We start from the raw sequence: 115,343 nt of genomic DNA, 5'->3' as shown, positions 1-115,343 counted from the left end.
AGCTCCCCCAGACGGTTGAGCTTGAGGTGGCCGAAACCGAGCCCGTCGTCAAGGGCCAGACCGCGGCCTCTTCCAACAAACCGGCCATTATGGAAAACGGTGTCCGGGTCATGGTGCCGCCTTTTATCAGCCAGGGCGATCGCATTGTTGTCTATACCGAAGACAGCACCTACGCGGAACGCGCCAAGTAACTCCCTTAATCAAAGGAAACCATCATGGCGCTTCAGTCAGCCATCATCAATGTCATGCAGAAAGCCGCTGAAAAAGCCGGCCGCAAGCTGGCCAGGGACTTCGGTGAAGTAGAACAGCTGCAGGTTTCCCGCAAGGGCCCAGCCGACTTTGTTTCCGCCGCCGACACCCGGGCAGAAAAAATCATTTTCGAGGAACTTTCGAAAGCCCGCCCCGACTTCGGGTTTCTGCTCGAGGAAAACGGCGAGGTCAAAGGCCGGGATGAAACCTCCCGCTGGATCGTTGACCCGCTGGACGGCACCACCAATTTTCTGCACGGTATTCCCCATTTCTGCATCTCCATTGCCCTGGAACAGAATGGCGAGATTACGGCCGCTCTCGTCTATCAACCACTGACAGACGAGATATTCTGGGCGGAAAAGGGTCGTGGCGCCTATCTGGGCAACCGCCGGCTGAGGGTCTCGGCCCGCAAAAATATGGCCGACAGTCTGCTGGCCACCGGCATCCCCTTCAAGGGCCGCGCCGGACATGCGGAATTCATCTCTGCACTTGAGACAGTCATGCCGGAAGTGGCCGGCGTGCGCCGGTTCGGCTCCGCTGCCCTGGATCTGGCCTGGGTCGCCGCCGGTCGCTATGACGGCTTCTGGGAAACCAATCTGCAAATGTGGGATGTGGCAGCAGGAATTCTGCTGGTTACAGAAGCTGCTGGCACAGTGACCACATTTGATGGTAAGAAGGATAGGCTCGACGGGAAAGAAATTCTCGCGACCAACAGCACCCTGCACGGACCGGTGACCCGGCTTCTGGCAACGGCGCGCAAAAAAGTCAGGAAAACAGAGAGCTGAGTTAAAAGGGGAAGAGGCAAAAATGATCAGACTGTCCATTACAACAGCGATGTGGCTTGGACTGACCTCGACTTCTTTTGCTGCAGACCTTCCCGACACCCAGAGTGAACGTCTTTTCCTCAATGCAGCAAGCCTGACCGATTTGAAACCGTTGCAATTCCGCTTCCACAAGGGACAGCTACAGCTTGGCAACAACAGCCGGGAGCAGCTTAAGGAATGGGCGGACCAGATCAGAAAGTACAGTTTTCCCATCCATATCTACAGCTATGCCGCCACCCCCGAACACCTGCGCGATATGAACGAGGCCCGGGCGAAACACGAATCCGTGCGGGTTGCCTTCAACAGAGGACTTCTGGCACGGGCACTTCTGGAACAGGCCGGTATCGATAGCCAGCGCATCAGGCTGCATGCCATCGGTTCCGGCAAACTCCATTCAGACGAAAACCTCGAGATCACCATCCGCCTGAACTAACCCGCAACCACCATGTCATAATCTTGCCCAACTAAAACTTAGACTCTTTGCTAGCGCCCTGATAACATTGCGATAAATTTGCAGGCGATAAAAACGAGGACAAGGCTGAAAATGATACGCCCCACCAAGTACCTGAATACTATCATTCTTTTTCTGACGGCAGTCATTGTGCTTGTCGCAGTCCTTTTCCCCTCCATGGAAGAGGCATTCCTTGCCAATTACATGCTGAACGGCGTGATCGTCACAGTGTTGGTGATCGGCATCCTCTTTTCCATTGCCCAGGTTAGAAAGATCTCCACCGCCGTAAACTGGATCCAGGCGTTCCAGAAACATGACGATCCGGATACGCTGCCCCAACCACCAGCCATGCTGGCGCCAATGGCCGCCATGATGGAGGAGGATCAGAGAAGAAAATCCCTGTCCGCCCTGTCCCTGCGCACCATTCTCGACGGCATTGCCGGCCGCATGGATGAAAGCCGGGAGACCACCCGCTATTTGATCGGCCTGCTGATTTTCCTCGGTCTTCTGGGAACCTTCTGGGGCCTGCTCGGCACGATCGGATCTATTAAGGACACCATTGACAGCCTGACCGTGGGATCAGGCGATATTACTCATCTGTTCGAGGACCTGAAACAGGGCCTGGCCGCCCCCCTCGGCGGCATGGGCACCGCCTTCAGTTCTTCCCTGTTTGGTCTTGCCGGCTCCGTGATTCTGGGCTTTATTGACCTGCAGACGGGCCAGGCCCAGCGCAGCTTCTTCAACGGCCTGGAAGACTGGCTTTCCGGCATTACCAAACTGTCCCGCGGCGGCGGCATTGTCAGCGAAGCCGGCGACGGGTCCGTTCCTGCCTACGTCAGCGCCCTGCTGGAACAGACTGCCGACAGCCTCGACAACCTGCACAAGGTCATCAGCCGCAGCGAAGAAAAACGCATGGAGGTCAATACGGCTCTGATCAGTCTTTCCGAACAGATCGCCGGCATGTCCGACAGCAATAGCGAAGTGAACAGCGTCCTGAAGAAACTGATAGAAGTGATTGCCCTGCAGCAGAGCGGCGAACGGGACAAAACCGACACCACGCACCTGAGAAATATCGACGTGCAGATGAAGCACCTGCTGGAAGAAACGGTCAAGGGCCAGAACCAGTTTACCGACGACCTGAGGGCCGAATTCAAACTTCTCGCCCGTACCCTGGGCGCCTTCATGGATGGTCGCGAACCCCCTGCTGTCGAGCGTGGGCGACCCGCCCCGAGAAAAGCCCCCGAAGCTTCAGCGCCCGCGCCAAAGACAGAGCCCGAGGCTCCCGAGACACCGACAGGTGCGCTGGACTATGACATGCCGGAACCCAATCCCAAGGCCAAAAAGACGCCGGTTCTCACCCCCAAGCCGCTGACCGCCAAAAGGGACGAGGACTGATGGCCCTGCTCAGGACACAAAGGCGTCCGGGCAGCGGCAATGACAATACATGGCCCGGCTTTGTCGACGCCCTCAGCACTCTGCTGCTGGTCATTATTTTTCTGCTTTCGGTCTTCATGCTGGCCCAGTTTTTTCTGGGGCAAGCCCTGTCCGGCCGGGATGACGCCCTGGAAAGGCTGAACCTGCAGGTCCAGGAACTGGCTGACCTTCTGGCCCTGGAACGACAATCCAACCGGGACCTGAAAGCCAACATCACACAGCTCTCCGCCTCCCTTCAGGACTCCAACCTGTCGCGAGAACAGATGTCCTCCCGCATCGAGGAACTGGAGGCCGATCTGGCTGATGCCACAAACCTGGGGCAGCGCGCCAGCCAGTCCAGCTCGGAACAGCTGAAAACCATTCAGGACCTGGAGAACCGTTACCGGGACAGCAACTCCGCCCTCGCCCGGGAGAAGGAACTGTCCCAGGCCGCGCGCCGGGAAGTTGAAATACTGAACCGGCAGCTGGCCGCCTTGAGACAACAACTTGCGGCCCTGCAGACAGCGCTGGAAGCGTCGGAAGCCAGGGACAAGGAGCAACTGGCCACTATCAAGAACCTGAGTTCGCGGCTGAATGCGGCCCTGGCCTCCAAGGTTCAGGAACTGAGCCAGTATCGATCGGAATTTTTCGGACGCCTGAAACAGGTCCTGGGCCAGCGGTCTGACATTCGAATTCAGGGGGATCGCTTCATTTTCCCCTCTTCCGTCCTCTTTGCTTCAGGCTCGGATACCCTCGGTGAGGCCGGTCGGCGGGAAATGGCCAAGCTGGCTCAGACGCTAAAGGAAATTTCCGCAAATATTCCGCAGGAAATTGACTGGATATTGCGTGTTGACGGCCATACCGACAAGCTGCCGATCCGGACGGAACGCTTCCCGTCCAACTGGGATCTTTCAGCGGCCCGCGCCCTGTCCGTGGTGAAATATCTGATCAGCCAGGGCATCCCCGCTGAGCGACTTGCCGCCACCGGTTTCGGTCAGTTCCATCCTCTCAATGAGGCGGATACGGAAGAAGCCTACGAGCAGAACCGGCGGATTGAGATGCGGCTAACGCAACAATAGTTTGTGGAATAACCCTTTTTTTTCATCGGATAGAAATCGGGTCTTTTCAAGTTGTTTCTCCAGATCGATGTCGGGAGTACCACATCCAAGGTCAATCATAATTATCTGGTTTATGCCCAGATGAACAAAGTCCGGGTATTTACTATCATACCCTGCCGACGCCAAATGCTGGCGGTAAACCAAAATCTGGTTATCGTTTCTGCCTTCGACATCAAGCGGAAGAAAGAGTAACGCCGCTTCAACCAAAAGTCCTGAGCGTTTTCGTTCGACAGAAATTGTCTGAAGTCCACACGGAAAGTTAAAGATTGTCCTGAAATAAGCCTTGGCAAAACCCGTTACGGACGGCAACCCCTTGCTCAAAAGCTTGTGTCCGGAAAAATCCACACCGATCTCTTCAATGATATCGCTCCCAAGCACACGCAGATATAATTCGTCACCTTCCCAGTCAAAAATCCCGATTTCCCCCAACTGCGCAGATAATGCTGCCGGATCAAAATCCTTTTTGTTCGGGATGATGTTATTACCACAAATACTGAGCCAATATTCCCAGACATCCTGAAATTCATGCGTGAAAAACAATATGACGTCCCTTCACCGTCCCCGTCTTATAAGAATACACTGATATTAATAGTTCCGCAATATCAACTCATTTTCGGAGAGATTTACCTCTCTAAAACAATCTAGGCCGGTTCACGCATATCGGCAAATTGAAGTTCCGCCAGGCGGGCATAAAGTCCGCCTTTCTGGCTTAGTTCCTGATGGGTGCCGATATCGACGATGCGTCCTTGATCCATAACCACGATCCGGTCTGCCTGCAATACAGTGGCCAAACGGTGAGCGATGACCAGCGTGGTCCGGCCTTCCATCAGACGGTCCAGCGCAGTCTGGACAAGTTTCTCGCTTTCCGCATCCAGGGCCGAGGTGGCCTCGTCCAGAAGCAGGATCGGCGCATCCCTGAGAATGGCCCGGGCGATGGCCACACGCTGCTTCTGACCGCCCGACAGGCGGGTGCCACGCTCACCGAGATAGGTGTTCATACCGTCCGGCAGACGGTTGATAAATTCGTCGGCCTGGGCAGCCCGGGCAGCCTCGCGAACCATGTCTTCCGTGGCGTCGATGCGGCCGTAGCGAATATTTTCCTCGATGCTTGCTGCAAAAATCACACTTTCCTGATGCACAACAGACATCTGACGGCGAATTTCTTCCGGATCTGCCTGATTAAGCGGCACCCCGTCAATCAGGATTTCTCCGGACAGAGGATCATAAAATCTCTGCAGCAACTGGAATACGGTGGACTTTCCGGCGCCTGAGGGCCCGACAACCGCTACAGTTTCCCCTTTCGCCACCGTCAGGGAAAAATCCTGCAGAGTATTCATATCCGGTTGTGAGGGGTAAGCAAACACCACATTGCGGAACTCAATATTGCCGTCCACCGGACTGGACAGAGGCACAGGGTTTTCCGGGGCACGGATATCAGGCTCGGTGGAAATGATTTCCATACAGCGGCTTGCCGCCCCAGCCGCACGCTGCAACTCGCCATAAACCTCGGACAGAGACCCTACGGCCCCGGCAACCAATACCGCATAAATGAGAAAGGCGGTGAGTTCACCACCGCTCATGAGGCCGGTCGCTACATCGGATGCCCCAACCCAGAGTACAAGATCAACAGCTCCAAAGACCATCAGGATGACAACGGCCGTCAGCCAGGCGCGGACCCGGGTCCGCTTGACCGCCACACCAAAAGCATGTTCCACAAAATCGGCAAATTTAGACTGTTCAAATTTTTCCCGCGTATATGATTGAACCGTCTGGACAGCCCCCACCGTTTCATTGGCGGAAGCACTGGCATCCGCGATGCGGTCCTGGGACTGTTTGGACAGGCTTTTCACCTTGCGGCCCAGAAAAATAATCGGGAAGACAACCACCGGTACGGCAACCAGAACCACCAGCAGGAGCTTGGCGCTGGTAATCGCCATGAACACCAATCCGCCCAGGAATGTTAGAATATTCCTGAGCGCTACAGAAGCTGAAGACCCGACCACGGACTGGATCACAGTTGTATCTGTCGTCAGGCGGGATATGATATCTCCGGACCGGTTATTTTCAAAGAATGTAGGACTTAAGGTCACGACACGGTCAAAGACTGCTTTTCGAATATCGGCAACGACTCGCTCACCAAGCCAGGTCACCATGTAATAACGGCAGAAAGTTGCAGCAGCCAGAAGAATGGCAACGCCGAGAAGGCCGAAAAAATAGACGTTAATCAGGGCAAGGTTTTCACTGGAAAAACCCATATCGACAATGCGCCTGACTGCTTGAGGAATAGCCAGGGTGGCCCCAGCCGCAATTACCAGGGCAATGAGCGCCAGTATAATTGTTCCCTGATAGCGAGACATGAAAGACCATAACAGTCTGATCTCCTTGACATTCTTCTTTTCAGGTTCAAATTCGTCGCGGGCCGGACTAACACCCGGGTTTCCTCTTGCCATATCGTACAAATACCCTGTAATGATCTTCTGGATAAGGATATAGCAGGGCAGAAGCAGGCTTACAACGCCAACAATTCACATTATTTAAGCAAACCCGCCATATTTTTATGTTTTAAGCGTATTCGGGCTTGCCTTGGGGCGGCGACTTGTTTATACAGGCGCAAATTATTTTCGCGGAGAGATTAAAGCGATGAAAAACGACATTCATCCCGACTATCATACCATCAAAGTGGTTATGACTGACGGCACCACATATGAGACACGCTCCACATGGGGCAGTGAAGGCGACACCCTTACTCTCGAGGTTGATCCGAAATCCCATCCGGCATGGGTTGGCGGCACTCAGAAAGTATCTGAAAAAGGCCGCGTGGCTGCTTTCAACAAACGTTTTGGAAACTTCAAACTCAACAAATAATAAAGAGTTTGCAGCAAAATTACAAAGGCGCCTCACGGCGCCTTTTCTATTTTCGGTCATGTAATTAGGGATTGCTGCCCGCCTCAGTCCGGATTGCGAATTTTATCAAGAAGATTGTGCACAGGGTTGTCGGTCACTTCCCCACCGCTGAGCATCATCTCCATCCGTTCGACCCGGCGGTAGAGATCCTGGGTACGTTCGAGATAAGCCCTGAATTCTTCGGGGAGATTGTCGAGAATTCCCTCGTCCGACGCGAGACAGGTATCCCGGTTGTTCAGCCGGTATTTGTTGTCCATGGCCTCTTCGGCGGACAATTCGCCGGCGACAACGCCTTTCTGGACCAGAAGCCAGGAAACGGACTGCATCAGGCAGGTTGTCATTCGCATGCTTTCGCTGGCAAAGCCCACCTTTTTCCCGAGCTCAGGAACCGGTATTTTTCCCTTTTGATTTTCCATATATTCGGCGACGGAAACTGTCAGTTCCAGAGCTTCCCGGTAGGATTTTTCCAGAAAACGGGGCTCGAGATGACCTTCGCTGGTCACCAGTCGGTTTTTCATTTTTTTCTCCGGCATGCTTCTTTATGTCCTATTTTAAAACCCCGTCCTTAATTTCCCGTTACCATTTTTCAGCCTTTTTCCACTCTTGAAATCCACATTTTCCATCTTATCTCAATTTTATCGGGTGCCAAAACGGACCTGACAGACTGAAAATTCCGGCCAACTGGCGGAATTGAAACGTAAATATCGCTTATGAAAGGATATATATGATGCGTACACTTGATCTTAGCCCCCTTTTGCGGTCAACCATCGGATTTGACAATATCAACCGCATGTTTGACCAGGCTGCAAATGTCAAAGAAGCAGCCTACCCCCCTTATGACATCGAAAAAGTCGGAGATGACGATTACAGAATCACTGTCGCGCTGGCCGGTTTTACTGAAAATGATCTTTCCATTACCGTACAGGACGGTGTGCTGGTGATTTCCGGCAAGGGTACCGAGGATGAAGCTGAAGAAAACGACAGATTCCTCTATCGCGGCATCGCCAAACGCGCCTTCGAACGCCGTTTCAAACTGGCCGAGACCATTCGGGTCCTGGACGCCGGTTTTGAAAACGGCCTGCTGGTGATCAATCTGCAGCGTGAAGTGCCCGAGCATCTGAAACCGCGTGAAATTCAGATCAACTCCGGGCCATCAAAGCCAAAAATGATCAAAGGCGAAGCCGCCTGATACCGGTTCGTTAAAACAAGTGGAAACTCCCCATCAAATGGATGGGGAGTTTTTGATTCATATAAACTATTTAAAAAAATCCTCGGCCGCCGAACGGGCCCCCTTCTTGCCAGCAATCGCGGCTTCTGTACGGGTAATTTCCGCTTTCAGCATCCCGATACGCTCTTCAAGATATTCAACAGAATGAACATCCAGGTCCTCTTGGCAGATATCCTGTAGTGTTGAGCCCTCCATCAGTTCAAATTCTTCATCATCCATCACATGCCTCTTGATTTTTTGCTCAGATTTTCCATTGTGGACAGTATATATCCGTCAACCCCGTTCATACACTAGGAATTCATATGCCAGATCCCCTGCCCCAGAAAATGCGCGTCATAGAAATTACCGAAGTCGGCGAACCGGAGGTTCTGAAACCTACCGAACGCCCCCTGCCCGAAGCCGGGCGGGCTGAAGTGCTGATCCGGGTGGCCGCCGCCGGTGTCAACCGGCCGGATATCATGCAGCGCAAAGGGCTTTATCCGCCCCCGCCCGGTGCGTCGGATATTCCCGGGCTGGAAATCGCCGGCACCATCGTCGCCACCGGCGACGGGGTGACACGCTGGAAAGTCGGTGACAAGGTCTGCGCCCTGGTCACCGGCGGCGGCTATGCGGACTATTGCCTCGCCCCGGCAAAATCCTGTCTGCCCGTCCCGGACGCCCTCACCCTGGAACAGGCCGCCGCCCTGCCGGAGACCTTTTTCACGGTCTGGTCCAATGTGTTTGACCGGGGCCAGCTGAAAAAGGGAGAGACTTTTCTGGTGCATGGCGGCACATCCGGCATCGGCACCACAGCCATCCAGTTGGCCAAAGCCTTTGGCGCCACGGTCATCGCCACGTGCGGCACAGACGACAAATGTACCGTCTGTCGCGACCTGGGCGCTGACCTGGCCATAAATTACAGAACACAGGATTTCGTGGAAGAAGTTAAAAAGTTCACTGACGGCCGCGGTGTTGACGTGCTGCTGGACATGGTGGCCGGTGACTATGTGGATCGAAACCTGAAAATGATGGCCGAAGATGGCCGGCTTGTGATGATTGCGGTCCAGAAAGGGCCAAAAACGGAAGTCAACGTCCTGCCGATCATGTTGAAACGCCTGACTTTCACCGGTTCGACCCTGCGCGCACGGGATAACAGCTTCAAAGCGGATATTGCTGCAAACCTTGAAAAAAATGTCTGGCCGTTTCTGGAAGCCGGAACGGTCAAACCGCTGCTGAACCGCACCTTTTCCCTGGATAACGCAGACAAGGCCCATGACTTTCTGGAAAGCGGCGACAATGTCGGAAAAATTGTCCTGACGCCGTGACTTCAGGCTCCAGATAAAAGAAGAGCGCCTGTTAAAGGCGCTCCTCCCAGTGTACTACCCCTTGGTCAACTGCTCTGGATCAGTTTTTATTGTTATTCCCTTTTATCTGCCTCGAGCCGGGGCTTTTTATAGTTATCTTTTTAATTTCCGGAATTTGCTCCGAAAATATATGCGTATCCCGCTGTGGAGCAAAATACGCATATACTGTTTGAATATCAGACTGCCTTACGCGGCGCGAATCTGTGACAGGAAGTTCTCGAGCTGCTGGCGCAATTCATTGGACTGTGCCGACAGACGCTGGGCGGACGTCAGAACGGCGCCTGCCGCTTCTCCTGTGCTCTTCGCACCCTGGTTCACTTCCTGAATATTGCTGGTTACTTCCTGGGTACCGGCAGATACCTCGGATACATTCCGGGCAATTTCATGGGTAGAAGCTTCCTGTTCCTCCACTGCAGAAGCAATGGTGACAGATGTTTCGTCAATCTGCTTGATCACATTTTCAATGCCGGTGATGGCTGCCACAGCTTTTTCAGTCGCGGCCTGCATCCCACCAACCTGGCTAGTGATTTCCTCGGTTGCTGTCGCTGTCTGGCTGGCCAGGTTTTTCACCTCGGAAGCCACAACCGCAAAGCCTTTACCGGCTTCACCGGCACGTGCGGCCTCAATGGTGGCGTTCAGGGCCAGCAGGTTGGTCTGGTTGGCAATATCGTTAATCAGGTTGATCACATCGCCAATCTTCTGGGCGGCAGAAACCAGGCCCTGGATTTCGACGGTCGCCCGCTCGGTTTCCTGAACAGCGTTGCCTGAGTAGGCGCTGGACTGGGATACCTGGCCACTGATTTCCTTAACGGAAGCAGAAAGCTGCTCTGCGGCACTTGCCACCATCTGGATGTTGGCGCTGGCCTGTTCGGATGCTGATGTCACAGCCTGGGACTGACGGTTGGTTTGTTCGGCAACCGCGGACATACCCTGGGCAGCCACTTCCATCTCACCGGAAGCCGTGGACACGCCGTTCACAATTTCCATCACAGAAGCTTCGAAGTCGTCAGCAAGGGCAAGCATTTCACGGCGGCGCTCCTCACGGGCATTGGCCTCACGCTCTTCTTCACGCTTACGCTGTTCTTCTTCTTCCTGACGCTTGGCATCAGCCTCGGCTTCTTTCTGCCTGCGGCTTTCTTCCTCGGCTATGCGACGCTCATCCTCAAGATGAATTTTCTCGATAGCGGCGTCCTTGAAGACCTGCAGGGCACGGGCCATGATACCGACCTCGTCACCACGTTCGGTGCCGTGAACCTCTGCTTCAAGATTACCCTCGGCAATCACGCTCATAACTTCGCCAAGCTCGTTCAGGGGTTTTACAACCCGGTAAACCACCATCCATGTCGCCACACCGGCAACCACCACAGTCGCCAGCAGAAGGGCAACGGCAAAGATCATGCTGCCTGTTGCTTCTGCAGAAGTCTCTTCGGCGAGTTTGGCTGTGATTTCACCAGCAGCCTGGCTCAGTTCCATGATCGGAAGCGCAGCTTCAGAGGCCGCATCGATCCACTGTTCGTAAGTTACCGGATAGGGCTCCTCGATCTGAGAAGCAGAATAAACACTCTGGCGAAGGGATTCTGCGTAATCCTTGAAGAATATCTCTTCCACCTTCTCCATCATTTTCACCATTCTGGTGTCTACATAGGTGCGATCCAGAAATACATGTGTCTGGCTCCAGGAAGCGTTGATCTGTCCGCCATACACTGAAAGAAGCTGCATGCGCAGGGATGACAACGGCCTTTCACTGGCGATCGCCGCACCAATAACAGCCCATTCCTGGTCGGCATATTCTGCCATCACGAACAGCGCGTGCTTGAGCTGCTGGTAAGTAGCGAATTTGTGATTGGAAATACCTGTCTCAAGCACCAGCCCCATGCGCAGATTGGTCAACGCATCGATAAGGTTTGTTGTCATCTTGTAAAAATGACGGTCAGCGCGGGAGGATTTGCTTTTTCCGTTCTCGTCAACATACTGGGCCTTGGCACGGTCCGACTTGTCTACCCCCATGGCCAGATAAGCCGCTTTTCGTGCATTCAGATAGTTGCTATGGGCCTCTTCCACAGCCTTGATCAGATGCTCCTTGCCACCGAAATCAATCGCTTCCCGGGACATTTTGAGCGCTATGGCATATGAGTCTTCAGCTTTTTCGCTTTCAGCTTCTGCTTCAGAGCGAATACCGGCACTGCCAGCAGTGCTGCTGCCGAGAATGGTATTGACGATACCGCGTTCAACAGAAAAATGATGTGCTGAAGCCAGAAGATGGTCTGATGTGTCATTCACATAAACAATCAGTTCCGCTTCGGATTTTCTGTCTGCTGCCTCGAAAGCAGACATGGCACTGAACGTTAACACGGACAGGACAAGAATCCCCACAATCCCGAACAAGGAGTTCCGGATTGTAAACAAGCTGCCTGTTTTTGTAGTTTTTGTTTCTACGATGTCCTTATCACTCATAACTTCTATCCGCCAAGCCTTAATTTCAGTTCAAGTTTACAGGGAGCTACCCAACTATCCTGATTAGTCTGTATCCCGATACACGGACAGACTTCTCCCTTACAGTCACCTTATAGGGGAGGAACTTTAAAAATATCGTTAACGTGATGTGCAGGAATTACTTTTTCCATTTCACCAGAAAAAAACAGGGAGAGCACCGATACTGCTCTCCCTTGAAAATCGAATGATATTTATCAGCAGGGTCAGCGTCCCTGGCTTCTCCAATGCTTAATGGCATCATTAATAAATGTCTGGTTGCTGATGTCATTCTGCCAGTCACTGGAATAAGCCGGATTGGTGCTTGAAGGACGCTTGCTCTCGTCAAGGCTGTCAAATTTCACACGCACGGGCGCGCGCACCCCTTCACCAACGATCAGAGCTTCCCTGTTCTGCAGGGAGGACAACGCGGCAAGAGACCCCTTAGCCCCTTCCGGCATGACATGGGATACGAAATTCTGGTCCCGTTCATTATTCATGCGCATGGCGAAAATGGTACCGCACTGGGACAGGGCGGATTCAGATACATCTGCGGGACGCTGGGAGACAAGGCCCAGTGACACGCCATACTTGCGGCCTTCCTTGGCAATCTGTTCAATGGCCTTCCGGGTAGAAGCAAATACGGTGTGATCCTCTGTCGGCACATATCGGTGGGCTTCCTCACAGACCAACAGAATCGGCTTGGCATCCCCCCCTTTGCTCCAGAGCGCGAAATCAAACACCAGGCGGCTGATCATGGAGACCACCACGTTGACGATTTCAGACGGCACGCCGGAAAGGTCAATGGTAGACACCGGTTTGCCGTTCACCGGGAACCGCAACAGGTTGCCGATTACCTCGGACAGATTGTCGTTGGCCAGAAGACCGGAGAACATGAAGCTGAACCGGGCATCCCGGCGCAGTTCCTCGATTTTGTTCTTAAGTCGCATATAGGGTGTCAATGTGTCCGGATTTTCCAGCCGACCCATTTCATTTTCAAGATATTTGAGCATGAAGGACAGCTTGTAGGGAATAGGTGTATCCACCGTGATTTTTTCCGAACTCATTGTTTCCGCCGCATCAATCCTGGCGGCCTGCAGACAGCGCCGCAGAATATCAATTTCCACTTCCCGGTCCAGGGAACGACGCAGACCGACGAACAATTCCACATGTTCCTCAAAATTCATCATCCAGTAGGGTAGCCGCAGGTTGTTGATATCAAAATGCTCGCCACAGTCCTTGAAGGCCGCCTCATATTCATTGTGAGGGTCGAGCATGATAATATGACCGTTCGGCATCCTTTCCACCAGCCTGTGAATCAATAGCGCTACCGTACAGGATTTACCCGTGCCGGTACTTCCCAGAACGGCAAAATGCTTGCCAAGCATGGCGTCGGTCATGATGCTGGCCTGTGTCACATGCTGGGGGAATACCGTTCCCACATGGAAATGGTTCATGTCATTGGCGCCGAATATGGATTCGATATCCTCGAGAGTGGTTTCGTAAACCATCTGCCCCGGACAGGGGAAGTCTGAAATCCCGCGATCAAACATCACACCTGTAGGTGAATAGGGAGCCTTGATTCCATGACCGAGATAATCAAGATACATGATTACATGCTGCACCGGCCCTGTCGAGTTCTCCTGGCGGACAACTTCCCTCACCGTTGCGTAAACAAACCCCTTGATCACCTTGATCTTGACGATCGCACCAATCTGTCCTGGCGGCAATGTCGAGTCATCCTTTTCAAGGGACCTGTTCAAAGCCTCCACAGCGCAAAGGGCAACAACGCCGTTACCGCTTACCTCGGTTACAAAGCCAATTTCCTGGGACAGTTCAAGAGCCAGCTTGCTCAGTTGCTCTGTCTGTTTTTCATTCAGTAGACCGTTCATATTTTTTCACATTGAGTTTTAGCCATTTTGTAGTATCATATACCCTTCTCCATTAACGATAGATAAAGAAACATTAGATTTTTCAGCAGTTTGTTCATTGTTGTTGTTTTTTATCTTTTTTTTGCCTTTAGGGCCGTTTTCTTTAGTTGACATTTTGCCTGATCACATATAGTTTCCGCCGCAAGTTCAATTGTCGCACTATGTGACACCAGTAAATTTGGGACGGACAAAGCGATGAAAATTGTAAATTCATTAAAGTCATTAAAAAACCGTCACCGTGATTGTCGTGTGATCCGCCGCAGAGGCCGGATCTACGTAATCAACAAGACCAACCGCCGTTTCAAGGCGCGTCAGGGCTGAGTGACCGTAAGACTGAAATTCGCTGTCGACGCAATGTTGGCAGTTAATAGGAGACCGTGCTTCCCCCCCAAGAGCACGGTCTTCTTCATTTCAGAGACCATTTTATCGGGAGTGTTCCGGTGAGCGGAAGCAAGCCAAGGTGTATTGTCTTTGATCTGGGCAACGTGCTGGTCAGGTGGCATCCGCGCAATGCTTTTACCCCCCTGTTTCAGGACGATGACCGGGACCTTGATCACTTTTTGGAAAACATCTGCAACATGGACTGGCACAACCGGCTCGACGCCGGCCTGACTTTCCGGGAGGCTATTACCGAACTTTCCCTCCGTCATCCCGACCACGCAGACATGATCGCCGCCTATGACACCTGTTGGGACCAAATGTTCGACGGCGTCATTCTGGAAAATGTGGAACTTCTGACAAAACTGCACGGTGCCGGCGTTCCCCTGTTCGCCCTGAGTAATTTTCCTGCTGAAAAATTTGAAAGCTTCTGCCGGACCTTCGATTTCATGGAGCTTTTCCGGGATGTGGTTGTCTCGGGGCAGGAAGGCGTGATCAAGCCGGCCCCGGAAATCTACCGCATCCTTCTGTCAAGAACCGGCCATGCGGCAAAGGACACTCTGTTTATTGACGATCGGCTGGACAACACTTCCGCCGCAGCAGCACTGGGCTTCAGAACACACCACTTCCAGACCCCCGCCACCCTGCGTGAAACCCTGCGGGAGCTAGGCCTGGCCGACTAGCTTTCCTGGTGGTCGGCCTGTACCCGGGCAATGCGCAGAACATTGGTTTTTCCCGGTGTGCCGAACGGCATGCCGGCCATGATCACGATATGATCACTTTCCCGGGCAAAACCATATTGCAGACACATGTCGCAAGCCTTGTCGATCATATCCTGGAAGTTGACTGCATCGGCGGTATGGACACAATTAAGTCCCCAGAACAGGCACAGTCTGCGCGCCGTGCCCAAATCGGGGGTCAGCACAAGCAACGGGGTTGCCGGCCGTTCACGGGAAGCCCGCCGGGCCGTGGAACCCGATCCGGTATAGGTCACGATGGCCTTGGCATTGATGGTCACGGCCACCTGGCTTGCCGCAGCACTCAGCGCATCCGCGGAAGTGGATTCCAGTTGCGTTTCCTCCTGTCTGAGGGCCCGGCGATAACTGGGTTCGCTTTCCGTATGGGTGGCAATCCGCTCCATTGTGCTGACCGCCTCCAGTGGCCATGACCCGGCCGCCGATTCTGCAGACAGCATGATAGCGTCAGCCCCATCAAAGATAGCGTTGGCCACATCAGAAACCTCGGCCCGGGTAGGTACCGGACTGCTGATCATGCTTTCCAGCATCTGGGTCGCCACCACCACACTTTTGCCGGCTCTGCGGGCATGGCGGATGATCTTCTTCTGTTTGGAGGGAACTTCCTCCATGGGCAATTCCACACCCATATCGCCGCGGGCGACCATTACCGCATCGGACAGGGCAATAATTTCATCCAGGGCATACAGGGCCGAGGGTTTTTCCAGCTTGGACAGAATTGCAGCCCTATCGCCGATAATGTCGCGCGCTTCCTGAACATCCTCGGGCCGCTGCACAAAGGACAGCGCCACCCAGTCAACACCCAGATCGAGGACGAAATCCAGATCCTTGCGGTCCTTTTCCGTCAACGCCGCCAGCGGCAGAATGGCGTTTGGCACATTAACGCCCTTGCGGTTTGACAACGGACCGCCCACCACAACAGTGGTCTCGATGGAGTGCGCATCAACCTTGTCGATCAACAGTCTGATCTTGCCGTCATCCAGCAGCAGATGAGTGCCCGGCTGCACGGCCTCGAAAATTTCCGGATGGGGAAGCTCGACCCTCTTTTCATCTCCTGGGGTGCCGTCCATATCGAGGACGAATTTCGTCCCTTCCTTCAGTTCGATCCGGTCATTTTGGAAGGCACCGATTCTCAGTTTGGGTCCCTGCAGGTCGGCCAGAATGCCGATGGGACGACCGGTCTGTTTCTCCACCTCGCGAATCATGTCATGCAGTGCAGCCACATCCTTATGGGCGCCATGGCTCATATTCAGCCGGAACACGTCCGCACCCGCATCGGATAGTTTGCGGATCATCTCCACGGTATTACTGGACGGGCCAAGGGTTGCAATGATTCTGGTACAGCGCTGGCGATGCATGGATAGATCCTTGAAGCTGGAAAAACGTTCTTTCCCCATTAATAACATACTGAATTAACTTGGTGAATCTTTTATGATACCATAGTTAACTTAAGCCCTGTTAATTGTGCATCTCTCTCCCCGGGTATTCGCGCCACCGGACCGCCGACCTGCTGTCCCTTGACTTTGTGCTCTGCCGCTGCATACCCTAGTCACACAGGGCAACCAATAAACGAAGGTCCGATGCTGCAGACATCACATAAAACATCCCGTCCCGTTGAACAGACAGAAGCCTATGAAATCCTCAACCCGCAAGGGAAAGCGGGTATCGTTCTGATCTGCGAACATGCCAGCAATTTCATTCCCGAGGAATTCAACAACCTTGGCCTTGAACCGAAAGAACTGGAACGTCATATCGCCTGGGATATCGGCATGGCAGAAATCACCCGGCACATATCGGATCAGCTGGATGCTCCGGCGATTCTCGCACGTTTTTCAAGACTGCTGATCGATCCAAACCGGGAAGCCGATCATGCCACTCTGATCCCAGCCGTGAGCGATGAAACCATCATCCCCGGCAATCGCGACCTGGACCGCGCCGCCGTCCGGGAACGGCTGGACCGCTTTTATCACCCCTTTCACGACAGGGCCGAAAAGCTGGTCAGGCACAAGGCCGCCCAGGGACATGTCCCGCTGGTGGCCGGCATGCACAGTTTTACCCCGGTCATGAACGGCGTGCCGCGCCCCTGGCATGCGGGCATGCTGTGGAACCGGGACCCGCGTCTGGCCCGGGAACTGATCGAGCGGCTGCAGAAAAAACACGGCCTTATGGTTGGCGACAACAAACCCTATTCCGGGCGCGACCTGTTTCACACCATGAACCGGCACGGCGCGGACCACGGCTACCCCCAGGTTACCATCGAGGTCCGGCAGAACGAAATTGACACCCCGGCCGGACAGAAAAAATGGGGCCGGATACTGGCTGAGGAACTGGCCGAACTGGCTGCCGACAGATCATTGACCACAATCCGACATTTCTGACATTCAACTTCAGGGAACCGACATGGACGAACAGACACGTATCGAAATCGAAGCCGCCACCTTCCGCCGGCTGCTGTCCCATCTCTCCAAACGCACCGACGCCCAGAATATCGACCTGATGGGGCTTGCCGGTTTCTGCCGCAATTGCCTCGCCAACTGGTATACGGAAGCCGCAGATGAACAGGGTGTTGAACTGGACAAGGCCGGAGCCCGGGAAATCATCTACGGGATGCCCTACAAGGACTGGACGGAAAAATACCAGACCGAGGCTACACCGGAACAGATGCAGAAAATGGAAGAAAGCCTGCAGAAAAACAGGGAACTCTGAGCCCAGGCAAGCGGCACTCGAATTTCTGTGATTTTCCGGTTGCCTTGCCCCGGACAGCCGGATAATGTGCCCTCTCGATTTTCACATCAGGCTCAAATATTCAACCGGGAGCAATATCCATGACAGAAGCAGGCGGCATCGCTGCAGACGCCCTAAGATCCTATATTGAACGCATCGAACGACTGGAAGAAGAGAAAGCCAATCTGGCAGCAGACATCAAGGATGTCTATTCCGAGGCCAAGGCCACAGGTTTCGATGTGAAGATCATGCGGCAGATTGTCCGGCTTCGTAAAATGGAAGAACATGATCGTCAGGAAATGGAAGCTCTGCTTGATACCTATACCCATGCACTGGGTATGGCCCGCGGATAAAGACGGAATTTTCCGGAAGACATCAAAGGGCGGCTTGGCCGCCCTTTTTATTTGCCTGAGTTAATGGCGTCGACAATTTTTTGTGTCCTGGCATCGGCTCTCGCCCCGTGGATCACAAAAATGGCATGACCGACGGCAATGGCCCAGAGCACCCAGCCGCCGAGAAGGAGAAAAATAAAACCCACGATCCAGATAACAGCATTGAAGATCGCCTGGAATATCTTTCCGTAAAACAACAAGGCAACAGGCGGCAGAAAAAAGGCCAGCAAATAAATCATTCCTCATACCCTTTTATTGTAGAAGAATAATATATTGGGCCTGCCGGGATGATTTCAAGAATTTTCAGTGTCCGCTTTGCGGCCACTTGCCTCATCATCGGACGTATCCAGACCGAGATCCGATATTTTCCGGTACAGGGTTGACCGTCCGATCCCCAGGCGACGGGCAATTTCCGACATCTTGCCGTCATACAGATGAATAGCCAGAAGGAGCATTTCGTTTTCCACCTCGGCAATGGGACGTATGTTACCTTCTGCATCAAGCACATTTACCGGGGAGTTTTTATGATTTCCCCCCTCTTCGTGATTGATCACCGGTAGTGCATCCTTTTCAAACGTTTCCGGATGCTTCTGCAGGGCCGCGAGAACCTGGGGAAAATCCTCAGGGTTGATGCTCTCCCCCTCGGACAGGATTACCGCCCGGAAAACTGCATTCTCAAGCTGACGCACGTTACCCGGCCAGCTATAGCCGCCAAGCAGTCTGAGAGCTTCCTGGCTCAGTTGCTTGCGGATGCGTCCCTCGGCCGCACTGATTTTGTCAATAAAATGCAGTGCCAGTTTTTCAATATCCCCGGTCCGCTCCCTGAGCGGTGGCAGGGTGATGGGAAAAACATTGAGCCGGTAATACAGATCTTCGCGGAAATGACCGCTTTTCACAAGATCCTTCAGCTTCTTGTTGGTGGCGGAAATCAGGCGCACATCCACCTTGATCGACTCCCGGCCGCCGATGGGGTCCACCTCTCCCTCCTGCAATACACGCAGAAGCTTGACCTGCAAATCAAGGGGCAATTCGCCGATTTCATCCAGGAAGATCGTACCGCCATTGGCTTCTACAAACTTGCCTTCGTGGCGTTCCGTGGCACCGGTAAAGGCGCCTTTTTCATGTCCGAAAAGAATGCTTTCCACCAGATTGGCGGGGATGGCCCCGCAGTTCACCACCACAAAGGGTTTGCCGGCGCGTTCGCTGGCTCCCTGGATGGCCCTGGCAAAGACTTCTTTCCCGACACCGCTTTCCCCTTCCAGGAGAATAGGCACATTGGCCCGCGCCCCCTTCTTGGCCAACTCAATAGCCTGGCGGATTGCCGGACTTTCGCCCATCAGGTCCCGAAAATTCATGATCCCGTCCCACTTGCGGGTCAGACGGGAAATTTCCCCGGACAGCTGGTTCAGCTTCAGGGCATTTTCAATAGAGACCTTGAGCCGGTCCACACCAGCCGGCTTGGCAATAAAATCAATGGCCCCGGCCCGCATGGCGCTGACAGCGGTATCCAGACTACTGTGCGCGGTAAGCACGATGACCGGAACAATCAGGTTTTCTTCGGAAAGTTTTTCGAGAACATCAATCCCATTGATATCGCCCAGAACCAGATCCAGCAAAACAAGATCCACCTGCAGCGGATTATCCCCGCACAACATCGCGATCGCTTCCCGTCCGCTTGCAGCCGATACCGTATTATAACCGGCTTTCTCCAGCGCGATCTGAAGCATCTTGCGTTGAGTTTCCTCATCTTCAACGATCAGAATCAGTTTTCTCATATATAGATCAGCTTCTGTTGTAATTTTTCTTTCCCTTATGTCCCAATACGGGACAAAAGTTAAAAAATCTGAAAAATCTCTCCAATTGTCCCATTTTGGGATAATATTTGGCCCATTTTGGGGCAAACGCGCCATTTTATCTTCCCGGCGATAACAAAACCCGCCTCCCATGAATCGCCACAAAAATACCCGGAAAATACCTTTTTACCGGCAGGAGAATGCCGTTATTGCCCTCTAATGTTCCTTTCTGGACGGTTGGATGAACACGCATTGCACCTTAACAACACAAGATGTGGGAAAGTTTCATCATGACCAGATTAAGTCTTCTACTGTTTTTCAGCCTTCTCCTGCCCGCGCCCCTTGGGGCGGCCCCTGCCGATCCCCTGACCAGCGGCGTTCTGATCTTCAAGTCGGCCCTTGAAGAGGAAGGGGAAACCCCGGCACCCCTTCTGGACACCGCTGTAAAAATGGACATTTCGGGCCTGATTGCCCGGGTTTCAGTCACCCAGAGGTTCAGAAACACCACCAGCCGTTGGCAGGAGGCAAGCTATATGTTTCCATTGCCGGAAAATGCTGCCGTGGATCATCTGCGGATGGTCATCGGGGAAAGAATAGTGGAAGGAGAAATCCGGGAAAAACAGGAAGCCAGGAAAATCTATGCCGCCGCAAGGAAAGCTGGCAAAAAGGCCTCACTGGTCAGCCAGCATCGCCCCAATGTCTTCACCACCCGGCTCGCCAATATCGGCCCTGGTGAGGAAATTGCCGTTACCATCGAATACCAGCAGACTCTGGCCTATAACCGGGGGGAATTCAGTCTGCGCTTTCCTCTTGTTGTCGGTCCCAGATACACGCCGCCGCGTGTCATTACCGAGCATCTTTCCGATACCGGTGAAGAAGGCTGGGCCCTGGAGGATACGGAAACGGAAGTGATCACCTCGGATGTTATCGGTCCGGACAGCAATCGTAAAAACCCCGTCGCGATCGACATTATCCTCAATGCCGGTATGGAGCTTGCCGATCTTTCAAGTTCCTCCCACGAAATTGCCCCCAGCCAGCTCGCCCCGGGCCGCTGGCAGATCGCCCTTGCCGGAAACAACGAAGTGGCAGACCGCGACTTCGTCCTCACCTGGTCCCCGAAACTGGACGAGGCTCCCAAAGCGGCCCTGTTCCGGGAGACCAGGGGCCCTGACAACTATTATCTCATGATGCTGATGCCTTCGGCTTCCTCCTACGGGGAAAGCGCCCGCCTGCCACGCGAGGCCATATTTATCATCGATACCTCCGGCTCCATGCACGGCCAGAGCCTTGCCCAGGCCAAGGCGGCCCTGGACATGGCCATTCGAAACCTGACCCCGGCCGACAGCTTCAACCTCATCGAATTCAACAGCATCACCAATCCGCTGTTTCCGCAAAGCCGGCCGGTCAGCCCTTCCGCCATCCAGCAGGCGCTGTATTTTGTCAACGGCCTGCAATCCAACGGTGGTACGGAAATGGCCCCGGCGCTGGATTTCGCTCTCAAAACCCCGTCCGATCAGGCACGTCTGCGCCAGGTGATTTTCCTCACGGACGGCGCCATTGGCAACGAAGAACAGCTCTTTGGCCTGATCAACGAACAGCTCGGTGACGGACGTCTGTTCACCGTCGGTATCGGGTCGGCACCCAACAGCTTTTTCATGCGCAAGGCCGCCGAATTCGGCCGCGGAACCTTCACCCATATCGGGTCGGCAGAAGAAGTCTCCGACAAGATGCAGTCCCTGTTCAAAAAACTGTCCGCACCGGTGATGACCGATATCCGGATTAGCTGGCCGGAGGATAGCAGTGTGGAACTATGGCCGGAACGCCATCCGGATCTTTACTTGAACGAGCCCTTGATCATCAAGGCCAGAAGCCCTGTGACCGGCGGCACGCTTCAGGTTCAGGGCCGTCTGGGCAACACACTCTGGAAAAGCAGCCTGCCGCTGGACAGCGCCCATCAGGATACAGGCGTGGCCCAGACATGGGCCCGGCAAAAGATTGCCAGCCTGATGGATAAAATGCGCCAGGGCGGCGACCGGGAACAGCTGAAAACCGACATTTTAACGCTTGCCCTCTCCCATCATATGGTCAGCAAATATACAAGTCTTGTCGCCGTGGACAAAACCCCGTCGCGCCCGGCGGAAGAGACCCTTGACCAAAAGAATGTGCCCCAGCATCTGCCCAAGGGATGGTCCCATGACAAAGTCATGGGCAAGCAGAATGTAAAGGCCCTGAAGTCGCCTCTTCCTGCGGCCCCGGCGGCTGACATGATGGTCGCCAGCGCCCCGCAGACGGCCACGGACGAGGACCTGAAACTCCTGATCGGCCTGATCCTCTGTTTTGGCGCCGGAGCAACCCTGCTGTACCGGCGCAGAATCAGATGAAGAGGCGTCTCCTCGCCGGGACCTGCCTGCTCCTTGGTTTGTTCATCCTGTCCGACGGGATCTATATGAAGGCCAAGGCCAGACTGGCCCAATATCTTCTGGAGCGGGCCTGGCAGGAAACCCTGTCAGGCGGGCGGGAGATCAGACCCTGGGGCTGGGCCGACACCTGGCCCCTCGCCCGGCTCAGTTTTCCGTCCCTGGATCAAAGCCACATTGTCCTTGCCGGGGCCAATGGACGCACCATGGCTTTCGGTCCGGGGCACCTGAGCGCCAGCGCCCTGCCGGGCAAAAGGGGACACAGTTATGTAAGCGCCCATCGCAACAGCCAGTTCCGGGACCTTCAATATCTTTCGATCGGAGACGAGATCATTGTCGAACGCCCGGACGGCACAGCTGTGACCTATATCATCGACGACACCAGCATTTTCAATGCGGAGGAAAATTATCTGGCGCTGACCTTCGATGAGGACCGGCTCAGCCTGATTACCTGTTATCCTTTTGAGACATTGCAGTCCGGTACCCCTTGGCGTTATATGGTTAGCGCCTATATGAAAAGGAAACCCCGTCTCCAAAAGGATATCTGACCCATGACCAAACAGGACCTGGACATTTCCAAACTTCCCCGCTGGGACCTCTCCGATCTTTATCCGTCCCTGGACTGCAAGGAACTGGAACAGGATTTCGAAACCCTGACGAAACAGGCCGAAGCCTTTGCCGGAACCTACAAGGGAAAACTTGCCGGCTTGGCCGCCGACGAAATGCTGGAAGCGCTTACGGCTTACGAGGCCATGGAAACGAAAATGGGCCGTATCTACAGCTATGCCGGGCTGCTTTATGCCGGGGATATGACCGACGGCAAAATCGCCCAGTTCTACCAGACCGCCCATGAAAAGCTGAATACCATTGTCAGCAAGGTGCTGTTCTTCACCCTGGAGCTGAACAAGATTGAAGACAAGGTCATCGACGGCTGGTTCGACGCCTCGCCGGATCTGGCCCGCTACAAATCCTGGTTTGACGGGGTCCGGCTCTATCGCCCCTATCAGCTTGAGGACCGGATCGAAGAGCTGCTGCATGAAAAGTCGGTTGCCGGCCGGGCCGCCTGGAACCGTCTGTTCGATGAAACCATGGCCGGGTTGAAGTTTAATTATACCGACCCTGAAACGGGCAAGGTGGAAGAGCTGGGCACAGAACAATGCCTTGATCTGCTGAGCAACAAGGACGGCGCAAAACGCAAGGCCGCCGCTGAAGCCCTGGACGCAACCTTCGACCGGAACATCCGGCTTTTCACCCTGATCACCAATACGCTCGCCAAGGACAAGGAGATCGAGGACCGCTGGCGCGCCTATGAAGACCCGACAACGTCCCGGCATCTGTCCAACCGGGTGGAACAGGAAGTGGTGGACGCCCTGGTCAGCGCCGTCAAGGCCGCCTATCCGAAACTTTCGCACCGCTATTACAAGCTGAAAGCCAAATGGTTCGGGGTCGAAAAACTCAACTGGTGGGACCGCAACGCCCCCCTGCCCGCCATGGACGACAGGCTCTATCAGTGGGACGACGCCACCTCCACTGTGCTGTCCGCCTATCGCCGTTTCTCGCCCAAGCTGGCAGACATCGGCCAGAGGTTCTTTGACAACAACTGGATCGATGCTCCAGTGCGCCCCGGCAAATCCCCGGGTGCCTTTGCCCATCCGACCGTCACTGACTCCCATCCCTATTTGCTGCTCAACTACCTGGGTAAAAGCCGGGATGTGATGACCCTGGCTCATGAACTGGGTCACGGGGTACATCAGGTGCTGGCCGCCGGACAGGGCGAACTGCTGTCCTCCACCCCGCTGACCCTTGCCGAGACCGCCAGCGTGTTTGGGGAAATGCTCACCTTCCAGTCCATCCTGGACCGGGAAAAGGATGCGGAGCGCAAGAAACTGCTGATCGCCGGCAAAGTGGAGGACATGCTCAACACAGTGGTGCGGCAAATCGCCTTCTATGATTTCGAGGTCAGGGTTCACAACGCCCGCAAGGACAGCGAACTCAGCGCCGAGGAACTGAGCAAAATCTGGATGGACGTACAGAATGAAAGCCTGGGCGATGCCTTTATCTTTGATGAGAAATACAAGCACTTCTGGTGCTATATCCCCCATTTCATCCATTCACCCTTCTATGTCTATGCCTATGCCTTCGGTGATTGTCTGGTTAATTCGCTTTACGCGACCTACCTGAAACAGCCGGAAGGCTTCGAGGAGAAATATCTGGATATGCTGGCCGCCGGCGGCAGCCTGCACCACAGGGATCTTCTGGAACCGTTCGGACTGGATGCCTCCGATCCGGCTTTCTGGAATTCCGGACTGGATATGATCGCCGGCTATATCGATCAGCTGGAATAAAAGGTTTCACCATAAACCATTCGTATAGCAGACATAAATCCTGTTTATTTGCGTTGCACAAGATTCTATTTTGTCTACACTTCCTGTGGCAGGGCACCTGTTACTTTTATGCATTCACCATGATGGAAACTTCTCTATCATGCCCGCAGGTGTGACCCGGTACATTTCCGGCCTGCTGTTATGTACACATTTTCGTGTATCCATGTGATTTGAAGCATGAAACACCAATACAGAAATAAACATAATCAAAGAATAAAAAACTAATGGGAAAAAGTCGGTATGAAACTAGCAATTCCAAAAGAGCGGCGGGCGCATGAAACGCGTGTTGCCGCCACGCCCGATACGGTCAAAAAGCTGATCCAGCTGGGTTTTGACGTATCGGTGGAGAAAGATGCGGGACTGCACAGCAGTATCCCGGATGCAGATTACAAGGCCGCTGGGGCCAGCATTACGGCGGATGCCGCCGACACCTACAGGGATGCGAAAATCATCTTCAAGGTCCAGCGCCCCCTGCATGCGGCTGAGGGGGACATTGACGAGATTGCAATGATCGAACCCGGCACAAAACTCATCGCGAGTTTGGCGCCCTATGCAGACACAGCCATGCTGGATATCTATGCCAAGGGCAATATCGAGGCCTATGCCATGGAACTGATGCCCCGCATCACCCGGGCCCAGAGCATGGACATCCTGTCATCCCAGTCCAACCTGGCCGGCTATCGGGCCGTCATTGACGGCGCCTATGAATATGGTCGCGCCTTCCCCATGATGATGACCGCCGCCGGCACTGTTGCCCCGGCAAAGGTCCTGGTCATGGGCGCCGGTGTCGCCGGGCTTCAGGCCATTGCCACCGCCAAGCGTCTCGGCGCCATCGTCTCCGCCACGGACGTCCGCCTTGCGGCGAAGGAACAGGTGGAAAGCCTGGGCGGAAAATTCGTCATGGTCGAGGACGAAGAAACCAAACAGGCGGAAACCGCCGGCGGCTATGCGAAAGAGATGAGCAACGAATACAAGGCCAAGCAGGCCAAGCTGATCGCCGACACCATCACCAAACAGGACCTGGTCATTACCACCGCCCTGATCCCCGGCCGCGCCGCGCCGGTTCTGGTCACCGACGAAATGGTGGAAAGCATGAAACCGGGCAGTGTGATTGTCGATCTGGCCGTCGAACAGGGCGGCAATGTCACCCTGAGCAAGCTTGGCGAAATCGTCGAGCACAAGGGTGTGAAAATCGTCGGCCACCATAATATGCCGGGCCGCCTAGCTGCTGATGCCAGCGCCCTGTTTTCCAAGAACCTGCTTAACTTCATCACCCCTCATGTGGACGGGGAAAGCAGGTCACTCAACATAAATTACGAGGATGAAACCGTGAGCGGCATCCTGCTCACCCGTGACGGTGCCATTGTTCATCCCAACTTCAAAGCAGGAGGGAACTAAAATGGAAAAACTGCAGCAGATGGCTGATATGGCCACCGGAACGGCGCACGCAAGCCCGTTCCTGTCCCAGCTTTCCCTTTTCGTGCTGGCCATTTTTGTCGGTTATTATGTGGTCTGGAGCGTAACACCAGCCCTTCATACCCCGCTGATGGCCGTGACCAACGCTATTTCCTCGGTCATCATCGTCGGCGCCCTGATCGCCGGCGGGCCGGAAGGCATGAGCCTAGCCAAGATTCTCGGCGTCATCGCCATCGGGCTGGCCGCAGTGAATATCTTCGGCGGTTTCGCCGTCACCCACCGCATGCTGGCCATGTATAAGAAAAAACCAAAGCCCGCTTCTGACAGCGACGGCAAAAAAGCGTAAGGGGGGTCTGTAAATGTCTGAACAAATGATCGCGGATCTCACCGCTCTTGCCTATCTGGTGGCCGGTGTTCTCTTTATCATGTCGCTGCGCGGCCTCAGTTCACCGGAAACCAGCCGCCGGGGCAACAACTTCGGCATGCTGGGTATGGCCATTGCGGTCATCACAACAGTGTTGAACCCGGAAATTGTCAGCTATACCTGGATCATCATTGCCCTTGTCGTTGGTGGCGGTATCGGGCTTGTTACCGCCCGGCGTATCGCCATGACCGACATGCCACAGCTTGTGGCTGCCTTCCACAGCCTTGTGGGCCTGGCTGCCGTGCTGGTGGCGGGCGCAGCTTTCGCAGAACCAAGAGCCTTCGGCATTACCGATGCCCTGGGCAATATTTACGTGGCAAGTCGCATCGAGATGGCCCTTGGCGCCGCCATCGGCGCCATTACCTTCTCCGGCTCGGTCATTGCCTTCGCCAAATTGAACGGCAATATGTCCGGCAAACCGATCCTGCTGCCGGCACGCCACCTGATCAACGGCCTGCTCGGCCTCGGCATCATCGGCCTGATCGTTGCCTTCTCCCTCAGTGAAGGGGCCGCCACAGGCGGTGGTCACCTGATGTGGTACATCATGGCGGCAAGCTTTGTGATCGGCTTCCTGATCATCATCCCGATCGGCGGGGCCGACATGCCGGTGGTGGTCAGCATGCTGAACAGCTATTCCGGCTGGGCCGCGGCCGGTATCGGCTTTACCCTGGGCAATAACGCCCTGATCGTCACGGGGGCCCTGGTGGGCTCCTCGGGCGCGATTCTCAGCTACATCATGTGTACAGCCATGAACCGCTCCTTCATCAGTGTGATCCTGGGCGGCTTTGGCGGCGAAGATGCCGCTGCAGCCACCGGGGGCGCCGAAGAGCGCCCGGTCAAACAGGGCTCTGCCGAAGATGCAGCCTTCATCATGAAGAACGCCGGCTCCGTCATCATTGTCCCCGGATACGGCATGGCCGTGGCCAAGGCCCAGCATGCGCTCAAGGAAATGGCCGAGATGCTGAAAGAGGAAGGCGTCAAGGTCAGTTACGCCATTCATCCGGTCGCCGGTCGCATGCCGGGGCACATGAATGTGCTCCTGGCCGAGGCCGATGTGCCCTATGACGAGGTCTTTGAACTGGAGGATATCAACAGCCAGTTCAGCCAGACCGATGTGGCCTTCGTCATCGGCGCCAATGACGTCACCAACCCGGCCGCCAAGACCGACAAGACAAGCCCGATCTACGGCATGCCGGTCCTGGATGTGGAAAATGCGGGCACGGTTCTGTTCGTCAAACGCGGCATGGCCGCCGGCTACGCCGGGGTGCAGAACGAACTGTTCTTCCGCGACAACACCATGATGCTGTTCGCCGACGCCAAGAAGATGGTCGAGGACATTGTGAAAGCTCTCTGAGCCTGCATCATAATCCTATTCAGCAGCCCGGGACGGTTCCGCCATTCCGGGCTTTTCTTTTATATCAACAGGCCCCGACCGGGTCCTGAACCAGACCGCAAGCTTTTCCGCCAGGAAATCATAGAGGGCTCGGATGCGGGCGTTATGCTGAATATCCGCATGGGTCACCAGCCACACATCCAGCACCAGAGGTTCCGCATCCTCTAGCACCACCTCCACCAGGTCGGGATATCTTTCGTGGGCCAGATCGGAGAAAAAACCGATCCCGAGCCCCTGGCTCACCGCCTCGTAGTTGGCCAGCATGCTGTTGCTGGTAAAAACCATTTTGATGGGCTCGAACATCCTGAAGATTTTCCACACATCGGGATGATGCATGATCGCTTCCTCCAGACCAATCCCCAGATGATCCTTGATGTCCGACAGCTTTCGCGGCAAACCATGTTTTTCAATATAGGCCGGGCTGGCGGCCAGATAGTTCGCCATCACCCCCAGTTTTCTGGCAATCAGATCCGGCTGTTTCGGATAACCGAGACGCACGGCGATATCCGCCTCACGGCGCAAGAGGTCCCGGGGGGCCATATCGATATTCAGGTCCACGGAAATCCCCGGATATTGCTCGTGAAACTCGGCCATTAATTCCGGAACCCAGTAGGTGCCGATATATTCTGTCGTGGTCAGCCGCACGGTGCCTTCCAGCCGTTTGTTCTGCCCGGTAACAGCCTTCTCCACATCCAGGGCTTTCTCCTCCATCTCCTCGACCAGGGAAATGATTTTTTCCCCTGCCTCGGTCAGAACAAGCCCCTTGGGCAGACGCTGGAACAGCTGGCTGTCCAGGCTTTCCTCCAGGGCCACCAGCTTGCGGCTGAGGGTCGGCTGGCTGATATTGAGCCGTCGGGATGCGGCAGACAAACTGCCGCAGTCGGCAATCATCTTGAAAAGTTTCAGTGCATTCCAGTCCATGACAAATCCATTCATTTATGAATAGGTATTATTATATTAATCTACGTTGCTATTCAATATATTTGTAATTAAAGTTCAGGAGATCACAGGAGAATTGATGATGAGCACCGAAAATAAAAGAACTTCATTTACCATACTGGCCCTCGCCGGGGCCTTTTCACTGGTTTCATTCACACCCGCAACGGCTGCGGACCTTTCATCTGATGCCCTGCTTCTGCATGGCGGCAAGGGTGAACTGCATCACCTGGCGGAAAAGAATATCGCCGCCGGCAAACTGAACAAGGCCCTTAAATATCTGAAGAAAGCTTCCAAAAAGCCCATGGACGGCGAAATGCGTAGCCGGATTTATTCCGACATCTGCGCCGTACAAGCCATGAAAAGCGATTTTGAGGATGCCCTGGCCAGCTGCAACAAATCCCTTGGCTATGACGAACAGAACTGGAAGGCGCTGAACAACAAGGGCGTTGCCCTGACCGCGCTGAACAAAAAGGAAAACGCCCATGAGATTCTGTCCCGGGCGCTTGAAATGAGCGACAGCAACAAGATCGTCCTCGCCAACGTAGAAGCCGCACGGCAAATGTAACACAGAACTGCCGGTATTCCGTTTGTCCCCTCTCACGGATTTGCCGGCCTTACCCGCAGACTAAAGCCCGGAACCTCCGCTACAGGAGACCGGGCTTTTATTTACCTGAGTACCGCTTTCTAGCCGCGGCGGACAGAACCAACATTCACTTCAGACAACATGGCTTCGGGGAACATTGACCCCTGCTTTTCAGTGAGCAGGCGTGTGGCTGGGAAAACAACATATACCGTCATCCCCATTCCCCACTCACTTTCAATTTCAATATAGCCGCCATGCAGTTCGGCGAAAGACCGCACAAGGGACAAGCCGAGACCGGTTCCCTGATGCTCCTTGGCATAGCTGTTGTCAATCTGCCGGAACGGGTTGATGACCTCTTCAATCTTGTCTTTTTCAATACCGATGCCATTATCAGACACTGACAGAACGCATTCGCCGCTCGTCTTGATATTGGCCGAAACCACAACCTCTCCGCCCGGCGGAGTGAATTTGACGGCATTGGACAGTAAATTGATCAGTATCTGGGCGATCATCCTGTCATCGGCTCTCAGCAATGGCATGGAAGTGGGGATAAGCTGATGAATGCTGATTTCTTTCTTCCGGGCCTGGGCGGAAATCAGTTTCATGGAATGCTCCGCCACATCGGCAAGATCAATGTTCCTTTCCACAAGCTCCATATGACCCGCCTCGACTTTGGCCAGATCCAGAATATCATTGATAATCTCAAGTAAATGATGACCGCTGTTACGAATATCCCCTGCATATTCCTTCAGCTTTTCTTCCCGGTTGATACCGATGAAATCGCTGGCCAGTACTTCTGAAAATCCGATGATCGCATTGAGCGGCGTCCGCAGTTCGTGGCTCATGTTGGCCAGAAACTCCGATTTGGCCCTGTTGGCAGATTCAGCGGCCTTTTTTGCTCGCGCCAGCTCTTCCAAAAGCTGGTTTCTTTCAATCTGATACTCTACCACCCGTTTCAGGCTCTGTGTCAGCTTGCCGAGGGAATCACTGCTGGCCGGCGGGATCACCACATCGGTCTTGCCCCGTACGATCATATCCAGCGCCCGGGAAATCTGCCTGATCCTGTCCAGCACACCGATGCGTAGAAGAAAGTTCCCGACTATCCAGATGCAAATCGCACCAAGAAGAGCAAACAGAATACTGTAAGATCGGATATGACTTTCCTCCAGTTGTTCAAGTTTGTCATCAACATAAACTCTCAAATGAAGCTGGTCCTGATGGGCTTCACCGGAAATATCCAATTGAATATCCTGCGGCTTGATATACTCCATAAGATACCTGCGCTCATCCGAGCTGTAATACAGGTCCTGGAATATGATTTCTCCCCCGTCGTTCAGAACATGAACATCACCCTTGATAATTTTTGCAAGTCCTGCAACCGAGATCAAAGGGGTCGTCACAACAATTGCCCTGTATCCGTTCCGCATGGGTTTGTGGTACAGGTGATAAGGAACACCCTTGGCCGACTTGCCATGGAAATCGGTCGCAACGTCCGGATCAAGCCGGGCAACGATCTCCAGCATCGCACCGTTGTCCACCTCACCTGTGACAAAATCATTTAGATCCCACACGCTAGCAAGATTTCCCTGCCTGTCATAAAGCCTGATGGTTGCGATGTTATGATGTTGCGCATCTTCGGAAAGCATTGCCATTCGGTCTGCCAGCACCTTATCCACGACCTGACGATCCGCCATTTGCTCGGACGACAGGTCAAAAATATCAGAACTGGTCAGGAAATTGACAAAACGCCTGAGCTTGTCTTCACGGTACTCATGCAGGCGATCCTGAGCCATTACCTGCAGGAGATATTCAGTGCTTTCCTGCGACTGACCCGATATGAAATCCGAATAATTCCGGATAGAATAAAAGTGGGTAAACAGGAACATTACCGCCATCATCAACATCAGAACGAAAAATACCGTCCTGACTCTCAAGCGCTGGAATATTTTTTCCATACCTTTTGATGAATTCTGGATGTCCATACTCACTTTCCAAACTGGACCCCGTTTTTCTCGCCCCCTTGCCTGCAATCCGTAAAACTACACAGCTTCTTACAGACACGAAAAATACTGTTGTTTAGATTATAATCATATAAAGCTGATTTCATAATAAGACGTTAACAAGGCGCTCTTTCAAACAGAAAACCACCCAGGCGGATACCTGCAAAAGCGGCCTCCCGATTTGGTCGAAATTTTGTTCTGAAAAAGAAAAAATCAGACGGCGAAAGAGAGACCGGAACTTGCCGTCGTCACTGAAAGGCCGTCTGCGGCCTGGTAGGCGGAAACACCGGAGATCGGTTTTTGCCCGGCAGGAGCATTACTGTTCTCTGCGCTATTTGATTTGGCGCTATTTTCCTCGGCCCTCAAGGCATTAGCTTCGGCCAATGCCTTGCTTTTGGCGGCCCGGGCCTGTGCGGCAACCTTGCGATCCTGAGCGGAAGGATCGGCCGGCGCCAGCGCTGCAGAGATGACCTGCTCCATTTTCGCGGCGGTTGCTGCGGGATCCCCTTCTACCGGGGCAATATTGATGGGCACCTCGCCACTTACGGCATAGCGTTTTCCGTCCGGTCCGGTTACATAACTATAGGAAGCGGCACCGGCATGCTGACCACCGGCGGCCTTGTGTGCCTGTTCATGGGCGCGGATCTCGCGGTCCACAGACTGAAGTTCTTTGACTTTCGCTTGTTCTTCTTCCGTCAGTTGCCCTTCAGAAGAGGATGAAACAGCGGAAGAGGACGCCTTTTTGGCAGGCCCTGCATCATGATCACCATGCACATGGGCCCCGGAAGAGCCAGACGGCTCTGACGGGCGCACCGTGGTGCTGCCTTGGGGAGCCGGGTAGACCCCTGTTGTAGATGGTGAAACTGCGCTGATCATTCCACTTTCCTGTACTAACCGGTAGGTTATGACCGGTTCCTGCATATAAGTCAGACAGGCAAAGATAGCATGAAATGCTCTACAATTAGTTAATTATATGTAAACTTTGAACAGTCCTATTCACCCGGCGGCGGGGGTGGCAGCATATCCTTGTCGTTCCAGAATTTCCTGCGCTGCTGTCGTTCCTCGAAGTTGCGCTGGGCCTCTTCCAGCAGGGCTTTTCTTTCTGTTGGTGGCATTTTGAGAATCCCTTCCACCAGGCTGTCCTGGAACCGGGAAATCATCTGCTGATGAATTTCCCGCTCCCGAAGCAGCATTTCGCCAAGCTTATCCCGGTCAATTTCCTCCGCCTTGAGCAATTCGATCAGGTCGCGATTGATGTCCGCAAGTTCCCTTTTGATAACCCTGAACTGCCCGCGCTGATCCCAAAGGCCATGAAAAAACTCCCGACGCTGCTCACGCGGCAAATATCTTGTCAGCGAGGCAAGGCTGGACATGCCATGCGATCTTTTCTCCAGCCGGTCGGGCCCCATTGTTGCACGGGACACAATGAAACCGGCCATAAAGACGTTTATGATGATGGACAGGAACAGGAGAATGTGAACCCATTTTGTGCTTAGAATCTTTTTCATCAGCCTACATCCTCCTGCCCGAAGATCTCGTCGCCCAGCGTTATATAATCGTCCACAACCATTTCATATCCCGCGTCATCACCAGACGTATCTGCCGGCATCCCAAAATAAATGCCTGCGGCGCAGGCAAAGGCCAGGCCGGCCAGGCGCGGGACAAAAAAGTTCCAAAATTGCCTTTCCCTGATCACTTTAAGCAGGGGAACCGGTGCCTGCTCCACCTCGCCGGGGATCCGCAGAAGCCGGTCTGTCAGTTCCGCCGAAGGTTCCGGCTGGCTGAAACGGCCGTAAAGCTCCAGATAATCTTTCAGGTCTTTGTCATTCATCACTCTGTCTCCTCAAGGAGGTCATTTTTCTCCCTCGACAAAATTTCCCCCAATTTCCGCCGCCCCCTGACCAGCAAAGCCTCCAGGGCATTAACGGAAACATCCAGAACTTCCGCAGCTTCCCTGTTCGACCTTCCCTGCAGGTAGCACAGCACCAGCGCTGCTTTTTGACGATCCGGCAACCTTTCAAGCGCTTCGGCAATCCGCCCGGCGCGCTGCTTTTCCTCCAGAATACCGTCAGCCCCCAAACCGCCGTCTTCTATCTCCACCGCTTCCCCCAGATCCACGGATGGGCGACGTTTCCGTTTCACATCCAGGCACAGGTTCGTCACGACCCGGTAAAACCAGGTGGTAAATTTTGTCTTGCGTGACGGATCCCAGTTGCCCGCGTGCTTCCAGACCCTGACGAACGCTTCCTGCATCACATCCTCCGCCTCATGGGCATTGCCCAGCAGACGGGTGGCAAAGGCAAGGTTCAGACGCAGATGGCGCTCCATCAGCATCTTGTAGGCCGTGCGGTCACCTTCACCGATCCGCAGGATCAGTTCCTCGTCCTCTATGTCCGATCTCCGTCGTTCACTATTAATCGTCGCGACCATTAGGTCTTATATCACGCCCGGTCTCAAGGGATAATACGCAGGGAGCGCAGAAAACCTTCACAGATAAAAAAACGCCGGCCCAAATGAACCGGCGCTTTCTGTGCTGAACGAAACTGTGGATTACTCCACGGTCCAGGTCCGTCCCTTGCGTAAAAGCGCGTTCAATGACGGTTTCGGATTGGCCGCCTTGGCGTCATTGATCTGGTTGTGGACGGCCGTCTCATAACTTTCCGCGGGATTGCAGTAAATCACCCCGACAACCACGGGCACATCCGTACCGTGAATGTCCACGAGCAGGCGAGCAAGATTGAGATTGGTTTCGTCATGGACCAGGATATCATCCTCGGTGATCCCGTTTTCACCGATGGTCACCACTTCCAGACCCATGGTTTCAGCATTGAAGATCACACCTCGGTTCCGTTCTTTCCCGAAAATCAGTTTTTCACCATGTACCGCATGCAGCTGGCGATCGGCAGCCACCTTCTTGTCGGTAAAATGGTCGAAAGTCTTGTCGTTATAGACGATACAATTCTGGTAAATCTCGATGAAGGATGCGCCTTTGTGCTCCTTGGCCCGGGCAAGGATACCAGGCAGGCTCTTGAGATCCGTATCCACCCCGCGGGCAATGAAGCGGGCACCGGCACCCAGCGCAAAATGGCAGGGGACCAGCGGTGCATCCACCGATCCCATCGGTGTGGACGGCGTATGAGTGCCCACCTTCGACGTGGGTGAATACTGTCCCTTGGTCAGGCCATAAATTTCATTGTTGAACAGCAGAATCTGCACATCCAGATTACGGCGGATCACATGCATGGTATGATTGCCGCCGATGCTGAGCCCGTCACCATCACCGGTCACCAGCCACACATCCAGGTCAGGATTGGTCAGCTTGACACCGGTAGCAAAGGCGGGGGCACGGCCGTGAATGGTATGGAACCCATAGGTTTCCATGTAGTAGGGGAAACGTGAGGAGCAACCAATCCCGGAAACAAACACCGTATTGTGGGGTGTGGCGCCAATATTGGCGAGCGCGCTCTGCACACCTTTGAGAATAGCATAATCGCCGCAGCCCGGACACCAGCGTACTTCCTGGTCAGTGGCAAAGTCCTTTGCTTTCAGTTTTACCTGTTCCGTCATTTTCCTGCTCCCAGGGCTTTATGGATGGCCTCCTCAATCTCGGCAATCTTGAACGGCTGGCCGGTGACCTTGGACAAAGAGGTGGTGTCGAGAAGATACTGGCTTTTCAGCAGTGTGTTCAGTTGCCCCACATTCATTTCCGCCACGATGACTTTGTCATAGGATTTGAGAAGTTCTTCCAGATTCCGCGGCAGTGGCCAGATATTCCGGATATGGATATGGGACACGTCATGGCCTTCGGTACGTGCTTTCTGAACCGCCTGGTGGATGGCGCCGCGGGTTGACCCCCAGCCGACCACCGCCAGTTTGCCGCCTTTCACGCCAGTGGACACTTCCTGCTCGGGAATGTCATTGGCGATACCGCCGATCTTCAGCCGCCGGGTGTCGGTCATTTTCTGGTGGTTTTCCGGATCATAGGAAATATGACCGCTGTCATAGCTCTTCTCGATCCCGCCAATCCTGTGCATCAGGCCCTCGGTTCCCGGCTTGGCCCAGACACGGGCCAGGGTTTCCGGATCACGCAGGAACGGGTGGAAGCCTTCTTTCTCGGTATGGAATTTCACCGGGAAAGGTTCAAACTCGTCCACATCGGGAATCTTCCAGGGCTCCGCCGCATTGGCGATGTAACCGTCGGACAGAACAATCACCGGTGTCATATATTTAGTGGCCAGGCGCACCGCCTCTACACCCACTTCGAAACAATCCGCTGAACTGGAGGTGGACAACACCACCAGCGGCGCATCACCGTTTCTGCCCCAGACCGCCTGGAACAGATCGGACTGTTCGGTTTTTGTCGGCAGGCCGGTTGACGGTCCCGCCCTCTGGATATCCACAATCACGAGCGGTAGCTCGGTACTGATGGCCAGACCGATCGCCTCGGTCTTGAGCGCAATTCCCGGGCCGGAGCTGGAGGTAATGCCGAGGCCACCGGCAAAGGACGCTCCGATGGCGCCACAGACTGCAGCAATCTCGTCTTCCGCCTGGAAGGTGACCACGCCAAAGTCCTTGAGGCCGGACAGGGTGTGCAACAACGGCGAAGCGGGTGTAATGGGATAGGACCCCAGCACAAGCTGAAGGTCAGCCAGCTGTGATCCGGCCAGCAACCCCCAGGACAGGGCCTGGTTACCGTTGACGGTACGATATTCACCCGGTTCTTCCTGGAATTTTCCCACATGACACTGGCGGATGTTGCCGGATATCTCTACCGTTTCGCCATAAGCATGGCCGGCATTGAGCGCCGCGATATTTGCATCGGCCACTTCAGGCTTTTTGGCGAATTTTTCATTGAGCCAGTCAATGATCGGCTGGCGCTTGCGGCCAAACATCCAGAGCACAAGCCCCAGGGTCCACATGTTCTTACAGCGCAGCGCATCCTTGTTGCCCAGGCCGAATTCCTTCACCGCCTCAAGGGTCATCTTGCTGATATCGATTTTTTCGACCCGGAAGGCTCCCAGTGAACCATCCTCGAGGGGGTTGGCTTCATAGCCCGCCTTGCTCAGATTCTTGGCATTAAAAGCGGACTCATCAACCAGCACCAGGCCACCCTGTTTCAGGTTGGCAATATTTACCTTCAGCGCCGCCGGGTTCATGGCCACCAGCACGTCAGGCGCGTCGCCCGCGGTGGAAACCTCGACCGATCCGAAATTAATCTGAAATGCGGACACCCCGAAAGTCGTTCCGACAGGGGCGCGTATTTCGGCAGGAAAGTCCGGGAAAGTGGACAAGTCACTTCCCTCAAGGGCCGTAGCCACCGAGAACTGTGTCCCGGTCAGCTGCATCCCGTCACCGGAGTCCCCGGCGAACCGGACGACTACGGATTCCATTTCCTCAAGGGTCTCATTTCCCAAAGCAGCGGTAGCTTGCCCGTTCATTTTCAAATCCTTGTTCCATTGTCTCCCCACCAGAGACCCGTTTTTTATGTCTCTGATATATGGGCAAACTGCCCGGAAAGCAATATAACTCATACCTATACCAACCGGTATTTCTACTCACTATGCTCATTAAAGCACGAAAACAATTTTTTCAAGATTTAATGTAAAATATTTTTATATACATTTTTTTTGTGTTTTATATGTTTTTTACCCTTAACGGCTGTGCTTATCCAGGCAACATCCCGTAGCGGAAAACCAGATATCTAATTTCGTTTCTTTCCGTAAATATTCAACTAATATGACCGGCATGGAAACCCAAAGACTAAGCCGGGACATGTGGGCCATTGCCGTCCCGTCGATATTGGCCAACCTGTCCATTCCCCTGCTGGGACTGGCGGACAGTTTCATCATGGGCCATCTGGAGGGACCGGAATTTCTCGCGGCACTGGCCATCGGCACCATGATTTTCGGCATCCTCTACAACGGCTTCAACTTCCTGCGCATGGCCACCACCGGCTTCGCCGCCCAGGCCTACGGCCGCGAGGACGCATCTGAAGGCAGTGTCGTCATGCTGCGGGCCACCCTGCTCGCTTTCGTCATCGGTATTCTGCTGATCCTGCTCCAGCCGGCCATCACCCAGATCGCCTTCCAGCTGACTGAGGCGGAGGCCCATGTGGAACGGCTGGCAGACGGCTATTTCAGTCTGCGCATTTACGGTGCGCCTTTCGCCCTGTTCAACTTCGTTGCCGTCGGCTGGCTTCTGGGCATGCACCGGGCCAAGGATGCGCTGATTGTCCAGGTCTTCATGAATGTGACCAACATCGTCCTCAATTTCTATCTGGTTTATGGCGAAGGCATGGATGTGGACGGGGTCGGTCTGGGCACCGCACTGGCGGAATTCCTGGCCGCATTGATGTCCCTGTTTCTGATTTACCGCCACTACCGGCGCCTGTTCAATGCCTCACCCTTCGACAAGGCGGCGCTTGCAGAGGTCCTTGACCGCGACGGCCTGGTCCGCCTGCTGAAACTTAACCGGGATATATTTATCCGCACCCTGTGCCTGATGGTTGCCATGGCCAGCTTTACCATACTCGGCTCCCGGTTCGGCAGCGCCGTACTGGCCGCCAATGCCATCCTGATGAACCTGCAGATGGCCACCTCCTATGGCCTGGACGGCTTTGCCCAGGCAGCTGAAATACTGGTCGGCCGGGAAACAGGCCGAAAAAATCCGGCCGCCCTGCGCCAGGCGTCCCTGGTTGCCGGAAAATTCGCCCTCTATGCCGCGGTCGCCCTGACCCTGGTTTATGCCGTTACGGGCGAGGCAATCATTTCCCTGCTCACCAATATCGAAAATATACGCGCCGAAGCCGGCACCTATTTGATCTGGTTAATCCTGTTGCCGCTTTTTTCCGTCTGGAGCTTTCTGTTCGATGGTATCTTTATCGGCGCCACCGCCGGCGGCCACATGCGCAACAGCATGCTCCTGTCGGTTCTTTTCTATGCGCTGTGTTTGTGGATTAGCCTGCCGCTCTGGGGTAATCACGGTCTGTGGTTCAGCTATACGGCCTTTCTGGTTATGCGGGCCATAACCCTGGCTTTCCATTACCCCAAACTGGAAAAGGCCGCCCACAAAGGCGGCCTTCACGGATAGAAAAAACCCGGATCAGAGAATTTCAAGCACGGATTCCGGCGGACGGCCGATCGCCGCCTTGCCGCCCTTGACCACAATGGGTCGCTCGATAAGTTTGGGATGCCGGGTCATGGCCTCAAGAAGCTGGTCCTCGCTCAGGCTTTCGTCATCCAGACCATTTTCCTTGTATTCCGCTTCCTTTTTGCGCATCAGGTCACGGGCAGAAGACAGGCCAAGCATTTTCAGAATATCGGCAAGCTGCTCCCTGGTGGGAACATCGTTCAGATATTCCACCACTTCCGGCGCGATTCCCTGCTCTTCAAGCAAAGCCAGGGTCTGGCGGGACTTGCTACACCGGGGATTATGATAAATGGTTACCGTCATATTTTCCTCCTGCTGTTGTCCCTTATATAGCTGAAAGAAAATAAAAATCCAGACCGGGCAGGCAAGAATAGCTGCGAAAGCTATTGAGAGTGATTATTATTTTAGTTGACAATAATTCTTACTTACATGATCATATTTCCATCGCTTAGGAGATTCGGAATGTATATTTGCATTTGTAACGCCCTCAAAGAATCCACTGTACGCCAGGCTGCAAGGGACTGTGCGCCGGATACACACGTCTCCGACTTTTACGAAAGCATGGGCGTAGAGCTGCAATGCGGGCAGTGCATGTGCCGTGCACTGGACCTTCTGGACGAAGAAAGCCGCTCCTGTCAGGTCGCCTGACACACCATTCCGCTGAGAATGTTTTTCATTATCAAAATCAAAAGCCCAATAAAATCAATAAGTTGACTGATACCGCCAGTCGCTGTATACTTTTGCAACCATTAGATCAGGAGCAAAAAAATGCAGGGCGATAAAAAAGTCATCGAACATCTCAACAAGGTCCTCAAAAACGAACTGACGGCCATCAACCAGTACTTCCTGCACAGCCGCATGTTAGGCGACTGGGGCCTCAAGGCCCTGGAAGAGCATGAGTATGAGGAATCCATTGACGAGATGAAACATGCGGACGAATTGACCAAACGAATCCTGTTTCTGGAAGGCCTGCCCAATCTGCAAAGCCTGGATACCCTGAGAATAGGCGAAAACGTACGCGAAATTTTTGAGGGCGACCTGGCCCTGGAAATCGATGCCATAAAGGACCTTCGCGAAGCGATCCCCTATTGTGAATCCGTCAAGGACTATATCACCCGGGAACTTCTGGAAGACATCCTTGAGTCCGAGGAAGAACATGTGGACTGGCTGGAAACCAACCTCAGCCTGATGGACAAGGTAGGCGAACAGAATTACCTGCAGTCCATGATGAAAGACGACGACGACTGATCCGCAACCGGCAGGCAGCCCGCCTTACCTGTGGGCTGCCCCTACCGCCTGTGATATTTCCGAATATCCATCCCTGCGAAGACATTCCAGCAACTCTTTCTTTATGGTGCCGACCAGTCCGGGACCATGATAGATGAGCGCCGAATAGAGCTGTATCAGTGACGCCCCGGCCCTGATTTTCTCATAGGCCTGACGACCGTTGCTGACCCCGCCGACCCCTATCAGAGGAATTTTTCCCTCCGTCAGCCGGTACATATCGGCGAGAACGGCAGTGGAAAATTCGAAAAGAGGTTGTCCGCTCAGACCTCCGGTTTCCTCCCGGTGAGATGACCTGAGCTGCTCCCTGAAGCCGATGGTGGTGTTGCTGACAATGAGCCCATCAACCTTGTGCTTGACGATGATGTCGGCAATATCCCGCTTTTCAGCCTCATCCAGGTCCGGCGCAATCTTGACCAGCAGGGGCGGCACCACGCTTAGCCGGTTCAGGGCGGCTTCCCGGGTCGCCACAAGCCTGGTCAACAGTTCGTCCAAAGCCTCCCTGCCCTGCAGCTTCCTGAGACCCGGCGTATTGGGCGAGGAAATATTTACGGTGAAATAGTCCGCATAGGACAACAGCCGGTCCAGCCCGGTGACATAATCCTGTATGGGATCATCACTGTCCTTGTTGGCCCCGATATTTGCCCCGACGATTCCCGGCTTGCCCAAACCCCGCCGGCGCGCCAGACGGGCCATATAAGCCTCGAGCCCCCTGTTATTGAAACCCAGCCTGTTGATAACCGCCAGATCCTTCTCCAGCCGAAAAATACGGGGTTTTTCGTTCCCCGGTTGCGGCCGTGGCGTTACCGTGCCGGTTTCCACAAACCCAAAACCCTGGGCCAGCATGGCGTCCGCTACCTCGGCATTTTTGTCAAAGCCGGCAGCCAATCCAACAGGATTGGGAAATTCAAGCCCCCACAGCTTCGTCCGGAGGGCGTCATCATCCCTTTCATGTGCGGAGGGAACCAGTCCGGCTTTAAGCAGCCTGATGACAAGACCATGGGCGGTCTCCGGCGAAAGAGCAAATAACAGGGGTTTTGCCAGAGAAAAAATATCCATTCAGAGCCTCAGAGCGGAATAATATGCTTACCGTTTCGATCAAGTTTCAGGTCATGGGCATGACCCACAGCCCCCAGGGGCAGGTCCGCATAATAATGGGGAAATTTTTCATTGTCCCGTGAAATTTCCCATTTCAGCAGGTTCGACTCCAGTTTTTCCGGATCAAGAGAGACCAGAACCTGATCATCCCTACCCTGAAAATACCTCTGAAGAGTTCCGCTGACCTGATGTTTTGTGGAAAGATGGATAAAGCCGTCGGCCCGGTCCAGACCGGAACCGGCAAAAATGCCCGATGACTGAAACTGTCTCCAGTCCTCCCGGGACATTATCCTGAACAAAAGGATGCTCATACCCTCTGCCCCGGAGATATCTCCCGGGACATCAGTTCTCTTTGACGTGAGACGCCGAAATCCTGAAAACTATTCAGTAGCCAGTGCAGAATTTCCGAGGGCCTTGACCAGCTCGAATGCTTTCTTGCGCACAGAAGGATCTGAAATCTTGTAATAGGCACGTACAAGCTCCAGTGTTTCCCTGCGGGACATCTGGTCCACTTCAACTGTTTGCGCTTCTTTGTCTTTCGATCCCTGGCCGGCAGCGACCTCGTCGGACATGTCATCAAAGAAGAAGGAAACAGGGACATCCAGAATTTGTGAAAGCTGAAACAGGCGACTGGAACCGATACGGTTGGCGCCCCGTTCATATTTCTGAATTTGCTGAAACGTAAGACCGAGGGCCTTGCCCAGTTTTTCCTGACTCATTCCAAGAAGAGTTCTGCGAAGTCTTACCCGTGAACCTACATGTACATCAACAGGATTAGGAATAGGTTTCTTCATATTTTTTCCAAAATCAAAATTTTACTCAAAACTCGGTACGACCCCACGCATAGCCAGCTATTTTTTTTAGTAACGAATAATATTAAGGTCAAGTATTATCTTATATGCCTTGATTTATAACATGGACCGCCGCATGGAAAAAAACATTCCGGCAAGTATAATCGAGAGGCTCATTACTGTAAAAATCATATCCCTGAAACGGACATAAAAAGTCTGTTTCTCCAGCTTGGCAGGCAATTTATGGTCAATTGTACCACGTTTTTGCAGATCAATGCGTTTAATGACCCGCCCATATGAATCTATTACCGCAGAAATACCGGTTCCTGCCGATCTGACAACAGGTAATCCTTCCTCGATGGCCCTGACACGGGTCTGCAAAAAATGCTGGTAAGGCCCTGTCAGCGTGCCGTACCAAGCGTCATTCGTGATATTCAGCAACCACTCGGGCCGGTCTTTTTCATCGGTAACGGCGCCTGGAAAAATGATTTCATAACAGACCAGGACACCAAAGGGCGGCGTCCCTGGAACATGCTGGGTCACAAGCCCCGCGCCCGGACTGTAATCAAGGCCGCCGATGGCTCTCTCAAGCCCCATAGCAGAGAGAATCACCTTGAAAAAGGCCGGAACATATTCTCCGAAAGGAACAAGATGGCTCTTATCGTAGATTGCGCCGATCTGACCGTCACTGTCTATGGCTATAAAGGAATTGTAGATTCTGAGCTCATCCTGACGCCACTCACGACGCGGAAAACCGGTCAGCACCATACCGTCATCCCCCAGCATGTCAGCAATCATATAGCGCCGGAAGGGCTCCTGATCGAGAAAGTAGATCACGGAAGTTTCCGGCCAGATGATATGGGTCACGCCACTGTTTCCCTTGCGGTCGCTCATGGCCAGATAGTCGAGGAAGTTATCGGCCCGTTTTTCCCGCGCCCATTTATCCCGCTGGTTGATATTGGACTGGACAAGCCGCAGACCCACGTCGTCGACATATTGCGTTTCTTGGTCAAGCCGCCGGGCGCCAAAAAGGAATAGTCCGGCGAACAAAAGCACGTACAGTCCCGCCGCAAGGATCAGCCTTGCGGTCCTTGGGGCCAGACTCAGAAAAACCAGCGGCGCCAGGGCAAAACAAATCGTTATCGGGCCGAGACCATATATTCCCCAGATGCTTGTGGACTGTAACATGCTGTCTGAAAAGCCCCAGACATAACCGGAGAGATTCCAGGGAAACCCGGTTAAAAAATGCCCCCTCACCCATTCGGCGAGGTTCCACAACCCGCAAAAGACCAAAAGAGCCGGCAGCAGGTTGGCCTGTGATTTCGTCCTGTGCCAGAAGGCATTCATGGCCAGGCCGACAAGACCGCTGTAGATCGCCAGCACGCCGGCCAGACAACCGACAGCGAAATATCCCGTCCAGGCAGGGATGTCATCCTGTTGGTAGAAACTGTTGGCAATCCACAGGATACCCGTAAAAAACTGTCCGAACCCGAACCACCAGGAGATGGCAAAGGCTTCGGCTTTTTTGTCAAGTTTCCGAAGAAGAAGGAGAAAGAGAGGATAGGAAATCCACAACAGCGGCAGCAGATAGAAAGGCGCGAACGCAAAAGCCGACAAAACCCCGGAAAGAAAAGACAGGATTACGAGCTGCAGGGCGCTGCGCGCCCCGATCCAGTTGTCAATCCTGCCAGGAAGAGAGGTCTTTTTCGCCTGTTCCGCTGTCTCAGTCACCATTCCCTGAATCCCCGCCGACCATATTATTGTGCTGCGGCATAGTTTCAGGCTTTGGCCGATGGATCAAGATTGTTTTTATACGTCGTTCATCACCTTCGAGGATTTCAAAACGAAGGCCGTTTTCATGTTCAATGACTTCCCCTACTTTGGGAATGCTGCCAGCCAGGGTGAACACCAGGCCACCCAGGGTATCCACATCATCATCCTGCTCATCGGGCAACAGGTCGAGGCTAAGAAGATCCTCCAGTTCCTCGATGGTAAGACGGGAATCCGCGCGCAAGCGTCCGCCCGGCAGTTCGGAGAGGAGTTCCTCGGCAATGACATCATGTTCATCCTCGATATCGCCGACGATCTGTTCCACCAGGTCCTCGATGGTGACAAGTCCGTCCGTACCACCGTATTCATCCACCACAAGCGCCATATGAATATGGGTCGCCTGCATCTTCACCAGAATATCCATCAGGCGCATGCTGGGCGGAACGAAAAGGATCGGCCGGTGCAGGCTTTTGAGCGGTGGAAGTTTGTTATTTCCCCCACCTTCGCTGGAGACATAGGCGGCAAAAACATCCTTGATGTGCACCATGGCAATCACCTCGTCGAGGCTCTCCCGATAGACCGGAAGGCGCGAGGTGCTGGCCTTGAGGAAAAGATGCAACAGTTCCTCGAAACCGGTGGAGGCCTCGACCGCGACAATATCCGCCCGCGGCACCATAATTTCATCCGCGCGCTTGTCACCGAATGCCAGGGTGTTCTTGATGATCGAGCGTTCTTCTTCCCTGAGGGAGGAATCTTCCGCCTCAAATCCCTCAATGACCTCTTCGAGGCTTTCCTTGAGGGAGGTGTCGCCATTTCGGGTGGTCAGGACCTTTTTCAGCCAGTTCCACAAACCACCCTTGTTACTCGAGGAAGGCTCAGATTCCGCCTTTTCCCCAATCGTGCCATTTTGTAGGTTCATCTTACCATTCTTTGAGCAAATATCTCAAAATTCGCCTTTCAGGTTGACATCTCGGCATAGGGATCGTCAATCCCTAAAGTGCCGAGGATGGTCTTTTCAAGCCCTTCCATCTCTTCGGCCTCGATATCGTTCATGTGGTCATACCCCAAAAGATGTAACAATCCGTGAACGATCAGGTGGCAAAAGTGGTTTTCCAGGCTTGTGTTCGAGGATATGGCTTCATTTTTCACCGTTTCAAGGGCAAGAATGATATCGCCGAGGGACACCGGATAATCGGGAAGCTCCGACCCGGCATGGAAATACCCTTCAATTTCCTCTTCTGACAACGCGGGAAAGGACAATACATTGGTGGCCTTGTCCTTTCCCCGATAATCCCGGTTCAGAATCCGGATATTTTCATCATTTGTCAGCAGGATACTGAGTTCCGGACGGGGAAAGCGGGTCAGAACCGCACCTTCGGGACAATGTGCCGCCAGCTTGTCCAGAACTGACCGGATCAGCCCGGCGGCTTCGGGAAGCTGTTCCTCCCAGCCTGTTTCTTCCGTATTGATATCCAGCTGGATATTGGACGTGTTCATTATTTTTTCTTCTTGGCGCCCCGACTGTCATAGGCATCCACAATCTTGCCCACAAGCGGATGGCGCACCACATCGGCCGCCGTGAAATTGACAAAGGCGATATCGTGAATGGGCTTCAGGATGTCCAGCGCATCTGTCAGACCGGACCGCGACCCGTCAGGCAAATCCACCTGTGACGGATCGCCGCAGACCACCATGCGGCAATTTTCCCCGAAACGGGTCAGAAACATCTTCATCTGCATGGGAGTCGTATTCTGTGCCTCGTCAAGAATGACAAAGGCATTGGACAGGGTTCGCCCGCGCATGAAAGCCAGTGGCGCGATCTCGATTTCACCCCGCTCGATCCGCCGTTCCGTCTGTTCTAGGGAAATCATCTGGCCGAGAGCATCAAACAGCGGCGTCAGGTAGGGATCGACCTTTTCCCGCATATCACCCGGCAGAAAGCCCAGTTTTTCCCCCGCCTCCACCGCCGGACGGGACAGAATGATCTTTTCCACCTTTCCTTCCAGAAGGAAAGAGGTCGCCATCGCCACCGCGAGAAAGGTCTTGCCTGTACCCGCCGGGCCAAGGCCGAAGATCATTTCCCGGTCCCGAAGCGCCTCGATATAACTGGCCTGGTTTGGCGTCCTGGGGCTCAGCACCGTCTTGCGGGTGCGGATCACGATTTCGTTTTCCGCCTCGTGCTTTTTCCGCTGCAGGGTCTCATCTTTCGGGCTGTCGGTGACAAAAGCCATACGAACGGCGGCGTCCACCTCGGCCAGAGTCACATCAAAACCCTTTTCCAGCTGGTCATAGAGTCTGAGCAGGGCGGACCGGGACAGGTCAGCGGCCTCGAGATCTCCGATAATAGAAATCAGGTTGCCGCGACCGATCAGAGTGACACCAAGCTTTTGCTCGATACGGGACAGGTGCACATTATGCTCGCCGCATAGCAGAGCCAGCAGCCTGTTGTCCTCGAACTCCAGAATGATCTCTTCAGTGATGCCGTTATCGTTCCCCGCCATGGTACTCAGGCCCTGACTGCGGCAGGAGATGCCGCGTCAGCTATCTGCCCCTTCAGGCTATGCGGCCCGGCAGACAGGATTTCCACATCGACGATACGGCCAAAATAGTGATCCCGCTGGCTGTCATCCGCCAGTGTCACATGGACTGCCTGCATATAGGGACTGCGTCCCACAAGCTGACCAGCCTCCTTTCCGTGACGTTCCAGAAGCACAGGCATAACCTGCCCGACGGTGCCCTCGTTGAAGGCCACCTGCTGGCGGCTCAATTCCGCCTGAAGTTCGGCAAGCCGCTTGGCTTTCACCTCCTCCGGCACCTGGTCTTCCATAGTAGCCGCCGGTGTTCCCGGCCGGGCGCTGTATTTAAAGCTGTAGGCCTGGGCATAACCAATATCCCGCACCAGCTGCATGGTTTCCTGGAATTCCTCGTCTGTCTCCCCCGGGAAGCCGACAATAAAATCGCCGGACAAGGCAATTTCCGGACGGGCCTTGCGCAGGTCGTCAATGATTTTCCGATAAGAATCCGCCGTATGATGCCGGTTCATGGCCTTGAGAATGCGATCCGATCCCGCCTGTACCGGAAGATGCAGATAGGGCATGCACTGCTCCACCTCCGCATGGACCTGGATCAGTTCGTCCGTCATGTCAGACGGATGGGACGTGGTATACCGAATGCGCTGAAAACCCGGCTCTTCCGCCAGTTCCCGGATCAGCCGCGCCAGAGACCATTCCTCGCCGTTCTCGCCCATGCCGTGGTAGGCATTTACATTCTGGCCCAGCAGAGTGATTTCCACCACACCGGCCTCCGCCAGCTTGCGGGCATCAGTCATGACGTCTTCAATTTTTCGCGAAAATTCAGCCCCGCGGGTATAGGGAACCACGCAATAGGTACAGAATTTGTCACAGCCTTCCTGTACGGTCAGGAAGGCTGACGTTTTCTGCCCCACCTGCTTTTTACCCAGGCTCTCGAATTTTTCATCCACGGAAAGGTCCGTATCGAGAATGCGCGGTTGGTCTCCGGCCTGCTTTGCCGAGACGGCCTGTTTGACCATATCCGGCAGCCTGTGATAGGTCTGGGGTCCGAACACCATGTCCACCACTGGCGCCCTCTTCATGATCTGCCCGCCTTCTGCCTGGGCTACGCAGCCGCCTACAGCAAGAACCATCTGCTCGCCGCTTTCGACCCTTTTATCCTTCATGGCGCGCAATCGGCCAATGTCGGAATAGACCTTCTCGGCGGCTTTTTCCCGGATATGACAGGTATTCAACACAACAAGGTCGGCCTGTTCGGGACTATCGGTCACCGAGTAGCCCTCGTGCGCCATTACATCCACCATACGCTCCGTATCATAGACATTCATCTGGCACCCGTAGGTCTTGATGTAGAATTTCTTTGTGTTCGATTTATCCATATGGACCTTACCTGTATACCCGGCCTCTTAACGCCTGCTGGCCAGAGTGTAGCAAAAAGCGCGCTTTTATGCGCGCGCAATCTATCACTGTGCGGTCAGGAGTCAACTTTAGAAGTGCGGCCAAGCTCCGGTCGGCGGCCGCGAAGACAATCCTGGAGCCGTTTTTCAATGGTCCGGTGACAATAGGTGGCCAATTCCTTGCGAGTCTTGAACAGGTTCCGGGATACCGGTTTGTGGAAATGCACCTCAACCTCGACCTTAAGCAGGCCCAGGAAACTCCACAGGTGGGGTGCAAGCTCCATATCGCCGATCCAGGCCACCTTGAACAGGCTGTTGCGGTTTACCGGCATATTATTGATGCGACGATAAACAATGGTCACCGGCTGCACCATCAACTCGTCCACGTGCCCCTGTTCGTCCACATGAAGATGCATTACCTTTTCCGTTACCCCGAACAGGGCGCTCTTGAACGGCAGGACCCGGCCACCGTCAGACGTGGTGCCCTCGGGGAACAGAATCAGACTGTCGCCATCCTTCATGCGTTTATGAAGTTCATGTTTCTGGTTGCCGGCATCAGCCCTGCGGCTTCGGTCAATAAAAACGGTGCGTTGCAGGCTGGCCAGATAACCGAGTATGGGCCAGCCTTCCATTTCATTCTTGGCGATAAAACAGGCGCCCTTGATCACCTTTCCCAGAACCAGAATATCAAGCCAGGAAATATGGTTCGAGACAAACAGAGTTGTCGTTCCCTCCACGGGCGTGCCCACAGTGGAAATGCGGACATTGAAAGCCCGGCACAGATTGCCATGGACCCAGTGGGGCCAGATTTTATATCCTGGGAACCTGATTTTCTTGACGAGAATAGTCGGCGGCAAAAGGACAGTCAGATAGAACAGCGCTTTTACAATTCTGAAATATGTCCGCATATAATACCGTTTAAAAATTCACCATTGCATACGCTTAAGCCCCGCAGATACCTGCAAGGCAGCGTCTATACCATCAGATGGGTAAAAATACCAGCTTTTAAGACCTACTTGATCTTTGTACCGTATAGTTCCAGCCGGTGATCGATCAGCTTGTACCCCAGTTTTTTGGCGATTTCTTCCTGAAGTGCTTCAATCTCTTTTTCATTAAACTCGATAACCTCGCCGGTCTCGATATCAATCAGATGGTCATGATGCTCGTCAGGAACCGGCTCGTAACGGGACCGGCCATCACGGAAGTCATGGCGCTCCAGTATTCCAGCCTCTTCAAACAGGCGTACAGTCCGGTAAACCGTGGCTATGCTGATATTCGAATCCATGTCTACGGAACGACGATAGACTTCCTCCACATCGGGATGATCTTCAGCTTCAGAAAGAACATGCGCAATAACCCTGCGCTGATCAGTCATTCTCATGCCTTTTTCGATACATAGGTTTTCGATTTCTGACGTCATTTTGTACCCTGAGTTGATTGTTTTTTTTGCTGAATGCCCCTAAGACAAACTCATTTTAGCACCCAGCGCAGGTATTTATCAAGCCTGCGTTCCGCGTTGGCGGAAATTCATTCAAACCTTGCCGAAAGTCCGGGTTTTATTCGGAACCCAAGGCCATAACCAACGCATCTGCTGAGCCGTCCCCATCAACTGAATAATAATTCCTGCGATGCCCCACTTCCTGAAATCCACATTTCCTGTAGAGCGCCAAAGCCGGTGCATTATCGGCACGCACTTCCAGGAAAACCTTCTCTATGCCGTAGTCCTTACGCAACATATTCTGGACATAGGCGAGGAGACCGGCGGCACGTCCCTGTCGCCTCACTTCCGGCAGGACGGCAAGGGTCAGGATCTCCGCCTCATCCGCGACCCGGCGAACCAGGACAAAACCTGCGGGCAGATCCCGGACAAGCAGGACAAGCGCAAAACTCCCGGGCATGTCCAGCAGGGTGGAAAACTCATTCTCCGACCAGCTTCTTTCCGGTCCATCCGCAAATCCCCTGTCATGAATTTCCGCCAGAAGACCGGCAGCTTCCCCTTCCATAAGACGATATTCAGCCCAGTCGGCGCTCATTTCCCCTCCTGAAAAGGAAGCGGCACCACTTTCGGCCGGACAGCGTCCGGTGCCCGAAGATAGAGCGGTGCGATTACCCGCTCCTTCTGGAAGCGATCCGGCTCACGCCCAGCCATTACCGCCATAATACGCGCATCAGGTTGCCCGCCAACCTCGGGCAACAGGATAGGGGGCCGACTTTCTTCCGGCACCGCCTCCATGACCAGGGCGGCCCCGGTTCCAATCAGACTGCACGGACTGGACGGCAACTCTTCATGGATTTTTTCAAGCGCCACCGCTTTCGGTTCCCCTGCGGCCTTGACCTGTCCATCGGACAAGACGAACTTCTGGAAATAGACCTCGCCGCGCCGCGCGTCGTGGGCAACACACAGAGTACCCTCCTTCACTTCGGGGTGATGTATCACATTGTGGGCAACCACTTCCAGGCTGGTGAAACCGGCAAGCGGAATATCCAGGGCCAGACAAAGCCCCTTTGCCGCAGACAGGCCAATACGAACCCCGGTAAAGGTGCCCGGCCCCCGCGTACAGGCAACGCCCTGCAGTCCGGATCTTGCCAGGCCTGCCTCCTCCAACACCTCCTCGACCATCGGCAGCAGGCGTTCGGCATGTCCGCGCTGGCGTTCTTCAAAGCGCCCGGCAACAACGTCACCGTCCACCAGAAGCGCTGCGGAACAAGCCCCCAGAGCTGTGTCAATGGCCAGAATATTCATAAGGCTCCTGTCCTGGAATAAGTCCCGGGTTACTCAAAGAATCCTGCAGGCCTGGTCAAATGCCAGCCGGTCCTGTCGTGGCGGCAAACTGTCCCTGTCCCCATATCCCATGGAACAGATAAAGTTAGCCTTGATGTTTGAACCGTCAAAAAAGGCCTTTTCAACAGCCCCGGCGTCAAATCCCGACATGGGACAACAGTCCAGTCCAAGCGCCCGGGCTGAAATCATCAGATAAGCGCCCTGGAGGCTGGAATTGCGAAAGGCCGTCTCCCGGGTCAGGTCATCATTGCCTTCAAACAATTTTTCCACCCCCGGGTAAAGCTTGAAAAGGTCCGGAAGAGTTTCCGGAAAGTCCAGGTCGTACCCGACCACAACGGTAAAAGGTGCGGTGAGGATTTTTTCCTTGTTGCTGTCCATGGCGCAGTCGGCAAGTTTTTGTTTGGCTTCTTCACTCTGGACAATACAGAAACGGGCCGGAGAGGCATTGAAGGCGGTCGGCCCCCAGCGCAGAAGATCGTATATCGCCCTGATCGTGACTTCGGAAACCGGGCGGTCCTGCCACCCCTTGAACGAACGGGCCTCGCGAAAAATCACGTCCAGATCCCGATCTGAGAGAATTTGGTCTGTCATATGATTGCCCTTTCCGACAACACTGTTAAATATTTACTGTGGACGACCGAATATACAAACCGGCCTGCGACTTGAAAATGACTATTTTCAGTTTCTTTTTCCACCGGATAACGGGAAAAATCGTATATTCCCCTGTTTTAAGAGAGGGAATTCCCTTTTGCATAAAACCCGTATATACTCCCCTACCACATAATATTTAAAGTAGTATCCAGGGTTGGCATGATTCTTAACTCCATATTTCACAAGGCGTTTCTCTGCGTCTTCTTCAGCGTATTCATTTTCAACTTTTCCAGCGTTTCCCGGGCGCAGGAAACAGAAGATTCCGCTGTCGTCATGATGTATCATCGCTTTGGCGAGGATCGCTTCCCCTCCACCAATATTACGCTTGACCAGTTCAGGGAGCATATAGAAGAGCTGCAGAACGAAAAATACAACATTGTGCCGCTCTCGGCTGTTATTGACGCTTTCCGTAACAACAAGGAACTGCCGCCGAGAACAATAGCCCTCACCATTGATGATGCCTATGTTTCTATATATGAAAACGCCTGGCCCATGCTTAAGGAAGCCGGTTTTCCTTTCACAATGTTCACATCGACGCAGCCCGTGGACCTGGAACTTCCGGGATATATGACCTGGGATCAAATCCGGGAAATGGAGGCAGACCCTCTGGTCAGCATCGGCCATCACGGCCACACCCACGAACATCTGTTACGTATGACGCCTGAACAGGTCAGGCAGGATCTGAAAACGGCATCAGCCCGATACCAGGCCGAACTGGGATATGTACCGGAAATTTTCGCCTATCCGTTTGGCGAATATAGCGCCGAAATTGAAAAAACAGTCAAATCCCTTGGCCTGAAAGCCGCTTTCGGACAACATTCAGGTACAGCCAGCAGCAGGCTTGATCCGTTCGCCCTGCCCCGTTTCGCTTTCAATGAAAAATATGCCGCACCGAGCCGCTTCCGCCTGATTGCCAATTCACGGGCGTTACCGGTCAGGGATATTCTGCCTGACGATCCCACCATCAAGAGCAATCCGCCCCTGATCGGGTTTACAGTAGACAGCACTGTCGGCGGACTGACAGCCATGAGCTGTTTTCCGTCCCATCTTGATGAAGCGGCGGAACTGAGGCTGATTGGTGGTAACCGCGTGGAAATCCGTTTCAACAAGCCTTTACCGCCAGGACGCAGCCGGGTCAACTGCACCATGCCTGGCCCGGAAGGCCGCTGGTACTGGTTTGGATTACCCTTCTACCTCCCTGGCGGCACGGAACCGGCGAACTGACGACAGTCAGATACTTCCCTCTTTTTCAATAACCAGAATACGCGCTTCCCCTATCGGATGCGCAACATGTTCCTCACCGACAGATGCGAAGAAGATATCCCCCACATTCAGGATTTCTGAGTCTTCAATGCCATTAATGCGAAAAAACATCTCGACGGTCCCGTCAAGGACAACGAAAACTTCTTCTCCGTCATTTATGTGCCATTTGTACGGCTGATCCGTCCAGTGAAGACGCGTCGTAACGCCCCCCATATTGGCAATATCTTTTGCCCCCCAGGCGCGATCACTCGAAAACATCCTGCTTCTGGTGATTTCCATAGTCTATATCCGCCTCAAGTCTCTATCAATGCGCATTGCCCGCCGAACGTCTATACGGCTTCAACGCTCTCCACTTCGGGGATATAGTGCTTGAGCAGGTTCTGAATGCCGTATTTTAATGTGGCTGTTGAACTTGGACAGCCCGCACAAGCCCCCTGCATGTGCAGATAGACAATACCCTCGCGGAAGGCATGGAAGACAATATCTCCGCCGTCACGAGCCACCGCAGGGCGCACCCGTGTTTCCAGTAATTCCTTGATTTGCGTGACAATTTCACCGTCTTCCTCGCTGCTTCCCACTTCTGCAGCGGCGGTCTCTTCCATAACCGGCAAACCGGCGGTGAAATGCTCCATAATGGTGCCAAGAATAACCGGTTTCAATTCATTCCAGTCCCGACCATCGCTGGTGACAGTAATAAAGTCAAAACCAAAAAAAACACCGGCGACGCCGTCAACAGCAAACAATGTCTTGGCCAGAGGGGAGCGTCCCGCTTCCTCCGCTGTGACAAAGTTGGCCGTTCCCTGTTCCATCACGGTTTCGCCAGGCAGAAACTTGAGCGTGGCGGGATTGGGAGTCTGTTCAGTCTGAATAAACATGGTAATTACCCTGAGTTTGTTTCTTCTTACATGGCAAGACATCTGGCGAAAATCAAGACCGTTTCGGTCTTTTTATTGCGAATTCCTATGTTTCATATATATATTGTTGGTCCGGGTATAATCCGAGGATATACAGTGCAATATTGCCGATATATAACGATTTGTCTGCTTTTTCTTCTTTACCTGCAGGTTCCGGATAAGGAAGCCTTCGGCAACCAGCATGAGTCTTCCGACAACATTCATATCTGCATCCCGGCCGAGCTTGTTCACTCCACTGAGTTCAAAAACATGATTGCCAGTTCCTACAAGGAACTCAATCGCAGCATCGAATGGCATATCCTGCCGGTTAATCGCTGCATATCGATGGTCAGTGAAGGAAGACTTGATGCGGATATCGGACGCCATACAATTGTCACGGAAATATATCCCAACCTGGTCTCTGTTCCCGTCCCCCTTTATACAATGGAAATAGATCTCATTAGCCGTAAACGGCTGAACACCCCTCTTCCTGCTGCTGAAAAATTTCTGATCGACGATGACCGTCGCGTCGCTTATCCGGAGTTTATCCTCTATATCCGGAATATGCTTTCCCCTGAAAGATCCATTGCTGCAAAAAGCGCAGAACAGATGGTCTCGCTGCTGAAGAAAGGCCGGGTCGATTTTATTCTCTTGCCCTCAATAGAAACCCGGCGGCTGCAGGAAACAGACAAAAGCTTTTCAGAACTTCATATTGTCAGACAGGGCTATGTCAAGTTTCAGGGCTATCATATCCTGCATCAGAGGCATGAAAGGCTGGCGGTCCAGCTTGAAGAAACCTTCCGTCGAAACATCGGAAACCTGCAGGACTAGCAACAGAAAATCAGACCGGCCGGCTGGAAAACACGACCCTGGATAGCACCCAGGCCCCTGATCAGACGAATTTATCGATTTCCTCGTCGGTCATATTCCCCGGCACCACCATAACCGGCATATGACAGACACCGAGAAGCTCTTCACGGAAAATACGAATCAGCGGTCCCGGGTCACCATCCACAGCGGCCCCCAGAACCAGAAGATGCACATCCTGATCTTCCTGAATATATTCCGCGATCACTTCCCGCGGCTCTCCAGGTCGAATAACAATCTCGGGTGTCATTCCGGACAGTGTCTCGACTTCGTGCACAAACCCGTTGAGCATTTCCCTGGCCTCCTGACGGGCCTCCTCTTCCATCAGTTCGCGCACACTGACCCAGTGCTGGAAATCTGCTGGGGGAATGATATGTAGCATGACCATGCTGCCCCCAACCTTGCCTGCCCGCAAGGCTGCCAGGCGAAGAACCTTCTTGAATTCCGGCGTATCGTCAGCGATCACCAGAAACTTCCACTTTCTGTCCGGCTGGGACATTACTTCCTATCCCTATTTGGTTATATCTTTGGCATATTGTGCCACCCGCAGGGAGGAAATGGCAACAGGAATTATTTCAGCAGGATGTTGACCAGTTCCTTGAGCTGGGTTCTGGCCCGAAGCAGGTAGAAGCCTTCCGCAGCCAGATGATTGGGCAAAAACATGGCGTCCGGTGAACAGTTGGATACAACCACCGGATCAAGGGCAATGATCGCCTGCAGGCTTTTATCCATTTCATCCCAGGTCGTGCCAAGTTCGCGATCAGAAACAATCTGGTCAAAATCCCGGCGCAGGCCACTCAGGATCATATAATAAGCGTAGGCCTGCCCCTTGATATTATAGAAAATGTCGTCGGCTTCCATATCGAACATGCAACCGAAGCCTTCCCGGATATGCCGGTCAATGCTGGCTGATGATGCCCCGACATCCACAGCAAATCGCTCCAGAGTAGCCTGGAGATTGTCGCCGCGCCGTTCAAAGACAGCCGTTCCGTCCGCCAGCTTCTTGTTATAGGACCTGAGCTTGACAAGTCCTGCCCGATACTGGGCCTCGGATGAAGAGACCGGCAACAGGGAAATGGACGGCTCCCATATCCACTGGTCTCCGGCATATTGAAGGGCGCTGGAGGCACTTTTCAGATCAGCGTCTTCCATACTGGACCCCCGGGTCCGGCCCAGTTGATCCTTGAGATCAAAGCTGAAACGCGCCACCACGGAAATAATTCCCTGTTGATAATGCGCCATATTGTCAAGAAGGGCGCTGGGATAGAAAAAGGGATCATTGCTTATCCAGGAGTTCTGGTTGACTTCCCGATCGACGAGAGCCGCCGCCATGGCCACCGCATGGCTGGAAGTTCCCCGTTGTCCATAGTTGTCCGGCCTGAATTCCGGATCGTCACTGATCCTGTGAATCAGGACAGCGCCGAGGATAAAATAGAGAATGACCAATACGATCAGCCCAAGCAGAAGGCCACGGACCAGAGAGAAACTCATATGGTCCGCAATCCAGTATCTGAAATCCGTAAACTTCTGCCACATGGGCCTCTCCCCCGGCTGGTTATCTGTTACTTGTCTTTATCCAGATCAAGCACGACTTTCTGGGTGGTACCGCTTGTGCCCGGGAAATTCTGGAACAGGGTACGAATCATCAGCGGTACCAGTTCCGTCAGATCGTTGCTCCGCCCGATACCTTCGACCCGGCCTTCATAGAGGTTCTTGGCACCTTTGAAATTGGGCCGGATATTCACCTTGAGGACCCGGGTGTATTTCACATAACTTCTGACTTCAGGACGATTGTGGAAGCCGCCATAATACCAGGACCGGTGCGGCCAGTAGCCATAGTAATAGCCATAGTAGGGGTAGTAGAAGGGATCATAATAGGGCCAGCCCCAGTAACTGTGGGGTGAATATCCGCCAAAGGAGCGCACAAAAACCTTGCCATCATCGATGCCATAGTCCAGCTCGACGATCAAATCCGCGGTTCCGCCGCTGGCCGGCTTATAGCCCAGTTTGCCAAGCTCGTTACCGAGGATATTGGCATAAGTCGCAAACTCCAGACTTCCCTGAAGGCTTTCATCCATGGGAACAATAACGATCTTTTCCCCGGCCGGTCTCGGTAGAGAGTGAAAACTAGTCACATTGGAAGTAAACGTCTGACCACAGGCTGAAAGCATGCCGACAAGACAGAGCGCAAAAACGCTCTTCATCACTTTACTCATGAACCTAACCTTCCTTTCCCTGACCCACACTATCTTTTGATATAATAACCCCAAATCACGGTTTCAAGAAACCAACAATTTCGTGAACCTCCTGAAGGATCGGTTCGGCAAGTTCAGCCGCCTTCTGGGCCCCTTCCCTGAGAAGGCCGTCCACAAAGGTTTTTTCCTCCGTCATCCGCTTCATTTCCTCGGTAATGGGGCCAAGCACTTCTACACTGAGATCGGCCAGGTCACGCTTGAAGTCGGCAAAACCCTTGCCGGCATAGAGACTGCAGACTTCCGCCGACGTTCGGTCCGATAAAGCGCCATATATGGTGATCAGGTTTTTGGCTTCCGGCCGCCCTTCCAGCCCGTCCGGTGTTTCCGGCAGCGGCTCGCTGTCCGTCCGCGCCTTTCTGATCTTCTTGGCTATGGTATCCCGGTCATCGGTCAGGTTGATGCGTGACATATCAGAGGGATCGGACTTGCTCATCTTGTTTGTCCCGTCCCTGAGCGACATGACACGGGTCGCCTCCCCCAGAATCAGGGGCTCCACCTCGGGAAAAAAGTCCACGCCGTAATCATTGTTGAACTTCTGGGCAATATCCCGGGTCAGTTCAAGATGCTGTTTCTGATCCTCGCCCACCGGCACATGGGTCGCCTTATAAAGCAGAATGTCCGCCGCCATCAGGCTGGGATAGACATAAAGCCCCACACTGGCCCGCTCCTTGTTCTTGCCGGCTTTTTCCTTGAACTGGGTCATGCGGTTTAACCAGCCGAGCCGTGCTACACAGTTGAAAATCCAGGCCAGTTCCGCATGTTGCCCCACCTGGCTCTGGTTAAAGATGATGGACTCTTTAGGATCGACGCCACAGGCAATCATGCCGGCCGCCACTTCACGGGTTGCCCGGCGCAATTCCCCGGGATCCTGCCACACGGTGATGGCATGCATGTCCACGACACAGAATATACTTTCATAGTTTTTCTGCAGGCCAACCCAGTTGCGGATGGCACCCAGATAGTTGCCGAGGGTCAGGTTACCTGAAGGCTGCACCCCGGAGAAAACACGCTGGTGAAATGAAGACGGTTTTGACTCTGTCATCTTTGTTATTCCTTTTATGAGGCATTTTGGACATGCCCCGAGTTGGCGATGAAATATGCAGGATTTATGGCCACATATTGTGACAGGGTCAAGAAGACTCTCGATAGGAAATGTCAGATATCAGATTTTTCTGCGCCGCAGGATCGCCAGATCCTCCTTGCGGATAGCCCCGGTGAGAAAGGCAAGCAGAATATAGGTGACGATGCCCGTCATGACCAGGACCGCGATCCCGGTAATTTTTTCATAAAAAGCGCCGCCGATCAGGGGTGCTGTCAGTGTGGATACGTACCAGACGACAGCTCCCATCAGGAGACTGCAGATCACATAGCGGGTCAGCCTGCCCAGGGCCTGTTTGTCAAAATGGAAATGGCCGCGCCGGACAAGTCCGCCGCAGAGCAGCGCCACATTGAGCCAGGCGGAAATGGCCGTGGCCAGGGCAAGCCCCACGTGCTTAAGTGGAATCATCAGGGCAATATTGAGGATCACATTGGCCACCAGCGCAATCATGGCAAATTTTACCGGCGTTCTGGTATCCTTGCGGGCAAAGTAGCCCGGACTGAAGACCTTGGCCAATACATAGGCCGGGAGCCCGGCCGCATAGGCCGCAAGAGCCAGGGACGTCTGCAATGTATCTTCCGCCGTAAAACGGTTACGTTCCAGAAGCACGTGGATCAGTTCGTAAGGCACCACGATAAAGGCCACGGCGGCCGGTACCGTCAGAAACAGCCCCATCTCGATAGCCCGGTTCTGGCTGTGAATGACCTGATGGCCGTTGCCGGCAGCAATTTCCCGGGACAGCATGGGCAGAAGAACCGTACCCAGCGCCACACCGATCACCCCGATGGGCAACTGATTGAGCCGGTCCGCATAAAACAGAAAGGACATGGACCCGTCCGGCAGATGCGAGGCCAGGATCATATCCAGCATCAGGTTGAGCTGTATCACCCCGGCACCAAGAGCCGCCGGTCCCATGATCCGCAGAAGTTCACGCACTTTCGGCGTCATATGCGGCCATTTAATGCGAATGCGGTAGCCCGCCTTGCGGCAGGCCCGCCAGAGCCAGACAAGCTGGACAAATCCCGCCAGAGAGACAGCAATGGCCAGCGCATGGGCCGGTGTTTCCAGACGGTTGGCGAAAAACACCAGCGCCGAAATCAGGAAAATATTCAGAATGATGGGCATGGCCGCGGTTTCCGCAAAACGGCCGAGTGAATTCAGAATACCGCCGAGCAGGGAAACCAGCGAGATAAACAAAATAAAGGGAAAAGTGATCCGGGTCAGCAGCACCGCAAGATCAAATTTGACCGTATCATCGGCGAAACCGCCCGCCAGTACATAAATCACCGCCGGAGCGAAAATTTCCATCAGCCCGACCAGCAGCAACAGGACCACCATGAGACCGGCGAAGGCCTCTTCGGCAAAAACCACGGCTTCCTCCTGGCCATCCTGTTCAAGGGTGGCGGAGAAGATCGGCACAAAGGCGGCACTAAAGGCCCCCTCGGCAAAAAGCCTGCGGAAGAAATTGGGCAACTTGAACGCCACCACGAAACAGTCCGCCACCATGCCTGCGCCCAGAATGGACGCCATCAGAATATCGCGGACAAACCCGAGAATACGGCTCAGAAAAGTGAAACTGCCGAATATGGCGGTGGCTTTAAGAATGGACATGCGAGCGAAACACTTCCCTGTGTCGACCGGGGACCCTCAGGAGGCTTCCCGAACTGATTTTTGTGTTTTTTCCGACTTTTTCCGGCCCACTCTGCCCGAGCTTTTATCCTCTGACAAGACTTCCAGAAGTTTTTTCTCGATCTGTGCAAGCTTCTGTTTGTGCGTAATTTTATGGCCAAACAGGTCTTTCAGGAAGAAAACCGCAATGGCCCTCTCTCCATAAGTGGCGATATGGGCACTACCGATGGTTACTTTCATATCCATCAGCGTCCGGGAAAGATCATAAAGGAAGCCGACGCGGTCAAGACCGTTCACCTCGATCACTGTAAAGGTGTTGCTGGCATTGTTATCCACCAGCACGACCGGTTCCACTGTAAAGACGGCAGTTCGCTTACTGAGCTTGTTTTTGCGGCGCTGGGCCAAAACTTCCCTGGGCAGAATATTACCCAGCAGGGTCTCGCGAATATTGTCTTTCAATTTTTTTTGCTTTGTCGTGTCATCAAAGGCACTTTCGTCACTTTCCTGTATCCAGAAAGTATCCAGCGCCATGCCGTCCTTGGTGGTAAAAATCTTGGCGTCCTGAATGGAAGCGCCGCTGACGGCTATCGCACCGGTGATACGGGCGAACAGACCGGGATGGTCCGGTGTATAGACGGTCAGTACGGTAATTTCCCTGAATTCGTCAGACCGGGTGGTAATATACAGGCTCTCCCCCGCCTCGTCCGCCTGACGGACGGTTTCGGCAAGACGCACCAGATGGGCATCATCCAGCGCCAGCCAGAAGTTGTCATAAAATCTCCCGGTAAATGTCTCGAATTCCTCGTCGGTCCAGTCTGACAGATCCTCTCTCAGGTTGGAGATGGTTTCCCGGATGCGATGCTGATGACCGCCTTCGATCTGACCGCCAAGAAGATATTCCTCGGAGTTATAGTATAGCTCCCTGAGCAGCTGCCCCTTCCATCCGTTCCAGATTTTCGGCCCCACCGCACGGATATCCACCACCGTCAGCACAAGCAGCAGCCTGAGCCGCTCGGGGCTCTGAACTTCCTTGGAAAAATCAGCAATGGTTTTCGGATCATTAAGATCGCGCTTGAAAGCCACCATGGTCATCAGCAAATGCCAGCGCACCAGCCAGGCAACGGTTTCCGTCTCCGCCGCGCTCAGACCGAAGCGGGGGCAGAGCTTGCGCGCCACTTCCTCGCCCAGCACCGAATGATCCCCCTTGCGTCCCTTGGCAATATCATGCAGCAGCACCGCGACATAAAGGACCCGCCGGGAGATCACCTTGTGAATGATTTCATTTGCCAGCGGATGGTCCTCCGCCAGGGTGCCCTGCTCCACTTCGGAAAGCAGCTCTATGGCCCGGATGGTATGCTCGTCCACCGTATAGACATGATACATGTCATACTGCATCTGGGCCACGACCCGGCCAAAATCGGGCACGAACCGGCCGAAAACACCTGCTTCATTCATCATGCGCAGGATAAACCCGGGGCCTTTCCGATAGGTCAGAATTTCCAGAAACAGATGGTTGGCCACCGGATCATTACGCACCTCACGATTGATAAGCTTGAGATTTTGCCGGATCAGACGCAGGGCGCGGGGATGAATATCCAAATTGTATTTCTGAGCCACATAGAAGATGCGGATCATCTCTACAGGATTATCTGCGAAGGTCTTGGCGCTGCTCACCGAAATGCGACTGCCGTCCACGGAAAAGCCGTCGATTTTCTTTTTCTTGAGACCAAATGCGGGCATTCTGAGGCGAGGTTTGCGCTTGTGCTTGGCCTCCAGATAGGAGCAGAAGATACGGGTCAGGTCACCCACATTCTTGGCCATCAGGAAATAATGCTTCATGAAACGTTCAACACCGGACGATGCCGGGCGGTCAGTATAGCCCAGCCGTTCCGCCAGAACTTTCTGTACATCAAAAGTTATGCGTTCCTCGGGCCGGCCCATCAGGAAATGCAGGTGACAGCGGACAGTATAGAGAAACCGGGCAGCTTTCTGAAACTGGCGGTATTCCTCCTTGGAGAAAACGCCTTTTTTCACCACTTCCGAAACCGAATGCACGCCATAGATAAATTTTGAAATCCAGTAGAGCGTCTGCAGGTCGCGCAAACCGCCCTTGCCGTCCTTGATATTAGGTTCCACCACATAGCGGCTGTCGCCCATTTTGTGGTGGCGTTCATCCCGCTCGGCCAGTTTCTGTTCGATGAACTCCGGCTCGTGCCCGGCGATCACTTCCTTGTCATAGCGGGTGAGAAACTCGTCAAACAGCTCTTTCTGCCCCCAGATATAGCGGGCTTCCAGAAGCGAGGTTCTGATGGTCAGGTCCTGCTTTGACAAACGGATAGATTCATTGATTGTCCGCGTGGCATGGCCCACCTTCAGACCCATGTCCCACATGAGATAGAGCATATATTCCACCACCTGCTCCCCCCAGGGGGTCTGCTTGTAGGGCAGCAGGAACAACAGGTCGATATCCGAATAGGGCGCCATCTCCGCCCGGCCGTATCCGCCGATGGCCACCAGGCAAAGCTGCTGATACTTGGTCGGATTGGGCTGGTAATAGACGAACCCGGCAGTCACTTCATAAATAAACTTGATGATCTCGTCAGTGAGGTAACTTTGCGCCCGAACCAGAACCATACCGCTTTCCCCCGCCTCGCAGCGGCGGCGAACTTCGTCGAAGCCCTGTTGGTAACTGTTTTTCAGCAGATCCAGCAATGGCATGCGGATCGAGTCAGGCGTATGATCCGGCTTCAGCCGCTCGAACTCCTGGCGGAGCTTCAGCGGATCAATGATTTTCCTGTGGTTTCTGACTTTTCGCATATTTTGCCCTGATTATTTATCCGATAGTTCCTTGAGCCTGTAAAGAAGCTCCAGTGCTTCCCGGGGCGCAAGGTCGTCCGGATTTATGGTCTCCAGCAGTTCGTCCGCTTCAGAGCGGGAATTTTCTTCCGTCGCCATTGTGGACTGAAAAGCTGAAAAAAGTGGTAATTCATCCGCAAGAAGATCCATCTTGCGGCCCTTGCTGGTACCCTGTTCGCCCTGTTCCAGACTGTCCAGAACCTGTCTCGCCCGCTTGATGACCACCGCCGGCAGTCCCGCCAATCTGGCCACCTGGATGCCATAGGATCTATCGGCGGCGCCCGGGCCTACTTCATGCAGGAAAACCACCTCGCCTTCCCATTCCCTGACCTTCATATAATGTAGGGATAAATTGTCCAGTTTCGAGGCCAAAGCCGTCATTTCATGGTAGTGAGTGGCAAAAAGGCCACGGCAGCGATTGACCTCATGCAGGTGTTCCACAGCCGCCCAGGCGATGGACAGGCCGTCATAGGTGGCGGTTCCCCGGCCGATCTCGTCCAGGATAACCAGAGAGCGTTCCCCCGCCTGATTGAGAATAGCGGCGGTTTCCACCATTTCCACCATGAAAGTGGATCTTCCCCGGGCCAGATCGTCACTGGCGCCGACCCGGCTGAACAGTCGATCCACCACCCCGATATGGGCGCTGCGGGCGGGCACAAATCCCCCCATTTGCGCCATGATGGCGATCAGGGCATTCTGGCGCAGGAAAGTGCTTTTACCGGCCATGTTGGGACCGGTGATCAGCCACAACTTGTTTTCCCCCGTCAGGTCACAGTCATTGGCCACGAAATGCCCCTGCTGCCCTTGCACAAGCGCCGCTTCCACCACCGGATGGCGACCGCCCTCGATCTCGAAGGTCAGACTATCGTCCACCTTCGGACGGGCATAGTTGCGCACCGCGGCAAGCTCCGCCAGGGAAGACGCCACATCCAGCCGTGCCAGAGAGCGGGCTGCCCGGGTAATGGCCTCCCAGTCCGCCAGAAGGGTTCCGGTGAGCTGTTCGAACAGTTCATGTTCGAGTTCCAGCGACCGGGCTCCGGCCTGGCCAATTTTGCTGGCCAGTCTGGCCAGTTCCGTACTGTTGAAGCGAACCGCATTGGCCAGGGTCTGGCGGTGAATAAATTCTTCAGACAGGGGCGGCGCCATCATCTTGTCTGCATGGGTGGCCGTCACTTCGATATAATAGCCCAGCACATTGTTGTGCCGGACCTTGAGGCCACTAATTCCTGTCTTGTCCCGATAATCGTTTTCCAGTGCCGCAATCATCTGTCGGCTCTGGTCACGAAGTTGACGATATTCATCAAGTTCTTCGTGAAAGCCGGCGGCGATGAAATTACCATCCCGGATAATCGTCGGCAATTCTTCGGCCAGCGCGCGGGACAAAAGCTCGATCAGGGCGCTGTGATCGCCCATTTGGGCCATGATCTCGTCCAGTTCCAGCGGCGGCAGGATATTTTCCCGCGCCTGGCGGTCGCAGACATTTCGCAACTTTTTGTTCAGTTCATCGGACTGGGCAAGCCCGTCGCGAATGGCGGCCAGGTCCCGGGGTCCGCCGCGTCCCACGGACAGACGGGACAGGGCCCGCTCCATATCCGGGCATTTTTTCAGAAGCTCGCGGCATTCACGTCTGAAGGCCTCCTCCTCGAGAAAGAAGCTGACCTTGTCGAGCCTGCGGTTGATCAGTTCCGGATCCATCAGCGGGGCGCTCAGCCGCGTTGCCAGAAGACGCGCCCCGGCGCCGCTCACCGTCCGGTCAATGACGCTCAGAAGGCTGCCCTTTTTCTCGCCGCCCAAAGTGGTGCTCAGTTCCAGATTGCGCCGGGTTGCTCCGTCGATCATCATGGTGCTGTCTTCGCCCACCGGCACCGGCCTGGACAGTTTCGGCGCCTTGCCCTTCTGGGTTTCCGTCACATAGTCAAGCAACGCGCCGCAGGCAGCCATTTCCGACCTGCCGAAAGTGCCAAGCCCGTCCAGCACCGAAACCCCGAAATAATCCTTGAGCCTTTTTTCCGCCAGACGGCTGTCAAAACCACCCGTATCCTGGGGACTCAGCCGTTCCGCCCATTCCTCCAGCACGTGATGGATTTTCTCGTCCGTAAGAAGCGCCGAAGGCAAAATGATCTCACCGGGTCGCAGGCGGGCAAGCTCCGCATCCAGATTGGCAGGATCAATGCCGCTCACATGAAAATCACCGGTGGAAATATCAAGCCAGGCCAGGGCATAACTTCCCTGCACGACACAAAGAGCCGCCAGATAATTGTGCTGGCGGGCATCCAGAAGGTTTTCCTCGGTAATGGTCCCCGGCGTCACCAGCCGGATCACATCCCGGCGCACCACTGCCTTGGCACCCCGCTTCCTGGCTTCGGCAGGATCTTCCATCTGTTCACAGACCGCCACCTTGAAACCCTTGCGGATCAGACGCGCCAGATAGCTTTCCGCCGCATGCACGGGCACCCCGCACATGGGGATATCCTGGTCCTCATGCTTGCCCCGCTTGGTCAGGGTGATGTCCAGCGCCTCGGATGCCTCAACCGCATCGTCAAAAAACAGCTCGTAAAAATCCCCCATGCGGTAAAACAAAAGGTAATCCGGATGGGCCCCCTTGATCTCGAGGAACTGCTCCATCATCGGTGTAACTTTGGCGGGTTTGGAGGATTCTTTTTTCGTCTTTTTGACGGATTGGCCCCTGTCCTGCCCTGAATCCGGTACTGCAGCCGTAATTTTGTCCATAGTGATCGTCATTAAAGAAAATGTGGGAAAATAATTTTCAATCAGATTTTAAGGTTGTTTTTGTTAAAAAATTTCAATATAGGTTTCATATAGGTATTTATATTACCTTGCCGATCCTATTTTATAGAACGGGTCCATGTTATCATCGGGCCTGTTTTACTTATTGGATCAGGGATGAGACTCTATCGCCTTCAATCCGGGAAAGCAATTCCTGCTGGGAAACAGGAATAAAAAAATAAAACCGGCAGAGCGATGAGGAAGCTAGAGGAACAAGACTTAGAAAACGGGTTAAAACATGACGGACAAGAAATCCCAATTCGGCGACAAGGAAGCCCTGCATTACCATTCCGCAGGGCGTCCCGGGAAAATCGAAATCATCGCCAGCAAATCCATGGCCACCCAGCGCGACCTGTCGCTGGCCTATTCCCCGGGTGTGGCGGCCCCCGTGCGCGCCATTGCCGACAATCCCGCTGCGGCCTGGGACTATACCGCCAAGGGTAATCTGGTGGCGGTAATTTCGGACGGCTCCGCCATCCTCGGGCTCGGCAATCTCGGGCCGCTGGCCTCCAAGCCGGTGATGGAAGGAAAGTCGGTCCTGTTCAAGCGCTTCGCCGATGTGGATTCCATCGACCTGGAGGTGGACAGCAAGGATGCTGAGGAATTCATCAACTGTGTGCGCTGTCTCGGCCCCAGCTTCGGCGGCATCAATCTGGAAGACATCAAGGCCCCGGAATGTTTCATCATCGAGCAGCGCCTGCGTGAGGAAATGGATATCCCCGTCTTTCATGACGACCAGCACGGCACTGCCATCATCTGCGCGGCCGGGATCATCAATGCCCTGGACCTGACCGGCCGCGATATCAAGGACGTCACCGTCGTGGTCAACGGCGCGGGGGCCGCCGCCATTGCCTGTACCGAACTGATCAAGGCCATGGGGGTGCCCCACAACAATGTGATCATGTGTGACAGCAAGGGCGTGATCTATCACGATCGCAAGGAAGGCATGAACCAGTGGAAGTCGGCCCATGCGGTCACAACCAAAGCCAGAAGCCTGGAAGAGGCCTTGAAAGGGGCCGACGTATTCCTCGGCCTGTCCGTCAAGGGCGCGGTGACCCAGGACATGGTGGCCAGTATGGCCGATAGGCCGATCATTTTCGCCATGGCCAACCCGGATCCGGAAATCACCCCCGAGGAAGTGGAAGCCGTGCGCTCCGACGCCATTGTCGCTACCGGACGTTCCGACTATCCCAACCAGGTCAACAACGTTCTCGGCTTTCCCTATATTTTCCGGGGCGCACTGGACGTTCGCGCCACCCGTATCAATGACGAGATGAAAATCGCCGCCGCCCGCGCCATTGCCGAGCTGGCGCGTGAGGACGTGCCGGACGAGGTCGCCTCGGCCTATGCGGGCGAACATCCCAAATACGGCCCCAAATACATCATCCCGGCACCCTTTGATCCGCGCCTGATCAGTTCCATCAGCCCGGCCGTGGCCCAGGCAGCGATGGATTCAGGAGTGGCGAGCCGGCCAATCATCGACATTGCAGAATACCGCAAAGAGCTTGCCGCCCGGTTGAACCCGACCACCGGCACCCTGCAGATGATCTATGACAAGCTGGACCAGGACCCCAAGCGGGTAGTCTTTACCGAAGGCGACGAGGAAACGGTGCTGCGCGCCGCGCTCGGCTTTGAACAGAACGGTTTCGGCAAGATCATCCTGATCGGCCATGAAAAGAAAATTCGCGACCTGCTGGAACATATGGGCCATGACCGGAATGACAAGATTGAAATCCATCATGCCCGTAGCAGTGACAAGAGCCGGAAATATGCGGAGTTCCTGTTCAACAAGCTGCAGCGCAAAGGCTATCTGTTCCGTGACTGCATGAGGCTGGTGGAAACCGATCGCAACGTGTTCGCCGCCTGCATGCTGGCCATGGGCGATGCGGACGCCATGATCACCGGCCATGTGCGTCATTATGCGGCGGCGCTGGACAGTGTGATGAAAGTGATCGACCCGATCCCGGGCCGTCGCGCCATGGGCATCAGCATCATGGTCAAGGGCGACCGGACGATCTTTGTCGCCGATACCGCCATCAATGAGCTGCCCACTGGCGAAGACATGGCCGATACCGCCGAGCATGCGGCGGAAATCGTCCGCCACTTCGGTATTGAACCCCGGGTGGCGCTGATGTCCTATACCAATTTCGGCAACCCGGAAGGCGGAATCCTGGCCCAGCATTCCCGCGAGGGCGTGCATATTCTGGACAGCCGCAAGGTCGATTTCGAATATGAGGGCGAAATGCATCCCGGTGTGGCGCTCAACCCGGAAATCATGGAGAAATACCCCTTCTGCCGCCTCAGTGGCCCGGCCAACGTGCTGATCATGCCGGGCATGCATTCAGCCAATATTTCCACCAAACTGTTTCGGGAAATGGGCGGCGGCACCGTGATCGGCCCCATGCTGGTCGGACTCAGCCATTCGGTGCAGATCGTGCCCATGGGGTCCTATGCCTCCGAGATCATCAATATGGCCGCCCTTGCCGCCCATAACGTGAATATGGTGCGGGAAAAAACCGGCGGCTGATTTCAAATTGTCACCCTCACCCTGCCCTCTCCTCTGGGAGAGGGTCGGGGTGAGGGCTAAATAAAGAATCCGAAATAACCCACAATCAATGGGGTCATATGCTTCCGGGATCATCAATATGGCCGTCCTCGTCGCAAGGCTGCCCCCTCCTGTCGCAGCAGCCTTGCCTTCCAGGGATCTTCTGCTCTATCCTCTCCTCAACAAAGCAAGGGGAGAACAGAATGCGGCTTATCCTGAAAAGAAACGCAGTGATGATATCTATCTGCCTGCTGGCCGGAACATTATCTCCGGCCCATGCCGATATTACAGTCAGGCTGGATACGAGCCTTGCCCGAAATGTGATGGCGGACATTTGCAGCGGCAGAGACATCGATGAAGACGCCATCAGACACAACCCGGCCATTCGGGATATGCTGACCCATTTCAGAAAGTTCCGGAATTATATCACCATGGACAACTATCTTGACGCCCGGCGAAAAGCCGCGGGATGTCAAAAGATCGACCGGGATTATTTTCGTTTCAACGACGTGATGAACAATCGGCAGGAAATTAATGATCTGCTCGACAAACTCTCTGAAACGCAGGCCGAAACATCTGCCCGCGTCGCGCGTATGATTGCGCCTTTCAGCCCCGGAGACACCGACTTTTCAGGGAGCGCCGTGGTAGCGGTCGGCACGCCGTCCTGCGGCGGCTGGGCGGTCGGGGATGATTTCTACATCGACCTGCCCTGCATCCGGGACGACCCGGAAGGCATGACCTTTCTGATCGCCCATGAAACCTATCATGCCGTCCAGAATGAATTTATGCCGCCCGCCCCGGAAAACGATCCTGTCAGGTTGATCATGTTCGAAGCCATCCGGGAAGGTGCCGCAAGCACTCTCGCCGACTTCAATAAAGTGGACAGCGACGCCCGCTACAGCCGGGCAAGCAAACGCAGCCTCCGGATCAACCACCATCGCATGCCGCTGAATTTCACTCTGCTGGAAATGGCCATAAGCCATCTGGGGGGAAACCAGGACGGGGAGCGCTATAAAGAGGTTTATAACATCGGCTTTTCCGGTTCCTTCGATGCGCCCTTTTATGCGATTGGACAAACCGTTATAGGTGCCGTGGATGAGGCTTTTGGTCGCCCCCATCTTGTTTGCCGCCTGGAAACTTCCCCGGAAGTCCTGTTTCTGGATTATCTGGACCTTACGAAAAAGGACAGTGCACTTCCCGCCCTCGGGCCCGCGACCCGTTCTGAAGTCATCAAACTTGAAAAAGACAGAACCGACTGCCGTTAAAAAAAGCCCGCAGGACCTGCGGGCTTTCGTTCTTTTTATCAAGAACCTCCGGGCAATATCCTAATTGTCAAACAGTCCCAGGTAACGGCGCTGAATGCTGTCCACCGGCAACAGGATAAAGACGTCGGTGGTATTGAACTGTTCATCAATCACCGCCCCGTCGCCGATGTAACAGCCGAGCCGGAGATATCCCTTGATCAGCGGCGCCAGGGCCCGACGCGCCATGCGGTCGTCATATTCCGCCGGCGTCATATAATCCATCTTGCGGTAACGCGCCCCCACCGCCGGGACGTTATAGTCGTCAGGGGTTTTATGGCTGTTATAGAGATAACTCAATTGCAGCTTGAGATCTTCCGGATTGATGCCGGGCAGGCTCGCGCAGCCGAACAGATAGGCAATCCGGTGTTTTTCAATATAGCGGGCGATGGCGCGCCACATCAGCTGCATCACATTATTGGTGCGATAGTCCGCATGTACACAGCTGCGTCCCAGTTCGAGCAGTTGCCGGTCGCCGATCATTTCATCACGGAATTTTTCGGAAAAGAGACTGGAGAGGTCATATTCCTGGGAGGAATAGAAATCCTCGATCCGGTCCACCTTTTCCTCCCGTAGCAACCGGTAGGTCGCGATCACGGCGTCCGCCCCCGTCTTGCTGGTGTCAAAAGCCAGCAGATGGTCACAGACATTGTCGAAATCATCGAAATCCCGGGCCACGGTGCGCATGGCCTCCGTAGGAACCGCTTTCATTTCCTCGTAAAAGACCCTGTAACGCAGGGCCTGGGCGGCGGCCACCTCCTCGTCCGAACGAGCTAGGCGAACCTCATAAACGCCGGATTTCACAAGAATCGGAGCCTCGTCGGACTGATCCCATCTGATTTTTTCGGCGTTTGCTTTCATCATATCCAGTTTCATAACCCTGATATATAGACCCCTGCAGGGTCAATTTCATGACAGCAATGTAAAAGTTTTTTTGCAAAAACCCCAGCTTTTTAACATTCGCTGTTCCATTTTCCGCTTAACTCTTTACACAGGAAAGGGAAATTATACGTTAATGATCGGTAAAATCCGACGGCTGGACTATTCCCATGGCTGATCAGCTTATATCCTGCCCCGCCTGCGGCGCCCGACTTGCCCGAAACAGTGCAACGGGGACACTTTTCTGCGCTTTTTGCGGATATGAGCACTTGTCCCAGCCCGGCCTTTTTTCCACACTCTCTACATACAGCAGAGAGTACACGGACAAAAGTTTATTACAGTTACATCGTTACTGTTCCGGAACTAATATAAGGTGTGAGAGCGCCTTTACAATGCCCCTGGATGACGAAATCTACACCCCCAAAGACCGGGATCTGGACGGGATAGGCAGCCTGTATGTGCCGATTTTTGTGGAGGACCTGAATAACTATTTCTCTGCACGCTACGTGAGCCTCAAAAAGGGCGGCATGCTGATGATCCTTTGTCCGGTCAAAAGCCGGTTCCGCACCCCCACCCTCCTGCCGGGCCAGAAGCACGTCTTTGGCCGTCGCTCGCTCTTTTACCTGTTGGAACGGCACGGCTTCAAGCTGCACTGGAAGGACCGCTTCCGCTGCGATCCCCTGTGCCTTGTGGCCAAGAAAATGTAGATCAGGACTTTACCCGCAGGTCTTCCGATACAGATCCCAGTTTCCGCATCCAGAACAGAAGCCCGATTGCCGGCAGCGCGGCAATGGTGGTGAAAATGAAGAAAGCGGTTGGTCCCCATTCCACATACCCAAAACCTGACGGTGCCGCAAGGAAACTACGCCCCACCGACGCCACAGACGACAGCAGCGCATACTGGGTTGCCGTATAGGCCAGATTGCAGAGTCCCGAGAGATAGGCAATTGCCAGGGTGCCGCCAAGGCCGGAGGCAAAATTCTCGAACCCGACAGCAAAAGCCAGAAGCGGCACATCGTGCCCCACTTCCGCCAGCACTGCGAAACTGAGGTTAGAGACCATCATCAAAACGGCCGAAATAAACAGACCGCGATAGGTCCCGGTTATTTTCAGCAACAGGCCACCGGCAAAAATGCCAACCAGCAGAGCAAAGAACCCAACCGTCTTGTTGGCAAAGATGATTTCATTATTGTCATAGCCCAGATCCACAATCAGCTTTGGCGTCATCACCGAGGCCATGCCGTCACCGATCTTCAGCAGGATGATAAACAGCAGGATCAGCAGCCAGCCGTTACGGCTCATGAACTCCTTGAACGGAACAACAACACTCAGGTAAAAATTTTCCACAAACAGGCTGAGTGCCGTCGGGGCGTGCACTTCATCCTTGAGCCAGTGTTCGACGGCCTCGGTTTCCTGTTCCACCAGTTCATGGCCGTCCCGTTTCGGCTCCCCGAGCAAAACAGCAGGGAGGACCCCGAACAATACCTGGAGGCTGAGAATATAATAGGCTGCCTGCCAGCCATATTCGGCCGCGAGCCAGAGCCCGCCTGCGCCGGAGACAAAATTGCCGATCCGATAGCCAAACTGGATCATCGCCGCTCCGGCGGGCAACTCTTCATCCTCAAGAATTTCAATCCTGTAGGCATCAAGCACAATATCCTGGGAGGCACTCATAAAAGAGACCATCAGCGCGCCAAGGCCGGTCAACAGAGCCCCCTCGACAGGATCGGTCGACCCCAGAAACAGGATCGCTGCGGTCAGGCCCGCCTGGATCAGAAACAGCCAGGCCCGCCGCTGGCCGAACATACGGGCAAGGCCCGGCAAGCGGATCCAGTCAATCAGCGGCGACCAGAGGAATTTCAGGCTGTAGGGCATAGTCACCACCGCCAGCAGGCCGATGGTTTCCGCATCTACCCCTTCCTGGCTCAGCCAGTAACCGAGGGTCGAGAGCACAAGGGTCAGAGGAAATCCGCTGGATATACCCATGCCGAAAATGCCAATCAGGCGCGGACGGCGATAGATTTCGATGGCGCCCCACCAGTTTTTGGGATTGGAAATGGAAATCTTCACAGGCGGGTATCCGGATACTTGTTGTTCTTGTTTTAATAAGTCTTCTTTTGCCGGTAACTTAGCGCCTCGGCGATATGAGTTTGACCGATCCCGTCCACGCCGTCAAGGTCGGCAAGCGTGCGCGCCACCCGGAGCACCCGGTGATAGCCTCTCGCGGTCAGTTTCATCATCTCGGCCGCCCGGGTCAACATCTCCCGTCCCGCCTGATCCAGTTCCGCCACCTGTTCCAGGGCTTCCCCGTCTACCTCCGCATTGGTGCGGACGCGGTCTCCAAGATCCATGGCCCGGTATCTATCCTGCTGCCTGTGCCGGGCCTGCGCCACCCGGGCCGCCACGTCTTCTGTGCCCTCCGCCGCGGGTGGCAGGGACAGGTCAAGAGCGCTCACAGCCGGTACCTCGATATGAATATCAATCCGGTCCATGAGCGGTCCGGATATACGGGCCTGATAGTCATTGGCGCATTTGGGCGCCCGGCTGCAGGCCCGGGCCGGATCGTCAATATGCCCGCAGCGGCAGGGATTCATGGCCGAGATTAACTGAAATCTCGCAGGATAGGTCACATGGGTATTGGCCCGCGCCACTACCGCCTCGCCGCTTTCCAGGGGCTGGCGCAAACTATCGAGGGCCGGACGCTGGAATTCCGCCAGTTCATCCAGGAACAACACGCCCCGATGCGCCAGCGACACCTCCCCCGGCCGCGCCTTAAAGCCGCCACCGGTCAGGGCGGCCATAGAGGCGGAATGATGGGGGTTACGAAACGGCCGCCTGCGGGTGATCCCGCCGCCGGTCAAAAGTCCGGCCACCGAGGCAATCATGCTCACCTCCAGAATTTCCGCAGGATCCATAGGTGGCAATATCCCTGGCAACCTTGCCGCCAGCATGGACTTGCCCGATCCGGGCGGCCCAATCATACAAAGATTATGACCTCCCGCCGCCGCCACCTCCAGCGCCCGTTTGGCGCTTTCCTGCCCTTTGATGTCCTTGAGATCGGGAATATGCGCCTCCTCCCGCTCCACCGCCGGCCTGGGCGCGGCCAGAAGCTGTGTGCCTTTCAGGTGATTGATCAGACTGAGCAGGCTGTCGGCGGCAATGATGTCCAGATCCCCGGCCCAGGCCGCCTCCCCGCCACAGGCCGCGGGACAGATCAGGCCACGGTCTTCTTCCATGGCCCGCATGGCCGCCGGCAGAACGCCGGGCACCGCCTGCAGACCACCGTCAAGCCCCAGCTCCCCCAGAACCAGATACCCGTCCGTCATGTCACTTCCCACCGCCCCCATCGCCACCAACACCCCCATGGCGATGGGCAGGTCATAATGACTGCCTTCCTTGGGCAGGTCAGCGGGCGCCAGATTGACGGTAATCCTTTTCGGCGGCAAAGACAGGCCGATGGCGCCAAGGGCGGCGCGCACCCGTTCGCGGCTTTCCGCCACCGCCTTGTCAGGAAGACCGACGATGGTAAAGGACGGCAGACCGTTCGCCACCTGAACCTGGACATCTACCGGACGGGCTTCTATGCCGACGAAGGCGACTGTTGTGATATGCGCTACCATTGGCTCCCCCAAACACCCTGGCCCAAAAAAACAACTATAACGTGTATTTCAGGATGTGCGCAACCACAACGTAAAAACCCGGCGAAAGCCGGGTCCTGGACTATTATAAATCTGAAACAGAGATATGTCAGTTATACGAAGGACAGGGCCTCCATAAATCCTTCCTTGCCGTCCTTGCTGCCTTTTTCCTTGGGTTTTTCCTCATTCTGGTCACAAGCCTGCCGTTCAGGTGTCACATGCGGCAAGGGAAATGCCGGAGGCTTTGGAGGCGCAGCCCTCTCAGGAATTTCACGGGCGCGAACAGCCGCAGCAGCTTTTTCCACATGCAGGCGACGTACCTCCGCCAAGACCCGACGGACCTCCCGTTCGGCGCGGCGAATTTCAAGCGCAACTTCAACTCTCATCTCTTCACGCAGAGGCTCAGGGATCCGCTCGATTTCTTCAATTTCCTCCAGATACTCTTCCAGACTGGCCAGACGGTTTTCATGAAGGCTCATGACCTTTTCCAGCTGCGCCAGACCATATTCCATGGCGCGCTCCAGGGCTTCTGCACTGCGCTCATCCATGAACTGCCGGGAATGAAAAACAAAATCGCGATCCTCGACGGCCTCGACACGCATCAACGGGTCAACCGCTTCGTTAAGGGCGACAAATTCAAAATCCCTGCGGGTTTCACTGGTATTCAGCAGGGAACCGACAACAGAGGACAGTCCGCCGACAACAAGAATGGCAATGGCCAGTCCTGTCAGCTTTTCCGTCACTGTTATGATACGCCGTCTGTTCATTCCCGCCTCTCAGGATTTGATGGGCAATTCTATACATTCCGAGGGGAGAAAGCAACAATATTGCCTAAAAAACCACCCTGCTCACCAAATTGTGAGCCAGCGAGCAATGTTCGCCCAGACAATCCCGTAAACCGTCAGAAGTAGCGGGCGACCCTGAGTTGAAAGAAATCATCCCTGGACAGGCTGTATATGGGGTCCGTCGCCGGAACATTCATAAACAGCCGCGCATCAAGACTGACTTTCCAGAATTCACCAATCCTGCGGCTGCCCTCGATGTTAACAAGCTTGACCGTGGAATCCATGTCGAAAACGGCACCGATCAGAAGTTCGCTGCTCTGTTCGTCATTGGCGGTCCAGCGCAAGCCGACAAACAGGTCATCTTCCAGGAACGACGGAGAAAGAGTGCCACGGTCGTCATAGCTGTATTCCATCAGAACGCCAAGGTCTGAATAGCCGCCGCCAAGACCATAGAAAGTATATTCCACACCTCCGGCAAAAGCCCAGAAATCGTCCCCCCAGACAGCATCGCCGCTGTTGGTCTGGTAAATACTTTCGAATTTCCACAGGAAGCCGCCTTTGGTCGCCTGGATGTCCACACCGGTCTGGTGGATCAGCCGGTAATAGGGGATCAATACAGCATTACCGGACCCGTCAAGTCCCATGACAAATTCCGGATCCCTGGAGGTGCCCTGGAAATGATAAAGGCCAAGGTCAAAATCGCCCATCACATGAGACCAGCGCAAGGCCCAGTCCGGATTCCATTCCTCGTCATCCGATTCATAGATCGTGCGGCCATAGTCCACCCGCATCGGCATGCGCATACGACCGTCGACGCCGGGGAACCTGCGTTCCCGGAAATATGTCATCAGATAGCCGGAAAAGGTGCCGATATCGGTCATATAGCTCAACGCCAGCATGGGCTGGCCAAGCTTGTCTTCCTGGTCGATATCCTCCAGGAAGTCATCCTGGTTCAGGATATCCACAAGGTGATTGGATTCCGTGACACCCCAGAAGACCGTATTGATACCGGCTGTCACCGTCAGATCATCAAAGACGCCAAGCCACTTGAACTCCCGCACGTCAAAGTGACTGCGATCTTCGTCCTGAGCATCGACCCGGCCGAACAGATCGGCAATGAAAATATGGTTGCCGTCTTCCGAGACATATTCCAGGCGCGGTTCCGCGGCAACGGACAGGGTCCAGTCCTCCGGTTCGGGATAGAAGGAGGTTTCGGGATAGATCCGGCCTTCCACTTCCACATAGCCGGAAAAGTCAATCCCGTCAGATTCGTCCTCATACACGGTTTCATTATACTGCTCTTCATCTACCGGCGCCATTTCAGCAGCAAAAGGCGATGAGTTCAGCATCGGCACCGCATCAGCCACCGGCTCGGGATTAACGGGTGCTTCAGTCTCCGCCACTGCGGCAATCACCACATCGGCTTCCGGTGCCGGCTCAGGCGGCAAAGATGCCCTTACCTGGCGCGACCATTCCGCTTCACTGATAGGCAGCAAATCAAAAACCAGACGGTGCGGACGGCCTTCCATAGGTTTGAGATCAAATGAACGGGATACAGTGGCTGTACGACGTAGAGAAATTTCGAGACGAAAGCCACCATCCAGATTTTCTACATTTACGGAGTCCAGAATTCCCACAGCCTCTGCACGTCTGGTCAGAGCCGGTGTAATAGGCTCGCCGGCACGGTCCTTCAATTCGATGACAATTCTGCGCGGCCCGTCGAGATAACTCACGTCATAGGGCGTCCCTTCACTAAGATCCACCACAATACGTGTCATATCAGGATGTTTACCGGAACGGACAGCCAGAACCTCCGCATTGGCAGAGCCAACAAGGCAGGACGCCATCATGAGTGCAGCAACAGCTGTACCGCAGTTCAGATATTTTTTTCCTGTGATCCGTTTATGTCGGATCCCGATCCTGGTCTTACGCACGAATAACCCCATTTATATCCTTGATTCTTTGAAACTTTTGCAGAAACAAATGTAAAAGCAGATAAAAATACAGCGCATTTAATTAAACTTGCTAATATTTCATCCCAACCTGCTGAGTTTCTTAAGGTTAACCGGCATTAACCATAAAACAGGACAAGATTAGCGAACGATAATTATAAATAAAGGAGAAAGTCCGGCATTTCTCTGGAAATAGCAGAAAAACGCCGGAAAACCGGGGGTTTCGGGAATTATTTTGCAGTGGCCATACGGGACCTTGAAAAGTCCCGATCCTCGAGCCCTTGCTGGAATTCATAGCGACTCATCAACAGACGGGTGCTTTTACCGGTCAGTTTGTTAACCATATAAAGTTCGTGGGCCCGCCAGTATTTATCCAGATATTTCTGATATTTGGCCATGATCAATGTTTTGAAATGAGCACCACCCCGGTTGAAGAAATCGATCTTGTGAACCCGGTATTCCGTCGTATCAATCCATGAGATGATTTTAGTGTATCCCGATCCCTCATAAAGGGGGTAGGATTCCACCACATGGCAGGTCATCTGTCCACAGGCCTCATCCCGCAACCATTTGTACTTATATTTACCCACTTCGCGGGAAGACATATCCTCATAGGAAAATTCACTACCCATGAAAGGACCGGACTTGCTCCGGCTGTCAATACGCTTGATGCGCCCCTTCTGGCCAAGCGCCGGGAAATAAATCCACTGATCGTCCTGATCCAGAATTTTGGAATGTGTCAGCAGAACGGTTCCCTTCACATCCGGCGGCCGGTCGAAAATCACCAGCGACTTGTCGCCAAGTTTCTGGTCCTGTACTTCCAGAGTTTTTATTTTCAAATAGCGGGTGCTGGTTTTTCCCTGCCGGTTGGTCAGGATCATTTCCAGTTCAGACACACTGTCAGCGTAGCCCAGGTCCCGGCGCTCCATTTCCTCTGCAATGGCCAACCCCTTTTCCTCGGCGGTCTCGGCCGCCACAGACAGTGGCGCTGCGAACAGGCCAACAAGGGAAAAGAAGAAGATAAACGCGCTTTCTTTAGGCATCTGCATCTTTTTTCGATCCTTTTTTATCAACAAACAGAAGTATGGTCGGCAGCAGCAGAAAATCGGTCACCAGCGCCACCGCAATGATCAGGGCAGTGAGCAAGCCCATCTTGGCATTGATAAGATAGTCGGAGAGTCCCAATGTGGCAAATCCACAGACCAGAACCAGGGATGATATCCAAAGCGGAGACCCCACCATCGCGAAGGCGTATCGAACAGAATCTTCCGCCCCCAGCCCTTTTTCCAAGTTGCCCCGCCGGTATTTACTGAGGAAATGCACCGTACAATCCACAATCAGGCCAAGGGCCGTCGCTGTCACCACAGAAGCAAATATCCCGATCTCGCCATACAGGATGGCCCAGAGACCAAAAGCCGCCACAGCAGGAAGAACATTGGGCACGATACTGATCAATCCCAGCTTGAAACTACGCAGGGCGACCACAAGGCAAAGAGAGATCAGCACAAATGCCAGACCGGTCCCGATGAACATGCTGTCAAAGGTTCGACGGGTCAGAAAGGCAAAAATAATCCCCGGACTGGTGCCGCCCTCTGTCATGATCCGGCCTTCCCCCTGACAGGCCGCAAACCACTCCCGGGTGCGATGTGTCAACGAGATCATATCTGATGTATTCACAGGGCCCAGACTCGCCGTTACGCGGGTCGCCGTTTTTCCGATGTCTATCTGATTGGTCAGGTCAAGGCCATAAGGCAGCGACATTTCATACAGGAGCAGATACTGGGCCGCCAGGTTACGCTCCTCGGGCAACCTGTACCAGGCCGGGTCGTCCCCGTGCATATTCTTGTTCAACCGCTTCATGACATCAACAATCGAGAACACATGAACCACCTCGGGCTGCGCTTTCAGCCAGCCCGTGAACTCTTCCAGTTGTATTAAATAGTCTGGTTCAGCAATTCCGCCCTCCTGGCCGGAGGAGACCGAAAGTTCCATGGTGTAGGGGCCGACAAGATTGTCGATCATGAATTCGGAATCTCTTCGGAATTCGACATTTTCACTAAAAAATGTGACGAAGTTGTCGTTGTAGACAAGACGGGGAATGAAAGCCGCCACCGCAATACAGATGATGACCATTCCCGCCAGAATACTGTTACGCCGCCCGATCACCCATTCCACATATTTTTCCATAACAATATGTTCCCGCGTGGTTTTTCCCAGCGACCCTGTCGGTACAATTGCCATCAGTGACGGCAACATCGTGATGGAAAATATCCAGGCTGCGAATACACCAATGGCGGAGATATTGCCCAGATGGTTAAAGGGCGGACTATCATTGAAATTCAGGCTTAGAAAACCGATCGCCGTTGTCACAGAGGTTATCAGAACCGGTTGAAAATTGATGCGCAAACTTTCCACAACCGCGTCATGTTTGTCCATTCCGCGTCTCATATTGACATAGAAGGTCGCCAGCAGATGGATTGCATCGGCAACGGCGATGGTCACAATGATGACTGGCGAGGACACAGAAGCAATATTCAGCAGAAAGCCATAGTGACCGGTTATGCCAAGGGCGAAAACAACCGAGGAAAATACGACCACCATGCTGATAATCATGCCGGAAACAGAGCGCAGGAAAACCAGCATGGTTACAGCAATCACAATGAACATGGCGGGGACCAGTGTCTTGGAATCCGCTTCGGCGGCTTCCGGCATGGACACGGACATCATCACGGTTCCCGACAGGGCCACTTCCACATCGGGATGATCTTTTTCAATCTGTGCCGCCATTTTCCTGATCGGCGTTACAATTTTTTTCAGGGTATCGGGCTGGGTATCGGCAGGCTGGACCGTTACCATGATTTGCGTTGTCTCGCCATCCTCCGACACCAGACGATTGAGCAGCGATGGCTCGCTGAGCGCGATACGCCTGATTTTCTCCAGATCTTCATCGGATAGGTCTGCGGCCTCCCGGACCAGGTCATCCACGATCAAATCGTCTTCGGTGGCTTCCGTATGCTGATAGTTGGCCAGACTGTCCACACGGGTCACGGACGGGAATAACCAGGCCTGTTCAGTGACCTCCTTGACGATGCCAAGCATCTGGCGCGTAAAAACACTCTTTTCCGAGGATTTCAGGCCAATCGTTACCAGGTCGACTTTTGAATAGTTGGCTTCCAGATTATCCTGGGTTGCGAGCTGGGGATTATCCGGACCAAAAAAAATTCTGTAGTCTGTGTTGAACCCCAGTTTGGTAACGCCGGAGCCCACTATCCCGGTCACTGCAATACAAAGGAATGCGACAAGCCAACGCCAGCGGACAATAAACCTGCCATAGGATACAATATATTTGTCGGACATAACTATTGCTCCCCGAATCCGGTTCGGCCGTCACCAGCCTGACAAACCATCAATGTTTCAGGGAGCATAATTCAATCCAGGTTATTATCCAGTAAAAATACTGAACTGCTACCATACAATTTTTTCAATTCCATCGAAGGTGATCTCGCCGCCATCGTCAAAAACAATGGTCCCGGCGGCATCATCATTCAACAACATTTCACCAGCGGCTTCATCGGTTGACTGAATGCTGTCACCCTCCTCCAGGGTCAGGGTCCAGCCCTGCTGGGCGCCCTGGCCGGAAAAACCGCCCAGCTCGATCACATCGGTCCAGCCGGCACCGCCGGAGACAACGTCCGATCCTTCGGCGGCACCAAAAGCAAAATAGTCATGGCCTTCGTTACCGTTCAGCGTATCGTTCCCCTGACCGCCCACGAGCCGGTCGTTTCCGGTTCCGCCATAAAGTGTGTCATTGCCACTGCCGCCATCCAGCTGGTCATGTTCGGCACCGCCGTGCAGGATATCATCACCACCACCGCCATACAGGCTGTCATTCCCCTGGAAAGAGGAAATGAATTCGCTGCCGTCGCCTCCGATCATGACATCACCGGTATTGCCGCCGTAAAGCTCGCTTTCGGGCGTGCCGTTTTCCATGACGGTGACAGTGACGGAATCTGTAACCGTATTGCTGTCACCGGTGCTATTTTCCGTACTGGTTGCACTGACAGAAAGATCAAAGTCTGACGTTCCCTCGGCCACTGTAATCTGCAGACTGTCCAGATTCCAGCCGGTTACATCCACCGTACCGTTGCCTGCGGTGGCGACAAAACTGTTCGTGCCGTCACTGAGTGCCGCTCCCTCGGGAATTTGGGAAATGGAGAGAGACAGGCTTTCCGATCCATCCTGGTCGGCAAGTGCCGTCTTGATCTGCGGCAGGTCAACGGCAATATTCTTTTCCGCCAGCACAAGCTGCTGTTCATGAGGGGCAAAAACAACGTCCACCTGTGTATTGACGTCTGTATAGTCGCCATCGCCACCCCCCCAGAGGTCTTCCCAGTTCTGGTTGCCGTGAGAGTGAGAATCAGAGAAATGATCCTGACCATCAGCATTCAGGTCATGATTGCTGTAATAGGCGGGTGTACTTGCCCCTGTCAGCGGCTGGCCATCGGCAACTGGTGTCCAGACACCATTGATGTTTTCAAATGTAACAGGCGTTTCATCCTGCAGACCGGCATTTCTTGAATCCCCGTCCGGAATGATAAAAAAGCCGAGAGACACGCCGCCTTCATAGTCAGAGGTGTCCACCGTAACCGTTTTTGTCCCGCCGTTCTTGACATTGTCCTGAATGACGGCGCCGCCAATGGGATTACCGTCAGCATCGGCAATATAATAGCCGTGGGAGTTATTGTAGCCGGCATTCACGCTCAGATAGGACACATCAATGGTGATGATGCCGTCTTCAGGAAAGGCGTAGTTGCCGTGACTGGCATCCAGATCAAGGGCGCCTGACAGGTGGAGTTCCGGCGCGTCCACCACAGCCGTAACATCCAGTGTCGCCGTAGAAGAAACAGTTTCCGTACCGTCCGTCACATCAAAGCTGAAGGGGATATCATTGCCCGAAAAATTTTCAACGGCATTGAATGTCCAGGTTCCGTCGCCGTTGTCGGTGACTGTACCGTAGGCGGGATCAACAGCGACATCAATGATCGCCAGCACATCGCCGTCCACGTCAGACGCCCTGGCCAGCAGGTCCTCCGCGGTGAAGGTAAAGGCCACATCCTCGGAAGTTGCGCCAAGGTCCACGGCCCCTGCAACGGGGGTCTCATTGACATTTTCAATATCGACCACCAGTTCGACGCTGTCCGTTCCGCCCTTGCCGTCCGAGACTTCGACCGTCAGGGTGCGGGACTCTTCAGTTTCATAATCCAGCAGGCTGCCGTCCGCGACTGTCACTTTCCCGCTCTCGGGGTCAATCACAAAAGCGCCGTCGTCATTGCCGGCAGCAATACTGTAGGTCAGGGCATCGCCTTCCTCGTCAGTGGCGGCGATTGTCGCCACGCCGGTCCCGTCTGCCGCCCCCTCGGCAACAGAGGCACCGAGCGTCTCACCATCGGAAAGAACCTCCGGAACCTCCGTATAAGTAACTGTTTTTACTGTAAAATCAGAATTATCACCGTGTGTCTTACCGGTTACATCAGTTGCCTCGATAACAACCCTCGCCACCGGTGTATCCCCAGTCTCCAGGTCATAGGAGACACTGGACCCGCTGAGCCTTGTCCCGTCACCAACCGTCAGGAAGCCGGAAGAAATTTCATTGCCCTGTGCATCATAGGCAGTCCATTTCCCCTGTTCGCCGCCGGGAAATTCTCCCTCAATCTGGCGTTCGGTCACCAGATTGATCTCAGTTACGGGATTGTCAAAGTTAAGAACAACCTGCTCACTTTTTCCGGAGGAAGAGTCAAAGTCGATCTGGCTGTTGAACCGCACCCCCTCGATACCGATGCCGTTGCTCGACGGACGAAGAACCGCCGCACTGCCGTCCGGCGCAAAACCCTCTATGGTCACATTGTCGCCAAGGCGGCCAGTTGTGCCACCGGCATCAAGGACCACATCATTGGTTGCCAGACTCACGGGAGAATTTCCATCGAAAGACGTCACAATGACCGGCGCATCATTCACTTCTGCGACAGAGACTGTCGCCGTTGCCCCGGTCACACCCCCGTTACCATCCACCACATCATAAATCAGTGTCAGTTCGCCGCTGAATCCCTGGTCGGTGTTTATTGTCCAGGTCCCGTCGCCATTGTCTGCAAGCATACCATGGTCAAGCGAGGATATATGAGAATAATCAGCGGGTGAAATTTCCGACAGGTCGAACTGCAGCGATCCGTTCCAGGCCAGGACTTCCCTGCCGTCAATCACATCGGAGGAGCGGGCATAGGATGCATCTTCGGCTTCAAGGGTGACACCGCCGGTAAAATCACCATTGTCGTCCTGTGTGCCGCCGACATTGATTTTATCAACAATCAGATTGCGGTCTTCGCCGGCCACACCGTCATGATCCCTGTCACCGGTCCCTTCCCAGGCATCGTTGACGAAACGGACATCAATGGACTCGATCTCGGTGCCCGCCGGCAGGTCAAAGCTGAAATATTCCCAGTCGCCACGCTCGGCATCAACCCGGAACTTGGTCTCGCCACCCACTTCAACAGGTTCACCGTTTACATAGATCTGGAACTCGGGCGATCCGGCCCCCACATCCTCGACATTGGCAGGATCATAGTGGTCTCCGGAAATTTTCAGGGTAACCGGAATGTCCGTTTCACCTTCCAGACGAATGTTGCTGACGGAAAGCACATCCCCGTCCACATCGCTGGCATTGGCCAGTAATTGATCTGCACTGATGACCACCGCCGTATCTTCGATACCTGACACTGTGACCGGGTTTTGATCATCCACTTCGGGGGCGTCATTGACCGCGATCACATCCAGAGAAGCTGTTGCGGAGACTGTATCAATGCCGTCGGTGACCTCAAAATTCAACTTTACATCGGCACCATTGAAGTTTTCAACCGGACTGAAGGTCCAGCTGCCGTCGCCGTTGTCGACCACCATTCCGAAAGCCTCGTCCACCGACACTTCGGTCACCGCCAGCACATCGCCGTCAAGATCGGAAGCCTGGGCCAGAAGGTCTTCGGCTGTAAATGTGATGGAGGTATCTTCGTCCATTTCACCAAGATCGACGATCCCCACGTCGGGGCTGTTGTTGGCATTAACGGGCTCTTCCGGAATGGGCGGCTCACTGGATGTCTCGTCCAGATCGGCAACATTGAATTCGAATGTCTTGCTGACCTGGGCGCCAGACTGGTCAGTGGCGGTGACGGTAATATCCAGGTTAGGCTCTGTCTCGTAGTCCAGGCTCACTCCGTCTTTCAGCTTGAGGACACCATCCTGCACTTCAAACCTGTCGTCGCTGACTGAGTAGCTGTGGGTATCGGTGGCATCCACATCAATGGTGGACAGGCTGCCCACGGTGGCGCCCTCGTCGTTTTCGGTAATGGTATTACCATCAAGCGCGATATCTGCCGGGGCATCATTTCGTCCCACCACATTCAGGGTGACCGTCGCCGTGTCCGTTGCACCGGAAGAATCCATCACTGTATAGGATATTGTAACGGTCTCCGTATCCCCTTCCCTGAGGTGATCAAAGGCACTGCCCGGATTGAATATGATCTGCTGACCGTCATGGGTTACTGCACCGTCACTCCCCTCAAGCTCAACATCGGTGATAACCAGGCGGCTGCCCTCGGGATCGTTGTCATTGCCAAGAACATCAAGCGTGACTGCACTGTCTTCATCGGCATCAAAATTGTCGTCTTCAGCAACAGGCGCTGAATTAAGAGTTGCGGTCTCAACACCTGCCCCTTCCTGTAATGACGAAGCACCCGCGGAACTGTCAGGGTTGGCCTCATTTAGGGCCGGTCCTGCCGGACCACCGTCGGAATCAGAACCGTCAAGCTCCAGATCGAAATAGGATGAACCGGAAGAGAAAACACCCTCCGACCGGAGAGTGATATCAAGATCATCAATGTCAGACGGTACAGTCTCGTCCTGAACGCCTAAATTCCTGCCGGACGCGTCCGCTTCGGAGCCAGAGGCGCCAATGTCAAAGTCCGGGGAAGTGCCTGACTGTTCTCCGTTTTCCAGCGGATCACTACCTTCGTCGACATATCCTGCTTGCAGCTCCTCATCTGTCAACTGATGATTGCCGCCCATATGTATGCTGGACCGGGTCTGTGTATCCTGGGTGCCCTCATCAGTTTCCTCTCCCATGGAAACCCGGGGACGTTCTGTTTTTTTCACACGTTCCGCACCCTGCAGGGCTGGGTCCAGCTCAATATCAAATGGGGCTGAACTGCTGGTTCCGGTCTCACCTGTGGACATCTCTTCACTCCAGTACCGACAAACGTCGAAAATAGATCGTGCTCAAAAAATAGGGGCATGAACCGAAGAACCGCATTCAGACCCTCTGTGAAAATATCAGCAAGAGGTGAAGAAAGTCTTTCGTCATATGGTTAACAAACACCCAACAAAAAGATAAAAAGCTTTTAAAAATCAACCTATTAAAAGCCCATTTCGATAAAATATTCATAAAATTTGATATAAAGCCGACCCAGGAGCTTGCTTATTAACCATTATTCAACGCTATAGGGTTATCCAAGTTATCATAGAAAATACAAAATTTGGGCATTGGCCGGAACAGCTGTCCTGCCGATAAATGTCGGAATTAACTATAAAAGCAGTAACATTTATGATCAGAAGCAGCAATATTTCAGGCGGCGAGCTGGATTCCCTGGGGTTTACGCCTATCCTGAGGAAAGATATCCTGGCCGCCTCCCTGGTCCTCAATGCCCTGTCTCTCGCATTGCCCATAGTCCTGCTTCAGGTATATGACAGAATTATCCCCAACGCTGCCCTGAATACACTGAGCTTTCTTATCATGGGGCTGCTGGGTGTTCTCATCATCGACATTCTCCTGCGCACGGCGCGGGCCTATCTTGCCGGCTGGGTCGGGGCCAAATACGAACACGACATGGGGTGCCGCACCCTGGAAAAAGTTCTTGGCTCACGCCTTCAGGACCTGGAAAAAATCCCGTCCGGCGTTCATCTCGACCGTTTTGGGGCCATTGACTCGGTGCGGGACTTCTACGCCAGCCAGGCTGGTCTTACCCTGGTCGACCTGCCCTTTGTTTTCCTGTTTCTGGGACTGCTGGGCCTGATTGGCGGTTCCCTGCTGATTGTCCCGGTCTGTCTTCTGATCATTCTCGGCGTCATAGCCTTTGCTCTCGGGGTCCGGCTCAAGGACGCCATCGAAAAGGACGCCATCTGGGACGACCGGCGCTACAGTTTCATCATCGAGGTACTGAACGGCATTCATTCCATCAAAAGCATGGCCATGGAACATCTGATGAACCGGCGCTATGAAAAGCTTCTGGAAAGCTGCTCTGCCGCCAGCTACAACGTGTTTTTCCTGAACGGACTGGCTCAGGGGATCGGCACTATCTTTTCCCAGATCACCATGGTGGCCGTGGCCGGTATCGGCAGCCTGCTGGTGATTAACGGTGACATTACCATGGGTGCGCTCGCCGCCAGTACACTGCTTGCCGGGCGAACCGTACAACCATTGCTGCGGGCCCTCGGCATCTGGACCAGGTTCCAGCATATCCAGATTGCCCGGGAAAAGCTGACGGCAATCGATGAATTTCGCCCGGAACGAGTGGTGGAAACAGCGGATATCGACCGCATCAACATCATCGAACTGAAAAACCTGTCTTTCCGCTATGACAGGGACTCCCGCCTGATTTTGCGTGACGTCAATCTCAAGGTAGAGCGCGGACAGGTTATCGGCATCCGCGGCGGCAACGGTTCGGGCAAATCGACCCTGTTGTGGGCCCTGATGGCCGGACTGGAACCGGAAAAAGGCAGAATCCTGGTCAACGGCAAGAATCCCGCAGATTTCTCGACGGAAAGCCTGCGCCGGAAAATCGCCTACCTGCCCCAGCGTCCGATTATGTTCCAGGGAACCATCCTTGATAACCTGACCATGTTCCGGGGCGACGATCATATTGACGATGCGCTCAGGGTCGCGGAAATGCTTCATCTGGACAGCATTCTCGCCCGTATGCCAGACGGCTACGAGACACGGATCGGCGACGGTGCCCAAAACGAATTGCCGGCCGGCATCGCCCAGCGCATAGCCATCGCACGGACCCTGGCCAGCGAACCGGACGTCATCCTTTTTGACGAAGCCAATTCGGGTCTGGACAACCAGTCCGACGAAGATCTGCTCAAGCTGATGACCAGCCTCAAGGGCCAGTGCACCATGGTGCTGGTCAGCTACCGGCCTTCCCTGCTGAAACTGGCGGACAAGCTGTATGAACTGAATGACGGAACACTTGCCCCGGTGGCATCCAGCGGCAAAGAAGCCGCCGGGCAGACAGCACGTGGCAAAAACGAAACTAATATAAAGGCCCCGGGCAAGGGAGGAGAGCGCGCATGACTCAGCCTCCCCCGGAAATGGAAAATCCCAAGCTGTCCGAAAACAAAGGCCCCGCGCGGGAGATGCTTGATCAGCTTAACGACAAATTCCGCGAAGGCGCCAGCCTGAAAGTCGCCAAGGCCGACCAACTGGCAGACGCCCTGCAATCCGGTAAAATCGGGTCCTTTCACGCTTCATCCGACTATGCTGCCTGCCTGCTGCCCCTGCTGCAGGCCCTTGGCTGGCGCGGACAACTGCGGCGGCTGTTTGAATCCCTGCCGCATTTTGCCGACAGTCTGGAACTGACCGAATTCCGCAACACCCTGGCGCATCTGCATTATAGAACCGACCGGGCCGAGGTCGAACTATCCTCCGTGGACCCGCGGCTGTTTCCCTGTCTGTATGTGGAAGAGGACAAACCTTACGTCATCCTGTCAAAGGATAGTGAGGGAATTCTCTATTTCGACAGTGAGGATCAACAGGAAAAATACACCGATGGCAAAAAAAGGATCGGCACCGCCTATTTCATTTCCACAAAGCACGGCAGCCAGACCAACAAAGCGGACGAGGATCTTGCCCCAAAAAACTGGATCAAGGATCTGTTCCTGAGATTCAAAGGCACCATCAAACACATGTTTGCCATGACCCTGATGCTGAACCTCTTTGCACTGCTGGTCCCCCTGTTCATCATGGCCATCTATGACCAGGTCATCCCGTCGCAATCCGGCGTATCGCTGGTCTATCTGGTCTCCGGCATTACTCTTGCCCTGGGATGTGAAGTAGGCCTCAGGATCCTGCGCGCCCGGCAAACGGCTTATCTGGGCGCCAGGGTGGAAAATATTGTGGCTAACGCCACCTTCCAGAAACTTCTGTCCCTGCCGCCAATGATGACCGAATCTGCCCCCATCGGCAGCCAGGTTTCCCGTCTCAAGGAATTTGACGCCATCAAGGGACTGTTTTCCAGCACCCTTGTGAATGTGATCCTGGAACTGCCTTTCGTGGTTCTGTTCCTCGCTCTTATCGCCGTTCTGGGTGGCACATTGGCCTATATCCCTCTTGCCATGATGGGTATTTTCGGCCTTGTGGCAGCGATCATGATACCCGCCATGAAACGCAATGTGACTTCTTCCAGCCAGGCACGTGCCCGCCGCCACAGTTTCCTGGTTGAGGCCCTGTCCAACCTGCGGACCATCAAGCAGACTGCCGCCGAGACGCCATGGCTGCAAAGATACCGCAACCTGTCAGCCGAAACAGCCTATACTCATTTCCGCTCAGCGCAGATCTCCTTGCTCCTACAGAGCCTGGCCCAGGCCATCATGATGGGCTCCGGTGTGGCAACAGTCGGCTTCGGCGTTCTGAAAGTCATGGAAGGCGACATGACGATCGGTGCGCTGATCGCCTGCATGGCACTGGTCTGGCGGGTCCTTTCACCACTTCAGAGCCTGTTTTTAACCCTGAGCCGTCTGGAACAGACCCTCAACAGCATCAAGCAGATCAATCAGCTGATGCGGATACCGTCGGAAGACGACCTGCTGCCCAACAGCCTGACCCAGAGAACCTTTGCCGGCAATATTGTTATGGACCGGACCAGCTTCCGCTACAAACCGGATGCCGAACCCGCCCTTCTGGGCGCCGGTTTCCGCCTGAACGCCGGTGAGATGATGGCGATCATGGGGCCAAATGCTGCGGGCAAATCCACAATTCTGAAGCTGATCATCGCCATGCACAAACCGCAGGCGGGCCAGATCATTCTCGATGGCATGGATATCCGCCAGATCAATCCGGCAATATTGCGCCAGTCCATCGCCTATGTGCCCCAGCAGAGTCATTTCTTCCATGGCACCATTGCCCAGAACCTCCGGCTGGCCCAGCCCATGGCCTCACAGACAGACCTGGAAGAAGCCTGTGCCATGGCCAATGTGCTGGAGGATATCAACAATCTGCCGCAGGGATTTGAAACCCGCATCGGCGACCAGTCCATCCAGAGTCTCCCGTCCAGTTTCAAGCAACGCCTTTCCCTGGCCCGCGCCTTCATGAAAAAGGCAAGCGTTCTGCTTCTGGACGAACCGGCAAAAACACTGGACTTTGAAGGGGACAAAGCCTTCATGAACACCCTGGCCGCCCTCAAGGGCACCTGCACCATTATCATGGTCTCGCACCGGCCGAGCCATATCAGGATGGCTGACAAGGTTCTGGTGCTGGAAGATGGCCTGGTGAAAAACTTCGGTCCACCGGAAAGCGTATTTCCGGCGGCAATCCCGGCCCCGCAGACAGCATAGAAAGCCACCGAAAAGGCAATAGAAATGACAGAAAAGAAAATTGATAAGGTAACGGCAAAAATCGGGCCCCATATGGCCCGCAGCCGGGAAGTCGCCGAAAAACTCATCACCAGGGCCGGCGAGGCAGCACGAAGCCGACATGAAAGGCCGGTCAGTTATTATGCCCGTTTTCTGTCCCGGGCCATCCTGCTGGAAGAAAGCGGTCCGCCCAAGACGGTGATCTCCACCATCGGCATCATCAGCCTGTTCGTTTTTGGCTGTATTGCCTGGGCCGCAGTCACCAGACTTGATGAAACAACCGTCGCCCAGGGCCAGGTTGTCCCTGCATCTTCCGTACAGCCGGTACAGCATCTTGAAGGCGGCATTGTCGCCGAGGTGCTGGTAGAAGAAGGCCAGGCCGTTAAAAAAGGACAGCCCCTGATCAGAATGTCGCCGTCCCAGGCCGTCTCCGAACGGGGACGCATGCTGGCCCGTCATGCGGCACTTTCCATGCAGATCGAACGCCTCAAGGCCTTTGCGCTCGACAAGAAAGCCGATTTTTCCGCCTACACGGAAAGTTTCCCCAATCTTGTCAGGGACCAGGAAGAAATTCTGGCCCAGCAACTGGATTCCCGACAGGCTCAGGAAAATGTGATCCTGGCCCAGATCGCCGAACGTCGCAACGAGGCTAAGATCTTGAGCCAGCAGGAAAAAACCGAGAAAAAGACCCTTTCCATCATCTCGGAAGAGCTGCAAATGCGAAAGGAGCTGACCGAAAAGGGTCTGGGGTCACGCCTGCGGCTTCTGGAGGTTGAAAAGGAACACAGCGAAGCCGAAGGAGACCTGCAAACCACTCGGTCGCGCAGGGCCAGTGTCCAGGCCAACATCAAACAGGCGGAAGGAAGCCTGATCGAGTTGCAGGCATCACTGCGCAATGATGCCCTCAACGAGATGGGCAACCTGTCCAAGGAGTTCGCCGAAATCACAGCGGAGCTGCAGCGTCTAGAGGACAAGGTGGAGCGGCTCAACGTTGCTGCTCCCAGCGACGGTATTATCAAGGGACTGAAATACCGTGTGGCCGGCAGTGTGGTCCCGCCCGGCGACGTGGTGGCAGAGGTGGTCCCCTATACCGGAAAACTGGTGGCGGAAGTCCGCATCTCCCCGCGGGATATCGGCCATGTGGACCTGGGCGAGGAAGTTCTCCTTAAAATCGACACCTATAACTTTGCCCGTTTCGGCGGTGTGAAAGGCACGCTGAATCAGGTTTCCGCCTCTTCCTTTATCGATGAAGAAGGACAGAGCTATTTCAAAGGCGTGGTGGTACTGCCACAGGACTATGTGGGCAGCAACCCGGCCTCAAACCGGATCACACCCGGCATGACCCTTGTCGCCGACATCAAGACCGGCGACAAGACATTGCTGCAATATCTGGTAAAACCAATCAACAATGCCCTGACAACGTCCTTCAGGGAGCGCTGAGCCAGTAGAGGGAACGGGTGGTCAGGCCACCCGTTTTTCAATGGCATCCCAGACCAGCGCGGCAATATCAGTGCCGTCAAAACGCTGGATTTCCTGGATACCCGTCGGGGACGTCACATTGATCTCGGTGAGATAATCACCGATCACGTCTATACCGACAAAGATCTGTCCCTGCTCCCGGAGCGTGGGTCCGATGGCTTCACAGATTTCGATTTCACGATCGGACAAGGCCGTTTTCTCCGCCTTGCCGCCCACATGCATGTTGGACCGCGCCTCACCTTCAGCCGGCACCCGGTTAATGGCGCCGACGGCTTCACCATCCACCAGGATAATCCGCTTGTCACCCTGGCGCACCTCGGACAGGTATTTCTGCACGATGAAGGGTTCCACATAGAATTCCTGAAACAGCTCGATCAGGCTGGCCATATTCTCGTCCTTCGGCGTGATGCGGAAAACCCCCTTGCCCCCGTTGCCGTACAACGGTTTGACCACCACATCCTTGTATTCATTGCGGAATTCGGTCACATCCTTGACATTGTTGGTGATCAGAGTCGGGGGCATCAGGTCCGGGAATTTGGTCAGGAAAATTTTCTCGGGCGCGTTACGGACGGAAAAGGGGTCATTGACGACCAGGGTCTTGCCGTCACCCCTGCCGTGCACATGCTCCAGCAGGTGAGTTGCTGTAATATAGCCCATGTGGAACGGCGGATCCTGACGCATCAGGACAACATCCGTTTCCACCGCAAGATCAATCCGGCGTTCCGTTCCAAGACTGTAGTGATTGCCCAGTTCACGACGCAATGTCAGTGGTTTGGCGTGAGCCAGGACCCGGCCGTTTTCATAGGCCAGATCGTTGACGTGATAATGGTAAAGGCGATGACCGCGCTTCTCCGCCTCCAGCCCAAGGGCGAAAGTGCTGTCACCATTGATGTCTATGGACTCTATGGGGTCCATCTGGATTGCGACTGCCAAGCTCATGTCCCGTTAATCCTCGTCCCTGTCGTTACTGATCAGTGAAAGCACATTTCTGGTGGCGGCTTTCGACAGATCCTTCAATGTCTCCAGTATATGCTTTTTCAAGCGGCTGTTCACTTGCTCTTCATCCATTCTGTCCAGGCAATCCAACAGCTTCTGCCGGCTTTTATCCACTTCCCCGAGATGGGCCAGCAGAATGCCATGTTCATATGTATGTTCGATTTTCTCCGGATCAATAAGGCTCATGCGTTCAAGAATATCGGACGCCAAAGAAAAATCGCTGACCTGCAGGCTGCGCACTTTGATATTGTTGAGCATCCTGACCAGAATGCCCCGGTCCGAAATAGCGGCATAATACTCCGGTTTCAGTTCCGCCTTATCCCCGCCAATGGTGCGGATCAGGTCCCGGAGATGACGGGCATCAAGCAGGCGCCCGCTATGGAAGGGATCAACAATCGCCTGATCCTGCTCCCCAAATACCCGCACCAGGAAATGGCCTGGAAAGTTTACGCCCTCCGCCTGCCAGCCGCGGGCGCGGGCGGCATGAATATAGAGGACTCCCAGCGTAACCGGTATACCAAGCCGCCGGTCAACCACCGACATGAGATTGGCATTCTGCAGATCGTCATAATGTTTTTCATTGCCGTTGTAGCCGTGCCGTTCATGCATAACATCGGCCAGCGCCAGCGCCCTTTCCTCGGCGGTTTCCGCCTTGTAGCCCTCATTGGCCAGATCCAGCCCCAGAATTTCCAGATGGTGTTCGTATTTCTGAAATGAAATTCCCGGCCGATCCAGGGAAGCCAGAATCAGGGCAACGCGGGCAATATCGATTTCGTCATCCGACTGACGGCCAACGGATTTCAAATATTCATACTGGTCTGCGATGCTTGGGGTCATTGAACTCGAGGTCATGGATTGATTGCTAACTTTCTTCCTGCCAGGCGTCTAGAATATGACAGGGCCAATTCCACGGCACAAGCAGAATACTATCAAATCTGTAACTGTAGCTGCTTGCAGAAGGCTCTCCATCAGAATTTTGGGCGATGTACCAGTTTGCCGCCCGGGAAATCCGGCGGCGTTGGGAAAAGAGGATAGATTCTGCCGCTTCCTCATATGTTCCCCGGGTCTTGACTTCCACGAAGGCGATCAGATTCCCTTTTGCGGCAATGATATCTATTTCACCAAAGGGACATTTGAATCGTCGTTCCCTGATCCGGTATCCCTTGAGCCACAATAAGGCAACAGCGGCATGTTCAGCAAAAATTCCTTTTTTATAGGCCTTTTTCCTGCGCCCCTCCCCCATGTCAGTCCCTGCCTGCAAGTTCCAGAGCCCGGGCATAGACTTCCTTGCGTTTGCGGCCTGTGGCACCGGTGACTGCCGCCACTGCCTCCTTGACCGAAAGATTTTTCAGCGCCTTTGTCAGAGCTTCATCAACTTCATTATCGGAGGCCTCGCTTTCTTCCGGCGGGCCGATAACAATGACGATTTCCCCCTTGGGCGCAGCCGCCCCTTCATAGTAGGCCACAATTTCATCAATCGGGCCCTGGCGAATTTCTTCATAGAGTTTTGTCAGTTCCCGACAAACCGCGACAGTGCGTTGTCCCAGTACCTTCCCGATATCCTTCAGGCATTCCAGAAGCCGGTGCGGCGATTCATAAAACACAAGGGTGGCTTTCAGGCCGCCGAATTCGCTCAGAACTTTTTGCCGGCCCGCAGTTTTAGCAGGCAGAAAACCGGCGAACAGAAACCTGTCTGTCGGCATTCCCGCACTGGCCAACGCTGCCAGCAGAGCGCTCGCGCCGGGCAGACTGGTCACATGATGACCCGCCTTGCGGGCCTCGTGCACAAGCCGGTACCCGGGATCGGAAATGAGCGGAGTGCCCGCATCGCTGACCAGCACCACTTTTTCCCCTTTTTCCAGATGGTCCAGCAGCCGGGGCAGCATTTTTTCCGCATTATGATCATGATAGGCAACAGTCGGTCGTTTGATGTCATAGCGGGACAACAGCTTGCCGGTAACCCGGGTGTCCTCGCAGGCAATCACATCTGCCTGACGCAAAACCTCCAGCGCACGCAGGGTGATGTCACCCAGATTACCGATCGGCGTGGCCGTCACATACAGCCCTGCCGCCACTTTTTTCTCTGTCTTTTCAATCATGTCCAAACTTTTGTCTTAATTCATGGCTAGCCTATCCCACTCATACAGGTTATTAAAGAATTTACTGGCTTTAACCGAAAAATTGGAAGGCTTCCTCCTGCGCATGAATTCTTTCCGACATTTGTTGCTGCTTCTCGTTGTTTTTGCCGCTGGCCTGTCCGGTTGCGGACCGGCGCCGACGCCCATTATCCGGGACCAGGCACCTCCGGTAAGCGAACCTGCCGAGGATGTCGTGCCGGAGGAAGAAGACGGCACCCCGCGTACAGCAATCCGCCTTGGACTTCTTCTGCCCCTGTCCGGACCTGATTCCGAAATCGGCCAGGCCCTGCTTAATGCGGCCAACATGGCCCTGTTCGATTCCCGCGACAAACGCCTGGTGCTGCTGCCCGCAGATACCAAAGGAACCGGTCCGGGTGCCCTGGCAGCCATGAAACAGCTTCTGGACCAGCGCGTCGATGTTGTCCTCGGGCCCCTGTTTGCCGATGACGTACGCGCCATCAAGCCACTGGCGCGGGAAGCCGGGAAAAAGATCATCGGTTTTTCCACCGACCACACCCTTTCCGGCGACGGAGTCTATCTGCTGAATTTCCGCCCGGCGGAGCAGGTCAAACGAATTCTGACTTATGCGGCGGAACAAGGATATGAGGATTTTGCCGCCCTGATCCCGGAAACGGCCTATGGCGAGCGGGTTCTGGAAATCTTCGGACAGACGTTGCTGCGCCTCAACCGCGACATGGTCGCCATGCAGACCTATAAACCCATTGCCAACGAGCTTTTCAATCCGGTCAAAACCCTGGGCAATTATGATGTCCGGCGCAGGGACTATCTGGATGAAGTGGAATTCCTCGAATCCCTGGGCGAGGATGACGATTTCGCACAGGACCTGCTTGAGGAAATCAAGCATCTGGAAACCTTGGGCGAGGTGGATTTTGATGCGGTACTGGTGCCTGAGGGCGGCGCCCTTCTGAGAACGCTTGCCCCTCTGTTGCCCTATTACGAGATCGATCCGGCCAAGGTAAAATTCCTTGGCACCGGACTATGGGACGACGCCATGCTGCGTCACGAACCGCCGCTGATCGGGGGCTGGTACGCCGCCCCGGAAAAGGAAGTGAGCGCCCGGTTTTTTGACCGTTACAAAAAAACATATGGCCTGGAGGCGCCACGCCTGGCCACCCTGGGCTATGATGCTGTGGCCCTGGCCGCCACCCTGGTCAGAAATACCCCGGTTCCCGATTTTTCAGATGAAAAACTGACAGATCCGGCAGGGTTTATGGGTGTGGACGGGCTGTTCAGATTCCGGCAGGACGGTAGCTGTGAGCGTGGACTGGCTGTTTATGAAATCACCACGGGCGTGTTCAGGAAAATCAGCCCGGCGCCGACAAGTTTCATCCCGGAATCACGTGTTCCGCTGACTGATAAAAAGCTTGAAAAACTCTTCTATGACCAGGTCAGGCAAGAAGCTCGCCGAGAAGGTAATTCAACAGGGGGGCTCCCTTCGCTGTTACCCGAAGATGCGCCTGGTCCATATGAAGATATTCCTGATCAAGAAGAGCTTCCAGGCGGCTTTGATCCAGATACCCTGCCAGCGGACCTCCAATCCGGCACTCAAAATCAGCCAGAGCAATTCCCCGGCTGAGCCTCAGCCCCATCATGATCATTTCCTCGGCCATGGTCAGACTGTCCAGAATCTCGTCCTGTTCCGTGGCGTGTCCCTTGTCGCCCACGTCCCCTAACCAGAATTCAGGCTTGCGGCGCTGGCTGGTGGCATGCAACCGCCCATCCACTGTCAAACGCCCATGGGCGCCCGGGCCGACACCCACATAATCACCATAGGTCCAGTAAGCCATATTATGACGGCTTTCTTCATCCGGTGCGGCGTGGTTCGAGACTTCATAGGCGGGCAGTCCGGCCGCAGCGCAGACCTCCCGGGTCAGATCGTACATTTCAGCAGAAATCTTTTCATCCGGCAAAATCAGCTGACCTTTCCGGTAAAGAGCATGGAAAGGTGTCCCCTTCTCCATGGTCAACTGATAGAGCGACAGATGATCCGCCGCCAGGTCCAGGGCTTCCCGAAGTTCCCTTTCCCACCCGGACAGGGTCTGGCCCATGCGAGCATAGATGAGGTCGAAACTGTTGCGCCGGAAATATTTTTGCGCCAGGGCAATGGCCTCTTTTGCTTCGGCCACACTATGTTCCCGGCCCAGTGCTTTCAGGTCATCATCCCTGAGCGACTGAATGCCCAGCGACACCCGGTTGACACCGGCGGCCGCAAAGTCCCTGAATTTTTCCGCCTCCACACTGGTGGGATTGGCTTCCAGGGTGATTTCCGCACTATCCGACAGGGACCAGTTTTTGCCGATCCGGTCAATCAGCCCCTCCACCGTCCGGGCCGACATCAGGGACGGGGTGCCACCACCAAAGAAAATACTGCCGATGCTGCGCGGACCGCTAAGCTGCGCGTAATGGTCCAGTTCCCGGCACAGGGCCTCAAGCCACATCTCTTCATCGATGGTTTCACGTACATGGCTGTTGAAATCGCAATAGGGGCATTTGGCCCGGCAGAAGGGCCAGTGCACATAGACGGCGAGTGAATTTTCAAAGTCCCGCGCGTTATTCAAAGCAGGCCTTGATCAGTTTGCGGAAAGCATCAGCCCTGTGGCTGATGTCATGTTTTTCCTCCGGGTCCATTTCCCCGAAAGTCTGGTCGTAGCCATCCGCCTGGAACATGGGGTCATAGCCAAAGCCCCTGTCCCCGCGTACAGGCCAGACCAGTGTGCCATAGACCCGCCCTTCGAAGGATTCCACATGCCCCTCGGGAAGTTCACTGTCCGGCGGCCAGGCGAGACTGAGGGCGCAGCTGAAATGGGCGCTGCGCTTCTCGATCCGTTTTTCTTCCAGTTCCTTATGGAGCTTTTCCATACCCCAGGAAAAATCCCGTTCACCCGTCTCGGGATGTTCCGCATAACGGGCGGAGTAAATTCCAGGAATTCCGCCCAGCGCCGGCACGACAAGGCCGGAATCATCGGCCAGGGCGACGAGCCCCGCTTCTTGAGCCGCCGCACGCGCCTTAAGTTCGGCATTTTCCAGGAAGGTGGAACCGGTTTCTTCCGGTTCAGCCAGCTTCAATTCCCCGGCGGAATAGACTTCAACACCAAAAGGCTGCAGAAGCTCGCTGATCTCCCGGACCTTGCCGGGATTATGGCTGGCCACCACAAGTTTCTTTTCCCGGAATTTCCTGGCCATTTTTCAGACTCCCAGCGCCTCGTTCTGTTTTTTGACAAGCTGGGACACACCGATTTTGGCAAGACGCATCAGACGCAACAGCTCCTCCTCGGTGAAGGGCTCTTCTTCCGCCGTGCCCTGGATTTCCACAATACGGCCGTCACCGGTCAGTACAAAATTGGCGTCCGTCGCGGCAGCACTGTCTTCGTCATAATCCAGGTCAAGCACAGGCGTGCCCTCGTAGATACCGCAGGAAACCGCCGCCACTTCGGTGGTGATGGGCATTTGGGCAATCATTCCATCAGCCAGCATGCGGCTGAAGCATTGATGCAGAGCCACGTAAGCGCCGGTAATGGCCGCCGTACGGGTGCCGCCGTCGGCCTGGATCACATCACAGTCCACGCGCACCTGTCGCTCACCAATGGCCTTCATGTCGCAGACAGCGCGCAGGGCGCGGCCAATCAGGCGCTGGATTTCCTGGGTCCGTCCGGACTGCTTGCCACGGGCAGCCTCGCGCCCCATGCGGCTGTGGGTTGACCGGGGCAGCATGCCGTATTCCGCCGTCACCCAGCCCTGCCCCGTATCCCGCAGGAACGGCGGCGCCTTGTCTTCCAAAGTTGCTGTGCACAGGACATGGGTATCGCCGAAACGGGCGAGACAGGAGCCTTCAGCATATTTCGAGAATCCGATTTCTAGTTTGATGTCTCTTAACTGGTCGGGTTTACGGCCGGAAGGTCGCATTAATATCTCTCCTGAGTTTTGTGCATTTCCCCGTTGTTCTATCTCTATCAAGCATCAAGGTCCAGCCTTAGTCGCAACTGACACCGTTTTTTACCGCGAAGTTATTGAAATTTCCGGCAGGAAGAATAGATTCAGAGACATGCTTCTGGAAACACTGAACGACAGATCACGGAATATATTCCGCCATATCGTTGATGCCTATCTGAAAACAGGCGATCCGGTCGGCTCGCGCACCCTGTCCAGAATCATTGCAAATCCCCTGTCGCCGGCCTCTATCCGCAATGTCATGGCCGACCTGGAAGACAGTGGCCTGGTCTATTCGCCGCATACCTCCGCGGGGCGCATCCCCACCGAGCTCGGCCTCAGGCTGTTTGTGGACGGTCTTCTGGAAGTGGGCAACCTGTCGGAAGACGAACGCACCACCATCCGCATCAGATGCCAGGAAAAAGGCAGCCGGCTCGAGGAGATTCTTCCCCAGGCCACCAGCCTGCTGTCCGGCCTGTCCCAGTGCGCCAGCATCGTCATGGCGCCGAAATACGAACGCCCCCTGAAACATATCGAATTTGTTCATCTTGGTCCCGGCCGGGCGCTTGTCGTACTGGTCAGCGAAGGGGACGATGTGGAAAACCGCATCATCGAGGTACCGCACGGCCTGACCCCGGCTGCCCTGACCCAGGCCGGCAACTATCTGAATGCCCGCATGATCGGCCGCACCTTCGCCGAGGCCCAGAAGGTCATCCAGAAAGAGCTGCAGGAACAAAAAGCGGAACTTGACAAGCTGACCCGGCAGGTCGTCGAGCAAGGTCTGGCCGTACGGGCCGGACAAAACGGCGATACCGCGATCTCGGATACCCTGATCGTACGCGGCCGGGCGAATCTGCTTGAAAACCTCGAGGCCCTGGAAGACCTGGAGCGGATCAGAACGCTGTTTGACGACCTGGAAACCAAGAATGACCTTATCAGCCTCCTGGATCTGGCGAAAAACGCCGAAGGAGTGAGAATTTTCATCGGTTCGGAAAATAAGCTCTTTTCCCTTTCCGGATCATCTGTTATCGCATCACCCTATATGGACGCGGACAACAACATTCTGGGTGTCATTGGTGTAATCGGTCCGACAAGGTTGAATTATGCCCGTATTATACCCATTGTTGACTATACCGCTAAAGTGATTGGAAATATCCTCTAGAGTAAGAAGAACAAGACATGACCGAGAATACAGAGCATACCCCGGAAAAACCTGAAGATTTGGCCAGCGAGGCGGAAGCCGCAGCTACCGAAAATGCCGCACAGGCGTCCGAACAGCCCTCAGAGGACGCTCTTGCAGCGGCACAGGCGGAAATCGCCGAGCTGAAAGACAAACTGCTCAGAGCGGTAGCAGAAACGGAAAACCTGCGCCGCCGTGCCGAAAAAGAACGGCAGGACGCCAGCAATTATGCCGTTACCGCATTCGCCCGCGACCTGCTGGCGGTCGGTGACAACCTGCGCCGGGCCCTGGAAAGCCTGCCCGAAGGCGCAGAGGAAAATGAAAGCTTCAAGGCGCTTGTAGAAGGTGTTGAGATGACCGAGCGGGAATTGCTCAACAATTTTGAGAAACACGGCATTCGCAAAGTCGACCCCATGGGCGAGAAATTTGACCACAACCTGCACCAGGCCATGTTCGAAGTCCCCAACAGTGGTGAAGAAGACGGCACCATTATCCAGGTCATGCAGGTAGGCTATACCCTGAAAGAACGCCTGCTGCGCCCGGCCATGGTCGGCGTCGCCAAGGGCGGTTCAGGTGAAAAACAGGAACATGTGGATACCACAGCCTGATTTTTTGTTCCCTATTTATGCTTAAAGGCCAGTCGCGGGACTGGCCTTTTTTAGTGCATCCTGCCAAGGGTCTCCCCCCGGATCGGACCGATCACCGGCTCAGTGATGCCCAGAATGATCATGCCCCTCTGCCGGGGCCTGTTTCATCACATGCGCCGTAACCTCGATCTCGCCGGCATGTTCGAAGACAAGAGTCAGCGGAAAGCTGTCTCCTTCAGCAAGCACCCGCTTCACGTCAAAAATCATCACGTGATAGCCGCCCGGCTTGAAGACAACATGTTCTCCCGACGGAACAGCAACATGGTCCACCTGGCGCATTTTCATCACCCCCTGGTCATAAATATGTTCGTGAAGTTCCGCCCGGTTCGAAAGAGATGTTCTGACAGACAGCAACCTGTCATCATCCTGTCCGCTGTTATTCATCAGGAAATAAGCAGCTCCGGTCCGTCCGGCCATAAACACCGGTCTCGCCCAGACTTTGCTGACGTTAATACCGTTTTCAGCGGCGACGGCAGCCGTCATGGCAGGAAAGAATAAAAAGAGAACGAAAACAGATGTAATTAAAGAGCGCATGGGCGTCGCTATCCTGTTGCTGGAAAGTAATATTTTTTACCGCGAGGTGATTCAGCTCCATTAATAACCCAAACCACCCATTTCAAGGCGCAAAAAATGCATTTTTTTAACAATTTTCGCCTTGCAGGCCCGGAAAACACCCCTATATAAGCCTCATGAACCGGATACCGCCGGACAATTTTTGAAACAAACGAAAATGGTATCCCGCTCGATGCATATGATGGTCGGACGGAATAGCCGCAAGATTAGAGGATTATTATGGGTAAGGTAATTGGAATCGACTTAGGTACGACTAACTCCTGTATCGCCATTATGGACGGAGCAAAACCTAAGGTTATTGAAAATGCCGAAGGCGGTCGCACGACACCTTCTATGGTGGCTTTCACTGACGACGGTGAACGCCTTGTCGGCCAGCCGGCCAAACGACAGGCTGTAACCAATTCCGAAAATACATTGTTCGCCATCAAGCGTCTCATCGGACGCCCCTTTGACGATCCGGCCACCAAAAAAGACATGGAAATGGTGCCCTATAAAATCGTCAAGGCTGACAATGGCGACGCCTGGGTAGAAGCACAGGGCAAGGATTACAGCCCGAGCCAGGTTTCCGCCTTCATCCTTCAGAAAATGAAAGAAACCGCCGAGAGCTATCTTGGCGAGACCGTTGACCAGGCCGTCATCACTGTTCCGGCCTACTTCAACGACGCCCAGCGTCAGGCCACGAAAGACGCCGGCAAGATTGCCGGTCTCGAAGTGCTGCGCATCATCAACGAACCAACAGCCGCTGCCCTGGCCTACGGCCTGGACAAGAATGACGGCAAGACCATCGCCGTATATGACCTTGGCGGTGGTACTTTCGACGTCTCTATCCTGGAAATCGGCGACGGTGTGTTTGAAGTGAAATCAACCAACGGGGATACGTTCCTCGGTGGTGAAGACTTTGACATGCGTCTCGTAGAATATCTGGCGGACGAGTTCAAGAAAGAAAACACAATCGATCTGCGCAACGACAATATGGCCCTGCAGCGCCTCAAGGAAGCTGCCGAAAAAGCCAAGATTGAATTGTCCAGCTCCCAGCAGACGGAAATCAACCTGCCGTTTATCACGGCGGATGCCTCGGGCCCGAAACACCTGACCATGAAGCTGACCCGGGCCAAATTGGAATCCCTGGTTGCCGACCTGGTGCAGCGGACGGTTGCCCCCTGCAAGGCAGCCCTGAAAGACGCCGGCGTCAGCGCCGCTGAAATCGACGAAGTCGTTCTTGTGGGCGGTATGACCCGCATGCCCAAGATCATCGAGACCGTGAAGGAATTCTTCGGCAAGGAGCCGCATAAAGGTGTGAACCCGGATGAGGTCGTCGCCATGGGCGCGGCCATCCAGGCCGGTGTTCTGCAGGGCGATGTGAAAGACGTTCTTCTTCTGGACGTGACCCCGCTGTCCCTGGGCATTGAAACCCTGGGCGGCGTGTTTACACGTCTGATCGACCGTAACACCACGATCCCGACGAAAAAGTCCCAGGTCTTCTCCACAGCGGAAGACAACCAGACTGCCGTAACCATCCGGGTTTTCCAGGGTGAGCGCGAAATGGCTGCCGATAATAAACTGCTCGGCCAGTTTGATCTGGTCGGCATCCCGGCTGCCCCACGCGGCGTACCGCAGGTGGAAGTGACCTTTGACATTGACGCCAACGGTATCGTGAACGTCTCCGCCAAGGATAAAGGCACCGGCAAGGAACAGCAGATCCGGATCCAGGCCTCAGGCGGTCTCAGCGATGATGACATCGAAAAAATGGTCCAGGACGCCGAAGCCCATGCGGACGAAGACAAGCAGCGTAAAGCCCTTGTGGAAGCACGGAACCAGGCTGAAAGCCTTGCCCACTCTGTAGAAAGCCAGCTGGCCGAACATGGTGACAAGGTCGAGGCCGGTGAAAAGTCCGCCATTGAGGAAGCCCTCAAGGCAACCAAGGAAGCCGCAGCCGGTGAAGATGTGGACGCCATCAACAGTGCCGTCCAGAACCTGCAGCAGGTAGCCATGAAGTTGGGTGAAGCCGTCTATAAGGCCCAGGCCGAAGGCGGTGAGGCTGCTGAAGGCGGTGCGGAATCTTCTTCCGACGATGATGTGGTTGATGTTGATTACGAAGAAGTCGACGACAACAATAAATAATCAACGCGTCATGTGTGGATCGTTGAAAACCTGAGCAATATTATTCACACCGCCCTGATGGATATAATCCGGAATTCAGGGCGGTGTCGTAGCTCAGTAAAGGTAGAAGACCGGGGTAGCTATGGCAAAAGCATGTTATTACGAAATCCTTGAAGTGGAGAGGACGGCCTCTGCGATCGACCTGAAAAAGGCCTATCGCCAGAAAGCCATGCAGTATCATCCCGACCGCAATCAGGATGATGCGGAAGCCGAAGCCAAATTCAAGGAAGTCAATGAAGCCTATGATATCCTGAAAGACGACCAGAAACGGGCTGCCTATGACCAGTTCGGCCATGCCGCTTTTGAGAACGGCGGCGGACAAGGTGGCGGTCAGGGATTTAGCGGTTTCGATTCCGCCTTCTCCGATATCTTTGAAGACCTTTTCGGTATGGCCGGTGGCCGTGGCGGACGCCGCGGACGAGCCAACCAGCGCGGCGCCGACCTGCGCTATAACCTTACTGTAAACCTTGAAGACGCCTTTACCGGCAAGGAAGAAAAAATCACCATTCCCCGGGCCATCCCCTGTGAGGAATGCGGTGAAACCGGCGCCAAGGCGGGCTCAAGCCCCGAAATCTGCACCACCTGTAACGGCATCGGCAAGGTCCGGACCCAGCAGGGATTTTTCATGGTGGAACGCACCTGCCCAAGCTGTCACGGCAAGGGCCAGGTCATCGCCGACCCCTGTGACAAATGTCACGGCGCAGGTCGTGTGGAAGAAGAAAAGACCCTGTCCGTCAAGATCCCGGCAGGTGTGGAGGATGGTACCCGCATCCGCCTGCAGGGCGAAGGAGAGCGGGGCAAGCGCGGGGCGCCGCCCGGAGACCTCTATATCTTCATCAATATCGAATATCATCCCATTTTCCAGCGCGACGGATCGACCATTTTCTGCGAAATTCCCATTTCCATGACCACGGCGACCCTTGGCGGTGAAATCGACGTCCCCACCGTGGGCGGCGAGAAAGCCATCGTCAAGATCAGCGCCGGTACACAGACCGGAAAGCAATACCGGCTACGCGGCAAGGGTATGCCAATCCTGCAGTCCTCGCAGGTGGGTGACATGATCATTCAGACAAGAGTGGAAACACCGGTCAACCTGACCAAAAAACAAAAGCAGCTTCTGCGCGCCTTTGCAGATGAATGTGGAGACGAAGTCAGTCCTGAATCATCCGGCTTTTTCAATAAGGTCAAGGACCTCTGGAGTGACCTGACGGACTAGCCCTCAGTTATAGCTGATTTCATCGTCATCCATCTCGTCATCAATATCCCAGACGAATGAGCCCTCTTCCTTAACCCTTTTCCCGGAAAGGGTTTTATCCTGCACGGATGTGTCGAAAACCGGAACGTAACGCCTGTCGACAAGACGAAACTGGAAGGGGTGCTGGATTGTCCACATAATCCGGCGGTAAAGGGATTCCGGGGAGACCGGCTTGACCAGAAACTGGTTGACGCCTACCGCCTGCGCCTCGCGCACCCTGGTGATCTCGCTATACCCACTGACGACGATAATGGGAATAAAACACTCGGGGTAATTATTTTCCGACCGCATGAGTTTGACAAATTCGTATCCGCCCATGGGCTTCATGCGCCAGTCGGTAATGATCAGGTCGGGAGTCCAGTTTTTCATGATTTTCAAAGCGTCATTGCCATTAAAAGCCACCTTCAGTTGCCCTGCCCCGAAGGCCGACAACATGGCCTGCAACAACGTGACCATATTTTCATTGTCATCAATCACAAGAATAGAAATATTGGAAAAATTCATTTGGAGTTCTTTTCTGCCCGACAGTTCATATGAAACTATTCTATATTTAATTGATAGGGTTGTGAACCTAAATCGCCCTACAACAGAATCAGTTGGAGAAACGCACCTCGGTCACCTTATAACACCTTATAAAATATGGTATATTTTTCTATACTTCCGTAGATTTGGACAATTCCGCTCTCGGTTTTTTGAATCTTGTGCGCATTTTTTCCACCGCCACATAAAGAGCAGGAATAAGAAACAGACCGATTGTTGTGGCAAAAACCATCCCGAAAAACACAACAAAACCGATCACCTGACGGCTTGCGGCACCGGCGCCGCTGGCGATAATCAAAGGTATCACGCCAAGAATGAAAGACAAGGCGGTCATCAGGACGGCGCGAAATCTCAAACGGGCGGCCTCGATGGCGGCCTCTGTTATGGACAATCCCTCTTCCCGCCGCTTTTTCGCAAACTCGACGATCAGAATTGCGCTTTTGCTGGCCAGCCCGATCAACATGACCATCCCGATCTGCGCATAAAGGTTATTGTCCAGCATCGGATGAAGCCAAAGGGGAAGAACAGCACCAAACAGCGCCACAACCACTGACAGGATCACCGCCATGGGAATGGTCCAGCTTTCATATTGCGCGACCAGGAACAAATAGGCGAAGGTAAAAGCCAGCACAAAGATCATAAGCACCAGCTTTTCCGCCTCCAGTTGTTCATGAGCCGTGCCGGTCCATTCAATCCCGTATCCCGCCGGCAATGCCTCCTGTGCCAGCTTCTCAAGCGTTGTCATGGCGTCACCGCTGCTTACCCCCTGTGCCGGGGAGACCGTTACCAGTGCGGACTTGTAAATATTGTAGCGATTGACACTTTGCGGACCGAGAACCGGCAAAGCCTCCATAAAAGCGCTGAGCGGCACCATGTCGCCACTGCTGTTCTTGACGAACAGGCGATTCATATCCTGTATCTCGTCCCGGTATTCGGATTCCGCCTGTAAAGTCACCCGGTAGACTTTCCCGAACAGATTGAAATCATTGATATAATAACCACTCAGATTCTGTTGCAACACGCTGAAAACATTGGACAGATCAAGGCCGAGGGTACGCACTTTCTCGCGGTCAATGTTAAGTTCATACTGCGGCAGGTTCGCACTGAAAGTACTCCTGACCTGGGCAAAAGACCCGTCCTGATTGGCCGAAAAGATCAGGCTGCGGATCGCCGCCGCCAGTTCCTGTGATGTTCTTCCCTCGAAGTCCTGAACCTGGGCTTCCAGGCCACCGGAAACACCGAGACCCGAGATTGGCGGCATGGGAAAGGCAAATATATCCGCAGCAGCAATTGTCGAGACCCGTCCGTTGATCTGGCGAAGTATCATATACCATTGTTTCTCCATGGAAGTGCGGTCCTCCCAGGGCTCCAGAATAACAAACATGACCCCGCCGTTGGCCGCCTCTCCGGCCAGAAGGCTGAAGCCCGAAACTGAAATCACGTTGGTCACACCCGGTACATCGGAAATCATTTTCCGGGCCTGCTCAACCACTTCGTCCGTCCGGTTCAGAGACGCCCCGTCCGGCAGCTGAATGTTGACCAGCAAGTTTCCGCCATCCTCCATGGGAAGGAACCCGGAAGGAACTGTACGGAACAACAGCAGTGTCAGACCACCTATAACCAGGAGACCGCATAACATCAGCATCGTCCTGCCCGCGGAAAGCGTCACATACTTTACGTAGAAATTCCTGAGCACCACAACAAGACGATCGAAATAATGGAATAGACCGGTCGGCGTCTTGATTTCACTGCCCAGCAACAGGGCACACAGGGCCGGTGAGAGGGTCAGGGCGTTGATGGAGGAAAAGCCCACAGCAACACAAATCGTTACCGCAAACTGTTTATAGAGTTCCCCGGTAATGCCCGGCATGAAGGCGACCGGGATGAACACCGCAAACAATACAAGGGTGGTGGCAATAACCGGGCCGAAAACCTCCCCCATGGATCTTTCGGTGGCTGGCGCCGCTTCCAGTCCTGTTTCCGACATGTTGCGGATCACATTCTCCACCACCACAATGGAATCGTCCACCACAATGCCGATCGCCAGGATCAGGGCAAACAGGGTAATGGTGTTGATGGTAAAGCCAAGGGCGGCAACCACCACAAATGACCCGATCAGGGAAACAGGAATGGCGCAGGCCGGAATAAGGGCCGCCCGCCAATTGCCAAGAAACAGCCAGGTCACCCCAACAACCAGAATAAACGTAATAAACAATGACTGGATGACCTCTGCCATGGAGGCTTCCACGTAATTCGTGGTATCATACAGGATGTTATATTCCATATCCGCCGGAAAATTGGCCGCCAGATTTTCCAGTTCCGCCTTTATATTGTCTGCAACTGCCAGGGCATTGGCGCCTGGTGATTGATAGATGGCCATTGCCGCCGACGGTATACCGTTCATTTTGGCGCTTCCTGAATAGGAGCTTGAACCAAGTTCCACCCGCGCTACATCCGCGAGACGTACCAGAGAGCCATCCTCCCGGGCAAGGATTACAATATCCTCAAACTCCTCCACCGTGACAAGACGTCCCTTGGCGCTCAGCGCATATTGAAACTGGACTTCCCGGGAATTTGGCGGTGCACCGATCTTGCCCACCGACGCCTGGATATTTTGCGCAGCGATGGCATTCGCCACCTCCTGACTTGTGAGGCCCAGGGAGGTCAGTTTATCCGGGTTGACCCACACGCGCATGCCATAGTTTTTGGCCCCGAGCTGTGAAACTGACCCGACACCGTCAATTCGCCCCAATACATCCTGAAGATAAATTGAGGCGTAATTGCTCAGGTAGAGCTGGCTGTGACTCTGCTCAGGTGAGACCAGATTGATAATCATCAGCATATTGCTGGACTGCGACCGGGTCACTATCCCCATTCTTGTCACGTCGAGGGGCAGTTTATTTTCCGCAATGGCCACCCTGTTCTGCACATTTACCGCAGCAATTTCCGGGTCGGTTCCCACCTTGAAATGAATGGTCAGGGAATATCCGCCGTCATTGGTGCTGCGGGAATCCATGTAGGTCATGCCTTCCACGCCATTGACTTCAGCCTCAATTACGGAGGCAACTGTCTGTTCCACCACTTCGGCGCCGGCGCCGGGATAGCTGGCCGTGACCACGACAGAAGGCGGCGTGATTTCCGGAAACTGGGCCACCGGCAGCCCGCTGAGCGCCAGCAGGCCAGCCAGCACCATGACGATGGAAATCACCAGGGCAAATTTGGGACGCCTGACAAAAAAGACAGAAAACATGTTATTGCTCCACCACGTTAACTTCCATGCCGGAGCGGACCTTCTGCAGTCCCTCGAGAATGATACGTTCACCGGCGGCCAGACCGCTGGATACAATCCAGCTGGTGGCTTGCGCCCCGGCCACCTGGATCCTTCTCTGCTGAACCTGGTTATCGTCGGTAATCACAAGGACAAAATAACCCTGACGGTCCTGCTGGACAGTCGCCTGCGGGATCAGCATCCGTTTTTTCTTCTCCCGCTCCTCGATCAGGACATGAACAAACTGCCCGGGTAGCAACAGGCCCTCCGGATTGGGGAACGACGCCCTCACGGTAATGGTATCCGTCGTCTGGCTGACTTCTGTGCCCAGATAGTCAAATTCCCCGATCTGGTCGTAGATGGACCCGTCGGAAAGCTGCAGACGGGCGACAAAGGGTCTTTGTCCCTCGCGCAGCCCGTGACGCCGGACATCCAGAAGATTCTTTTCCGATATGGACAGGGAGACATAGATCGGGTCCACACTCGAGACAGTCGCAAGAGTACCGGAATCCGGCTTGACCAGGTTGCCGACACTGAAATTTGAGATGCTGATCTGACCGTCGATGGGGCTGCGGATCTGGGTATAGCTGAGATCAAGTTCCGCCTCTTCCATATTGGCCCGGGCCTGCATCAGGGCAACCTTGGCATTGACTTCCTCATTGATCGCATTATCAAGCGTTGCCTGGGAGGCCACGCCCTTTTTCCTCAACTCCCGAGCCCGTTTCAGGGCCGCACTGGCATTGATATAGAAGGCTTCGGCACCGGTCAGTTCCGCCCGTCTCTTGTCGACTGTGATCCGGTAAGGCGCCCGCTCAATCAGGTAGAGAAGCTCGCCTTTTTTGACCCTGCCGCCTTCCTCGAACAGTCGTTTCTCAAGGAAGCCCTCCACACGGGTTTTGAGTTCAATTTTTTCCACGGCCTGAACCCGGCCAACCCGTTGAAGCTGCCGCCCCACTTCCTTTTCCTCGACACGGACAACGACCACGGTCGGTTTCATCGCACCACCCTGGCTCTGGGCCAGCGCACCGGCGTTGGTCAACAGCATAAAAACAGCGGAAAAAGTGAAAAAAAGACGGAAAAACAGGGACATTAAACGTTCCTCTATTCGATATTCTGAAGCGGCATAGCGTTATCAGGCACCCGTGATCAAGCTGTCAGACCAGCTGATTTTTCGCGATCCCTGAGCAATTTTGCCTGACTATAACCCAAAGAAATATCGAACAGGAGAAAAAATCATGCATTCCCGTCATGCATTTTCCGGAGGGCTTCCCCCGGCAAAAATTCAGAGCGGAAATTCCACGATAGCCTGCCCGGTGCCGCTGGAGGCAAAATACTCGCAGATCACCTCCCCCTTGCCCTGATATTTGTTCCAGCCGAGCAGGCCGAACAGCATGGCGGTATCGGCCATGGCCCCCTCGCCCTGACAATATTTGACGTAAGAAGGCAGCATTTTCAGGAAAGATTCAATCTGGCCCTCGGTCCAGAGCTGCATCACGCGAATATCCACCTGACGATGGAACTCGTCGGTAATATCATTGAGCTTTTCCTGGGAGATATGATTGGGCGCGAATTCATGTGACAGAGAGCCCGACGCCAGAAAGGCCACGCGCCTGCCGCTTTTTTCCACCGCCCGGCGCAGAGCCGCACCAAAGATACGGTTTTCCTCCACACTGGAGAACTGGTTGGCGGCAATAGGCAACACCCGGGCCCCGAAATGATTGGCATGGCGCATGGGGACCAGGGTGCCATATTCCAGGTTCATGCCTTCCATCTTGTGACAGCGGCTCTTGAGTCCGGCGGCATTGCCCTCCTCCGCAATCAGATCACCCAGCTCCGGATCGCCCCCATAGTCATATTCGAGCCCATTCAGCATATGCGGCAGTTCGTGGCTGGTGAAGGTGCCAGACCAGCCGTCCCGGCCATTAACATGGAAACCCTGGTTCACCAGCCAATGGGTATCGCACAGAATGAAGGTATCGACACCGCGCTCTTCCGCCCGGCGGCCGATTTCCCGGAGCCCGTCGATAGCAAACTGGCGGATGCCTTCGAACCCCTCGATCATCTCCGACATCCAGATGGTCGGCACATGCGTTATCTTGGCGGCCAGTGCGACATCACCCATCAGAATACTCCTTTTCCTCACACACCCAGTCTGGGAATCGGATGATCCCCGAGGGCAATACAGATATTTTTGGTTTCCATATAAAATTCAAAGCTGTAGTCGCCACCGTCCCGGCCTATGCCGCTGGCCTTGGTGCCGCCGAAGGGCGACGGCAGATGGCGGTTGTTCTCGCTGTTCACCCAGATCATGCCCGCATCCACGCCCTGCGCCATGCGGTGCGCCCGGCCCACATCAGAGGTCCAGATATAACCCGAAAGGCCGTAAATCACATCATTGGCGAGCCTGAGTGCCTCCGCCTCGTCATCAAAAGCAATGGCGGCCAACACAGGACCGAAAATTTCCTCCTGGGCGATACGCATGTCGTTTCGGGCGCCAGAGAACAGGGTCGGCCTGACATAATTGCCGGGTGCGAGATCCGCCACCGCCTTGCCGCCCTCGCGGATTTCGGCACCGTCCTTTTCGGCGATTTCCATATAGCTCATCACTTTTTCGAAATGTTGCTTATGCACCAGCGGCCCCACTTCGGTGGCCGGATCCAGCGGATGGCCAACTTTGATTTTGGCAACCCGTTCCGCCACCCGTTCTACAAACTCTTTCTCGATGCCTTTCTGGACCAGCAAACGGCTGGAAGAGGTGCAGCGCTGCCCGTTAAGGCTATAGATCATGAAGACCACTGCATCCAGCGCCCGGCTGAGGTCCGCGTCATCAAAGACGATCACCGGGTTCTTGCCGCCAAGTTCAAAATGCACCCGCTTCAGGCTCGGCGCACCCTGGGCCATGATCATGCTGCCGGTGCTGCTTTCGCCAACAAAGGCCAGGGCCTTGATATGGGGATGTTCGGTCAGCGCCTTGCCGGCTTCCTCGCCGAGCCCCTGGACCATATTCCAGACCCCGGCGGGAATACCTGCCTCTTCAGCAAGTTTTGCGAGCTTCACCGCGGTGAGCGGGCTCCATTCCGCAGGTTTGTGCACCACTGTACAGCCCGCCGCCAGCGCCGGGGCGATCTTCCAGGTGGACAGCATGAAGGGTGTGTTCCAGGGCGTAATCACCCCCACCGGCCCGATGGCCTGCCGCAGGGTATAGTTGATATGGTGTTGCATGGGCAGGGACTGGCCGTCCCGGGCTTCCGGGCAACGGTCGGCAAAGAAACGGAAATTGGCCGCCCCGCGAATGGCCGCCTTGCTCATAAAGCGGATCGGCTGACCGGTGTCCATGCTTTCCAGCAGAGCAATTTCCTCCGCATCCCGCTCGATCAGGTCTGCGAAATGATGGAGGATTTTCTTGCGCTGGACCGGGGCCATATCGCGCCAGGCCGGAAAGGCGGACCAGGCCGCCTGACAGGCGTCATCCACATCTTCCGCGCCACCGCGCGCCACCTTGCCGATAACGGAATTATCGACGGGGGTGAGATTATCGAAAGTCTTGCCACTGCGCCCCGCGGTCCAGCTGCCGCCAATATAATGGCCGGCGGGTTTGTCCTTGAACCGCTGCAATAACTCTTCGGTTTTTGCCAGATTGTCTTCAAACTGTCCCATGGTCTTTGTCCTCGCAGATCCTTACAAATTCTTTTCGGGATATTTTTCCCGCATGATCTGATGCAGGTTATTCTTCTTGAAATTGAAGTCCATGTCGATTTCCTGCATTTCAAAACTGATGCCCAGCGGCCGGCTGTCAAAGATCGGCTGCAAGTAATCGCAGATCATGTCAAAGATAGCATTGCCAGCCTGTTTGCGCACCTCAAAGGGCCGCCCTTCCCGAAGCCGGGCCGTTACATGCACGAAAGCATTTTCCGGCGCCCCGTCGGCAATGACATAATGATCCCGGCGCGCCGCCCTGACCCGCACCCCGCCCAGTGGAAAAACACCGGTCTTGACGGCGATATCACGGATTTTCGGCAGGAAGACCGGCAGGCCCAGTTCCTGTTCGATATTGGCGGAATATTCAACGATGAAATGCGGCACAGATGTCCTCCCGCTGGCTCCCAATAAATCCGGTACTGTCAATATGGATTGACAGTTCGCTTAAAATTAATTAACAAGTTAATAGATAACATGTTCATCAATATACTGCTGCATCCCCTTCTGTCAAGGGCTATAGTGTAGCGCATAGTCCCGAGGAGACAAAGCATGACTGCCGCGCTCGACCGCCTGAAAGGCTCCATCCCGCCGCTGATCACCCCTTTCCGGGGCGGTGAAGTGGATTATGACGCATATGCGGGGCTGGTGGAATTCCAGATCAAGAACGGCTCCCACGGTATTCTGGTCAACGGCACCACGTCGGAACCTTCCACCCTGACCATTGCGGAACGCAATAAAATCGCCAGCCTCGCTATCAAAACCGCCGCCGGGCGGGTGCCGGTGGTGGTGGCGACCGGTTCCCAGTCGCTGGCCGAAAGCGAGGCGCTCACTCGTCATGCGGTTGAGGAAGGCGCAGATGCGCTGCTGATCGTCACCCCCTATTACATCCGCCCGCCCCAGCGCGGCCTGATCAAATATTATCAGGCCCTGACCTGTTTTCACGACGTGCCCTGGATGGTTTATCACATTCCGGGACGCACCGCCGTCGGCGTCACTGTGGATACTGTGCGGACCCTGACCGAAGACTGTCCCAATTTTGTCGGCCTCAAACATGCGGTCAATGACTTGGGCTTTGTCAGCGAGTGCCTGGGCCATGTGAGTCCGGACCTGAAATTTTTTGTCGGGCTGGAAGAGCTGAGCTTCCCGATGATGGCCGTGGGTGCCGTCGGCCTGATGAATGCGGTCGGCAACCTCAACCCCCGGGTGTTGGCCGATATGATGCAGGCGGTCTGGGACAATCACATGCAGGCGGGCATGGCCCTGCATCAGAAGCTGCTGGAGGTCAACCAGGCAGTCTTCTACGACACCAACCCGATCCCCATCAAATATATGATGAAGCGCATGGGTCTGATCCCCGAAAACGAACATCGCCTGCCCATGGTCCCGGCGACAAAGGAGCTGGAGAAACGGCTGGATGGCGTTCTCGAACGGGCGGGCCTGATCTAGGAACGAGACATGAAATTCATAAATTTTGAAAAAGACGGCAGGACGTCCTTCGGGGCGGTGAAAGGCGAGCGGGTGATCAATCTCGGCGGGAAGCTGCGGGATGACATGTGGGCCGTCGACGACCTTTTGGAACACGGGCTTCTCAATGCCGCCAAAGACATTGCCGCAACCCTGGAGCCGGACCTGGAGCTGAACGACGTCAAACTGCTTAAACCGGTCCTTAAGCCGGGCAAGATCATCTGCGTCGGCGTCAATTACGCCAACCGCAACGCGGAATATAAAGACGGCAGCGAGGTCAAAAAATATCCCAGCATCTTCATGCGCACCCCCGGTTCGCTGGTGGCGCAGGGTGAAAACCTGGTCCGGCCGCCGGAAAGCGAGCAGCTGGACTATGAAGGCGAGATCGTGCTGGTCATCGGCAAAGCCGGGCGCCGCATTCCGGAAAGCGAAGCCTACAGCCATATCGCCGGCCTGACCATCATGAATGAAGGCAGCATCCGCGACTGGATCAGGCATGCCAAGTTCAATGTCACCCAGGGCAAGAATTTCGAACGCACGGGCGCTTTGGGCCCCTGGATGGTGAGCGCCGATGAGGTGAAGGATTATACCGACATCCGGGTGCAAACCCGGGTCAACGGCGATGTGCGGCAGGACGACACCACCGCCAGCATGATGTATCCCATCGCATATCTGGTGAATTACATCTCCACCTTTACCGAGCTTATGCCAGGCGACATTATCGCCACCGGCACCCCCACCGGCGCCGGGGCGCGCTTTGATCCGCCGGTCTGGCTCAAACCCGGTGATAATGTCGAGGTGGAAGTGGACGGCATTGGTGTGCTCCGCAACGGTATTGAGGATGAGATAGTTTAGGCCTACTGATCCCTCTCAATAATCCTGTCGAGGATATCGTGCAGGGTCTCGGATTCTTCCTCACTGATCACTTCACCCAATTCCCTGTATTTTTCGTCGATCTGCGGCGCGATCTTGTCACAGAGCGCCCGGCCCTCATCGGAAAGCTTGATCAGCATATAGCGCTGATCATCGGGCTGGATGCGGCGGCTGATATAGTTCTTCTTATTCAAGAGACTAATGATGCGGCTCAGGCTCGGCCCGGAAATGATGCAGATGCGGCTCAGGGTCTGGCCCGACTGCTCGCCTTCGTCGCGGAGTGCGCGCAAGACCCGCCACTGCTGCTCGGTAATGCCATACTCGGCAAAGATCGGCCGGAACAGCTTCAGATAGACCTCTCGCGCCCTGAGCAGGCGCATGGGCAGGCTGCGGTTGAATTCGTCCATAAGGGTCCTTGTTGTATTGGGGTACAGCAGGAAGTCTAGCGGAAAATGATTAACTTGTTAAGGGCCTTTGGTGCTGTATATAAATAAAGGCCATAAAAAAGGAGGGCGCGGGGCCCTCCTGAATTTCTTATATTTTTCGGAACTGGTCAGCAGCGACGGCGGCGCGCCAGGCCCATTCCCGCAAGGCCAAGGCCCAAGAGGGCCAGCATCGCCGGTTCAGATACCTGTTCCACGCTGATCTCTCGGGCGACCGCCCAGTTCGCACCCCATGCACCACCAGTGGCAAAAATTGTCGACCAGCGAATATCGCCGTCATCGACGCGCGAAGTTGACGTGCCGGACCAGCTCAAAACATCCCCGACAGAAGCCGGCACCCAGGTACTCAATGTGTTTTCAATATCAATGGCCTTGTACCCGCCGGTGATTCTGCCGAAACCTTTAAAAGGCGCATCCAGATAAAGTCCGGTCCAGTCTGTCAGCACCTCAGGATTTGCCGGCATATAATTCCCGAAGGTAATCCAGCCCCAGCCCATACCGTATACCCAGCTGTTGTCGCTGTTGGTCAGTTCCAGTTCGAAGTCATACTGATAGGTACCATTGTGAAGATCGGTCACTTCATAGGTCAGTTCCAGCGGCAGGGCGGACGCCCCGGTGGCGGACAGCAGGAAGCTTGTCAAACCCGTCAAAATAAATTTTTTCATAGCAATCCCTTTGCACAATAGCTTTTAAAAAATAATCATATTCAAAAATAGCCTGCCAAATTACCGCTCGAAATCACCTCCTACGTCAGGCGATTTTCACATCGGACAATTTTATTTCTCAATGTAAATGAGGCGCACCCGCCCTGCGGTCTTACCGGAACAGTTTCGTCCCGGACTCACAGGGAATCTGCCAGCTCTAGAGAAGTATTAGACAGCAGCTTGCCGGATTGCCAGACATTTTTTGAAGACTACTCATGATGGTAGTACAGAATTAATAATCCCGCATAAGGACTACTTATTTGCAGGGGATAACTACCTGTTTTGCGCTGTTTCGGACTCGTTGCCGCTCTCTGCCGGGGAGCTTGTTGGTTCAGCAGGCTTCTCTTCCCCCTTCAGCAGGAAAAACAGCGCCCCCTCGACGATCAGCATCACCACCCCTGCCTTGATCAGCGTGCCGGGCAGCAGGTCAAGCCAGGTGCGAAGGCCGTCCCCCTCGCCCCAGACAAAAGCCAGGATCAGCGAAAATATCAGGGCAAAGATGAACAGGAATAATGGCAGCAGGATTTTGATTTTGGTGTGGTTGGTCATGGTATCTCCGGACCCGAACTTCTTTGGCTCCCCACCCTCCACATGAGCCTGACGACAGTTTGGCATAAAAACGTTTAACCTGTTAGCTATTTTAAAGGGGAGTCCAACAAACGGCCAGCCTTTTCGACAAACTACCGATTATGGTAGTTCTGCCCTATGCTGATTTTCGATCTTAAAGGACCAATCCCCGGCCTGAAATTCGAAAGCTTCTTCCACAAGATAGAACAGAAAATGACGCCGTCCAGCACCGCCCGCATCGATCCAATCAGTTGGCTGATCCAGAAGGTTCCGTTCCCCCCTGGGCCTCAATGAAAATGCGTTTGATCTCGGGGAATTCGGCCTTGATGGTGCTTTCCAGATAGCTGACAACATTTTCGAGATCCCCCGCCGGCAAGTCATTGCGGAAGTCGAGGCTGAGGTTCAGGAGGATATCCCTCGGACCCAGATGCATGGTCAGGGTTTCGTTGATGCCGTCGATGGCGGGATGATCGCCCGCAATCTGTTCGACCCGCTCCACCAGGTCCGGACTGGCGGCTTCGCCAATCAGAAGCCCCTTGGCTTCATAGGCCAGCAGCATGGCGGTCAGAGCCAAAATCACACCGATGACAATGGAGGCGATGCCGTCGAGTTCCGGAATCTGGAAATAATCGGCGCAGAAAATACCGACCAGGGCCACCAGCAGACCGAGCATGGCGGCCGTATCCTCGAACAGGACGGTGAAGATGGTCGGATCCTTGCTGGCCTGGATTTCCTCGAAAAAATTATCCTTGGTGCGGGCGGCGTTGAATTCCTTATAGGCGACGGAAAAAGCAAAGCCCTCGAAAATGATGGCCGCGCCGAGCACGATATAGTTTATATGGATATTGTCCACCGGATGGGGCTCCAGGGTTTTCTGGATGCCTTCATAAATGGAAATCCCGGCGCCGACGGCAAAAATCAGGATCGCGACCACAAAGGTCCAGAAATAAAGTTCCATGCCATAGCCGAAGGGATGCATTTTGTCGGCCGGCTTTTTCGCCTGCCGC

104 protein-coding genes and 1 pseudogene (2 of these 105 running past the window's edge) are annotated in these 115,343 nt (G+C 54.5%); 38 read left to right on the top strand and 67 right to left on the bottom strand.

Features of this window, described 5'->3' with window-relative positions:
* From efp to ACN0YD_RS03960, 5 genes are all read left to right on the top strand, one after another.
* Positions 1-191, top strand: the 3' portion of a protein-coding gene (gene efp / locus ACN0YD_RS03980) for an elongation factor P (protein ID WP_417317352.1). The gene continues 373 nt to the left of window position 1, outside the view; only the last 191 of its 564 coding nucleotides appear in the window; its start codon lies beyond the left edge, outside the window; it ends in the stop codon at positions 189-191.
* Between the two features lie 24 nt (positions 192-215).
* A complete protein-coding gene (locus ACN0YD_RS03975; protein WP_417317351.1) occupies positions 216-1,034 on the top strand; it encodes an inositol monophosphatase family protein in 819 nt (272 codons plus the stop codon).
* 22 nt (positions 1,035-1,056) lie between these two features.
* Positions 1,057-1,506 carry a hypothetical protein gene (locus tag ACN0YD_RS03970; protein WP_417317350.1) on the top strand — a complete coding sequence of 150 codons (450 nt, stop codon included), beginning with the start codon at positions 1,057-1,059 and terminating at the stop codon, positions 1,504-1,506.
* 111 nt (positions 1,507-1,617) lie between these two features.
* The gene (locus ACN0YD_RS03965; protein ID WP_417317349.1) at positions 1,618-2,919 is read left to right on the top strand and encodes a flagellar motor protein MotA; all 1,302 of its coding nucleotides are present in this window, start codon (positions 1,618-1,620) and stop codon (positions 2,917-2,919) included.
* Positions 2,919-4,016, top strand: coding sequence for a peptidoglycan -binding protein (locus ACN0YD_RS03960; RefSeq protein ID WP_417317348.1), 1,098 nt, complete (start codon positions 2,919-2,921; stop codon positions 4,014-4,016). The genes ACN0YD_RS03965 and ACN0YD_RS03960 overlap by 1 nt, the downstream gene beginning before the upstream one ends.
* On the opposite strand, the gene ACN0YD_RS03955 is transcribed toward ACN0YD_RS03960, so the two are convergent.
* Together ACN0YD_RS03955 and ACN0YD_RS03950 are read right to left on the bottom strand one after the other, a co-directional pair.
* Positions 4,002-4,595, bottom strand: a complete 594-nt coding sequence (locus tag ACN0YD_RS03955) for a PAS domain-containing protein (RefSeq protein ID WP_417317347.1) — start codon at positions 4,593-4,595, stop codon at positions 4,002-4,004. The two genes, ACN0YD_RS03960 and ACN0YD_RS03955, sit on opposite strands and share 15 nt — an antisense overlap.
* A gap of 101 nt (positions 4,596-4,696) precedes the next feature.
* Complete coding sequence (locus tag ACN0YD_RS03950; protein WP_417317346.1) at positions 4,697-6,505, bottom strand: ABC transporter transmembrane domain-containing protein; 1,809 nt, start codon at positions 6,503-6,505, stop codon at positions 4,697-4,699.
* Between the two features lie 190 nt (positions 6,506-6,695).
* Between ACN0YD_RS03950 and rpmE the strand changes: the two genes are divergently transcribed.
* A complete protein-coding gene (gene rpmE, locus ACN0YD_RS03945) occupies positions 6,696-6,920 on the top strand; it encodes a 50S ribosomal protein L31 (protein WP_417317345.1) in 225 nt (74 codons plus the stop codon).
* Positions 6,921-7,003: 83 nt separating this feature from the next.
* Here the strand turns inward: rpmE and ACN0YD_RS03940 are convergent, their stop codons facing one another.
* On the bottom strand, positions 7,004-7,477 hold the full coding sequence (locus ACN0YD_RS03940) for a DUF1465 family protein (protein WP_417317344.1): 474 nt from the start codon (positions 7,475-7,477) through the stop codon (positions 7,004-7,006).
* Positions 7,478-7,683: 206 nt separating this feature from the next.
* Here ACN0YD_RS03940 and ACN0YD_RS03935 point away from each other — a divergent pair, with 206 nt between their 5' ends.
* Complete coding sequence (locus ACN0YD_RS03935; RefSeq protein ID WP_417317343.1) at positions 7,684-8,148, top strand: Hsp20 family protein; 465 nt, start codon at positions 7,684-7,686, stop codon at positions 8,146-8,148.
* A gap of 66 nt (positions 8,149-8,214) precedes the next feature.
* Here the strand turns inward: ACN0YD_RS03935 and ACN0YD_RS03930 are convergent, their stop codons facing one another.
* Complete coding sequence (locus ACN0YD_RS03930; protein WP_417317342.1) at positions 8,215-8,406, bottom strand: DUF1192 domain-containing protein; 192 nt, start codon at positions 8,404-8,406, stop codon at positions 8,215-8,217.
* A gap of 83 nt (positions 8,407-8,489) precedes the next feature.
* Here ACN0YD_RS03930 and ACN0YD_RS03925 point away from each other — a divergent pair, with 83 nt between their 5' ends.
* Positions 8,490-9,491 carry an NAD(P)H-quinone oxidoreductase gene (locus ACN0YD_RS03925; RefSeq protein WP_417317341.1) on the top strand — a complete coding sequence of 334 codons (1,002 nt, stop codon included), beginning with the start codon at positions 8,490-8,492 and terminating at the stop codon, positions 9,489-9,491.
* 225 nt (positions 9,492-9,716) lie between these two features.
* Here the strand turns inward: ACN0YD_RS03925 and ACN0YD_RS03920 are convergent, their stop codons facing one another.
* The 3 genes from ACN0YD_RS03920 to ACN0YD_RS03910 form a co-directional block, all read right to left on the bottom strand.
* On the bottom strand, positions 9,717-11,882 hold the full coding sequence (locus tag ACN0YD_RS03920) for a methyl-accepting chemotaxis protein (protein ID WP_417317340.1): 2,166 nt from the start codon (positions 11,880-11,882) through the stop codon (positions 9,717-9,719).
* Positions 11,883-12,226: 344 nt separating this feature from the next.
* Positions 12,227-13,891, bottom strand: coding sequence for an ATP-binding protein (locus ACN0YD_RS03915; RefSeq protein WP_417317339.1), 1,665 nt, complete (start codon positions 13,889-13,891; stop codon positions 12,227-12,229).
* 18 nt (positions 13,892-13,909) lie between these two features.
* Complete coding sequence (locus ACN0YD_RS03910) at positions 13,910-14,044, bottom strand: hypothetical protein (protein WP_417317338.1); 135 nt, start codon at positions 14,042-14,044, stop codon at positions 13,910-13,912.
* An 81-nt stretch (positions 14,045-14,125) separates the two neighbouring features.
* Between ACN0YD_RS03910 and ykgO the strand changes: the two genes are divergently transcribed.
* Both ykgO and ACN0YD_RS03900 read left to right on the top strand, forming a co-directional pair.
* Complete coding sequence (ykgO, locus tag ACN0YD_RS03905) at positions 14,126-14,251, top strand: type B 50S ribosomal protein L36 (RefSeq protein ID WP_417317337.1); 126 nt, start codon at positions 14,126-14,128, stop codon at positions 14,249-14,251.
* Between the two features lie 119 nt (positions 14,252-14,370).
* Complete coding sequence (locus ACN0YD_RS03900; protein ID WP_417317336.1) at positions 14,371-14,991, top strand: HAD family hydrolase; 621 nt, start codon at positions 14,371-14,373, stop codon at positions 14,989-14,991.
* Here ACN0YD_RS03900 and pyk read toward each other — a convergent pair.
* Positions 14,988-16,460 carry a pyruvate kinase gene (pyk, locus tag ACN0YD_RS03895; protein ID WP_417317335.1) on the bottom strand — a complete coding sequence of 491 codons (1,473 nt, stop codon included), beginning with the start codon at positions 16,458-16,460 and terminating at the stop codon, positions 14,988-14,990. The genes ACN0YD_RS03900 and pyk overlap by 4 nt on opposite strands.
* Positions 16,461-16,643: 183 nt before the next feature.
* Here pyk and ACN0YD_RS03890 point away from each other — a divergent pair, with 183 nt between their 5' ends.
* The 3 genes from ACN0YD_RS03890 to ACN0YD_RS03880 all read left to right on the top strand — a co-directional run bounded on the left by ACN0YD_RS03890 (position 16,644) and on the right by ACN0YD_RS03880 (position 18,140).
* On the top strand, positions 16,644-17,441 hold the full coding sequence (locus ACN0YD_RS03890) for an N-formylglutamate amidohydrolase (RefSeq protein ID WP_417317334.1): 798 nt from the start codon (positions 16,644-16,646) through the stop codon (positions 17,439-17,441).
* Between the two features lie 22 nt (positions 17,442-17,463).
* Positions 17,464-17,769, top strand: coding sequence for a DUF1244 domain-containing protein (locus tag ACN0YD_RS03885; RefSeq protein WP_417317333.1), 306 nt, complete (start codon positions 17,464-17,466; stop codon positions 17,767-17,769).
* 119 nt (positions 17,770-17,888) lie between these two features.
* Positions 17,889-18,140 carry a DUF2312 domain-containing protein gene (locus tag ACN0YD_RS03880; RefSeq protein WP_417317332.1) on the top strand — a complete coding sequence of 84 codons (252 nt, stop codon included), beginning with the start codon at positions 17,889-17,891 and terminating at the stop codon, positions 18,138-18,140.
* Between the two features lie 47 nt (positions 18,141-18,187).
* On the opposite strand, the gene ACN0YD_RS03875 is transcribed toward ACN0YD_RS03880, so the two are convergent.
* Positions 18,188-18,418, bottom strand: a complete 231-nt coding sequence (locus tag ACN0YD_RS03875) for a YqaE/Pmp3 family membrane protein (RefSeq protein WP_417317331.1) — start codon at positions 18,416-18,418, stop codon at positions 18,188-18,190.
* Between the two features lie 54 nt (positions 18,419-18,472).
* The gene (locus ACN0YD_RS03870) at positions 18,473-19,954 is read right to left on the bottom strand and encodes a sigma-54-dependent transcriptional regulator (protein ID WP_417317330.1); all 1,482 of its coding nucleotides are present in this window, start codon (positions 19,952-19,954) and stop codon (positions 18,473-18,475) included.
* Positions 19,955-20,262: 308 nt separating this feature from the next.
* On the opposite strand from ACN0YD_RS03870, the gene ACN0YD_RS03865 reads away from it, so the two are divergent.
* The 6 genes from ACN0YD_RS03865 to ACN0YD_RS03840 all read left to right on the top strand — a co-directional run bounded on the left by ACN0YD_RS03865 (position 20,263) and on the right by ACN0YD_RS03840 (position 27,967).
* Positions 20,263-22,353, top strand: a complete 2,091-nt coding sequence (locus ACN0YD_RS03865) for a marine proteobacterial sortase target protein (protein ID WP_417317329.1) — start codon at positions 20,263-20,265, stop codon at positions 22,351-22,353.
* Positions 22,350-22,937, top strand: coding sequence for a class GN sortase (locus tag ACN0YD_RS03860; protein ID WP_417317328.1), 588 nt, complete (start codon positions 22,350-22,352; stop codon positions 22,935-22,937). Before ACN0YD_RS03865 ends, ACN0YD_RS03860 begins: the two co-directional genes overlap by 4 nt.
* A gap of 3 nt (positions 22,938-22,940) precedes the next feature.
* Complete coding sequence (locus ACN0YD_RS03855) at positions 22,941-24,734, top strand: M3 family oligoendopeptidase (protein WP_417317327.1); 1,794 nt, start codon at positions 22,941-22,943, stop codon at positions 24,732-24,734.
* 279 nt (positions 24,735-25,013) lie between these two features.
* Positions 25,014-26,171, top strand: a complete 1,158-nt coding sequence (locus ACN0YD_RS03850; protein WP_417317326.1) for a Re/Si-specific NAD(P)(+) transhydrogenase subunit alpha — start codon at positions 25,014-25,016, stop codon at positions 26,169-26,171.
* A 1-nt stretch (position 26,172) separates the two neighbouring features.
* Positions 26,173-26,535 (top strand): NAD(P) transhydrogenase subunit alpha, encoded by a 363-nt coding sequence (locus ACN0YD_RS03845; protein WP_417317325.1) that lies wholly within the window; start codon positions 26,173-26,175, stop codon positions 26,533-26,535.
* Positions 26,536-26,548: 13 nt separating this feature from the next.
* Positions 26,549-27,967 (top strand): NAD(P)(+) transhydrogenase (Re/Si-specific) subunit beta, encoded by a 1,419-nt coding sequence (locus ACN0YD_RS03840; protein WP_417317324.1) that lies wholly within the window; start codon positions 26,549-26,551, stop codon positions 27,965-27,967.
* Between the two features lie 15 nt (positions 27,968-27,982).
* Here ACN0YD_RS03840 and ACN0YD_RS03835 read toward each other — a convergent pair whose 3' ends face one another.
* Positions 27,983-28,927: a LysR family transcriptional regulator gene (locus ACN0YD_RS03835; RefSeq protein ID WP_417317323.1), complete on the bottom strand. Its 945-nt coding sequence runs from the start codon at positions 28,925-28,927 to the stop codon at positions 27,983-27,985.
* A 97-nt stretch (positions 28,928-29,024) separates the two neighbouring features.
* On the opposite strand from ACN0YD_RS03835, the gene ACN0YD_RS03830 reads away from it, so the two are divergent.
* On the top strand, positions 29,025-29,510 hold the full coding sequence (locus ACN0YD_RS03830) for a hypothetical protein (RefSeq protein WP_417317322.1): 486 nt from the start codon (positions 29,025-29,027) through the stop codon (positions 29,508-29,510).
* Between the two features lie 119 nt (positions 29,511-29,629).
* Here ACN0YD_RS03830 and ACN0YD_RS03825 read toward each other — a convergent pair whose 3' ends face one another.
* The 7 genes from ACN0YD_RS03825 to ACN0YD_RS03795 form a co-directional block, all read right to left on the bottom strand.
* Positions 29,630-31,510, bottom strand: a complete 1,881-nt coding sequence (locus ACN0YD_RS03825; protein WP_417317321.1) for a sensor histidine kinase — start codon at positions 31,508-31,510, stop codon at positions 29,630-29,632.
* A gap of 231 nt (positions 31,511-31,741) precedes the next feature.
* Positions 31,742-32,404, bottom strand: a complete 663-nt coding sequence (locus tag ACN0YD_RS03820; RefSeq protein WP_417317320.1) for a putative metalloprotease CJM1_0395 family protein — start codon at positions 32,402-32,404, stop codon at positions 31,742-31,744.
* Between the two features lie 116 nt (positions 32,405-32,520).
* Complete coding sequence (locus ACN0YD_RS03815; RefSeq protein WP_417317319.1) at positions 32,521-33,036, bottom strand: periplasmic heavy metal sensor; 516 nt, start codon at positions 33,034-33,036, stop codon at positions 32,521-32,523.
* A complete protein-coding gene (locus ACN0YD_RS03810; protein ID WP_417317318.1) occupies positions 33,036-33,359 on the bottom strand; it encodes a hypothetical protein in 324 nt (107 codons plus the stop codon). The genes ACN0YD_RS03815 and ACN0YD_RS03810 overlap by 1 nt, the downstream gene beginning before the upstream one ends.
* Entirely contained in the window at positions 33,359-33,958 is a 600-nt protein-coding gene (locus ACN0YD_RS03805; protein ID WP_417317317.1) for an RNA polymerase sigma factor, read from the bottom strand. Before ACN0YD_RS03805 ends, ACN0YD_RS03810 begins: the two co-directional genes overlap by 1 nt.
* Positions 33,959-34,078: 120 nt before the next feature.
* On the bottom strand, positions 34,079-35,095 hold the full coding sequence (locus ACN0YD_RS03800) for a 2-oxoacid:ferredoxin oxidoreductase subunit beta (RefSeq protein WP_417317316.1): 1,017 nt from the start codon (positions 35,093-35,095) through the stop codon (positions 34,079-34,081).
* Positions 35,092-36,966, bottom strand: a complete 1,875-nt coding sequence (locus ACN0YD_RS03795) for a 2-oxoacid:acceptor oxidoreductase subunit alpha (protein WP_417317315.1) — start codon at positions 36,964-36,966, stop codon at positions 35,092-35,094. The genes ACN0YD_RS03800 and ACN0YD_RS03795 overlap by 4 nt, the downstream gene beginning before the upstream one ends.
* 298 nt (positions 36,967-37,264) lie before the next feature.
* On the opposite strand from ACN0YD_RS03795, the gene ACN0YD_RS03790 reads away from it, so the two are divergent.
* Positions 37,265-38,617, top strand: coding sequence for an MATE family efflux transporter (locus ACN0YD_RS03790; protein ID WP_417317314.1), 1,353 nt, complete (start codon positions 37,265-37,267; stop codon positions 38,615-38,617).
* A 12-nt stretch (positions 38,618-38,629) separates the two neighbouring features.
* Here ACN0YD_RS03790 and arsC read toward each other — a convergent pair whose 3' ends face one another.
* Complete coding sequence (arsC, locus tag ACN0YD_RS03785) at positions 38,630-38,980, bottom strand: arsenate reductase (glutaredoxin) (RefSeq protein WP_417317313.1); 351 nt, start codon at positions 38,978-38,980, stop codon at positions 38,630-38,632.
* Between the two features lie 159 nt (positions 38,981-39,139).
* On the opposite strand from arsC, the gene ACN0YD_RS03780 reads away from it, so the two are divergent.
* Positions 39,140-39,325, top strand: coding sequence for a ferredoxin (locus ACN0YD_RS03780; RefSeq protein ID WP_417317312.1), 186 nt, complete (start codon positions 39,140-39,142; stop codon positions 39,323-39,325).
* Positions 39,326-39,445: 120 nt separating this feature from the next.
* Positions 39,446-39,925 carry a bacterioferritin gene (gene bfr / locus ACN0YD_RS03775; protein WP_417317311.1) on the top strand — a complete coding sequence of 160 codons (480 nt, stop codon included), beginning with the start codon at positions 39,446-39,448 and terminating at the stop codon, positions 39,923-39,925.
* A 24-nt stretch (positions 39,926-39,949) separates the two neighbouring features.
* On the opposite strand, the gene ACN0YD_RS03770 is transcribed toward bfr, so the two are convergent.
* The 13 genes from ACN0YD_RS03770 to ACN0YD_RS03710 form a co-directional block, all read right to left on the bottom strand.
* Positions 39,950-41,020, bottom strand: a complete 1,071-nt coding sequence (locus ACN0YD_RS03770; RefSeq protein ID WP_417317310.1) for a quinone-dependent dihydroorotate dehydrogenase — start codon at positions 41,018-41,020, stop codon at positions 39,950-39,952.
* 8 nt (positions 41,021-41,028) lie between these two features.
* Positions 41,029-41,370, bottom strand: coding sequence for a DUF952 domain-containing protein (locus ACN0YD_RS03765; RefSeq protein WP_417317309.1), 342 nt, complete (start codon positions 41,368-41,370; stop codon positions 41,029-41,031).
* 69 nt (positions 41,371-41,439) lie between these two features.
* On the bottom strand, positions 41,440-41,853 hold the full coding sequence (locus ACN0YD_RS03760; protein ID WP_417317308.1) for a helix-turn-helix domain-containing protein: 414 nt from the start codon (positions 41,851-41,853) through the stop codon (positions 41,440-41,442).
* A gap of 114 nt (positions 41,854-41,967) precedes the next feature.
* The gene (lnt, locus tag ACN0YD_RS03755; RefSeq protein ID WP_417317307.1) at positions 41,968-43,584 is read right to left on the bottom strand and encodes an apolipoprotein N-acyltransferase; all 1,617 of its coding nucleotides are present in this window, start codon (positions 43,582-43,584) and stop codon (positions 41,968-41,970) included.
* Entirely contained in the window at positions 43,574-44,539 is a 966-nt protein-coding gene (locus ACN0YD_RS03750) for a hemolysin family protein (protein ID WP_417317306.1), read from the bottom strand. Before ACN0YD_RS03750 ends, lnt begins: the two co-directional genes overlap by 11 nt.
* Before the next feature lie 38 nt (positions 44,540-44,577).
* Complete coding sequence (ybeY, locus tag ACN0YD_RS03745; RefSeq protein ID WP_417317305.1) at positions 44,578-45,117, bottom strand: rRNA maturation RNase YbeY; 540 nt, start codon at positions 45,115-45,117, stop codon at positions 44,578-44,580.
* Entirely contained in the window at positions 45,117-46,121 is a 1,005-nt protein-coding gene (locus ACN0YD_RS03740; protein ID WP_417317304.1) for a PhoH family protein, read from the bottom strand. The genes ybeY and ACN0YD_RS03740 overlap by 1 nt, the downstream gene beginning before the upstream one ends.
* Before the next feature lie 5 nt (positions 46,122-46,126).
* Positions 46,127-47,530, bottom strand: a complete 1,404-nt coding sequence (gene miaB / locus ACN0YD_RS03735) for a tRNA (N6-isopentenyl adenosine(37)-C2)-methylthiotransferase MiaB (protein ID WP_417317303.1) — start codon at positions 47,528-47,530, stop codon at positions 46,127-46,129.
* Positions 47,531-47,625: 95 nt separating this feature from the next.
* The gene (locus ACN0YD_RS03730) at positions 47,626-48,456 is read right to left on the bottom strand and encodes a lysophospholipid acyltransferase family protein (RefSeq protein ID WP_417317302.1); all 831 of its coding nucleotides are present in this window, start codon (positions 48,454-48,456) and stop codon (positions 47,626-47,628) included.
* Positions 48,457-48,560: 104 nt separating this feature from the next.
* Positions 48,561-48,968 carry a Fur family transcriptional regulator gene (locus ACN0YD_RS03725; protein ID WP_417317301.1) on the bottom strand — a complete coding sequence of 136 codons (408 nt, stop codon included), beginning with the start codon at positions 48,966-48,968 and terminating at the stop codon, positions 48,561-48,563.
* A 136-nt stretch (positions 48,969-49,104) separates the two neighbouring features.
* Positions 49,105-49,581: a ribosomal protein S18-alanine N-acetyltransferase gene (rimI, locus tag ACN0YD_RS03720; protein WP_417317300.1), complete on the bottom strand. Its 477-nt coding sequence runs from the start codon at positions 49,579-49,581 to the stop codon at positions 49,105-49,107.
* Entirely contained in the window at positions 49,578-50,291 is a 714-nt protein-coding gene (gene tsaB / locus ACN0YD_RS03715) for a tRNA (adenosine(37)-N6)-threonylcarbamoyltransferase complex dimerization subunit type 1 TsaB (RefSeq protein ID WP_417317299.1), read from the bottom strand. Before tsaB ends, rimI begins: the two co-directional genes overlap by 4 nt.
* Positions 50,292-50,324: 33 nt before the next feature.
* On the bottom strand, positions 50,325-50,921 hold the full coding sequence (locus tag ACN0YD_RS03710; RefSeq protein ID WP_417317298.1) for a malonic semialdehyde reductase: 597 nt from the start codon (positions 50,919-50,921) through the stop codon (positions 50,325-50,327).
* Positions 50,922-51,140: 219 nt separating this feature from the next.
* Here ACN0YD_RS03710 and ACN0YD_RS03705 point away from each other — a divergent pair, with 219 nt between their 5' ends.
* The gene (locus ACN0YD_RS03705) at positions 51,141-52,205 is read left to right on the top strand and encodes a polysaccharide deacetylase family protein (RefSeq protein ID WP_417317297.1); all 1,065 of its coding nucleotides are present in this window, start codon (positions 51,141-51,143) and stop codon (positions 52,203-52,205) included.
* A gap of 6 nt (positions 52,206-52,211) precedes the next feature.
* Here the strand turns inward: ACN0YD_RS03705 and ACN0YD_RS03700 are convergent, their stop codons facing one another.
* Both ACN0YD_RS03700 and ACN0YD_RS03695 read right to left on the bottom strand, forming a co-directional pair.
* Positions 52,212-52,523: a cupin gene (locus ACN0YD_RS03700; protein ID WP_417317296.1), complete on the bottom strand. Its 312-nt coding sequence runs from the start codon at positions 52,521-52,523 to the stop codon at positions 52,212-52,214.
* A gap of 50 nt (positions 52,524-52,573) precedes the next feature.
* Complete coding sequence (locus ACN0YD_RS03695; protein WP_417317295.1) at positions 52,574-53,119, bottom strand: NifU family protein; 546 nt, start codon at positions 53,117-53,119, stop codon at positions 52,574-52,576.
* A 288-nt stretch (positions 53,120-53,407) separates the two neighbouring features.
* Here ACN0YD_RS03695 and ACN0YD_RS03690 point away from each other — a divergent pair, with 288 nt between their 5' ends.
* Positions 53,408-53,968 carry a hypothetical protein gene (locus tag ACN0YD_RS03690; protein ID WP_417317294.1) on the top strand — a complete coding sequence of 187 codons (561 nt, stop codon included), beginning with the start codon at positions 53,408-53,410 and terminating at the stop codon, positions 53,966-53,968.
* A 61-nt stretch (positions 53,969-54,029) separates the two neighbouring features.
* On the opposite strand, the gene ACN0YD_RS03685 is transcribed toward ACN0YD_RS03690, so the two are convergent.
* The 7 genes from ACN0YD_RS03685 to mutS all read right to left on the bottom strand — a co-directional run bounded on the left by ACN0YD_RS03685 (position 54,030) and on the right by mutS (position 64,573).
* Positions 54,030-54,503 carry a universal stress protein gene (locus tag ACN0YD_RS03685; RefSeq protein ID WP_417317293.1) on the bottom strand — a complete coding sequence of 158 codons (474 nt, stop codon included), beginning with the start codon at positions 54,501-54,503 and terminating at the stop codon, positions 54,030-54,032.
* A gap of 71 nt (positions 54,504-54,574) precedes the next feature.
* Positions 54,575-55,540, bottom strand: coding sequence for a DUF2333 family protein (locus ACN0YD_RS03680; RefSeq protein ID WP_417317292.1), 966 nt, complete (start codon positions 55,538-55,540; stop codon positions 54,575-54,577).
* 26 nt (positions 55,541-55,566) lie between these two features.
* Complete coding sequence (locus ACN0YD_RS03675; RefSeq protein WP_417317291.1) at positions 55,567-56,220, bottom strand: DUF4136 domain-containing protein; 654 nt, start codon at positions 56,218-56,220, stop codon at positions 55,567-55,569.
* Positions 56,221-56,275: 55 nt separating this feature from the next.
* A complete protein-coding gene (gene trpS, locus ACN0YD_RS03670) occupies positions 56,276-57,301 on the bottom strand; it encodes a tryptophan--tRNA ligase (RefSeq protein WP_417317290.1) in 1,026 nt (341 codons plus the stop codon).
* 120 nt (positions 57,302-57,421) lie between these two features.
* Positions 57,422-58,969 carry a murein biosynthesis integral membrane protein MurJ gene (gene murJ, locus ACN0YD_RS03665; protein WP_417317289.1) on the bottom strand — a complete coding sequence of 516 codons (1,548 nt, stop codon included), beginning with the start codon at positions 58,967-58,969 and terminating at the stop codon, positions 57,422-57,424.
* 36 nt (positions 58,970-59,005) lie between these two features.
* Positions 59,006-61,804 carry a [protein-PII] uridylyltransferase gene (locus tag ACN0YD_RS03660; protein WP_417317288.1) on the bottom strand — a complete coding sequence of 933 codons (2,799 nt, stop codon included), beginning with the start codon at positions 61,802-61,804 and terminating at the stop codon, positions 59,006-59,008.
* A gap of 12 nt (positions 61,805-61,816) precedes the next feature.
* On the bottom strand, positions 61,817-64,573 hold the full coding sequence (mutS, locus tag ACN0YD_RS03655) for a DNA mismatch repair protein MutS (protein WP_417317287.1): 2,757 nt from the start codon (positions 64,571-64,573) through the stop codon (positions 61,817-61,819).
* 295 nt (positions 64,574-64,868) lie between these two features.
* Here mutS and ACN0YD_RS03650 point away from each other — a divergent pair, with 295 nt between their 5' ends.
* Both ACN0YD_RS03650 and ACN0YD_RS03645 read left to right on the top strand, forming a co-directional pair.
* Positions 64,869-67,157: an NADP-dependent malic enzyme gene (locus ACN0YD_RS03650; RefSeq protein WP_417317286.1), complete on the top strand. Its 2,289-nt coding sequence runs from the start codon at positions 64,869-64,871 to the stop codon at positions 67,155-67,157.
* Between the two features lie 251 nt (positions 67,158-67,408).
* The gene (locus ACN0YD_RS03645; RefSeq protein WP_417318840.1) at positions 67,409-68,440 is read left to right on the top strand and encodes a DUF5700 domain-containing putative Zn-dependent protease; all 1,032 of its coding nucleotides are present in this window, start codon (positions 67,409-67,411) and stop codon (positions 68,438-68,440) included.
* A gap of 60 nt (positions 68,441-68,500) precedes the next feature.
* Here ACN0YD_RS03645 and ACN0YD_RS03640 read toward each other — a convergent pair whose 3' ends face one another.
* Positions 68,501-69,340: a GNAT family N-acetyltransferase gene (locus ACN0YD_RS03640; RefSeq protein ID WP_417317285.1), complete on the bottom strand. Its 840-nt coding sequence runs from the start codon at positions 69,338-69,340 to the stop codon at positions 68,501-68,503.
* A 407-nt stretch (positions 69,341-69,747) separates the two neighbouring features.
* Here ACN0YD_RS03640 and ACN0YD_RS03635 point away from each other — a divergent pair, with 407 nt between their 5' ends.
* On the top strand, positions 69,748-70,062 hold the full coding sequence (locus ACN0YD_RS03635) for a hypothetical protein (protein WP_417317284.1): 315 nt from the start codon (positions 69,748-69,750) through the stop codon (positions 70,060-70,062).
* Between the two features lies 1 nt (position 70,063).
* Here ACN0YD_RS03635 and ACN0YD_RS03630 read toward each other — a convergent pair whose 3' ends face one another.
* The 7 genes from ACN0YD_RS03630 to ACN0YD_RS03600 all read right to left on the bottom strand — a co-directional run bounded on the left by ACN0YD_RS03630 (position 70,064) and on the right by ACN0YD_RS03600 (position 84,010).
* Positions 70,064-71,425 carry an AmpG family muropeptide MFS transporter gene (locus ACN0YD_RS03630; RefSeq protein ID WP_417317283.1) on the bottom strand — a complete coding sequence of 454 codons (1,362 nt, stop codon included), beginning with the start codon at positions 71,423-71,425 and terminating at the stop codon, positions 70,064-70,066.
* 32 nt (positions 71,426-71,457) lie between these two features.
* Positions 71,458-72,975 carry a YifB family Mg chelatase-like AAA ATPase gene (locus ACN0YD_RS03625; RefSeq protein WP_417317282.1) on the bottom strand — a complete coding sequence of 506 codons (1,518 nt, stop codon included), beginning with the start codon at positions 72,973-72,975 and terminating at the stop codon, positions 71,458-71,460.
* Positions 72,976-73,106: 131 nt separating this feature from the next.
* Positions 73,107-73,760 (bottom strand): hypothetical protein, encoded by a 654-nt coding sequence (locus ACN0YD_RS03620; protein WP_417317281.1) that lies wholly within the window; start codon positions 73,758-73,760, stop codon positions 73,107-73,109.
* A gap of 134 nt (positions 73,761-73,894) precedes the next feature.
* Positions 73,895-75,712 carry an AMIN domain-containing protein gene (locus ACN0YD_RS03615; protein WP_417317280.1) on the bottom strand — a complete coding sequence of 606 codons (1,818 nt, stop codon included), beginning with the start codon at positions 75,710-75,712 and terminating at the stop codon, positions 73,895-73,897.
* A gap of 248 nt (positions 75,713-75,960) precedes the next feature.
* Entirely contained in the window at positions 75,961-76,779 is an 819-nt protein-coding gene (locus ACN0YD_RS03610) for an outer membrane lipoprotein-sorting protein (protein WP_417317279.1), read from the bottom strand.
* Entirely contained in the window at positions 76,766-79,087 is a 2,322-nt protein-coding gene (locus tag ACN0YD_RS03605; RefSeq protein WP_417317278.1) for an efflux RND transporter permease subunit, read from the bottom strand. The genes ACN0YD_RS03610 and ACN0YD_RS03605 overlap by 14 nt, the downstream gene beginning before the upstream one ends.
* A 108-nt stretch (positions 79,088-79,195) precedes the next feature.
* Positions 79,196-84,010: a tandem-95 repeat protein gene (locus ACN0YD_RS03600; protein ID WP_417317277.1), complete on the bottom strand. Its 4,815-nt coding sequence runs from the start codon at positions 84,008-84,010 to the stop codon at positions 79,196-79,198.
* A 367-nt stretch (positions 84,011-84,377) separates the two neighbouring features.
* On the opposite strand from ACN0YD_RS03600, the gene ACN0YD_RS03595 reads away from it, so the two are divergent.
* The 3 genes from ACN0YD_RS03595 to ACN0YD_RS03585 are packed head-to-tail and all read left to right on the top strand — an operon-like array spanning position 84,378 to position 89,842.
* Positions 84,378-86,126: a peptidase domain-containing ABC transporter gene (locus tag ACN0YD_RS03595; RefSeq protein ID WP_417317276.1), complete on the top strand. Its 1,749-nt coding sequence runs from the start codon at positions 84,378-84,380 to the stop codon at positions 86,124-86,126.
* Positions 86,123-88,384, top strand: coding sequence for a peptidase domain-containing ABC transporter (locus ACN0YD_RS03590; RefSeq protein WP_417317275.1), 2,262 nt, complete (start codon positions 86,123-86,125; stop codon positions 88,382-88,384). The genes ACN0YD_RS03595 and ACN0YD_RS03590 overlap by 4 nt, the downstream gene beginning before the upstream one ends.
* A gap of 24 nt (positions 88,385-88,408) precedes the next feature.
* Complete coding sequence (locus tag ACN0YD_RS03585) at positions 88,409-89,842, top strand: HlyD family type I secretion periplasmic adaptor subunit (RefSeq protein ID WP_417317274.1); 1,434 nt, start codon at positions 88,409-88,411, stop codon at positions 89,840-89,842.
* 21 nt (positions 89,843-89,863) lie between these two features.
* On the opposite strand, the gene gshB is transcribed toward ACN0YD_RS03585, so the two are convergent.
* From gshB to rsmI, 4 genes are read right to left on the bottom strand one after another with little or no spacing between them, the layout of a single operon-like run.
* Positions 89,864-90,820, bottom strand: a complete 957-nt coding sequence (gshB, locus tag ACN0YD_RS03580) for a glutathione synthase (protein ID WP_417317273.1) — start codon at positions 90,818-90,820, stop codon at positions 89,864-89,866.
* Positions 90,821-90,826: 6 nt separating this feature from the next.
* Positions 90,827-91,729 (bottom strand): SirB1 family protein, encoded by a 903-nt coding sequence (locus tag ACN0YD_RS03575; protein ID WP_417317272.1) that lies wholly within the window; start codon positions 91,727-91,729, stop codon positions 90,827-90,829.
* A 10-nt stretch (positions 91,730-91,739) separates the two neighbouring features.
* Positions 91,740-92,120 (bottom strand): YraN family protein, encoded by a 381-nt coding sequence (locus tag ACN0YD_RS03570; protein WP_417317271.1) that lies wholly within the window; start codon positions 92,118-92,120, stop codon positions 91,740-91,742.
* Between the two features lies 1 nt (position 92,121).
* Positions 92,122-92,976: a 16S rRNA (cytidine(1402)-2'-O)-methyltransferase gene (rsmI, locus tag ACN0YD_RS03565; protein WP_417317270.1), complete on the bottom strand. Its 855-nt coding sequence runs from the start codon at positions 92,974-92,976 to the stop codon at positions 92,122-92,124.
* A 22-nt stretch (positions 92,977-92,998) separates the two neighbouring features.
* Between rsmI and ACN0YD_RS03560 the strand changes: the two are divergent.
* A pseudogene (locus ACN0YD_RS03560) lies at positions 92,999-93,736 on the top strand (penicillin-binding protein activator); the annotation flags it as partial.
* 688 nt (positions 93,737-94,424) lie between these two features.
* On the opposite strand, the gene hemW reads toward ACN0YD_RS03560, so the two are convergent.
* From hemW to rph, 3 genes are read right to left on the bottom strand one after another with little or no spacing between them, the layout of a single operon-like run.
* On the bottom strand, positions 94,425-95,594 hold the full coding sequence (gene hemW / locus ACN0YD_RS03555) for a radical SAM family heme chaperone HemW (protein WP_417317269.1): 1,170 nt from the start codon (positions 95,592-95,594) through the stop codon (positions 94,425-94,427).
* Positions 95,587-96,219, bottom strand: coding sequence for an RdgB/HAM1 family non-canonical purine NTP pyrophosphatase (gene rdgB, locus ACN0YD_RS03550; RefSeq protein WP_417317268.1), 633 nt, complete (start codon positions 96,217-96,219; stop codon positions 95,587-95,589). The genes hemW and rdgB overlap by 8 nt, the downstream gene beginning before the upstream one ends.
* A gap of 3 nt (positions 96,220-96,222) precedes the next feature.
* Entirely contained in the window at positions 96,223-96,939 is a 717-nt protein-coding gene (rph, locus tag ACN0YD_RS03545) for a ribonuclease PH (protein ID WP_417317267.1), read from the bottom strand.
* A 139-nt stretch (positions 96,940-97,078) separates the two neighbouring features.
* On the opposite strand from rph, the gene hrcA reads away from it, so the two are divergent.
* Both hrcA and grpE read left to right on the top strand, forming a co-directional pair.
* Positions 97,079-98,125, top strand: coding sequence for a heat-inducible transcriptional repressor HrcA (hrcA, locus tag ACN0YD_RS03540; RefSeq protein ID WP_417317266.1), 1,047 nt, complete (start codon positions 97,079-97,081; stop codon positions 98,123-98,125).
* A gap of 17 nt (positions 98,126-98,142) precedes the next feature.
* On the top strand, positions 98,143-98,751 hold the full coding sequence (gene grpE / locus ACN0YD_RS03535; RefSeq protein ID WP_417317265.1) for a nucleotide exchange factor GrpE: 609 nt from the start codon (positions 98,143-98,145) through the stop codon (positions 98,749-98,751).
* A gap of 99 nt (positions 98,752-98,850) precedes the next feature.
* Here the strand turns inward: grpE and ACN0YD_RS03530 are convergent, their stop codons facing one another.
* Positions 98,851-99,324: a copper chaperone PCu(A)C gene (locus ACN0YD_RS03530; RefSeq protein ID WP_417317264.1), complete on the bottom strand. Its 474-nt coding sequence runs from the start codon at positions 99,322-99,324 to the stop codon at positions 98,851-98,853.
* Positions 99,325-99,582: 258 nt separating this feature from the next.
* Here ACN0YD_RS03530 and dnaK point away from each other — a divergent pair, with 258 nt between their 5' ends.
* Complete coding sequence (dnaK, locus tag ACN0YD_RS03525; RefSeq protein ID WP_417317263.1) at positions 99,583-101,484, top strand: molecular chaperone DnaK; 1,902 nt, start codon at positions 99,583-99,585, stop codon at positions 101,482-101,484.
* Between the two features lie 121 nt (positions 101,485-101,605).
* Positions 101,606-102,739 carry a molecular chaperone DnaJ gene (gene dnaJ / locus ACN0YD_RS03520; RefSeq protein ID WP_417317262.1) on the top strand — a complete coding sequence of 378 codons (1,134 nt, stop codon included), beginning with the start codon at positions 101,606-101,608 and terminating at the stop codon, positions 102,737-102,739.
* A gap of 3 nt (positions 102,740-102,742) precedes the next feature.
* Here the strand turns inward: dnaJ and ACN0YD_RS03515 are convergent, their stop codons facing one another.
* From ACN0YD_RS03515 to ACN0YD_RS03490, 6 genes are all read right to left on the bottom strand, one after another.
* Entirely contained in the window at positions 102,743-103,282 is a 540-nt protein-coding gene (locus ACN0YD_RS03515; protein WP_417317261.1) for a response regulator, read from the bottom strand.
* Positions 103,283-103,430: 148 nt separating this feature from the next.
* Positions 103,431-106,568, bottom strand: coding sequence for an efflux RND transporter permease subunit (locus ACN0YD_RS03510; RefSeq protein WP_417317260.1), 3,138 nt, complete (start codon positions 106,566-106,568; stop codon positions 103,431-103,433).
* Between the two features lies 1 nt (position 106,569).
* The gene (locus ACN0YD_RS03505; RefSeq protein ID WP_417317259.1) at positions 106,570-107,676 is read right to left on the bottom strand and encodes an efflux RND transporter periplasmic adaptor subunit; all 1,107 of its coding nucleotides are present in this window, start codon (positions 107,674-107,676) and stop codon (positions 106,570-106,572) included.
* Between the two features lie 192 nt (positions 107,677-107,868).
* Positions 107,869-108,708, bottom strand: coding sequence for a 3,4-dihydroxyphenylacetate 2,3-dioxygenase (hpaD, locus tag ACN0YD_RS03500; protein ID WP_417317258.1), 840 nt, complete (start codon positions 108,706-108,708; stop codon positions 107,869-107,871).
* A 17-nt stretch (positions 108,709-108,725) separates the two neighbouring features.
* Entirely contained in the window at positions 108,726-110,243 is a 1,518-nt protein-coding gene (gene hpaE, locus ACN0YD_RS03495; RefSeq protein ID WP_417317257.1) for a 5-carboxymethyl-2-hydroxymuconate semialdehyde dehydrogenase, read from the bottom strand.
* A gap of 21 nt (positions 110,244-110,264) precedes the next feature.
* Complete coding sequence (locus ACN0YD_RS03490; RefSeq protein ID WP_417317256.1) at positions 110,265-110,669, bottom strand: 5-carboxymethyl-2-hydroxymuconate Delta-isomerase; 405 nt, start codon at positions 110,667-110,669, stop codon at positions 110,265-110,267.
* A gap of 165 nt (positions 110,670-110,834) precedes the next feature.
* Between ACN0YD_RS03490 and dapA the strand changes: the two genes are divergently transcribed.
* Positions 110,835-111,731 carry a 4-hydroxy-tetrahydrodipicolinate synthase gene (dapA, locus tag ACN0YD_RS03485; RefSeq protein ID WP_417317255.1) on the top strand — a complete coding sequence of 299 codons (897 nt, stop codon included), beginning with the start codon at positions 110,835-110,837 and terminating at the stop codon, positions 111,729-111,731.
* 9 nt (positions 111,732-111,740) lie between these two features.
* Positions 111,741-112,604, top strand: coding sequence for a fumarylacetoacetate hydrolase family protein (locus ACN0YD_RS03480; protein ID WP_417317254.1), 864 nt, complete (start codon positions 111,741-111,743; stop codon positions 112,602-112,604).
* A 2-nt stretch (positions 112,605-112,606) separates the two neighbouring features.
* Here ACN0YD_RS03480 and hpaR read toward each other — a convergent pair whose 3' ends face one another.
* The 4 genes from hpaR to ACN0YD_RS03460 form a co-directional block, all read right to left on the bottom strand.
* A complete protein-coding gene (hpaR, locus tag ACN0YD_RS03475) occupies positions 112,607-113,029 on the bottom strand; it encodes a homoprotocatechuate degradation operon regulator HpaR (protein ID WP_417317253.1) in 423 nt (140 codons plus the stop codon).
* Between the two features lie 146 nt (positions 113,030-113,175).
* Positions 113,176-113,730 (bottom strand): PEP-CTERM sorting domain-containing protein, encoded by a 555-nt coding sequence (locus ACN0YD_RS03470; protein ID WP_417317252.1) that lies wholly within the window; start codon positions 113,728-113,730, stop codon positions 113,176-113,178.
* Positions 113,731-114,042: 312 nt separating this feature from the next.
* Positions 114,043-114,384 carry a hypothetical protein gene (locus ACN0YD_RS03465; protein ID WP_417317251.1) on the bottom strand — a complete coding sequence of 114 codons (342 nt, stop codon included), beginning with the start codon at positions 114,382-114,384 and terminating at the stop codon, positions 114,043-114,045.
* A gap of 199 nt (positions 114,385-114,583) precedes the next feature.
* Positions 114,584-115,343 carry the 3' portion of a cation diffusion facilitator family transporter gene (locus ACN0YD_RS03460; RefSeq protein ID WP_417317250.1) on the bottom strand. It continues 170 nt past the right edge of the window, so only the last 760 of its 930 coding nucleotides appear in the window; its start codon lies off the right edge, out of view — the gene reads right to left on this strand; it ends in the stop codon at positions 114,584-114,586.

Source organism: Emcibacter sp., from assembly GCF_048269205.1.
In the GTDB taxonomy this organism is placed as follows: domain Bacteria; phylum Pseudomonadota; class Alphaproteobacteria; order Sphingomonadales; family Emcibacteraceae; genus Emcibacter.
The sequence above is the reverse complement of the archived record's forward strand: the minus strand, read 5'-3'. Positions and strand labels throughout refer to the sequence as shown.

Coding starts and splice junctions, on each gene's coding strand:
- ACN0YD_RS03975 (WP_417317351.1), top strand. CDS start 216: ATGGCGCTTCAGTCAGCCATCATCAATGTCATGCAGAAAGCCGCTGAA.
- ACN0YD_RS03970 (WP_417317350.1), top strand. CDS start 1,057: ATGATCAGACTGTCCATTACAACAGCGATGTGGCTTGGACTGACCTCG.
- ACN0YD_RS03965 (WP_417317349.1), top strand. CDS start 1,618: ATGATACGCCCCACCAAGTACCTGAATACTATCATTCTTTTTCTGACG.
- ACN0YD_RS03960 (WP_417317348.1), top strand. CDS start 2,919: ATGGCCCTGCTCAGGACACAAAGGCGTCCGGGCAGCGGCAATGACAAT.
- ACN0YD_RS03950 (WP_417317346.1), bottom strand. CDS start 6,505: ATGGCAAGAGGAAACCCGGGTGTTAGTCCGGCCCGCGACGAATTTGAA.
- rpmE (WP_417317345.1), top strand. CDS start 6,696: ATGAAAAACGACATTCATCCCGACTATCATACCATCAAAGTGGTTATG.
- ACN0YD_RS03940 (WP_417317344.1), bottom strand. CDS start 7,477: ATGAAAAACCGACTGGTGACCAGCGAAGGTCATCTCGAGCCCCGTTTT.
- ACN0YD_RS03935 (WP_417317343.1), top strand. CDS start 7,684: ATGATGCGTACACTTGATCTTAGCCCCCTTTTGCGGTCAACCATCGGA.
- ACN0YD_RS03930 (WP_417317342.1), bottom strand. CDS start 8,406: ATGGATGATGAAGAATTTGAACTGATGGAGGGCTCAACACTACAGGAT.
- ACN0YD_RS03925 (WP_417317341.1), top strand. CDS start 8,490: ATGCCAGATCCCCTGCCCCAGAAAATGCGCGTCATAGAAATTACCGAA.
- ACN0YD_RS03915 (WP_417317339.1), bottom strand. CDS start 13,891: ATGAACGGTCTACTGAATGAAAAACAGACAGAGCAACTGAGCAAGCTG.
- ACN0YD_RS03910 (WP_417317338.1), bottom strand. CDS start 14,044: ATGTCAACTAAAGAAAACGGCCCTAAAGGCAAAAAAAAGATAAAAAAC.
- ykgO (WP_417317337.1), top strand. CDS start 14,126: ATGAAAATTGTAAATTCATTAAAGTCATTAAAAAACCGTCACCGTGAT.
- pyk (WP_417317335.1), bottom strand. CDS start 16,460: ATGGGGAAAGAACGTTTTTCCAGCTTCAAGGATCTATCCATGCATCGC.
- ACN0YD_RS03890 (WP_417317334.1), top strand. CDS start 16,644: ATGCTGCAGACATCACATAAAACATCCCGTCCCGTTGAACAGACAGAA.
- ACN0YD_RS03885 (WP_417317333.1), top strand. CDS start 17,464: ATGGACGAACAGACACGTATCGAAATCGAAGCCGCCACCTTCCGCCGG.
- ACN0YD_RS03880 (WP_417317332.1), top strand. CDS start 17,889: ATGACAGAAGCAGGCGGCATCGCTGCAGACGCCCTAAGATCCTATATT.
- ACN0YD_RS03875 (WP_417317331.1), bottom strand. CDS start 18,418: ATGATTTATTTGCTGGCCTTTTTTCTGCCGCCTGTTGCCTTGTTGTTT.
- ACN0YD_RS03870 (WP_417317330.1), bottom strand. CDS start 19,954: ATGAGAAAACTGATTCTGATCGTTGAAGATGAGGAAACTCAACGCAAG.
- ACN0YD_RS03865 (WP_417317329.1), top strand. CDS start 20,263: ATGACCAGATTAAGTCTTCTACTGTTTTTCAGCCTTCTCCTGCCCGCG.
- ACN0YD_RS03860 (WP_417317328.1), top strand. CDS start 22,350: ATGAAGAGGCGTCTCCTCGCCGGGACCTGCCTGCTCCTTGGTTTGTTC.
- ACN0YD_RS03855 (WP_417317327.1), top strand. CDS start 22,941: ATGACCAAACAGGACCTGGACATTTCCAAACTTCCCCGCTGGGACCTC.
- ACN0YD_RS03850 (WP_417317326.1), top strand. CDS start 25,014: ATGAAACTAGCAATTCCAAAAGAGCGGCGGGCGCATGAAACGCGTGTT.
- ACN0YD_RS03845 (WP_417317325.1), top strand. CDS start 26,173: ATGGAAAAACTGCAGCAGATGGCTGATATGGCCACCGGAACGGCGCAC.
- ACN0YD_RS03840 (WP_417317324.1), top strand. CDS start 26,549: ATGTCTGAACAAATGATCGCGGATCTCACCGCTCTTGCCTATCTGGTG.
- ACN0YD_RS03835 (WP_417317323.1), bottom strand. CDS start 28,927: ATGGACTGGAATGCACTGAAACTTTTCAAGATGATTGCCGACTGCGGC.
- ACN0YD_RS03830 (WP_417317322.1), top strand. CDS start 29,025: ATGATGAGCACCGAAAATAAAAGAACTTCATTTACCATACTGGCCCTC.
- ACN0YD_RS03825 (WP_417317321.1), bottom strand. CDS start 31,510: ATGGACATCCAGAATTCATCAAAAGGTATGGAAAAAATATTCCAGCGC.
- ACN0YD_RS03820 (WP_417317320.1), bottom strand. CDS start 32,404: ATGATCAGCGCAGTTTCACCATCTACAACAGGGGTCTACCCGGCTCCC.
- ACN0YD_RS03815 (WP_417317319.1), bottom strand. CDS start 33,036: ATGAAAAAGATTCTAAGCACAAAATGGGTTCACATTCTCCTGTTCCTG.
- ACN0YD_RS03810 (WP_417317318.1), bottom strand. CDS start 33,359: ATGAATGACAAAGACCTGAAAGATTATCTGGAGCTTTACGGCCGTTTC.
- ACN0YD_RS03805 (WP_417317317.1), bottom strand. CDS start 33,958: ATGGTCGCGACGATTAATAGTGAACGACGGAGATCGGACATAGAGGAC.
- ACN0YD_RS03800 (WP_417317316.1), bottom strand. CDS start 35,095: ATGACGGAACAGGTAAAACTGAAAGCAAAGGACTTTGCCACTGACCAG.
- ACN0YD_RS03795 (WP_417317315.1), bottom strand. CDS start 36,966: ATGAACGGGCAAGCTACCGCTGCTTTGGGAAATGAGACCCTTGAGGAA.
- ACN0YD_RS03790 (WP_417317314.1), top strand. CDS start 37,265: ATGACCGGCATGGAAACCCAAAGACTAAGCCGGGACATGTGGGCCATT.
- arsC (WP_417317313.1), bottom strand. CDS start 38,980: ATGACGGTAACCATTTATCATAATCCCCGGTGTAGCAAGTCCCGCCAG.
- ACN0YD_RS03780 (WP_417317312.1), top strand. CDS start 39,140: ATGTATATTTGCATTTGTAACGCCCTCAAAGAATCCACTGTACGCCAG.
- bfr (WP_417317311.1), top strand. CDS start 39,446: ATGCAGGGCGATAAAAAAGTCATCGAACATCTCAACAAGGTCCTCAAA.
- ACN0YD_RS03770 (WP_417317310.1), bottom strand. CDS start 41,020: ATGGATATTTTTTCTCTGGCAAAACCCCTGTTATTTGCTCTTTCGCCG.
- ACN0YD_RS03765 (WP_417317309.1), bottom strand. CDS start 41,370: ATGAGCATCCTTTTGTTCAGGATAATGTCCCGGGAGGACTGGAGACAG.
- ACN0YD_RS03760 (WP_417317308.1), bottom strand. CDS start 41,853: ATGAAGAAACCTATTCCTAATCCTGTTGATGTACATGTAGGTTCACGG.
- lnt (WP_417317307.1), bottom strand. CDS start 43,584: ATGGTGACTGAGACAGCGGAACAGGCGAAAAAGACCTCTCTTCCTGGC.
- ACN0YD_RS03750 (WP_417317306.1), bottom strand. CDS start 44,539: ATGAACCTACAAAATGGCACGATTGGGGAAAAGGCGGAATCTGAGCCT.
- ybeY (WP_417317305.1), bottom strand. CDS start 45,117: ATGAACACGTCCAATATCCAGCTGGATATCAATACGGAAGAAACAGGC.
- ACN0YD_RS03740 (WP_417317304.1), bottom strand. CDS start 46,121: ATGGCGGGGAACGATAACGGCATCACTGAAGAGATCATTCTGGAGTTC.
- miaB (WP_417317303.1), bottom strand. CDS start 47,530: ATGGATAAATCGAACACAAAGAAATTCTACATCAAGACCTACGGGTGC.
- ACN0YD_RS03730 (WP_417317302.1), bottom strand. CDS start 48,456: ATGCGGACATATTTCAGAATTGTAAAAGCGCTGTTCTATCTGACTGTC.
- ACN0YD_RS03725 (WP_417317301.1), bottom strand. CDS start 48,968: ATGACGTCAGAAATCGAAAACCTATGTATCGAAAAAGGCATGAGAATG.
- rimI (WP_417317300.1), bottom strand. CDS start 49,581: ATGAGCGCCGACTGGGCTGAATATCGTCTTATGGAAGGGGAAGCTGCC.
- tsaB (WP_417317299.1), bottom strand. CDS start 50,291: ATGAATATTCTGGCCATTGACACAGCTCTGGGGGCTTGTTCCGCAGCG.
- ACN0YD_RS03710 (WP_417317298.1), bottom strand. CDS start 50,921: ATGACAGACCAAATTCTCTCAGATCGGGATCTGGACGTGATTTTTCGC.
- ACN0YD_RS03705 (WP_417317297.1), top strand. CDS start 51,141: ATGATTCTTAACTCCATATTTCACAAGGCGTTTCTCTGCGTCTTCTTC.
- ACN0YD_RS03700 (WP_417317296.1), bottom strand. CDS start 52,523: ATGGAAATCACCAGAAGCAGGATGTTTTCGAGTGATCGCGCCTGGGGG.
- ACN0YD_RS03695 (WP_417317295.1), bottom strand. CDS start 53,119: ATGTTTATTCAGACTGAACAGACTCCCAATCCCGCCACGCTCAAGTTT.
- ACN0YD_RS03690 (WP_417317294.1), top strand. CDS start 53,408: ATGATTGCCAGTTCCTACAAGGAACTCAATCGCAGCATCGAATGGCAT.
- ACN0YD_RS03685 (WP_417317293.1), bottom strand. CDS start 54,503: ATGTCCCAGCCGGACAGAAAGTGGAAGTTTCTGGTGATCGCTGACGAT.
- ACN0YD_RS03680 (WP_417317292.1), bottom strand. CDS start 55,540: ATGTGGCAGAAGTTTACGGATTTCAGATACTGGATTGCGGACCATATG.
- ACN0YD_RS03675 (WP_417317291.1), bottom strand. CDS start 56,220: ATGAGTAAAGTGATGAAGAGCGTTTTTGCGCTCTGTCTTGTCGGCATG.
- trpS (WP_417317290.1), bottom strand. CDS start 57,301: ATGACAGAGTCAAAACCGTCTTCATTTCACCAGCGTGTTTTCTCCGGG.
- murJ (WP_417317289.1), bottom strand. CDS start 58,969: ATGTCCATTCTTAAAGCCACCGCCATATTCGGCAGTTTCACTTTTCTG.
- ACN0YD_RS03660 (WP_417317288.1), bottom strand. CDS start 61,804: ATGCGAAAAGTCAGAAACCACAGGAAAATCATTGATCCGCTGAAGCTC.
- mutS (WP_417317287.1), bottom strand. CDS start 64,573: ATGGACAAAATTACGGCTGCAGTACCGGATTCAGGGCAGGACAGGGGC.
- ACN0YD_RS03650 (WP_417317286.1), top strand. CDS start 64,869: ATGACGGACAAGAAATCCCAATTCGGCGACAAGGAAGCCCTGCATTAC.
- ACN0YD_RS03645 (WP_417318840.1), top strand. CDS start 67,409: ATGATATCTATCTGCCTGCTGGCCGGAACATTATCTCCGGCCCATGCC.
- ACN0YD_RS03640 (WP_417317285.1), bottom strand. CDS start 69,340: ATGATGAAAGCAAACGCCGAAAAAATCAGATGGGATCAGTCCGACGAG.
- ACN0YD_RS03635 (WP_417317284.1), top strand. CDS start 69,748: ATGCCCCTGGATGACGAAATCTACACCCCCAAAGACCGGGATCTGGAC.
- ACN0YD_RS03625 (WP_417317282.1), bottom strand. CDS start 72,975: ATGGTAGCGCATATCACAACAGTCGCCTTCGTCGGCATAGAAGCCCGT.
- ACN0YD_RS03620 (WP_417317281.1), bottom strand. CDS start 73,760: ATGAACAGACGGCGTATCATAACAGTGACGGAAAAGCTGACAGGACTG.
- ACN0YD_RS03610 (WP_417317279.1), bottom strand. CDS start 76,779: ATGCAGATGCCTAAAGAAAGCGCGTTTATCTTCTTCTTTTCCCTTGTT.
- ACN0YD_RS03605 (WP_417317278.1), bottom strand. CDS start 79,087: ATGTCCGACAAATATATTGTATCCTATGGCAGGTTTATTGTCCGCTGG.
- ACN0YD_RS03600 (WP_417317277.1), bottom strand. CDS start 84,010: ATGTCCACAGGTGAGACCGGAACCAGCAGTTCAGCCCCATTTGATATT.
- ACN0YD_RS03595 (WP_417317276.1), top strand. CDS start 84,378: ATGATCAGAAGCAGCAATATTTCAGGCGGCGAGCTGGATTCCCTGGGG.
- ACN0YD_RS03590 (WP_417317275.1), top strand. CDS start 86,123: ATGACTCAGCCTCCCCCGGAAATGGAAAATCCCAAGCTGTCCGAAAAC.
- ACN0YD_RS03585 (WP_417317274.1), top strand. CDS start 88,409: ATGACAGAAAAGAAAATTGATAAGGTAACGGCAAAAATCGGGCCCCAT.
- gshB (WP_417317273.1), bottom strand. CDS start 90,820: ATGAGCTTGGCAGTCGCAATCCAGATGGACCCCATAGAGTCCATAGAC.
- ACN0YD_RS03575 (WP_417317272.1), bottom strand. CDS start 91,729: ATGACCTCGAGTTCAATGACCCCAAGCATCGCAGACCAGTATGAATAT.
- ACN0YD_RS03570 (WP_417317271.1), bottom strand. CDS start 92,120: ATGGGGGAGGGGCGCAGGAAAAAGGCCTATAAAAAAGGAATTTTTGCT.
- rsmI (WP_417317270.1), bottom strand. CDS start 92,976: ATGATTGAAAAGACAGAGAAAAAAGTGGCGGCAGGGCTGTATGTGACG.
- rdgB (WP_417317268.1), bottom strand. CDS start 96,219: ATGGCCAGGAAATTCCGGGAAAAGAAACTTGTGGTGGCCAGCCATAAT.
- rph (WP_417317267.1), bottom strand. CDS start 96,939: ATGCGACCTTCCGGCCGTAAACCCGACCAGTTAAGAGACATCAAACTA.
- hrcA (WP_417317266.1), top strand. CDS start 97,079: ATGCTTCTGGAAACACTGAACGACAGATCACGGAATATATTCCGCCAT.
- grpE (WP_417317265.1), top strand. CDS start 98,143: ATGACCGAGAATACAGAGCATACCCCGGAAAAACCTGAAGATTTGGCC.
- ACN0YD_RS03530 (WP_417317264.1), bottom strand. CDS start 99,324: ATGCGCTCTTTAATTACATCTGTTTTCGTTCTCTTTTTATTCTTTCCT.
- dnaK (WP_417317263.1), top strand. CDS start 99,583: ATGGGTAAGGTAATTGGAATCGACTTAGGTACGACTAACTCCTGTATC.
- dnaJ (WP_417317262.1), top strand. CDS start 101,606: ATGGCAAAAGCATGTTATTACGAAATCCTTGAAGTGGAGAGGACGGCC.
- ACN0YD_RS03515 (WP_417317261.1), bottom strand. CDS start 103,282: ATGAATTTTTCCAATATTTCTATTCTTGTGATTGATGACAATGAAAAT.
- ACN0YD_RS03510 (WP_417317260.1), bottom strand. CDS start 106,568: ATGTTTTCTGTCTTTTTTGTCAGGCGTCCCAAATTTGCCCTGGTGATT.
- ACN0YD_RS03505 (WP_417317259.1), bottom strand. CDS start 107,676: ATGTCCCTGTTTTTCCGTCTTTTTTTCACTTTTTCCGCTGTTTTTATG.
- hpaD (WP_417317258.1), bottom strand. CDS start 108,708: ATGGGTGATGTCGCACTGGCCGCCAAGATAACGCATGTGCCGACCATC.
- hpaE (WP_417317257.1), bottom strand. CDS start 110,243: ATGGGACAGTTTGAAGACAATCTGGCAAAAACCGAAGAGTTATTGCAG.
- dapA (WP_417317255.1), top strand. CDS start 110,835: ATGACTGCCGCGCTCGACCGCCTGAAAGGCTCCATCCCGCCGCTGATC.
- ACN0YD_RS03480 (WP_417317254.1), top strand. CDS start 111,741: ATGAAATTCATAAATTTTGAAAAAGACGGCAGGACGTCCTTCGGGGCG.
- hpaR (WP_417317253.1), bottom strand. CDS start 113,029: ATGGACGAATTCAACCGCAGCCTGCCCATGCGCCTGCTCAGGGCGCGA.
- ACN0YD_RS03470 (WP_417317252.1), bottom strand. CDS start 113,730: ATGAAAAAATTTATTTTGACGGGTTTGACAAGCTTCCTGCTGTCCGCC.
- ACN0YD_RS03465 (WP_417317251.1), bottom strand. CDS start 114,384: ATGCCAAACTGTCGTCAGGCTCATGTGGAGGGTGGGGAGCCAAAGAAG.